Genomic DNA, 112,707 nt, shown 5'->3' with positions numbered 1-112,707 from the left:
GAGCTCGCTGACCGGGACCACGGTCAGCCAGTACCGCGAAGACAACGAATTGATCGAAATCCTGCTGCGCGGCACGCACAAGGAACGCAGCGAACTGGCCAACCTCGGCAGCCTGGCGTTGCCCACCGACAATGGCCAGAGCGTGGCGCTGTCGCAGGTGGCGACCCTGGAGTATGGCTTCGAGGAGGGCATCATCTGGCACCGTAACCGTTTGCCGACGGTGACCGTGCGCGCCGACATCTATGACAAGGAACAGCCGGCGACGCTGGTGCGGCAGATCGAGCCGACACTGCAGGCGATCAAAGCCAAGCTGCCGGATGGCTACCTGCTCGAGGTAGGCGGTACGGTAGAGGATTCGGAGCGCGGGCAGAAATCGGTGAATGCCGGCATGCCGCTGTTCATCGTGGTGGTGTTGAGTTTGCTGATGATCCAGCTGCGCAGCTTCTCGCGCACGGTGATGGTGTTCCTGACCGCGCCCTTGGGGCTGATTGGGGTGACGCTGTTCCTGCTGGTGTTCCGCCAGCCGTTCGGCTTCGTCGCCATGCTCGGCACCATTGCCCTGGCCGGGATGATCATGCGCAACTCGGTGATTCTGGTGGACCAGATCGAACAGGACATTGCGGCGGGCATGGAGCGTTGGCAGGCAATCATTGAGGCCACGGTACGGCGCTTCCGCCCGATCGTGCTGACCGCGCTGGCGGCGGTATTGGCGATGATCCCGTTGTCGCGCAGTGTGTTCTATGGGCCGATGGCGGTGGCGATCATGGGCGGGTTGATTGTTGCGACCGCGTTGACCCTGCTGTTCTTGCCGGCGCTGTATGCGGCATGGTTCAGGGTGAAGAAGGATTCCACTGACTGAGCAGCCACTGCCCTGTGTAGGAGCAGCCTTGTGCTGCGAAGAGGCCGGTGCAGGCACCCTTGATGTCAGGTGCTTGCACCGGCCTCTTCGCAGCACAAGGCTGCTCCTACAAAGGGGCTGAGCTACGCCCCTGATGTTGGACACCCGTCCATTATCTGGGGCGCAGTGCAGGCCAGGTGCGCTTAAAGCACGCCGAAGACCTTCTTGGCCAGGCTGGTTGCAGCCTCGGCCGGGTTCTGGCGAATGCTTTGTTCTTGCTTGCCGATCATCTCGAACAGGCCATCCAGCGCCTTTTCGGTCACGTAGTTCTCGATGCTGGCGCTTTTGGCGTCGACCACGCCCAATGCCACCGCTTGCCCGGCAAAGTTGTTGTACTGCTGGGCCAGGCCCACCTTGTCGGTGGCTTGCTTGACGATCGGCAGGAACTTGGCGCGGATCTGTTCGCGGCTGCTCTTGTTCAGGTACTGGGTGGCCGAATCGTCGCCACCGCTGAGGATGCCCTTGGCATCGGTCACGCTCATGTTCTTGACAGCATCGACCAGGATCGCCTGGGCCTGTGGCACGGCAGCCTCGGCGGCCTTGTTCATGCTGGTTTCCAAGGCGTCGACCTGGTCACCCTTGCCGAACATCTTCATGGCTTTGGCGGCCTTGCCGAGGTTGCCCGGCAGTTCGATGCGCACGTCCGGGTTGTTGTTGAAACCGCCTGGGGTGCTCAGTTGCTTGACGGCAATCTGCGCGCCTTGGGTCAGCGCGTCCTTCAGGCCACCGGTGGCGTCCTTCTGGGACAGGTCGCCCAGCGACAGGGCCAGGGCACTGGCAGACAGCAGCAAGCCGGCGCACAGGGTGGTGAAACGCAGGGAAGAGCGAATCATGAAGCTTTCCTTCTGAACAGAAATGTACGGGTGTCAGCGAACCTGATCGACCTTGATGCGCACGGGCTGGGTGTCGCTGCCGTCGAGTTTCACGCCGTGGTGTTCGGTGTTGATGAACAGCAACTTGCCGTCGAGCTCGATACGCGCGCTGATTGCATAGCGGTGGCCCGGCTTGACCTGGGCCGGGTCATAGGTGAGGTGGAACGGCAGCGGCACGTTGCCTTTAACCGGGCCGGCCTGGCTGGCCAGGGTCACCGCGGGTGCGTCCATCAGCGACACGTCTTGCAAGCTCACGCTGAGGGTGGCGGTTGGGGGCAGGGCGATGCGCTGCAGGTAGAAGACTTCGCCGTCCAGGCTGGCCTGGGTCGATGGGGTGTGGCTGGAGCAGGCTGCAAGCAGGGATGCGCAACACAGCATAAAGAGCTTTTTCATGGAATCTCCGTAGTCCTTGGCGCTGGCTTTTGGCCAACCCCAGGGACTTTAGCGGATTTGCGCGTCAGATGAAGCCTCAGAGGGCCGAAGTTTCCAGGGAGTCGTCACGGTGCAAGGCGACCTGGCGGATCGACAAGCGTAACTCCGCCGACAACACGCGCTTGGCGACCGCTTCGGCCACCTCGGCGAGCTTGTCGTGGTAGCCCAGCTTGCCTTGCGCGTCTGCTTGCAGCACGCCTTGCTCTATCAACGTCTGGATGAAGTGGCGGAACAGGGTCTTGTCGAAGAATTCCGGGGCGTTGAGGCCATGCAGAATCGACAGGCGCTGGGCCATCATCACGCAGAGGTCTTCCAGCGCTTCTGCGCTCAAGGTGTGCTGGCCGCTGTTGAGCAACAGCGAAGTGGCCATGTAGAAGCGCTGCAAGGTCTGGGTGATATTGCGGGCCAGCAACGTCAACAATACGAACGGCCGAGAGCTCGGTGCCGGGCGCAGGTAGACATCGTTTTCCTGGCGCAACAGCCCTTGTTCGACCAGTGCAGCCAACCACTGGTCGATCACCTCGTCCAGTTGCTCCGGCGCCCAGCGCAGGAACAGTTCGGTTTGCAGGTACGGGTACAGCGCCCGGACATACTGGCCAAGCAGTTCGCGGCTCATGCGTGAGCTGCTGAGGAAGAAGCTGGCCAACAAAGCCGGCAGGGCGAAGATGTGCAGGACGTTGTTGCGGTAGTAGGTCATCAACACCGCATCGGCTTCATCCAGGTACAAGATGCGGCCCAAGGCGTCCTTCTGCTCGGACAGCAGCTTCATACCCTTCACATGCTCGATCAAGGCCAGGCCATCCCCCTCCGGCAAGGTGGTGTGGGGCGAATACGGCACCTTGCGCAACAGCGACAGATACAGGTCCAGTACGCGGCTCAGGGCACGTTCGTCGAGGGCGTGGCGGCTGGTGGACAGCAGCGCCAGGGCCACCAGGTTGACCGGGTTGATCGCCGCGGCCTCGTTGAGGTGGCGCGCCACGGTGTCGCCCAGGCGTGAAGTGGCCTGGTTGAGCCAGGCCGGGCGGAACTGTGGGCCGTGGTCCTGTTCACGCCAGCCGGGTTGCTGCTCGTCGAGGAAGCCCGCCAGGCGGATCGGCTCGCCGAAGTTGACGTAGACCTGGCCAAAGCGCTGCTTCAGGGCACTGAAGACCTTGAAGATGTCGAAGATCGACTCCTTCTTCTTGCTCGCGCCGCGCAGTTCGCCCAAGTAGGTGCGGCCTTCGAGCACGCGCTCATAGCCGATGTACACCGGCACGAAGACGATGGGCGTGCGCGACGAGCGCAGGAAGCTGCGCAGGGTGATTGCCAGCATGCCGGTACGCGGTTGCAGCATCCGCCCGGTGCGCGAACGGCCGCCTTCGACGAAGTACTCCACCGGGAACCCTTTGCTGAACAACGTGTGCAGGTACTCGTTGAACACGGCGGTATAGAGCGGGTTGCCCTTGAAGGTGCGGCGCATGAAGAACGCCCCGCCACGGCGCAGCAGGCTACCGACGACCGGCATGTTGAGGTTGATGCCGGCCGCCACGTGCGGCGGGGTGAGGCCGTTGCGGAACAACAGGTACGACAGCAGCAGGTAGTCGATGTGGCTGCGGTGGCAGGGCACGTAGATCACTTCGTGGCCCGGGGCGATGCCTTGCACCTGCTCGATGTGGTTGACCTTGATGCCGTCGTAGATCTTGTTCCAGAACCAGCTGAGCACCACTTCAAGGAAGCGGATCGCGGTGTAGGTGTAGTCCGAGGCGATCTCGTTGCCATAGCGCAGCGCCTGGGCTTCGGCCTTGGCCAGGGGGATGCCCTCGCGCTCGGCTTCGTCGCTGATGGCCTGGCGTACCTGTGGCGCATGCACCAGGCCCTTTACCAGGTTGCGTCGGTGCGAGATGTCCGGGCCGATCACGGCTGTCTTGAGGTTACGGAAGTGCACGCGCATCAGGCGCTGGGCCATGCGCACGGTGCGCTCGTGGCCCTTGTTGTGCTGTACCAGTTCACGCAGGTGGATCGGTGCAGAGAACTGCACACGCGTCTTGCGCCCCAGGATCAGCACGGTCAGCAGCCGGCGCAGGCGCCCGGTGACCGCCCAGCTGTCGGCGAACAGCAACTTCCAGGGGCTGGACTCACTGGCGGGGCTTTGGCCCCAGAACACACTCACCGGAATGATCTGCGCGTCTTCCTCGGCGTGCTGGGTCACGGCCGCGACCAGGCGTTCGAGGGTGGGTGGGGCGCCGCTTTTGTCCTGGCGGCCCAGCCAGTCGGGGTCGGGCGTCAGGTAAAAGAACGCGGCCGGCTCGTGCAGGGTGCCCACGGCCACCGGCAGCACCGGGCGTGGCAGCCCTGCCTTGGTGCACTCGCGGTCGAGTACTGCCAGGTCGGTCAGCGAGGGCGACGGCAGGGCATAGAACACCGGGCGGCTGCGATCAAGCTTGAGCGTCAGCGACGACTGATTGATGGTCTCGGAGCGCACCCACAGGTACAACAGGCGACGCAGGGCGCCGAAGATCAGGCGGCGCAGGGGGGAACGGGTCATGAGGAGTGGGCCCTGGGAGTGATTTTCAGGTGAGTATCCAGCCAATTAGTCTGCCGTATGTGCGTAAGTTCAGCAAAAACCGGCAAAAATCCGGACCGTCATCAATTTTTTTTAATCTGTGTCATATACTCGGCCTGCCACTTGCAGGATATTTCGGCAAGCGGCGTCGGCACGCGGTGATGACTGCGGGCCTACAAGGCGATCTTCACAATAAAAATCCGGAGTAGTTCAGATGTCGTCTCGTGAGACTGGGAATGTAAAGTGGTTCAACGATGCCAAGGGCTATGGCTTCATTCAGCGCGAAGGTGGTGCGGATGTGTTCGTCCATTATCGGGCGATCCGCGGTGAGGGGCATCGTACCCTGGTCGAAGGGCAACAGGTCGAGTACGCCTGCGTGCAGGGCCAGAAAGGCCTGCAAGCCGAGGACGTAGTAGGGCTCTGAGCCTCATGTGGTAAGCCTCAAGCTGCAAGTCCGTGTCACTTGCAGCCTGATGCGATCAGTTTCCAGCGTGTTCAGCTGGTGCGCCAGGTGATTTCCTCTTCACCGTCGGCGCTGATGCGGATCCAGCGATCGGCATCTTCTTCACCGTCTTCCTCGACCCAGCCACCCGGTGCACAGCGTACTTCGACGCCGAGCGCGGCATGCGCGGCGCGTGCACAGGCGACGTCATCAGCCCACGGCGTCTGGTCGCTTTCCAGGTAAAGGCTGTTCCATTTCCCTACAGCCTTGGGTAACCAAGTGACTGGAATGTTACCGGCCTTGCATTTGAAGGTCTGGCCTTTTTGCTGCCATTCGCTGCACGGGCCGACGGCCTCGGCGAGCCAGGCGGCAATCTGCTTGTGGTCGACGTCGGCGTCCTTCAGGTAAATCTCGATATCAGGTTGGCGCATAAGGGCTCCGGGTGTGCTCAGTCTTGGCGCACGAAATAGTCATAACGCATGGAAACCGTGACCTCGAACGGCTCGGCCTGGTCGATCACCAGTGCCCGTTTTTCGGCGCTGGCGCGCCAGCCGTGCGGGGTCATGGCCAGCAGGTCGGCACGTGCCTTGGGCGCAGCCAGGCTCAGGCGGAACTCAAGGGTTTCGCTGTGCGCATGGGCCATGCCGTCCGGCACCAGGGCCAGGTGCTTGTCGTCGGCGTACGGGCGCACTTCATCGTAGAGCACTTCACGCAGCTCCATCAGGTGGCCGCTGGTCGGGCCGACCCGCATCAGGCCACCGCCAGGGCTGAGCAGCCGCTTGGCTTCGGCCCAGTCCAGCGGGCTGAACACGCTGGCGATGAACTGGCAGCTGGCATCGGCCAGGGGCACGCGGGCCATGCTGGCGACCATCCAGGTGACCGACGGATCACGCCGGCAGGCGCGCTTGACCGCTTCGCGAGAAATGTCCAGGGCGTAGCCGTCGGCATCGGGCAGGGCTTGGGCCAGCTGGGCGGTGTAGTAGCCTTCACCGCAGCCGATGTCCAACCAGGCAGCAGGCTGGCGCTCGGCGGCGAGCTCGGCCAGGCGACCGGCCACCGGGGCGTAGTGCCCGGCGTCGAGGAAGTCGCGACGGGCTTCGACCATGGCTTGGTTGTCACCCGGGTCGCGGCTGTTCTTGTGCTGCACCGGCAGCAGGTTCAGGTAACCCTGGCGGGCGCGGTCGAAGCGGTGGCCGGCAGGGCACACCACGCCATTGTCGAGCCGCGACAGGGCTGCCTGGCAGAGGGGGCAGGCCAGCATCAGGCGAGCAACCGGACCAGGGTCTGGTAGTAGATCTCGGTCAGCAGGTCGAGGTCGCTGGCCAGGATGCGCTCATCGACCTGGTGAATGGTGGCGTTGACCGGGCCGAGTTCTACCACCTGGGTGCCCATGGTGGCGATGAACCGGCCATCGGAGGTACCGCCGCTGGTGGACGGGCGGGTATCCCGGTCGGTGACGGCTTTGATGCTGGCCGACACCGCATCGAGCAATTCGCCCGGCTCGGTAAGGAAAGGCAGGCCGGACAGTGCCCAGTCGACGCTCCAGTCAAGCTGATGCTTGTCGAGGATTGCCGCCACCCGCTGCTGCAGGCCTTCGACGGTCGACTCGGTAGAGAAGCGGAAGTTGAACAGCGCAGTCAGCTCACCGGGTACCACGTTGGTGGCGCCAGTGCCGGAATTGAGGTTGGAGATCTGGAAGCTGGTTGGCGGGAAGAACGCGTTGCCTTCGTCCCAATGCTCGGCCGCCAGTTCTGCCAGGGCGGGGGCAGCGAGGTGGATCGGGTTGCGCGCCAGGTGCGGGTAGGCCACATGGCCTTGCTTGCCACGCACAGTCAGTTTGGCGCCCAGCGAGCCGCGGCGGCCGTTCTTGACCACGTCGCCGAGCAGGGTGGTGCTTGAAGGCTCCCCGACGATGCACCAGTCCAGGCGCTCGTTGCGTGCTTTCAGGCGCTCGACCACGGCCTTGGTGCCGTGGTGGGCCGGGCCTTCTTCGTCGCTGGTGATCAGGAAAGCGACCTTGCCACGGTGGTCGGGGTAGTCGCGCACGAAGCGCTCGCTGGCCACCACCATCGACGCCAGGCTGCCTTTCATGTCGGCGGCGCCACGGCCGCAGAGCATGCCATCGGCATCGATCAGCGCTTCGAACGGCTCGTGCTGCCACTGCTGCACCGGGCCGGTCGGCACCACGTCGGTATGGCCGGCGAAGCACAGCACCGGGCCGTCCTGGTTGCCATGGCTGGCCCAGAAGTTGTCGACGTCTTCGATGCGCATGGGTTCGAGCTGGAAGCCCACGGCGCCCAGGCGATTCATCATCTGCGCCTGGCAGTCGGCATCGACGGGGGTGACCGAGGGGCGACGGATCAGGTCGCAGGCCAGTTGAAGGGTAGGCGAGAGCTCGGCAGGGGCCGTCATGGGGAACTCCGGGGCAAGGCAAGGCGGAAAAACGAGGGGCGTTATCTTATATCAAACGAGGGTTGTCGGCACGGGGCAATGGGGCCGCTGGGCGGCCCCGGCCTGTTTCAGGTGGCTTGTGCTTCGACGTTCTTTTCGGCAGGTTTTGGCAACGACGACAGCAACGCCATCACCAATGCCGCCAGGTACGGCAACGACTGCACCAGCAGCATCGCCACCCAGAAGCGCATGTCCGAACTTGGCAGCCCTTGCACCAGATAGATGCCCAGCGCCGCGCCCCACAACAGCAGCATGATGAACAGTTCTTCGCGCGCTTCGGAGAGGGCCACCAGCACACCATGGCTGTCGGCATTCTTGGGCGTGCGGAAGAACGGCATGCTGCTGGTGAAGAACCCGTACAGCACCGCCTTGGCGATGGTGTGCGACAACGCCAGCCCCGCCAGCGCGGCGGCGAAGGCATCCTTGAGGTTGACCCCGACCGCCCGGCGGTACAGGAAGATGATCTTGCCAACCTTGAAGAAGAACAGCGCCAGCGGGGGGATGGCGAAGATCATCAGCGGCGGGTCGACCCGGTGCGGCACGATGATCATCGCCGCCGACCACAGCAGTGCGCCGACGGTGAAGAAGATGTTCATGCCGTCGGCGATCCACGGTAGCCAGCCGGCCAGGAAGTGATAGCGCTGGCCGCGGGTCAGCTCGCTGCCTTTGCCGCGCAGCAGGGCGCCGGCATGGTGCTTGATGATCTGGATGGCGCCGTAGGCCCAGCGGAAGCGCTGCTTCTTGAAGTCGATGAAGGTGTCGGGCATCAGGCCCTTGCCGTAGCTGTTGTGGGCGTAGGCGGCCGACAGACCTTTTTCGAATACCCGCAGGCCCAGCTCGGCGTCCTCGCAGATGCACCATTCGGCCCAGCCCAGCTCTTCCAGGACTGAACGGCGGGTCATGGTCATGGTGCCGTGCTGGATGATCGCGTCACGGTCGTTGCGGGTGACCATGCCGATGTGGAAGAAGCCCTTGTACTCGCTGTAGCACAGCTTCTTGAAGGCGCTTTCGTGCTGGTCGCGGTAGTCCTGGGGCGACTGCACCACGGCGATTTTCGGGTCGGCGAAATGCGGCACCATGTGCTTGAGCCAGTTGCGGTCGACGCAGTAGTCGGAGTCGATCACTGCGATCACTTCGGCATCTTTAGCGGTGTGCGGGAGCAGGTAATTGAGCGCGCCGCCCTTGAAACCGGCCAGGGGTGCGACATGGAAGAACTTGAAGCGCTCGCCAAGCTTCTCGCAGTGGGCCTTCAGGGGTTCCCACACGGCCGGGTCCTTGGTGTTGTTGTCGATCACCAGCACTTCGTAGTCGGGGTAGTCCAGCGCGGCCAGGGCATCGAGGGTCTGTTTGACCATCTCGGGAGGCTCGTTGTAGCAGGGGACGTGCACCGACACCTTGGGCCGGTAGGCGCTGTCGGCCTGCACCGGCAGGAATTCGCGACGGCGCTTGTGTATCCATACCGCCTCGGCCAGTTCGTGGGCTTCTGTCAGCAACACGATGAACACGCCCAGCGCACCCAGCGCCAACAGCACGCCCACGGTGAGGCTGAACCAGGTGCTGTATTGCTGGCTGTAGTCGTAGGCAATCCATACCAGCACCGACCCACACAGGAAGGTGATGAAGGTCAGGAAGGTGCGGCCGCGCTGGCGCAGGGCAGAGCCATCGATGAACAGCACCATCAGGGCAATCATCGCCAGCACCACCGAGGCGACCGCCAGGGCACGCCACTGCGGGATGGCGACTACCGGGCCATCGAAGTTGAACTTCTGCTGGCGCTCGGCGTTGAACACGCCCCAGTAAGCCCCCACCGAACCTTCGTCACTGGCTTTCCAAGGCTGGTCGTAGGCCTCGATCACAAAGTAGTTGTAACCGCGGCGGTTGAGCGTGTTCACCAGGGTGCGCAGGTAGATGGCCTGGTCAGCTTGGGTCGCATCGGCACCGCCGCGCATGCGGCCATTGCTCGGCCAGCCGACTTCCGATAGCAGCAGCGGCTTGCGCGGGAACTGCTGCTTGAGGTCGCGGGCGCGGTCGAGCACGAACTCCACCGAGTCCTGCATCGGCACGAATTCCCAGTAAGGCAGGATGTGCGCGGCGATCAGGTCGACGTGCTTGGCCAGCTCCGGGTGTTCTTTCCAGATGTGCCACTGCTCACTGGTGGTGACCGGCACCTTGACGGCGGCGCGTACCCGGTCCAGGTACTGGATCAGTGCCTCGGGCGTGACTTCTTCGCGGAACAGCGCCTCGTTGCCGACCACCACCCGCACCACGCTGCGCGAGGTGTTGGCCAGTTCGATGGCGGTGGCGATTTCGCGCTCGTTGCGCTCAAGGTCCGGGCTGATCCAGATACCCAAGGTCACCCGCAGGCCGAATTCCTCGGCCAGGCGCGGGATATCTGCCTGGGTGCCCTCTACGGTATAGATGCGGATGCTGTCGGTCAGCTTGCTCATCTGCTCCAGGTCTTGGCGCATCTCGTCGTCGCTGGGGTATTGGCCCTTTTGCGGGCTTTCCCCGAGGCGGAAGGGCGAGTACGAGAAACCAGAGATCTGCTCCGGCCAGGCAGGCGCGGAGACGGGGCGGTTGATCAGCGCCCAGAACCCGGTGAACAGCGCCGCGATGGCCAGGACCACGACCAGGTTGAGGCCGAATTTGCGTGATGACATTGTCGTCCAAGTCTGTCGGATTGAGTGAACATTAAAGCAGGATTGGCCGGCAGTTTCCTAACCATGGAGGCCACCGGCGCCATTGGCATATAATGCGCGCCGTTTTTAGCGGTATGCGCTTCGGGGTAGCAAGATGAGCACAGAAGATCCACGCTTTGCAGGCGTCGCCCGATTGTATGGCGATGATGGCCTGCAACGATTGAAACAGGCCCATGTGGCGATCGTCGGTATCGGCGGGGTCGGCTCGTGGGCGGCCGAGGCGTTAGCGCGCAGTGGCGTGGGCGAGATTACCCTGTTCGACCTCGACGATGTCTGTGTCAGCAATACCAACCGTCAGGCCCATGCCCTCGAAGGGCAAGTGGGGCGGCCCAAGGTCGAGGTCATGGCCGAGCGCCTACGGGCGATCAACCCGGCTTGCACGGTGCACGCGGTAGCTGACTTTGTCACCCGCGAGACCATGGCCGAGTACATTACCGAAGGCCTCGACTTCGTTATCGACTGCATCGACAGCGTCATGGCCAAGGCCGCGCTGATTGCCTGGTGCAAGCGGCGCAAGATCGGCGTTGTGACCACCGGTGGCGCGGGGGGGCAGATCGACCCAACGCAAATCCAGGTCGGTGACCTCAACAAGACCTTCAACGACCCGCTGGCTTCGCGGGTGCGGTCCACCTTGCGTCGCGACTACAACTTCTCGCGCAATGTCAGCCGTAACTACGCCGTGCCGTGCGTGTTTTCCAGCGAGCAGCTGCGCTACCCCAAGGGTGATGGCAGCGTTTGCCTGCAGAAGAGTTTTGTCGGTGAAGGCGTGCGCCTGGACTGCTCGGGTGGTTTTGGCGCGGTGATGATGGTGACCGCGACCTTTGGCATGGTCGCGGCCAGCAAGGCCGTGGAAAAACTGGTGGCGGGTGCCAGGCGGCCTTCTGAGCGGGTCAAACCCGAGTAACCCTGTTCCCTTTTCGCGGGCAAGCCCGCTCCTACAGGGGCTGTGCACTACTCAGGGCCTGTGCAGTTCCTGTAGGAGCGGGCTTGCCCGCGAAGAAGTCCCACTGTTCAGTGGCTGGAGGTGATTTCTGCCATCCGCAGCAATACCGCATGCAGGCCATTGCTGCGCGAGGGGGACAGTTGCCGCTCCAGGCCTAGCTGCTTGAACCAGCCCGGTAAATCCACATTGGCCAGCTCGCTGCTGGCCAGGCCCTGCACCCGCACCAGCAGCAAGGCGAGCAACCCGCGCAACAACCGCGCATCGCTGCTGGCCTTGAATCGCCACTCGCCATCCTGTTGTTCAGCCACCAGCCACACCAGGCTTTCACAGCCATGCACGCGGTTGTGCTCGCATTTGTCGGCTTCACTCAGCGGCTCAAGACGATCACCCCACTGCATCAGCAGCCGCGCACGTTGCTCCCAGCCGCGGGCCTGCTCGAACTGTTCCAGCGCCTCGCGGGCAGCTGTCGATAAACTCATCGCAACATCTCCAGCCCTTGATCCAGCGCGTCGAAAAAGCGCTGCAGGTCATCGCTGTCGTTATACAGCCCCAGCGACACCCGAATCGCCCCCTCAAGCCCCAGCCCTTTGAGCAGCGGCATGGCGCAATGATGGCCCGCACGCACGGCGATGCCTTGCTCGGTCAGCAGATGGGCGATGTCGGCGTTGTGCACCCCTTCGATCACGAAGCTGGCCAAGGCCGTCTGTGGCGAGCCGAGCACGCGGATGCCATCGCGGTCGGCCAGGCCGCGCAGCAAGTGCTGGTGCAAGCTGGCCTCATGCCGTTCGACTGCCTGAGCATCAAGGCTGGCCAAGTAATCGAGCGTGGCGCCCAGGCCGATGACGCCCGCGATCGGTGGGGTACCGGCTTCGAAGCCCAGCGGGGCGGGGCGGAAGCTGGCGCTCTGGTACTCGGCCAGTTGCACCATTTCACCGCCAAATTGCCAGTGGCGCAGCAGCGCCAGCGCCTGGCTGCGACCGTACAGCACGCCAACCCCTTCCGGCCCATACAGCTTGTGGCTGGAAAAGACATAGAAGTCGCACGCCAACTGCTGCACATCATGGCGGCCATGCACCACGCCCTGGGCCCCGTCGACCACAGTCAATGCGCCTTGGGCCCGGGCATGGGCCAGCAAGGCCGACAGCGGCTGCCAGGTGCCTAGCACGTTGGACAGCTGGCTGACCGCCAGTACCCGGGTGCGTGGCCCGATCAGTTGCAGGGCCTGATCGAGGTCGATGCAGCCGTGAATGTCGAGCGGCAAGATGACCAGGCGAAGGTTGCGCCGCCGGGCCAGCTGTTGCCAGGGCAGCAGGTTGGCATGGTGTTCCAGGGCACTGACGGCGATTTCGTCACCGGCTTCGAAGCGGTGCTCTAGGCCATAGGCCAGCAGGTTGAGGGCCGAGGTGGCGCCATGGGTGAAAACGATCTGCCGCGAATCGGCGGCATTGAGCCAGGCGGCAACCTTGTCGCGGCTGGTTTCGAACGCCTGGGTCGCCAGCGCGCCGGGCAGGTGTTGGGCACGGTGCACGTTCGCCGCGCCATGGCCATAGTAATGGCTCAGGGCATCGATCAGGGCTTGCGGTTTCTGGCTGGTGGCGGCGCTGTCCAGGTAAGTCTGGTGCTGCCGTTGCAGGGCGGCGATGGCGGGGAAATCGGCACGCCAGGGGGAGGGCTGGAACATGGTCGCGGGGCCTGGAATGAAAAACGGGTCTGGCATTACGCCAGACCCGATCTTATCACTTCAAACCGAGGAAGGTTCTCAGTTGTGGGCGTGCAGCGCCTCGTTCAGCTCGATGGCCGACTTGTGGGTCTTGCATTCCACCGCGCCGTTCAGCGAGTTGCGACGGAACAGCAGGTCTGTCTGGCCGGCCAGGTCGCGGGCCTTGACCACTTTGACCAGCTCGTTGTTCTCGTCGAGCAGGTTCACCTTGGTGCCAGCGGTGATGTACAGGCCGGCTTCAACGGTATTGCGGTCGCCCAGCGGGATACCGATACCGGCGTTGGCGCCGATCAGGCAGCCTTCGCCGACCTTGATGACGATGTTGCCGCCACCGGACAGGGTGCCCATGGTCGAGCAGCCGCCGCCCAGGTCCGAACCCTTGCCGACGAAGACGCCCGCCGAAACGCGGCCTTCGATCATGCCTGGGCCTTCGGTGCCCGCGTTAAAGTTGACGAAGCCTTCGTGCATGATGGTGGTGCCTTCGCCGATGTAGGCGCCCAGGCGCACACGGGCGGTGTCGGCGATACGCACGCCGGCCGGGACCACGTAATCGGTCATTTTCGGGAACTTGTCCACCGAGAACACTTCCAGCAGCTCGCCCTTCAGGCGTGCTTCCAGTTGCAGTTCGGCCAGCTCGCCCAGGTCGACGGCGCCCTGGTTGGTCCAGGCGACGTTTGGCAGCAGCGGGAAGATGCCGGCCAGGCTCACGCCGTGCGGCTTGACCAGGCGGTGCGACAGCAGGTGCAGCTTGAGGTAGGCCTCTGGGGTCGAGGTCAGCGCAGCGTCTTCTGCCAGCAGGGTGGCGACCAGCGGCTTGTGGCTTTCGGCCAGGCGGGTCAGCAGGGCAGCCTGGGCGGCATCGACGCCTTTCACGGCTTCAGCCAGCTGCGCCGCTTGCGCGTTGCTGAACGCAATGGCCTGGTTGCCGCCTTCGTAGCCGAGGATCGGGGTAACGGCAGCGATCAGCTCGGCGCTTGGGTTGACCAGTGGTTGTGCGTAGAAGACTTCAAGCCAGGTGCCCTGGCGGTTCTGGGAGCCGACACCGAAGGCCAGGCTGAACAGGGTATTGGACATGGGATTACCTCGTGCGAAATAGGGTGGAAGCGCAGGCGGGCTCAGGCCAGCGCTGCGGCATACGAATCAGGTTTGAAACCAACCAGGGTGCGCTCGCCCAGATCGAGCACCGGGCGCTTGATCATCGAAGGTTGGGCAAGCATCAGCTCGACGGCCTTGGCCTGGTCGATATCAGCCTTGCTGGCGTCGTCGAGCTTGCGGAAGGTGGTGCCGGCACGGTTGAGGATGACTTCCCAGCCGTGCTCGTCGCACCAGCGGTTCAGGCTGTCACGGTCGATGCCTTGGGTTTTGTAGTCATGGAATTCGTAGGCGATGGCTTTGTCTTCGAGCCAGGTACGCGCCTTTTTCATGGTGTCACAGGCTTTGATGCCGTAGAGCGTGTAAGTCATTGTGTACATTGGGGCAAAGGTTCCCCAATTTCTCCATTTTTCGAAAGTCAGTCGCGGGATTATGCTGGATCGATCCGCGCGGCGCCACGCCTGTGGCGCCCGACTTTATTGATCGAGATATGTCTCAAGCGACCAAGCGCTGCACGGATCCGATGATCTCATCACCATGTTGCTGTTCGGCTGTGCGCAAATCGAAGGCGATTTGCAGGTTGAGCCAGAACTCCGGTGTGGTGTCCAGGCAGATGGCCAGGCGCAGTGCCATGTCGGCGGAAATGCCGCCACGCTCGCGCAGGATGTTGTTGACCGTTGGCGTCGCAACACCCAATGCCCGCGCCAGAGCAGCGGCACTGAACCCCATTTCTTTCTGGAAGTCCTCGCGCAGAACTTCACCAGGATGTATTGGACGCATGCCATTCTTGAGCATGATGCACCTCAGTGGTAATCGACAATTTCAACGTTTGCCGGACCGTTTTCCGTCCAGATAAAGCACACGCGCCACTGATCATTGACTCGTATGCTGTGTTGGCCGGCGCGATTACCGCTCAACTGTTCCAGGCGATTGCCCGGAGGAGAGCGAAGGTCGCGCAGTTCTGTGGCAGCATCAAGCATGGCCAATTTGCGCTCTGCGACAGATTTGATATCTGACCAACGCCGTGTCTTTCCAGTCGTGAAGAGTGCTTCCGTGTCAGCACAGCTGAAGGCTTGAATCATGGGCCTGAACGCTTAACGTTATTCGTTAAGATTGATTATACGTCGACATAGCGTCATTTCAAGCCTGGAGAGTGAACACGCAGCGTTAATGGCGCGTGGTGGGTAGCATCGTGTTACATATTCCCGCCGCACCTGCGACTATCGTGCAGCGGCCCCGCATTGCCATACGCCGCTAACATATTGTTTCAATGGCGATGTTTCGCCTCGCTACGGTTATTGATTCATAAAGGAAGCTTTCACGGATGCAGTCAGCCTATACCGTCCTCATTTTGCTCACGCTGGTCAGCGTGTCGAAGCTGGTCGGCCGGATGATTCCGCTGCCCCTGCCATTGGTGCAGATTGCCGCTGGCGCGCTGCTGGCCTGGCCCACCCTGGGGCTGCACGTGGCCCTGGACCCCGAGCTGTTCCTCTTCCTGTTCCTGCCGCCGCTGTTGTTCGCCGATGGCTGGCGCATTCCCAAGCGCGAGTTGTGGCGCATTCGCGGGCCGGTGGTGGCGCTGGCCGTGGGGTTGGTGCTGTTTACGGTGGTCGGCGCCGGATACTTCATTCACTGGCTGTTGCCGAGCATCCCGCTGCCGGTCGCCTTTGCCCTGGCCGCGGTACTTTCGCCTACCGATGCCGTGGCCGTTTCGGCCATTGCACAGGACCGTCTGCCAACCCCGCTGATGCATATGCTGCAGGGTGAGGCGCTGATGAACGATGCCTCGGGCCTGGTGACGTTCAAGTTCGCCTTGGCCGCAGCGATCACCGGGGTGTTCTCGTTGGCCGATGCAAGCTTCAGCTTCGTCCTGGTCGCCCTTGGCGGCCTGGCGGTCGGCGTTGCCCTGAGCTGGCTGATCGGCCGTCTGCGCGCCTGGATGATCGCCCGCGGTTGGGACGACCCCGCCACGCACGTGGTGTTCATGCTGTTGCTGCCCTTTGCGGCGTATGTATTGGCCGAGCGCCTGGGGGTATCCGGCATTCTGTCGGCGGTGGCGGCCGGTATGATGCAGAGCTGGCTCGACCTGCTGCCCCGCCAGACCAGTACCCGCTTGCTCAATCGCAGTGTGTGGTCGTTGCTGGAGTTTGCCTTCAATGGCCTGATCTTCCTGCTGCTTGGCCTGCAATTGCCGGACATCATCAAGGCCGTCGTGAGCCACGAGGCCACCGTGTGGCCGACCTTGGCCTGGCGCTGCCTGGATGTGCTGGCGATCTTCGCAACGTTGATCCTGCTGCGGTTTATCTGGGTGCAGAGCATCTGGCGGGCCATTGGTGTGGTACGCCGCTGGCGGGGCAAGCCGGCGCTGGTGCTGATGCCCACGGCGCGTTCCTGCTGGCTGCTGACCCTCGGGGGCGTACGTGGCGCCGTGACCCTGGCGGGTGTGATGTCGGTGCCGCTGTTGATCAGTGCGGGCCAGGCGTTCCCCGAGCGTGATTTGCTCATCTTCATCGCCGCAGGGGTCATTCTGCTGTCGTTGATCAGTGCCTGCATTGCCTTGCCGATCCTGCTGCGTGGCGTCACCCAAAGCCCGGACGAGCGGCTGCATCAAGAAGTGCTGGAAGCTTGGCGACGCACGGCCGAGGCCGCGATTCATGCCCTGGAGGCGGAAGAGGTGATCGATGCCAACGCGCCGCAGGATGCCGCGCAGGCGACACTGGCGACCGAGCTCAAGGCACGGTTGATGGCCGAGTACCGGGACGAGCTGGACAGTTACAACGACACGGCGGAGGCACGGGCCATGGCTGAGCAGATGGACCTGCTTGAGCGGCGTTTGCGCTTGCGTGCGCTGCGGGCGCAGCGGCTGGAGTTGTACAACCTGCATCGCCAGCACCTGGTGGGCGATGAGGTGGTGCGGCAGGTACTGGGTGAGCTGGATATGAGCGAGGCGAACCTGGGCGCTGTCCGGTAGGTCGCAGGGGCTGCTCTGCAGCCCGTGAGAATCCCTGTGGGGGCAACTGTCTTGCGCAATTTCTAAAAATTGACGCATTACGTGGGAGCGGGCCTCACATGGTCTGAACCTGCGCAGTTACCTGTGGCTTGTCGGGGCGCCGAGCCGCTGCGATGGGGCGCAAAGCGCCCCCTGCCTAATCAGCGGTTCTGCAGGAACGCGCGAATCCGCTCGGCGGCCTCGATGCACTCGGCCAGCGGCGCAACCAGCGCCATGCGCACTCGGCCAGCGCCAGGGTTCACGCCATCCACGTCACGCGACAGGTACGAACCCGGCACCACGGTCACATGCTGGGCCTCGAACAGGTCGCGGGTGAACGCGGCGTCGCAGCCCGGCACCTTGGCCCACAGGTAGAAGCTGCCATCCGGGCGTTGCACATCCATCACCGGCTGCAGGATATCCAGCACGGCATCGTACTTGGCGCGGTACTGGTCACGGTTTTCGCGCACGTGCGCCTCGTCCTGCCAGGCAGCGATGCTGGCCAGCTGGGTCTGCACGGGCATGGCGCAGCCGTGGTAGGTGCGGTACAGCAAAAATGGCTTGATGATCTCGGCATCGCCCGCGACGAAGCCCGAACGCAGGCCAGGCAGGTTGGAACGCTTGGACAGGCTGTGGAACACCACGCAGCGTTTGAAATCGCTGCGGCCCAGTTCGGCGCAGGCGCTGAGCAGGCCCGGTGGTGGGGCGTCTTCGTCGAAGTACAGCTCGCTGTAGCATTCGTCGGCGGCGATCACGAAATCATGCTCGTCGGCCAGGGCAATCAGCTTCTTCAGGGTGTCCATCGGCACCAGTGCGCCGGTAGGGTTGCCTGGCGAGCACAGGAAGAGGATTTGGCAACGCTGCCAGACATCTGCCGGCACGGCGTCGAAGTCAGGGTTGAAGCCGTTGTTTTCAAGGCACGGCAGGTAGTGCGGGGTGGCGCCTGCCAGCAGCGCCGCACCTTCGTAGATCTGGTAGAACGGATTAGGGCTGACCACCAGGCCATCATCGGCCCGGTTGACCACGGCCTGGGTGAAGGCGAACAGTGCTTCACGGGTGCCGTTGACCGGCAGGATGTGACGGTCGGCATCCAGCCAGCCGGTTGGCACGCCGAAACGGCGCTCGCACCACTGGCCGATGGCCTGGCGCAGCCCTGGCAGGCCGAGGGTGCTGGGGTACACCGCCAGCTTGTCGAGGTTGTCGGCCATGGCCTGGGCGACGAACGCCGGCGATGTGTGCTTCGGCTCACCGATCGACAGCGCGATGGCGCGCTTGTCTGCCGCTGGTTTCACACTGCCCAGCAGGGCGCGCAGTTTCTCGAACGGGTAGGGCTGAAGCTGGGTCAGGGCATGGTTCATCGGCGCAAGGTCTCGTCAATCGTCTAATCGTTAAAAGGTCACGCGGGTCGGGCTGGCGTCGCTTGCCTGGCCAGCCTGCAGCTGCTGGACGATAGCCTCCTGCAGGCGGCTGCACAGCTGCGGGTCGGACAGCGGCTGGTTGTCGGCATCGGTGATGAAGAACACGTCTTCCACGCGCTCGCCGAGGGTGGCGATTTTGGCATTCTGCAACGACAGGTCGAACTCCAGGAAGATGCGGCCGATCCGGGCCAGTAGGCCCGGCCGGTCGGGCGCGGTGATCTCAAGGATGGTCACCGGCCGCTGGGCATCGTTGAGGATGGTCACCTGCGGCGGGAAATTGAAGTGCTTGAGCTGGCGTGGCACCCGGCGCTGAATGATCGTCGGGTAGTCCTCGGGGTTGCGCAGCGCTTCGGTGAGGCCGTCGCGAATCTGCTTGACCCGCTGCGGGTTGTCGCCGATCGAGCCGCCGTCATTGTCGAGCACGATATAGGTGTCGAGGGTGAACTGGCTGCTCGAGGTGATGATGCGCGCGTCATGGATGTTCAGGTTCAGCTGCGACATGGCCGCCACGGTCACGGCGAAGAAGTCGTGCTGGTCGGGGGCGTAGATGAAGATCTGCGTACCGCCCTCGAACTCGCGCTGGGTGGTTTCCTTGATCAGCACCAGCGGCCCGCCGTCGGCCGGCTGCTGGAGGATGGCGTCGGTGTGCCAGGCCACATCGGCCGCGTTGTGCTTGAGGAAGTAGTCGTCGCCCAGCTGCGACCAGAGTTGCTCGACGTCGTCCGGGTCGACGCCTTCGCGCACGAGGATGTCCAGCGCGGCGCTTTGGGTCTGGCGGATCTGCTCTTCGCGGTCCAGTGGGTTTTCCAGGCCACGGCGCAGGGCGCGCTTGGTCTCGGTGTACAGCTGGCGCAGCAGGCTGGCGCGCCAGGAGTTCCACAGGCTGGGGTTGGTGGCGTTGATGTCGGCCACGGTCAGCACATAGAGGTAATCCAGGCGGGTCTCGTCCCCCACATGCAAGGCAAAGTCGTTGATCACCTGTGGGTCGGACAGGTCTTTGCGCTGTGCGGTGGTGGACATCACCAGGTGGTTCAGCACCAGCCAGACGATCAGGCGGCTGTCCCAGGCCGGCAGTTGGTGGCGCTCGCAGAACGTCTGTGCGTCCACCGCGCCCAGCTCCGAGTGGTCACCCTGGCGGCCCTTGCCGATGTCGTGGTAAAGCCCGGCCAGGTAGATCAGCTCGGGTTTGGGCAGGCGGCCCATGAGCTTGCTGGCCAGCGGGAATTTCTCGGAAACCGGCGTGTACTGCAGTTTGCGCAGGTGCTTGATCAGGTTGAGCGTGTGCGCATCGACCGTATAGATGTGGAACAGGTCATGCTGCATCTGCCCGACGATCAGGCCGAATTCCGGCAGGTAGCGGCCGAGGATGCCGTAGCGGTTCATGCGGCGCAGGTTGCGGTGGATGCCGATCTCGCACTTGAACAGCTCGATGAACAGGCTGGTGTTGCGGATATCGTGACGGAAGGTTTCGTCGATCAGGTGCCGGTGCTCGCGCAGCAGGCGCACGGTATCGGCGCGTACCCCTTTGATCTCCGGGTGCTGGGCCATCAGCACGAAGATCTCCAGCATGGCGAACGGCGTGCGTTTGAATACGTTCGGCTTGGCGGCTTCTATATAGCCGTCATGCAGGCGGAAGCGCGCATTCAAAGGTTGGGTGGTGCCACTGTCATCGTCGGCGAGGATGACTTCCTCGAAGTGCTGGATGATCAGGTCGCACAACTGGCTGATGCTCATCACCACCCGGTAGTACTGCTGCATGAACTGCTCGATCGCGCGCTTGGGGTTCTCGTCGCTGTAGCCCAGCAGGGCGGCGATGCTGCGCTGGTGATCGAACAGCAAACGGTCTTCCGAGCGCCCGGCCAGCATGTGCAGGGCATAGCGCACCTTCCACAGGAAGTCCTGGGAGGAGGCCAGCAGTTCGTTCTCGCTTTCCAGCAAAAAACCTTCACCGGCCAGGGCGTGCAGGTTCAGCGTGCCGTATTGGCGGCGCGCCACCCACAACACGGTCTGGATGTCGCGCAGGCCACCGGGTGAGCCCTTGACGTTGGGCTCAAGGTTGTACTCGGTGTCGTTGTACTTGTGGTGGCGGGCCTTGAGCTCGGCACGCTTGGCCAGGAAGAACTCCTTGCTCGGCCACATGTGCTCGGTGCTGGTGACGTCCAGCATACGCTGGCGCAAGGCTTCGGGGCCGGCGACGGTGCGGCTTTCCATCATGTTGGTGATGACCGTCAGGTCGGCACGCGCCTGCTCGGCACATTCGTCGACGGTGCGCACGCTCTGGCCCACTTCCAGGCCGATGTCCCAGAGCAGGGTGAGGAAGCGCTCGATGGCCTCGCGGTACTGCTCGTGTTCGGCAGCACCCAGCAAAATCAGCAGGTCGATGTCGGAATGCGGGTGCAGTTCACCGCGCCCGTAACCGCCTACCGCGATTAGGGCGATGCCACTCTGGTCGCCCCAGTCGAACTGGTTCCAGGCCTGCTGCAGGATGTTGTCGACGAGCCAGGCGCGGTCCTCGATCAAACGGCGGATTTCGCGGCCTTCGCGAAAACGCCGGTCGAGCACCTCGCCCGCCTGGCGGATGGCTTTCTTGAAGGCGGCGATAGGGCTCGCCTTGAGGGCCAGTTCCGCCTGGAACTGGCCGCGGTCGAACAGCTCGGGATCCACCTGGGGCATTGCGTCGCGTTCCTGTCGTGGGGTGCCTGGCGCGGACTCAGGCCGAGGTGCGCGCGATGGTGTCGTCCTTGCGCAGGGTGAAGATCTCGTAACCGGTCGCCGTCACCACCAAGGTGTGTTCCCACTGGGCCGAGAGCTTGCGGTCCTTGGTAATGGCGGTCCAGCCATCGCCCAGGACCTTGGTGTCGGCCTTGCCCTGGTTGATCATCGGCTCGATGGTGAAGGTCATGCCTTCTTTGAGTTCCATGCCAGTGCCGGCGCGGCCGTAGTGGAGGATCTGCGGTTCTTCGTGGAACACTTTGCCGATGCCGTGGCCGCAGAACTCGCGCACCACCGAGAAGCCGTTCTTTTCAGCGTGCTTCTGGATCACTTCGCCGATGTCGCCCAGGCGGCAGCCCGGCTTGACCAGCTCGATGGCCTTGTACATGCATTCCTGGGTGACCTTGGACAGGCGCTCGGCCCAGACCGGCACGTTACCGACGTGGAACATGCGGCTGGTGTCGCCGTGGTAGCCGTCCTTGATCACGGTGACATCGATGTTGAGCGTGTCACCGTCCTTGAGCGGCTTGTCGTTGGGGATGCCGTGGCAGACCACATGGTTGATCGAGGTGCAGATCGACTTGGGGTAACCCTTGTAGTTGAGCGGCGCCGGGATGGCCTGCTGGACGTTGACGATGTAGTCGTGGCACAGGCGGTCCAGTTCTTCGGTGGTGACACCGGGCTTGACGTGCTCTTCGATCATTTCCAGCACCTCGGCGGCCAGGCGGCCGGCGATGCGCATCTTCTCGATGTCTTCTGCGGTCTTGATGGTGACGGTCATTACAGGCTCTCTACGGCGCCGTGCACGGCGCGAACAAACGGGAAAGGCCGGATTCTAGCAGAGCAGGGCGGCAATCGGTCGGGATAAAGCCGGCCATCCTGCTGTCTATAGAGGGCATTTTGGCCTGAAAGCCTGGGTGCTGCAAAAACCGCTGACGGACGCGACAGTATTCGGGTTCCGTTCGCTCGCGGTCTGTGGTATAAAATGCGCCGCTTTCGGGGTCGACCCCGTAAGCCCTAAACCCACACACGTGTCGACACGATGACCTGGGTGCCCCGGATTCTAGAATCTGTGGGTTGGTCATTGGGATGCGTGGAGGCCCAACCCGACTTATCAAGGAACTATCATGTCCCAAGTCAACATGCGCGATATGCTGAAGGCCGGTGTGCACTTCGGCCACCAGACCCGTTACTGGAACCCGAAAATGGGCAAGTACATTTTCGGCGCGCGTAACAAGATCCACATCATCAACCTGGAAAAAACCCTGCCAATGTTCAACGAAGCTCTGGCTTTCGTAGAGCGTCTGGCCCAGGGCAAGAACAAGATCATGTTCGTCGGCACCAAGCGTTCCGCCGGCAAGATCGTCGCCGAGCAAGCTGCTCGTGCCGGTTCGCCATACGTTGACCACCGCTGGTTGGGCGGCATGCTGACCAACTACAAAACCATCCGTGCTTCGATCAAGCGTCTGCGCGACCTGGAAACTCAGGCCGAAGATGGCACCTTTGCCAAGCTGACCAAGAAAGAAGCCCTGATGCGTTCGCGCGATCTGGAAAAGCTGGACCGCAGCCTGGGTGGTATCAAGGACATGGGCGGCCTGCCTGATGCCCTGTTCGTGATCGACGTTGACCACGAGCGCATTGCTATCACCGAAGCCAACAAGCTGGGCATCCCGGTTATCGGCGTTGTCGATACCAACAGCAGCCCGGAAGGTGTTGACTACATCATCCCAGGTAACGATGACGCCATTCGCGCTATCGAGCTGTACATGACTTCGATGGCTGACGCCATCATCCGCGGCCGCAACAACGTTGCTGGCGGCACCGAAGTCTACGCTGAAGAAGCGGCTGCACCTGCTGCTGAGTAATTGACGCCTGGCGTCTACTTGGCACGCAAAAAGGGGGCTTTGCCCCCTTTTTGCCACCTTGAAATCCTGCTGTCAGCAACCGCCCCGCACTATGGGCCTGCTGAGATAAACACAGCGGATTTGCAGAATTGAACGCCCGTGATGAGCGGGTGGAATGGTTGAAAAACTTTCCAAGAGGATTTTGAAATGGCAGCAATTACTGCAGCGCTGGTCAAAGAACTGCGCGAGCGTACCGGCGAAGGCATGATGGATTGCAAAAAGGCCCTGGAAAAGGCCGGCGGCGACATCGAAAAAGCCATTGACGACATGCGTGCCTCGGGCGCCATCAAGGCCGCCAAAAAGGCTGGCAACGTCGCTGCTGAAGGCGCTATCGCCGTCAAGACCGACGGCAAAGCCGCCGTTCTGCTGGAAGTCAACTCGCAGACCGACTTCCTGGCCCTGCAAGACGACTTCAAAAACTTCGTAGCCGAAAGCCTCGAAGAAGCCTTCGCCCAGAAGCTGACCGACGCTGCACCGCTGATCGCCTCGCGCGAAGCAGCCCGTGAAGCCCTGGTCGCCAAGTGCGGCGAAAACGTCAACATCCGCCGCCTGGCGCGCGTTGAGGGTGACGTTGTTGGTGCTTACCTGCACGGCAACAAGATCGGTGCCGTTGTTGTCCTGAAAGGCGGCGACGTCGAGCTGGCCAAGAACATCGCCATGCACGTTGCTGCTTCGAACCCGGAGTTCCTGGATGCATCGGAAATCTCCGCCGAGGCCATCGAGCGCGAGAAGAATGTCTTCCTGCAGCTGAACGCCGACAAGATCGCCGGCAAGCCGGAAAACATCGTTGAGAACATGATCAACGGCCGTATCACCAAGTTCAAGGCTGAAGCTTCGCTGAAAGAGCAAGCCTTCGTCATGAACCCGGAAGTCAAGGTTGGCGAGCTGGCCAAGAAAGCCGGTGCTGAAATCGTTTCCTTCACCTACTTCAAGGTCGGCGAAGGCATCGAGAAGCCAGTCGACAACTTCGCTGAAGAAGTTGCCGCTCAGGTAGCTGCTGCCAAGCAGTAAGACAGACACGTCTGTCGCCCCAAAGAGGCTGCCCGCTCACGCGCGCAGCCTCTTTGTCAAAGCGGGAGTGGTTTTCCAAACCGCTGTTCGCTGACGCAGTCGCTGCGTCACGTTAGAGTTACACGCAGGCTCAAGCAGCCCGCCAGAATTTTTTTACAAACGCCGCAGGAGAGATTCGCAATGGCTCAGCAGGGCAGTGGTCATCAGGCTCGCTATAAACGCATTCTACTCAAACTTAGCGGCGAGGCCCTGATGGGCTCGGAAGAGTTCGGGATCGACCCCAAGGTCCTGGATCGCATGGCGCTGGAAGTCGGCCAGCTGGTCGGCATCGGTGTGCAAGTCGGTCTGGTGATCGGCGGTGGCAACCTGTTCCGTGGTGCGGCGCTCAGTGCAGCCGGCATGGACCGCGTCACCGGTGACCACATGGGCATGCTGGCGACCGTCATGAATGCCCTGGCCATGCGCGACGCGCTGGAGCGGGCAAACATTACCGCCATCGTCATGTCGGCGATTTCCATGGTAGGCGTAACCGATCACTATGATCGCCGCAAAGCCATGCGCCACCTGAACGCCAAAGAAGTCGTAATCTTCGCTGCCGGTACCGGCAACCCGTTCTTCACCACCGACTCCGCCGCTTGCCTGCGCGCCATCGAAATCGATGCCGACGTGGTATTGAAGGCAACCAAGGTCGATGGTGTATACACTGCAGATCCATTCAAAGACCCGCATGCCGAGAAGTTCGATCATCTGACCTACGATGAAGTGCTGGATCGCAAGCTGGGTGTGATGGATCTGACGGCAATCTGCCTTTGCCGCGACCACAAGATGCCGCTGCGCGTCTTCAACATGAACAAGCCGGGCGCCCTGCTGAACATCGTGCATGGCGGCGCGGAAGGAACCCTGATCGAGGAAGTTCAAAAATGATCAACGCTATCAAGAAAGACGCCCAGGACCGCATGGGCAAGTCCATCGAGGCGCTGGGTCGCCACCTGGCTGCCATCCGCACCGGCCGTGCCCACCCAAGCATCCTGGACAGCGTCAGGGTCACTGCCTGGGGTAGCGAAATGCCGCTGAACCAGGTGGCCGCGATTACCGTCGAGGACGCGCGCACCCTGAAGATCGTTGCGCACGACAAGAACCTCAGCGCTGCCATCGAAAAAGCCATCCTGACCTCCGACCTGGGCCTGAACCCGTCCAGCGCCGGTACCACCATCCGCGTCCCGATGCCGGCCCTGACCGAGGAAACCCGCAAGGGTTACACCAAGCAGGCCAGCGGCGTTGCCGAAGATGCCAAGGTAGCCGTGCGTAACGTGCGCCGTGACGCACTCGCCGACCTGAAGAAGCTGACCAAGGACAAGGAAATCAGCGAAGACGAAGAACGTCGCGCCGCTGACGAGATCCAGAAGCTGACCGACAAGTTCGTCGCCGAAATCGACGCTGCGTTCAAGGCCAAGGAAAAGGACCTGTTGGCCGTCTAAGGCCGAGGTTTTTTAATGGAAAAGACCAAGCCAGCGGCGCCGTCCTCGGTGCCGCGACACGTCGCGATCATCATGGATGGCAACAACCGCTGGGCGAAGAAGCGCTTGCTGCCCGGCGTTGCCGGGCACAAGGCTGGCGTCGATGCCGTGCGTGCGGTCATCGAAGTCTGCGCCGAATCGGGGGTCGAGGTACTGACCCTGTTCGCCTTCTCCAGCGAAAACTGGCAGCGCCCCGCCGAAGAGGTCGGTGCGCTGATGGAGTTGTTCTTCTCGGCCCTGCGCCGTGAGGCGCGTCGCCTCAACGAGAACAACATCAGCTTGCGCATCATTGGTGATCGCTCGCGCTTTCATCCTGAGCTGCAGGCTGCCATGCGTGAGGCCGAGGCACTGACCGCCGGCAACAACCGCTTCATCCTGCAGATCGCGGCCAACTACGGTGGCCAGTGGGATATCGCCCAGGCCGCCCAGCGCCTGGCGCGGGAAGTACAGGCGGGCCATCTGCGTCCGGACGATATCACGCCGGGTCTGCTGCAGACGTGCCTGTCCACCGGTGAGTTGCCGTTGCCGGACCTGTGCATCCGCACCGGGGGCGAACGCCGCATCAGCAATTTCCTGCTGTGGCAGCTGGCCTATGCCGAGCTGTATTTCTCCGACCTGTACTGGCCGGACTTCAAACACGAGGCCATGCGCAATGCCCTGGCCGATTTCGCTTCGCGCCAGCGCCGCTTCGGTAAGACCAGCGAGCAGGTCGAGGCTGGAGCTCGTGCTTAATGCTTAAACAACGCATCATTACCGCGCTGATCCTGCTGCCGGTCGCGCTGGGTGGCTTCTTCCTGCTCAACGGTGGGGATTTCGCCCTGTTCATCGGCTTCGTGGTCACCCTCGGCGCCTGGGAGTGGGCGCGCCTGGCGGGGTTGATGACCCAGCCACTGCGCATTGCCTACGCCGCAGTCGTCGCCGGAGCGCTGATGCTGCTGCACCTGATGCCCGACCTGGCACCCTGGGTGCTGGGTGCGTCAGTGATCTGGTGGGGGCTGGCCACCTGGCTGGTGCTGACCTATCCGCGCAGCAGCGAGCTATGGGCCAGTGCGGCCTGCCGCTTGCTGATCGGCCTGCTGGTGTTGCTGCCGGCATGGCAAGGCCTGGTGCTGCTCAAGCACTGGCCGCTCGGCAACTGGCTGATTCTGTCGGTCATGGTGCTGGTCTGGGCCGCCGACATCGGTGCCTACTTCTCCGGCCGTGCCTTCGGCAAGCGCAAGCTGGCGCCGCAGGTCAGCCCGGGCAAGAGCTGGGAAGGCGTCTATGGTGGCCTGGCTGTCAGCCTGGTCATTACGCTGGTGGTCGGTATCAGCCGCGACTGGGGTGTTGGCCAGATCCTGCTGGGTCTGATGGGCGCGGCACTGGTGGTCATGGCCTCGGTGATTGGTGACCTGACTGAAAGCATGTTCAAGCGCCGCTCGGGCATCAAGGACAGCAGCAACCTGCTGCCCGGCCATGGTGGCGTGCTCGACCGCATTGACAGCCTGACGGCGGCCATCCCGCTCTTTGCCGTGCTGCTGTGGGCTGCCGAATGGGGTGTGATGTGAGTACGTTGCAGCGCATTACCGTGCTGGGCGCCACGGGCTCCATTGGCCTGAGCACGCTGGATGTGATTGCACGTCACCCTGAGCGTTATTCGGTATTCGCCCTGAGCGGTTACTCGCGCATCGACGAGCTGCTGGCGTTGTGCGTCCGGCATCGCCCGGAGTACGCGGTGGTGCCGAGTGCCGAAGGTGCTGCGCGCTTGCGCGACGGCCTGGCGGCCGTCGGTTGCGCTACCCAGGTGCTGGAAGGCGAGGCGGGGCTTTGCCAGGTTGCCGCAGCGCCCGAGGTGGATGCGGTGATGGCCGCCATCGTGGGTGCGGCAGGGCTGCGACCGACCTTGGCTGCCGTCGAGGCGGGCAAGAAAGTGTTGCTGGCCAATAAAGAGGCCCTGGTGATGTCTGGCGCGCTGTTCATGGAGGCGGTGCGGCGCAGTGGTGCCGTGCTGCTGCCGATCGACAGCGAGCACAATGCAATCTTCCAGTGCCTGCCCGGCGACTATGCCCGCGGCCTGAGCCAGGTGGGGGTGCGCCGCATCCTGCTGACGGCATCGGGTGGCCCGTTCCGCGAAACACCGTCCGCCGCATTGGCCGATGTCACGCCGGAGCAGGCGTGCGCGCACCCTAACTGGTCCATGGGGCGCAAGATTTCCGTGGATTCGGCCAGCATGATGAACAAAGGGCTCGAGTTGATCGAGGCCTGCTGGCTGTTCGATGCCTCGCCCGCCAAGATCGAGGTGGTGGTGCACCCGCAGAGCGTGATCCACTCGCTGGTGGATTACGTGGACGGTTCGGTGCTCGCCCAGTTGGGCAACCCGGACATGCGCACGCCGATCGCCAATGCGCTGGCCTGGCCGGAGCGCATTGATTCTGGCGTCGCACCGCTGGACCTGTTTGCTATCGCACGCCTGGATTTTCAGGCGCCCGACGAACAGCGCTTCCCGTGCCTGCGCCTGGCGCGGCAGGCTGCCGAGGCCGGCAACAGTGCACCTGCCGTGCTCAATGCGGCCAACGAAGTGGCTGTCGAGGCATTTCTCCAGCGGCGTATCCGCTTCCCGGAGATCGCGGGTATGATCGAACAAGTGCTCGATCAGGAGCCTGTAGTGCCACTGGCTTCGTTGGACGCGGTATTTGCCGCCGACCAGCGTGCCCGGGAGCTGTCCCGTGAGTGGTTGCGGCGTCACGGTCGATGATGCAGGCCTGCCAGGGCTTGTGCGAAAAGTCGTTCTGCTGAACGTCATCTGGAGAAAGATATGACTGCGCTCTACATGATTGTCGGCACCCTGGTGGCCTTGGGTGTTCTGGTCACGTTCCACGAATTCGGCCACTTCTGGGTGGCCCGACGCTGCGGCGTCAAGGTGCTGCGTTTTTCGGTGGGCTTCGGTACGCCGTTGTTGCGCTGGCATGACCGCCAGGGCACCGAATTCGTGGTGGCGGCGATTCCGCTGGGCGGCTACGTCAAGATGCTCGATGAGCGCGAGGCCGATGTGCCGCCTGCGTTGGCCGACCAATCGTTCAACCGAAAAAGCGTGCGTCAGCGTATCGCCATCGTCGCCGCCGGCCCGATTGCCAACTTCTTGCTGGCCATCGTGTTCTTCTGGCTGTTGGCCATGCTCGGCACCCAGCAGATTCGCCCGGTCATCGGTGCAGTCGAAGCGGGCAGCCTGGCAGCGTCGGCAGGCCTGACCGCAGGTCAGGAAATTGTATCCATCGATGGCAAGGCGACCAGCGGTTGGTCTGCGGTCAACCTGCAACTGGTTCGCCGTCTGGGCGAGAGCGGCACCCTGCAGGTAGGCGTGCGCGACGAAGGCGCCAGCGCCGAGCAGCACTTGCAGATCAAGCTGGACCACTGGCTGAAGGGCGCCGACGAGCCAGACCCTATCCAGTCCCTGGGTTTGCGCCCATGGCGCCCGGTGATCGTGCCGGTGCTGGCCGAAATCGATTCGAAAGGGCCGGCCGCTGCCGCCGGCTTGAAGACAGGCGACAAGCTGCTGGCCCTCGATGGCGTGGCAGTGAACGACTGGCAGCAGGTGGTCGACACCGTGCGCGCCCACCCGCAAGCCAAGGTCGTGGTGCGTGTCGAACGCGATGGTGCTGCGCTGGATGTGCCAGTAACCCTGGCCCGCAAGGGTGAGGGCAAGGCCGCGGGCGGTTACCTGGGCGCGGGGGTAAAAGGTGGCGAATGGCCTGCCAACATGCTTCGCGAAGTCAGCTATGGCCCGCTGGACGCGGTAGGTGAGGGCTTGTCGCGTACCTGGAACATGAGCGTCCTGACGCTCGAGTCGCTGAAGAAAATGCTGTTCGGAGAGCTCTCGGTAAAAAACTTGAGCGGACCGATAACCATTGCTAAAGTGGCGGGCGCTTCAGCCCAGTCCGGCGTGGGGGATTTCCTGAATTTCCTGGCCTACCTGAGCATAAGCCTGGGGGTTCTTAACCTGCTGCCCATTCCAGTACTGGATGGGGGGCATTTGCTGTTTTACCTGGTCGAGTGGGCGCGCGGTCGTCCGCTGTCAGATCGGGTGCAAGGTTGGGGGGTCCAGATCGGTATCAGTTTGGTCGTAGGGGTGATGTTGCTCGCCCTGATCAACGATCTGGGTCGACTATAAAGCTTCGCATTGCGAACCTGCCGCCACTTCGCGGCGGGTTGTTTATTGCCAGTTGGAATAAAAGGACTTCATGAAACGTCTGCTGCTAACTGCGGTCCTCTCCGCACTGATGATCGCTGAAGTTCACGCCGAGTCCTTCACCATCTCCGATATTCGTGTCAACGGCCTGCAGCGGGTTTCCGCCGGCAGCGTCTTCGGTGCCTTGCCGCTCAACGTCGGCGATCAGGCCGATGATCGGCGCCTGGTGGATTCGACCCGTTCCCTGTTCAAGACTGGCTTCTTCCAAGACATCCAGCTGAGCCGCGATGGCAATGTCCTGATCATCAACGTGGTCGAGCGCCCGTCGGTTTCCAGCATCGAGATCGAAGGCAACAAGGCGATCAGCACCGAAGACCTGATGAAGGGTCTGAAGCAGTCTGGCCTGGCCGAAGGTGAAATCTTCCAGCGCGCCACCCTTGAAGGTGTGCGTAACGAGCTGCAGCGCCAGTACGTGGCCCAGGGCCGCTACTCGGCCGAGGTCGACGCCGAAGTCGTGCCGCAGCCGCGCAACCGCGTCGCGCTGAAAATCAAGATCAACGAAGGCACCGTCGCTGCCATTCAGCACATCAACGTGGTGGGCAACAACGTCTTCGACGACGAAGAGCTGTCGCAGCTGTTCGAGCTGAAAACCACCAACTGGCTGTCGTTCTTCAAGAACGACGACAAGTACGCCCGTGAAAAACTCTCCGGTGACTTGGAGCGTCTGCGTTCCTACTACCTGGACCGTGGCTACATCAACATGGATATCGCCTCTACCCAGGTATCCATCACGCCAGACAAGAAACACGTCTACATCACCGTCAACATCAACGAAGGCGAGAAGTACACCGTCCGTGACGTGAAGCTCTCCGGTGACCTCAAGGTGCCGGAAGACCAGGTCAAGTCGCTGCTGCTGGTGCAGCCGGGCCAGGTATTCTCGCGCAAGGTGATGACCACCACGTCCGAGCTGATCACCCGTCGTCTGGGTAACGAAGGCTACACCTTCGCCAACGTCAACGGTGTGCCACAGCCGAACGACCAGGACCACACCGTCGATATCATGTTCGTGGTCGACCCGGGCAAGCGTGCCTACGTCAACCGCATCAACTACCGCGGCAACACCAAGACCGAAGACGAAGTGCTGCGTCGCGAAATGCGCCAGATGGAAGGCGGCTGGGCGTCGACCTACCTGATCGACCAGTCCAAGACCCGTCTGGAGCGCCTGGGCTTCTTCAAGGAAGTCAACGTCGAGACCCCGCCGGTGCCTGGCACCGATGACCAGGTCGACGTCAACTACAGCGTCGAGGAACAAGCGTCCGGCTCCATCACGGCGTCGGTCGGTTTCGCTCAGAGCGCCGGTCTGATCCTGGGTGGTTCGATCAGCCAGAGCAACTTCCTGGGTACAGGTAACAAAGTCTCCATCGGCCTGACCCGTTCCGAATACCAGACCCGCTACAACTTCGGCTTCGTGGACCCCTACTTCACGGCTGACGGTGTCAGCCTGGGTTACAACGCCTTCTACCGCAGCACCGACTACGACGACCTCGATGTCGACGTTGCCAGCTATGCGGTCGACAGCCTGGGCGCCGGTGTCAGCCTGGGTTACCCGATCAGCGAAACCTCGCGCCTGACCTATGGCCTGAGCGTTCAGCAGGACAAGATCAAAACCGGTAAATACACCGTTGACGAGATCTTCGACTTCCTCGATCAAGAGGGTGACAACTTCCTGAACTTCAAGGCTTCGATCGGCTGGTCCGAATCGACCTTGAACAAAGGCGTGCTGGCGACTCGCGGTCATTCGCAAAGCCTGACCCTGGAATCGACCATTCCGGGCAGCGACCTGTCGTTCTTCAAGCTCGACTACCGTGGTCAGCTGTTCAAGCCGATCACCAACGACTACACCCTGCGCCTGCACACTGAACTGGGCTATGGTGATGGCTACGGCAGCACCTCGGGCCTGCCGTTCTACGAGAACTACTACGCGGGCGGCTTCAACTCTGTCCGTGGCTTCAAGGACAGCAGCCTGGGCCCGCGCAGTACGCCTAGCCGTGGTGAAGGTAACGAAGGCGGCAAGCCGGGTACCATCCGCGACCCGGATCAGGATCCGCTGCCGTTCGGTGGCAACGTGTTGGTCCAGGGTGGTGTCGAGTTGCTGTTCCCACTGCCGTTCGTCAAGGACCAGCGTTCGCTGCGCACGTCGGTATTCTGGGACGTGGGTAACGTGTTCGATACCAACTGCGGCAGCAAGCCAGATTGCGAGAAGGTCGGTTTCTCGGGTATGGCCAGTTCGGTGGGTCTGGGTGTGACCTGGATCACTGCACTGGGCCCGTTGAGCTTCAGCCTGGCGATGCCGGTCAAGAAGCCGGACGATGCCGATACCCAGGTGTTCCAATTCTCTCTGGGCCAGACCTTCTAAGGTCGGCCCTTGCATAACGACAACGGTTTATCCAGGAGTGCATCGTGCGTAAGTTGACTCAACTGGCCATTTTGGCCGCGGCGCTGGTCGCCACCCCGGCTTTCGCCGAAATGAAGGTTGCCGTCCTGAACTATCAGATGGCCCTGCTGGAATCGGATGCCGCCAAGAAGTATGCGGTTGATGCAGAGAAAAAATTCGGCCCGCAACTGACCAAGCTGAAAAGCTTGGAAAGCAGCGCCAAGGGCATCCAGGACCGCCTGATCAAAGGTGGCGACAAGATGCAGCAGCAGGAGCGTGAGCGCCTGGAGCTCGAGTTCAAGCAAAAGGCCCGTGACTTCCAGTTCCAGTCCAAGGAACTGAACGAAGCCAAGGCCGTTGCGGACCGTGACATGCTCAAGCAACTCAAGCCGAAGCTGGACGGCGCTGTCGAGGAAGTGATCAAGAAGGGCGGTTTCGACCTGGTTCTCGAGCGTGGCGCGGTCATCGATGTCAAACCTCAGTACGACATCACCCGCCAAGTCATCGAGCGCATGAACCAAGCCCGTTGATATGACCTTGAACATGACGCTTGGCCAGTTGGCCGAAGCCCTCGGCGCCACCCTCAAGGGGCCCGAGGCGCTGCAGATTACCGGGCTGGCCACCTTGCAGGAGGCCGGCCCCGGTCAATTGAGCTTCCTCGCCAACCCGCAGTACCGCAAATTCCTGGATAACAGCCAGGCGGCAGCGGTGCTGCTCAAGGCTGCGGATGCTGAAGGCTTTGCTGGCAATGCACTGATCGTCGCTGATCCGTACTTGGCCTATGCGCGCATTTCCCACCTGTTCGATCCCAAGCCCAAGGCTGTGGCGGGAATTCATCCCAGCGCCGTAGTGGCTGAAGATGCCCAGGTGGATGCCAGTGCGAGCATCGGCCCGTTCGTCGTCATCGAAAGTGGTGCGCAGGTTGCTGCCAATGTCAGCATCGGCGCCCACTGCGTGGTCGGTGCCCGTTGCGTCATCGGTGAGGGCGGCTGGCTGGCGCCACGGGTCACCCTGTACCATGACGTGACCATCGGCAAGCGTGTGGTGATCCAGTCTGGCGCAGTGATCGGTGGCGAGGGCTTCGGCTTTGCCAACGAGAAAGGCGTATGGCGCAAGATTGCCCAGATCGGCGGCGTGACCATCGGCGATGATGTAGAAATCGGCGTCAACACGGCAATCGACCGTGGTGCGCTGTCGGACACGCGCATTGCCGACGGGGTCAAGCTCGACAACCAGATCCAGATCGCCCATAACGTTCAGATCGGTGAGCACACGGCCATGGCCGCCTGTGTCGGGATTTCCGGCAGCACGCGCATTGGCAAGCACTGCACCATTGCTGGCGGTGTCGGCATGGTGGGTCATATTGATGTCTGTGATAACGTTTTCGTGTCCGGGATGACCATGGTGACCCGATCGATCACCGAACCGGGTGCCTATTCTTCCGGCACAGCCATGCAGCCATTGGCTGACTGGCGCAAGAGCGCCGCGCGTATCCGCCACCTGGACGACATGGCCAAGCGTCTCCAGCAGGTGGAAAAGCGCATCGATACCGTGACCTCAGGTGGCCAGCCGGCATCAGAAGGCTGATACCATTCCCTGAGCAAGAGTGAACAGACGCTAGCTGGCTCCTCTTTGGACTGCAAAAGGAGCGCGTGGTCAGCACCTGCGCTCCCTATTCTTATTACAGGCTTCCCCCCGAAATGATGGACATCAACGAGATTCGCGAATACCTGCCTCACCGTTACCCGTTCCTGCTGGTGGATCGCGTGACGGATCTGGACTTCGAGGCCCAGAGCATTCGTGCCTACAAGAATGTCAGCATCAACGAGCCGTTCTTCAATGGCCACTTCCCGGCCCACCCGATCATGCCGGGCGTTCTGATCATCGAGGCCATGGCCCAGGCGGCCGGCATCCTCGGTTTCAAGATGCTCGATGCCAAGCCGGCGGATGGCACCCTGTACTACTTTGTCGGGTCCGACAAATTGCGTTTCCGTCAGCCGGTATTGCCGGGTGACCAGCTTGTGCTGGAAGCCAAGTTCCTCAGCCGCAAGAGCATGATCTGGAAATTCGAGTGCCGCGCCCTGGTCGACGGCAAGCCTGTCTGCTCGGCAGAAATCACCTGCGCGGAACGCTCCCTATGAATTTGATTGATCCTCGGGCCATCATCGACCCGTCGGCCAAGCTGGCCGACGGTGTCGAGGTGGGCCCCTGGTCGATCGTTGGCCCTGATGTCGAAATCGGGGAGGGCACCGTCATTGGCCCGCATGTGGTGCTCAAGGGGCCGACCCGTATCGGCAAGCACAACCGCATCTACCAGTTTTCCTCGATCGGCGAAGACACCCCTGACCTCAAGTACAAGGGTGAGCCGACGCGCCTGGTGATCGGTGATCACAATGTGTTCCGCGAAGGTGTGACCATTCACCGCGGTACCGTTCAGGACCGTGCAGAAACCACCGTCGGCGATCACAACCTGATCATGGCCTACGCCCACATCGGTCACGACAGTGTCATCGGCAATCATTGCATTCTGGTGAACAACACCGCGTTGGCGGGGCATGTTCATGTGGGTGACTGGGCAATTCTGTCCGGGTACACCCTGGTGCACCAGTACTGCCATATCGGTGCACATGCGTTTTCCGGCATGGGCACGGCGATCGGCAAAGACGTACCGGCCTTCGTCACGGTGTTCGGCAGCCCGGCCGAAGCACGCAGCATGAACTTCGAAGGCATGCGTCGTCGGGGTTTCAGCGACGAGGTCATTCATATCCTGCGTCGTTGCTACAAGATCGTCTACCGTCAGGGCCTGACCGTCGAAGATGCGATCAAGGCGCTGGACGAACTGGCAGCCCAGCACCCTGAGGTCGATCTGTTCCGTCAGTCGATCCTGAATTCTGCCCGCGGCATCACCCGCTGACATGGCCCAGCTTTGCGTAGCCCTGGTCGCGGGTGAGGCCAGCGGCGATATTCTCGGGTCTGGCTTGATGCGCGCCCTCAAGGCGCGCCATCCCGACGTCCGCTTTATCGGCGTTGGCGGCCCCTTGATGGAAGCCGAAGGCCTGCAATCCTACTTCCCCATGGAACGTCTGGCGGTCATGGGCCTGGTCGAGGTACTGGGACGGCTGCGTGAGCTGCTCAAGCGCCGCAAGTTGTTGATCCAGACCCTCATCGCCGAAAAGCCCGATGTGTTCATCGGCATCGACGCCCCGGATTTCACCCTCAACATCGAATTGAAACTGCGTCAGGCCGGTATCAAGACCGTGCACTACGTCAGCCCATCCGTATGGGCGTGGCGGCAGAAGCGCGTGCTGAAGATCCGCGAAGGCTGCGACCTGATGCTGACGCTGTTGCCGTTCGAAGCCCGGTTCTACGAGGAGCAGGGGGTGCCGGTGCGTTTCGTCGGCCACCCACTGGCCGATACCATTCCGCTCGAGGCCGACCGACTGGCAGCACGCACTGCGCTTGGCCTGGGCCCAGGCCCGGTGGTCGCGTTGATGCCTGGCAGCCGCGGCGGCGAAGTCGGGCGCCTGGGGGCGCTGTTCCTCGATGCCGCCGAGCGCTTGCGCGAACGAGTACCGGGTGTGCGCTTCGTGCTGCCCTGCGCTAACGCCGCACGGCGTGCCCAGGTCGAGCAGATGCTCGAAGGGCGCGCGCTGCCGCTGACCCTGCTCGACGGCCAGTCGCACCAGGCCCTGGCGGCCTGCGATGCGGTGCTTATCGCGTCGGGTACCGCCACCCTGGAGGCACTGCTGTACAAGCGCCCCATGGTGGTGGCTTATCGCCTGGCGCCGTTGACCTACTGGATTCTCAAGCGCCTGGTCAAAAGCCCTTACGTGTCGTTGCCCAACCTGCTGGCCCAGCGCGAACTGGTGCCTGAACTGCTGCAGGATGACGCCACCAGCGAAGCCCTGGCGCAAACCTTGGCCCCCTTGGTGGCCGATGGCAGCCAGCAGACCGAACGTTTCGACGAGATTCACCGCACCCTGCGCCGGGATGCTTCCAACCAGGCCGCCGAGGCGGTACTGGCCTTGCTCAAGGACCGCTGAGATGCAAATAGGACTGGATTTCAACCTGGTCGAAGACCTGGTCGCCGGGGTCGATGAAGTCGGCCGTGGCCCGTTGTGTGGCGCGGTGGTGACGGCTGCAGTGATCCTCGACCCGGCACGGCCGATCCTCGGCCTCAACGATTCGAAGAAACTCACCGAAGCCAAGCGCGAGGCGTTGTTCGACGAAATCTGCGAGAAGGCGCTGAGCTTTTGCATTGCCCGCGCCGAGGTCGAAGAAATCGACCGCCTGAACATTCTTCAGGCCACCATGCTGGCCATGCAGCGTGCGGTCGAGGGGCTGCATGTCACGCCCAAGCTGGCACTGATCGACGGCAACCGCTGCCCCAAGCTGGCGGTGCCCGCGGCACCAGTCGTAAAAGGTGATAGCCAGGTACCGGCCATTGCGGCTGCGTCGATCCTGGCCAAGGTGACGCGTGATCGGGAGATGAGTGCGTTCGAGCTGATCTACCCCGGTTACGGCATCGGTGGGCACAAGGGTTATCCGACGCCGGTGCACCTTGAAGCCCTGGCACGGCTTGGGCCTACGCCCATTCATCGACGCTCCTTTGCGCCGGTGCGGGCGGCCTGGGAGGCCCGTGAGGGCATTACCGATTCTTTGATCTAGTGCATGGGGCCGCTTTGCGGCCCTTTCGCGACGCAAGGCCGCTCCTACAGAAATCATGCGTTCCTCTGTAGGAGCGGCCTTGTGTCGCGACGGGCTGCGAAGCAGCCCCAAATCCTGCCCTCATTTACGCTACAATCCCGCCCTTGTCGTTCTGCTACAGGATCACCCATGTCGGTTCCCTTCGTTCACCTTCGCGTGCACTCCGAATTCTCGCTGGTCGACGGCCTGGTGCGGATCAAACCGCTGGCCAAGGCACTGGCGGGGATGAACATGCCGGCGGTGGCGATCACCGACCAGAGCAACATGTGCTCGCTGGTGAAGTTCTACAAGACCGCCATGGGCGCCGGGATCAAGCCGATCTGTGGTGCCGACCTGTGGCTGGCCGGGCCCGACCCGGAAGCCCCGTTGTCGCGTATCTGCTTCCTGGCGATGAACCCCCAGGGCTATCGCAACCTCACCGAGCTGATTTCGCGCGGTTGGGTCGAAGGCCAGCGCAATGGCCTGGTGATTTTGCAGCGCGAGTGGATCGCCCCCGCCAGCGAAGGCCTGATCGCCTTGTCAGCTGGCAAGGAAGGCGACATTGGCGCCGCGCTGCTCTCTGGCCGGGTTGAAGAAGCCGAAGCGCTGTTGCGCGACTGGATGGGCATGTTCCCCGAGCGCTTCTACGTTGAAGTGCAGCGCACCAACCGCGCCCGCGACGAAGAATACGTGCACGCTGCTGTGGCCCTGGCCGACAAGGTCGGCGCGCCGCTGGTGGCGACCAACGATGTGCGCTTCATCAAGCAGGCCGACTACGATGCCCACGAAACCCGTGTCTGCATCGGCGAGGGCTGGACCCTGGACGACCCGCGTCGCCCGCGCAACTACAGCGATCAGCAGTACCTCAAGAGCGCGGACGAAATGGCCGAGCTGTTCAGCGACTTGCCCGACGCCATCGCCAACACTGTCGAGATCGCCAAGCGCTGCAACATCCAGGTTCAATTGGGCAAGCACTTCCTGCCCGATTTCCCGACGCCCAATGGCATGGGCATCGACGATTACCTGCGCCATGTCTCCCATGAAGGCCTGGAGGAGCGCCTGGCGGTGCTCTGGCCCAAAGAGACCACGCCAGACTATGAGGAAAAGCGCCAGGTCTACCTGGACCGCCTGAAGTTCGAGCTGGATATCATCATCCAGATGGGCTTCCCCGGCTACTTCCTGATCGTTATGGACTTCATCAAGTGGGCCAAGAACAACGGCGTGCCGGTCGGCCCAGGCCGAGGCTCGGGTGCCGGTTCGCTGGTCGCCTACGTGTTGAAGATCACCGACCTCGACCCGCTGGCCTATGACCTGCTGTTCGAGCGCTTCCTCAACCCTGAACGGGTATCCATGCCCGACTTCGACGTCGACTTCTGCATGGATGGCCGTGACCGGGTCATCGAGTACGTGGCTGATGCCTACGGGCGCAACGCGGTCAGCCAGATCATCACCTTCGGTACCATGGCCGCCAAGGCGGTGGTGCGCGACGTGGCGCGGGTGCAGGGCAAGTCCTACGGCCTGGCCGATCGCCTGTCGAAGATGATCCCCTTCGAAGTCGGCATGACCCTGGAAAAAGCCTATGAGCAGGAAGAGATCCTGCGCGACTTCCTCAAGGGCGACGAAGATGCCCGCGAGATCTGGGAGATGGCCCTCAAGCTCGAAGGTGTCACGCGGGGTACCGGCAAGCACGCCGGTGGTGTGGTCATCGCCCCGACCAAGCTCACCGACTTCTCGCCGATCGCCTGTGACGAAGAGGGCGGCGGCCTGGTAACCCAGTTCGACAAGGACGATGTCGAGGCCGCCGGGCTGGTCAAGTTCGACTTCCTTGGTCTGCGTACGCTGACCATCATCAAGTGGGCGATGGAGACTATCAACCGCGAGCAGGCCAAGCAGAACCTGCCGGACTTGAACATCGACTTCATTCCGCTGGATGACCGCAAGACCTACGAGTTGCTGCAAAAAGCCGAGACCACGGCGGTGTTCCAGCTCGAATCGCGCGGCATGAAGGAGCTGATCAAGAAGCTCAAGCCAGACTGCCTGGAAGACCTCATCGCATTGGTGGCGCTGTTCCGCCCAGGCCCGCTGCAGTCGGGCATGGTGGACGACTTCATCAACCGCAAGCACGGCCGCGCCGAGCTGGCCTACCCGCACCCGGACTACCAGTATGACGGCCTGCAGCCGGTACTGGCGCCGACCTACGGCATCATCCTGTATCAAGAGCAGGTGATGCAGATTGCCCAGGTCATGGCCGGCTATACCCTGGGCGGTGCCGACATGCTGCGTCGGGCCATGGGTAAGAAAAAGCCCGAAGAGATGGCCAAGCAGCGCGGCGGCTTCATCGAAGGTTGCGCGAACAACGGCATCGATGGCGATCTGGCAGGTAACATCTTTGACCTGGTAGAGAAATTCGCCGGTTACGGCTTCAACAAATCTCACTCTGCCGCCTATGGCCTGGTGTCCTACCAGACCGCCTGGCTGAAAACCCACTACCCGGCGCCGTTCATGGCCGCGGTACTGTCGGCGGACATGCACAACACCGACAAGGTGGTGGTGCTGATCGAGGAAGTGCGCAGCATGAAGCTGCGCCTCGATGCGCCCGATGTGAACACTTCCGATTTCAAATTCACCGTCAATGACGATGGCCGTATCGTCTATGGCCTGGGTGCGATCAAGGGCGTGGGCGAGGGGCCGGTGGAAGCCATCGTCGAAGTGCGTGCGCAGGGCGGCCCGTTCAAGGACCTGTTCGATTTCTGCGAGCGCGTCGACCTCAAGCGTGTCAACAAGCGCACCCTCGATGCGTTGATCCGCAGTGGTGCACTGGACCGTCTGGGCCCGTACTTCCATGACGAGATCAAGGCCTACCAGGCCAACATCGACCGTAACCGTGCAACCTTGCTGGCGGCGCTGGAAGAGGCGATCAAGTCGGCCGAGCAGACCGCACGTACTGCCGACAGCGGCCACGTCGACCTGTTTGGCGGCTTGTTCGTCGAGGCAGACTCGGACGTTTATGCCAACCACCGCAAGGTCCGCGAGCTGACGCTCAAAGAGCGCCTCAAAGGCGAGAAGGACACACTGGGCCTGTACCTGACCGGTCACCCGATCGACGAGTACGAAAGCGAGATTCGCCGTTTTGCCCGGCAGCGCATCATTGACCTGAAGCCGTCCCGTGAGTCCCAGACGATCGCCGGCATGATCATTGCGTTGCGGGTCATGAAGAACAAGAAGGGTGACAAGATGGGCTTCGTCACCCTCGATGACCGCTCGGGGCGCATCGAGGCGTCGCTGTTTGCCGACTCCTTCATGGCGGCCCAGTCACTGCTGCAGAACGACGCCATGGTCGTGGTCGAAGGGGAGGTCAGTAACGATGACTTCTCGGGCGGCCTGCGCCTGCGAGTGAAGCAGGTAATGACCATGGAAGACGCGCGCACGCGCCTGGCCGAAAGCCTGCGCCTGAAAGTCGCCCATGACGCGCTCAAGGGCGACCGCCTGAACTGGCTGGGTGAGCTGATCACCCGTCACCGCGGCGGCTGCCCGATTACCCTGGAATACACCGGCAGTGACGCCAAGGCCATGCTGCAGTTTGCCGATGAGTGGTCAATCGACCCGGCTGACGGCCTGATTCAGGCACTGCGTGACCAGTTCGGACGTGAGAACGTCTTCCTGCAATATCGTTGAATCGACGAATTTTAATCTCGACCTGAATGCGCCCGATCCCTTAAGGTAGGGCGCCAAACGGATCAACCGGCCGGCCGCCTGGCCGTAGACCCAAGACGGATGCCTATGAACCCGAATTTCCTCGATTTCGAACAGCCGATTGCCGACCTGCAAGCCAAGATCGAAGGCCTGCGCCTGGTGGGTAACGACAACTCGCTGAACATCAGCGATGAAATTGCCCGTCTGCAAGACAAGAGCAATACCCTGACCGAAAGCATCTTCGGCAACCTGACCAGCTGGCAGATCGCCCGCCTGGCGCGTCACCCGCGTCGTCCTTACACCTTGGACTACCTGCAGCACATCTTCACTGAATTCGAAGAGCTGCACGGTGACCGCCATTTCTCCGATGATGCCGCGATCGTGGGCGGTACCGCCCGCCTGGATGGCAAGGCAGTGATGGTCATCGGCCACCAGAAAGGCCGCGAAGTACGTGAGAAGGTGCGCCGCAACTTCGGCATGCCGCGCCCTGAGGGCTACCGTAAGGCGTGCCGCCTGATGGAAATGGCCGAGCGCTTCAAAATGCCGATCCTGACGTTCATCGATACCCCAGGTGCCTACCCAGGTATCGACGCCGAAGAGCGCAACCAGAGCGAGGCGATTGCCTGGAACCTGCGTGTCATGGCGCGCCTGAAGACGCCAATCATCGCCACCGTGATCGGTGAGGGTGGTTCTGGCGGTGCACTGGCCATTGGTGTGTGCGACCAGCTGAACATGCTGCAGTACTCCACCTACTCGGTGATTTCGCCGGAAGGCTGCGCCTCGATCCTGTGGAAGACTGCCGACAAGGCTGCCGATGCCGCCGAGGCCATGGGTATCACGGCCGAACGCCTGAAGAGCCTGAACATCGTCGACAAGGTCATCTCGGAGCCGCTGGGCGGCGCCCACCGTGACCCGGCCGCCATGGCTGAAAGCATCCGTGCCGACCTGGTGCAGCAGCTGGACATGCTGGGCAAGCTCGACAATGACGCGCTGCTGGCACGCCGTTACGAGCGCCTGATGAGCTACGGCCTCTGATACACCCCGGGGCCGCTTTGCGGCCCCTGTGGGAGCGGGCTCGACCCGCGAAGAGGCCGGCTCTGGCAACGGAGTCGTATGGCAAGGGCTTCGCCCTTGTTCGCGGGGCAAGCCCGCTCCCACAGTGCCCCGGCGATTGCGACTCATGTGAGGCGCCCTTGATCAACCTCACCCCCTGGCTCCAAGCCCCCGCCTGGCACATCGCCTTCTCTGGTGGCCTGGACTCCACCGTCCTGCTGCACCTGCTGGCCGATTACGCCCGCACCCACCCCGCGCCCCCGTTGCGCGCCATCCATATCCATCACGGCCTGCAGCCCGCCGCTGACGCGTGGCCAGCCCACTGCGAGCACGTCTGCGCCAACCTCGGCGTCGAACTTCGTGTGGTCCACGTCCAGGTTGCCCCCGGCGCCAGTCTCGAACAGGCTGCCCGCGATGCCCGTTATGCGGCATTCACCAACGTGGTCGGCCCCGGTGAGGTGCTGTTCACCGGCCAGCACCGCGATGACCAGGCCGAAACCCTGCTGTTTCGTTTGCTGCGTGGTGCCGGGCTACGTGGCCTGACTGCAATGCCGGCGCAGCGTCCGCTGGGGCAGGGCAGCCTGGCCAGGCCGTTGCTGGCGATAGCCCGCCAGCAGCTGCACGCGTATGCCCAGGCCCAAGGCTTGACCTGGATCGAAGACCCCTCGAACAGCGACACCGCCTTTGCCCGCAACTATTTGCGCGGCGAAGTGTTCCCGGTGTTGCAGCAGCGTTGGCCGCAAGCCAGCCAGAACCTTGCCCGTTGCGCAGAGCACTTGGGCGAAGCGCAGGGTTTGCTGGATGAGGTGGCTCAGGCGGATCTGGCTAAGGCCGAGGAGGGGGCTGCTGCATGGGTGGGGCTGGATTCCCTGGCGCTTGCGGTGCTCGCGGCGTTGTCACCCGCTCGTCAGCGCAATGCCCTGCAATACTGGCTCAGCCAGCGCACCCGGCTGCCGGATGCGCGCCACTGGGCTGGCTGGGCCGACCTGCGCGATGCCGCGGCCGACGCCCAGCCGACCTGGCGCTTGGCCGACGGCCGGTTGCTGCGCAGTAACGGCCGTATCTGGTGGCTGAGCGGTGACTGGCTGCAGGCGCCGCAAGGCGAATTCGCCTGGGCAGACTCGGCTTGCGAGCTGGCCTTGCCGGGCAACGGCAGCGTTCGGCTGACTGCGCCCAAGCCCCTGGCGGGCCTGACTGTCCGCTATCGCCAGGGCGGTGAAGTGCTTGAGCTTGCCGGGCGCGGTCGACGCGACCTCAAGCGCCTGCTCAACGAGCTGCAGGTGCCGCCTTTCGTGCGTTCGCGCCTGCCCTTGCTGTATCAGGGCGAGCGCTTGCTGGCCGTGGCCAACCTGCCGGCACTGGGGCAGGCAGATTGCCAACTGCACTGGCAGTTACCGACGAACGCGCAAGGTTTGAGCTGAAGGGTACATTCCGGTAGACTACCCTCCCTTCTTGATACAACTTCTGTGGGTTCCTCGAAAACACAGCAGTTGCCGATTACCACGCAGTTTTTTGCTGGGCTGATTCTGGAAATGACGAGCGAGCTCCATGCCGGGGATACCCTGGTTTGTACAGACGCGGCAGTTTTTCGAGATGCACTGTGATTGACGCAGGTGATCGGGGGCTTCGGCCTTCCTTCGCTTTCTCCGGCGGCGCTGGCCGCCTTAACGCAGACTTCTAGGGTTTTTCATGACGCGCTACATATTCGTCACGGGCGGTGTTGTTTCTTCATTGGGGAAAGGCATTGCCTCGGCTTCCCTGGCGGCCATCCTGGAAGCGCGGGGACTCAAGGTCACCATGCTCAAGCTGGATCCGTACATCAACGTCGATCCTGGCACCATGAGTCCGTTCCAGCACGGTGAAGTCTTCGTCACCCAGGACGGCGCCGAGACTGACCTTGACCTGGGCCACTACGAGCGGTTTATCCGCACGACCATGACCCAGAACAACAACTTCACCACCGGCCGTATCTACGAGCACGTGCTGCGCAAGGAGCGCCGTGGTGACTACCTGGGCGCGACCATCCAGGTCATCCCGCACATCACCGACGAGATCAAGCGTCGCATCATCAAGGGTGCCGGCGATGCCGACGTGGCCCTGGTTGAAATCGGCGGTACGGTCGGCGACATCGAGTCGCAGCCGTTCCTCGAGGCCATCCGCCAGCTGCGCGTCGAAGTGGGCTCCAAGCGCGCCATGCTGATGCACCTGACCCTGGTCCCGTACATCGCTACCGCAGGCGAAACCAAGACCAAGCCGACCCAGCACTCGGTCAAGGAGCTGCGCTCCATCGGCCTGCAGCCTGACGTGCTGATCTGCCGCTCCGACCACCCGGTCGATGCCTCGTCGCGCCGCAAGATCGCCCTGTTCACCAACGTTGAAGAGCGTGCGGTCATTTCGCTCGAAGACGTCGACACCATCTACAAGATCCCGGGCGTGTTGCATGCCCAGGGCCTGGATGACTTCGTCACCGAGCGTTTCGGCCTGCAGTGCGACAGCGCCGACCTGTCCGAGTGGGACAAGGTCGTCGATGCCAAGCTCAACCCAGAGCACGAAGTGACCATCGCCATGGTCGGCAAGTACATGGAGCTGCTGGATGCGTACAAGTCGCTGATCGAAGCGATGAGCCACGCCGGCATCACCAACCGTACCAAGGTCAACCTGCGCTACATCGATTCCGAAGACATCGAGAACCAAGGCACCAGCCTGCTCGAAGGCGCCGACGCCATTCTGGTACCGGGCGGTTTCGGCCTGCGCGGTGTCGAAGGCAAGATCACTGCGGTGCAATACGCCCGTGAGAACAAAGTGCCTTACCTGGGTATCTGCCTGGGCATGCAAGTTGCCGTGATCGAGTTCGCCCGTAACGTGATGGGCTGGAAAGACGCCAACTCCACCGAGTTCGACCGCAACAGCGGCCACCCGGTTGTCGGCCTGATCACCGAGTGGGCCGATTCTACCGGCGCCGTCGAGACCCGTACCGAAGCTTCCGACCTGGGCGGCACCATGCGCCTGGGCGCGCAGGACTGCCAGATCGTCTCGGGCTCCAAGGTTCACGATTGCTACGGCAAGGACGTGATCACCGAGCGTCACCGCCACCGCTACGAAGTGAACAACAACCTGCTGCCACAACTGGTCGACGCTGGCCTGGTGGTTTCCGGTCGTTCCGAAGACGGCGCGCTGGTTGAAGTGGTCGAGTCCAAGGACCACCCATGGTTCGTCGCTTGCCAGTTCCACCCAGAGTTCACCTCGACCCCGCGTGACGGCCACCCGCTGTTCAGTGGTTTCGTCAAAGCAGCCCTGGCTCAGAAGAACAAGGCCTGATCAATGACCCAGAAGATCATTCGCGTCGGTAACATCGAGATCGCCAACGACAAGCCGTTCGTCCTGTTCGGCGGCATGAACGTCCTGGAATCCCGTGACCTGGCAATGAAGGTCTGCGAAGAGTACGTGCGGGTCACCGAGAAGCTCGGTATCCCGTATGTGTTCAAGGCCAGCTTCGACAAGGCTAACCGTTCGTCGGTGACGTCCTACCGTGGCCCGGGCATGGAAGAGGGGCTGAAGATCTTCGAGGAGATCAAGCGCACCTTCAACGTGCCGGTGATCACCGACGTGCACGAGCCTTACCAGGCCGAGCCGGTGGCCAAGGTCTGCGACATCATCCAGTTGCCGGCCTTCCTGTCGCGTCAGACCGACCTGGTGGTGGCCATGGCCAAGACCGGCGTGGTGATCAACATCAAGAAGGCCCAGTTCCTCGCGCCCCAGGAGATGCAACATATCCTGGCCAAGTGCGAAGAGGCGGGTAACGACCAGTTGATCCTCTGCGAGCGTGGTTCGAGCTTCGGCTACAACAACCTGGTGGTGGACATGCTCGGCTTCGGCATCATGAAGCAGTTCGAGTACCCGGTCTTCTTCGACGTGACCCATGCCCTGCAGATGCCGGGCGGTCGCTCGGACTCTGCCGGTGGCCGTCGTGCCCAGGTCACCGACCTGGCCAAGGCTGGCATGAGCCAAGGCCTGGCCGGCCTGTTCCTCGAGGCTCACCCTGATCCGGACAATGCCAAGTGCGATGGCCCTTGCGCCTTGCGCCTGGACAAGCTGGAGCCGTTCCTGACCCAGCTCAAGCAACTGGACGAGCTGGTGAAAAGTTTTCCGACGGTAGAAACCGCGTAAAGCTCATTTCTCGGGTAAAGTACCGCCCGTTCTCTCCCTGACCAAACGGTCAGGGAGCGCTTTCATCAGGCCTGCCTGCTGCATACCCTGCCTGATGAAGTGCAAGGATTTCCTAAGCTGCGTTGTTTTCGTCAATTCTGGAGTGCTTACAACAATGGCAAAAATCGTCGACATCAAAGGTCGTGAAGTTCTCGATTCGCGTGGCAACCCCACCGTGGAAGCCGATGTACTGCTCGACAACGGCATCATCGGCAGTGCTTGCGCGCCGTCCGGTGCTTCCACCGGCTCGCGCGAAGCGCTGGAGCTGCGTGATGGCGACAAGAGCCGTTACCTGGGCAAGGGCGTGCTGAAAGCCGTCGCCAACATCAACGGCCCGATTCGCGACCTGCTGCTGGGCAAGGACCCTTCCGACCAGAAGGCTCTGGACCGCGCCATGATCGACCTGGACGGTACCGAGAACAAAGCCAAGCTGGGCGCCAACGCCATCCTGGCTGTTTCCCTGGCTGCCGCCAAGGCCGCTGCCCAGGACCAGGACCTGCCGCTGTACGCGCACATCGCCAACCTGAACGGCACCCCGGGCCAGTACTCGATGCCGGTTCCGATGATGAACATCATCAACGGTGGCGAGCACGCCGACAATAACGTCGACATCCAGGAGTTCATGGTGCAGCCGGTTGGCGCCAAGACCTTCTCCGATGGCCTGCGCATGGGCACCGAAATCTTCCATCACCTGAAGGCTGTACTGAAGGCTCGCGGCCTGAACACTGCCGTCGGTGACGAAGGTGGCTTTGCGCCGAACCTGGCGTCTAACGAAGACGCGCTGGCCGCCATCGCCGAAGCCGTTGAAAAGGCCGGCTACAAGCTGGGCACCGACGTGACCCTGGCCCTGGACTGCGCAGCTTCCGAGTTCTATGAAGACGGCAAGTACAACCTGTCTGGCGAAGGCAAGTCGTTCGACGCCGAAGGCTTTGCCGAGTACCTGAAAGGCCTGACCGAGCGCTTCCCGATCATCTCGATCGAAGACGGCCTGGACGAGTCCGACTGGGCTGGCTGGAAGATCCTCACCGACAAGATTGGCGAGAAGGTGCAACTGGTCGGTGACGACCTGTTCGTGACCAACACCAAGATCCTCAAGGAAGGCATCGAGAAGGGCATCGGTAACTCGATCCTGATCAAGTTCAACCAGATCGGCTCGCTGACCGAGACCCTGGAAGCCATCCAGATGGCCAAGGCTGCAGGCTACACCGCGGTGATTTCGCACCGTTCCGGTGAAACCGAAGACTCGACCATTGCCGACCTGGCTGTAGGTACCGCTGCTGGCCAGATCAAGACCGGCTCGCTGTGCCGTTCCGACCGCGTCTCCAAGTACAACCAACTGCTGCGCATCGAAGAGCAACTGGGTGCCAAGGCGGTTTACCGTGGTCGTGCCGAGTTTCGCGGTTAAGCAAGAGATGGTAAAAAGACAGCAGCCGGAGCTGTAGGAGCTTTCGTACTGAATTTTCCTACACTTGCAAAGGGTTTCTGTCGACGAAGCCTGGCCTCGGCCAGGCTTCGTGCTATTCGAGGCCCCGAAGTGAACAGTAAGCGGCGGTCTTTTTAACCTGGATACCTTGATGCGCAGTCCCTATTGGTTGTTCCTCGTTCTGCTTCTGCTGTTGGGTGGCCTGCAGTACCGCCTGTGGGTGGGCAATGGCAGCCTGGCGCAAGTGACCGAGCTCAAGCAGCAGATCGCCGAGCAGCACGCCGAAAACGAGCGTCTGCTTGAGCGTAACCGCGTGCTTGATGCAGAAGTCCTGGAGTTGAAGAAAGGTATGGAGACCGTGGAAGAACGGGCTCGTCATGAATTGGGGATGGTCAAAGAGGGTGAAACTCTCTTCCAGTTGCCGCAAAAATGACTGACACATTACCGGCCTTCTGGGCCGTGATTCCTGCTGCGGGCGTGGGTGCCCGCATGGCTGCCGACCGCCCCAAGCAGTACTTGCAACTGGGTGGGCAGACCCTTCTCGAGCATAGCCTCGACTGTTTTCTTGGCCATCCAACGCTCAAGGGCGTGGTGGTCAGCATTACCGCAGACGACCCTTACTGGCCCGGCCTGCGCTGTGCCAGCGACCCGCGCATCCAGCGCGCGGCGGGCGGTCGCGAGCGTGCCGACTCGGTACTCAACGCGTTGCTGTTGCTGCATGCCCAAGGGGCTTCGGACAGCGACTGGGTGCTGGTGCACGATGCCGCGCGGCCGAACCTGGCGCGCAGTGACCTGGACAAGCTGTTGTCCGAGCTGGCAGATGACCCGGTGGGTGGCCTGTTGGCGGTGCCAGCGCGCGATACGTTGAAGCGTGCCGACAGCCATGGCCGGGTGAGCGCTACCGTAGACCGCAGCACCATCTGGCAGGCGTATACGCCGCAGATGTTCCGCCTGGGGGCCTTGCACCGCGCGTTGGCCGAGTGCCTGGTGTCGGATGTGGTGGTCACCGACGAGGCTTCGGCCATCGAGTGGTCCGGCCAGGCGCCGCGGCTGATCGAAGGGCGCAGCGATAATATCAAGGTGACCCGGCCGGAAGACCTTGAGTGGTTGCGCCAGCGCTGGGCGGGGCGCCGCTGACACTGTAATCCTGTGCTGGCCCTTTCGCGGGCAAGCCCGCTCCTACAGGGAATTGCGATCTCTTGTAGGAGCGGCCTTGTGCCGCGAAAGGGCCGCAAAGCGGCCCCAGTGCACTATCAAGCCACACGATACTCCGGCAACCCCGCCAACCCTTCCTTCAGATAATCCACCAGCCGCCTTACCTTCGGCGACAGATGCCGCTGCTGCGGGTACAACGCCCACACCGCCGTATTCGGCGGCTGATGCCCCTCCAGCAGCGATACCAGTGCCCCCGTGTTCAGGTGCTCCAGCACGTAATAGTCCGGCAACTGGCACAAGCCCATCCCCAGCAACGCGGCGTCTAGTACGGCCTGCCCGCTGTTGCAGCGCCAGTTTCCCTGCACCCGCTGGCTGATCTCGCGGCCATCCTGCTGCAGTGCCCACAAGTCCGAACTGCCAATCAGGCAGTTGTGCCGCGCCAGTTCCGACAGGCTGTGCGGCCTGCCGTAACGCTCCAGATACGCCGGTGAGGCGCACAGGTACATGCGCCGCGGTGCCAGGCGGGCGGCAACCAGCCTGGAGTCGGCAAGCCGGCCGAGGCGAATGGCCAGGTCCATGCCTTCATGCAGCAGGTCCAGCGTGCGGTTGCTCAGTTCCACTTCCACCCTCAACTGCGGGTACAGCGCCATGAAGCGCGTCACCAGCGGCACGATGAAGCGCTCGCCATAGGCCACCGCACAGGTCATGCGCAGCAGCCCCTTGGGCTCGCTAGCCAGGTCGCCCATTGCCCGCAGGGCTTCTTCACGGCCATCTTGCAGGCGTTGGCAATGCTGCAGGAAGGTCTGCCCGGCCTCACTCAGGGTGACGCGCCGGGTGCTGCGGTACAGCAGCCGCGTCTGCAGGCGCTCTTCCAGGCGGGCGATCTGCCGGCTGATGTGCGAAGACGATACGCCCAGGCGCTCCGCCGCCGCGGTGAACTGGCCAGACTCGGCCACCGCCACGAATTCGTCGATGCCTTCCCAGCGGCTACTCATTGATTGTCCCTGTGCAGCAATAATGTTTTGTCTTTGCCTGGATTATTCATCAAAACACCCTGAATTACACTGCAAGACTGAATTGACCCCTTGTCTGGAGACCGTTGATGATCAAGTCCCGTGCTGCCGTAGCCTTCGAAGCCAAGAAACCCCTGGAAATCGTCGAAGTGGACGTGGCCATGCCCAAGGCCGGCGAAGTGCTGCTGCGCGTGGTTGCCAGCGGTGTGTGCCATACCGACGCCTACACCCTGTCTGGCGCCGACCCGGAGGGTATCTTCCCGTCGATCCTTGGCCACGAAGGCGGCGCGATCGTCGAGGCAGTGGGCGAGGGCGTGACCTCGGTGGCCGTGGGTGACCATGTGATCCCGCTGTACACCCCTGAGTGCGGCCAGTGCAAATTCTGCCGTTCGGGCAAGACCAACCTGTGCCAGGCCATCCGCGCCACCCAGGGCAAGGGCCTGATGCCAGACGGCACCACGCGCTTCTCGTATAAAGGCCAGCAGCTGTTCCACTACATGGGCACCTCGACCTTCTCCGAGTACACCGTGCTGCCAGAAATCTCCGTGGCCAAGATCCAAAAGGAGGCCCCGCTGGAGAAGGTCTGCCTGCTCGGCTGTGGCGTCACCACCGGTATCGGCGCGGTCATCAACACCGCCAAGGTCCAGCCGGGTGACACCGTGGCCATCTTCGGCCTCGGCGGCATCGGCCTGTCGGCGATCATTGGCGCCGTCAAGGCCAAGGCCTCGCGCATCATCGCCATCGACATCAACCCAGCCAAGTTCGAGATCGCTCGTCAGCTGGGTGCCACCGATTGCATCAACCCGAAAGAATACGACCGCCCGATCCAGGAAGTGATCGTCGACCTCACCGACGGCGGCGTGGACTTCTCCTTCGAGTGCATCGGCAACGTCCAGCTGATGCGTGCGGCCCTGGAATGCTGCCACAAGGGGTGGGGCGAGTCGGTCATCATCGGCGTTGCCGGTGCCGGCCAGGAAATCGCCACCCGTCCGTTCCAGCTGGTCACCGGTCGCGTCTGGCGCGGCTCGGCGTTCGGTGGCGTACGCGGCCGCAGCGAGCTGCCAAGCTATGTCGAAATGGCCGAGAAGGGCGAGATCCCGCTGGACACCTTCATCACCCACACCATGGGCCTGGAAGACATCAACAAGGCCTTCGACCTGATGCATGAAGGCAAGAGCATCCGCAGCGTGATCCACTTCTGAGGTCTGCCATGAGCCTGGACAACATTTCTTGCCAGAAAAGCTTCGGCGGCTGGCACAAGCGGTACCGGCACCCGTCCAAGGTGCTCGGCTGCGACATGGTGTTCGCGGTGTATCTGCCTCCTCAGGCCGAACAGGGGGCCAAGCTGCCGGTGCTTTACTGGCTGAGCGGCCTGACCTGCACCGACGAGAACTTCATGCAGAAGGCCGGCGCCCAGCGCCTGGCCGCCGAGCTTGGGTTGATCATCGTTGCGCCCGACACTAGCCCGCGTGGCGAGCAGGTGCCGGGCGACCCGGATGGCGCCTGGGACTTTGGCCTGGGGGCCGGCTTCTACCTCAATGCCACCCAGCAGCCGTGGGCGCAGCACTACCGCATGCATGACTACGTGGTAGAGGAGTTGCCCGCGCTGATCGAGGCGCACTTCCCGGCCTCGGACCAGCGCAGCATCAGTGGCCACTCGATGGGCGGGCATGGCGCATTGGTGTGCGCCTTGCGTAACCCGGGGCGCTACCGTTCGATCTCGGCGTTCTCGCCGATCAGCAACCCGATGGACTGCCCGTGGGGTGAAAAGGCCTTCAGCCGCTACCTGGGCGAGGACCGTGCGCGCTGGCGCGAGTGGGATGCCAGCGTGCTGCTGGCCGAAACACCCGCGGGCAGTTGCCCGCCGTTGCTGGTGGACCAGGGCGACCGTGATGACTTCCTCGAGAAGCAGCTCAAGCCTGAGGCACTGGAGCAGGCCGCGCGCAAAGGGGGGCATGCACTGACCCTGCGCCTGCAGCCTGGCTATGACCATAGCTACTACTTCATCGCCAGCTTCATCGAAGACCACGTGCGCCATCATGCGAAGGCGCTGGGCCGGGTGTAAGGCGCAGCCCCAATACCGCACAAAGCAGGTAGAATCACGCCCTGACTCAATCAGGGCGTTTTTCTATGCGTATTGGCCACGGCTACGATGTGCACCGTTTCTGCGACGGTGATTTCATTACCCTGGGCGGGGTCCGTATCCCCCACAAACACGGCCTCCTGGCCCACTCCGACGGTGACGTGCTGCTGCACGCCCTGAGCGATGCCTTGCTGGGCGCTGCGGCGCTGGGTGATATCGGCAAGCACTTCCCCGACACCGACCCGCAGTTCAAGGGTGCCGATAGCCGTGCCTTGCTGCGTCATGTGGTCGCTATCGTCCAGGCCAAGGGCTGGAAGGTGGGCAATGTCGACGCCACCATCGTTGCCCAGGCGCCGAAAATGGCGCCGCACATCGAGACCATGCGCCAACTGATCGCCGAAGACCTGCAAGCCGAGCTCGACCAGGTCAACGTCAAAGCGACCACCACTGAAAAGCTGGGCTTCACCGGCCGTGAGGAGGGGATTGCCGTGCATGCGGTCGCCCTGTTGCTGCCAGCATGACCGAACTGGAACTGCTGGGCCCGCGTGCATCGGGTGAAGCGCTGGGCACTGCGGTGCTCAAGGCTGTGGCTGAAGACTTCCAGGTCGACGAGGTGCTGGATATCCCGCTGTCGGGCCAGGGTGAGCACCTGTGGTTGTGGGTCGAAAAGCGCGACCTCAACACCGAAGAAGCGGCCCGCCGATTGGCCCGCGCCGCAGGCGTGCCGGCCCGTTCGATCAGCTATGCCGGGCTCAAGGACCGCCAGGCCCTGACCCGTCAGTGGTTCAGCCTGCACCTGCCCGGCAAGGCCGACCCGGACCTGTCGCGTGCCGAGGATGCCAGCCTGCGCGTGCTCAAGCAGGTGCGTCACCAGCGCAAGCTGCAGCGTGGCGCGCATTCGGCCAACGGCTTCACCCTGCGCCTGACGGCCCTGGCGGCCGATCACGCTGCGCTGGACGCGCGCCTGGAGGCGCTCAAGCAGCACGGCGTGCCGAACTACTTCGGCAGCCAGCGGTTTGGCCATGGCGGCGGTAATGTCCATGACGCGCTCGACTGGGCGGCCCGCAAGGCGCTGCCAGAGCAACGCAATGTGCGTTCGCGTTTGCTTTCGGCAGGGCGCAGCTACCTGTTCAACCAGATTCTCGCCGCCCGTGTTGCCGACGGCAGCTGGGCCCGTGCGCAAGTCGGGGACCTGCTGGCCTTCACCGATAGCCGTAGTTTCTTTCCCGCGACCGAGCAGGAATGTACCGATCCGCGCTTGGCGATTCTCGACCTGCATCCCACCGGTGCGCTGTGGGGCGAGGGCGAAACCCCCGCCGCAGGTGCCACTGCCGCGTTGGAAAGCGCAGTCGCCGCGCGGCAGCCGGCACTGTGCCATTGGCTGGCCCAGGCGGGCATGGATCACGAACGGCGCATTCTGCGGCTCCCTATTGGCGGCCTGACGTGGCATTATCCCGAGCCTGATATCCTGCAACTGGAATTCGTCCTTCCGGCCGGATGCTTCGCCACCGTGGTGGTGCGCGAAGTCGTGGATCTGGTGTCGGCAGGGCAGACGGACAGCCCATGCGTATTCTGATTTCGAACGACGACGGTGTTACCGCACCTGGCCTCGCCGCGCTGCACGCTGCGCTGGTGGATTATGCCGAGTGCGTGGTAATCGCCCCGGAGCAAGACAAGAGCGGCGCCAGCAGTTCGCTGACGCTGGACCGGCCGCTGCATCCGCAGACCCTGGCCAACGGTTTCATCAGCCTTAATGGCACGCCGACCGATTGCGTGCACCTGGGGCTCAATGGCCTGTTGCCGCAGACCCCAGACATGGTGGTGTCGGGGATCAACCTGGGCGCGAACCTGGGCGACGACGTGCTGTATTCGGGCACCGTCGCCGCCGCGTTGGAAGGCCGCTTCCTGGGCAACACGTCGCTGGCGTTTTCGTTGCTCTCGCGCCAGCCGGACAACCTGCCCACGGCGGCCTACATCGCCCGCCGGCTGGTGGAGGCGCAGTCGCGTCTCACACTGCCGCCGCGCACCGTGCTCAACGTCAATATCCCCAACCTGCCGTTGGAGCACATCCGCGGCATCCAGCTCACCCGCCTCGGTCACCGGGCGCGGGCGGCGGCGCCGACCAAGGTGGTCAACCCGCGCGGCAAGGAGGGGTACTGGATTGCCGTGGCCGGCGATGCCGAAGACGGTGGCCCGGGCACGGACTTCCACGCGGTGATGCAAGGCTATGTATCGATCACACCGCTGCAGCTTGACCGCACCTTCAACGATGCTTTCGAACAGCTCGACGGTTGGCTGGAGGGCCTGCTCTGATGCGTGAGGACGATATGTTGCGCCGGGGTATCGGCATGACCTCCCAACGGACCCGGGAGCGGCTGATCCAGCGCCTGTGCGAAGAAGGCGTGGCGAACCCCAAGGTGCTCGACGCGATCCGCCGCACCCCGCGCCACCTGTTCGTCGACGAGGCCCTGGCGCATCGCGCCTACGAAGACACGGCGCTGCCGATCGGCCACAACCAGACCATCTCGCAGCCGTTCATGGTTGCGCACATGAGCGAGCTGCTGCTTGAGGCCGGGCCGCTCGACAAGGTGCTGGAGATCGGCACAGGCTCCGGCTACCAGACGGCGATACTTGCCCAGCTGGTGGAGCGGGTGTTCTCGGTGGAGCGCATCAAGGTGCTGCAGGATCGCGCCAAGGAGCGCCTGGTAGAGCTGAACCTGCGTAACGTGGTGTTTCGCTGGGGCGATGGTTGCGAGGGCTGGCAGGCGCTGGCGCCCTACAACGGCATCATCGTCACTGCCGTGGCGCCCGAGGTGCCACAGGCACTGCTCGATCAACTGGCGCCGGGGGGGCGCATGGTGATTCCGGTGGGCCCGGCAGGCGAGACACAGCAGTTGATGCTGATCGTGCGTGAGGAGCATGGGTTCTCCCGGCGTGTGCTAGGCGCCGTGCGCTTCGTGCCATTGCTCAATGGCCCGCTGGCCTGAACCACGGAATATTTACGCCAGCGACGAATTCTTGCGCCATTGCCCTGTCTATCTGGCGGGGTGATCTGCTATAGCTCTAGTGGCCTTTGCAGCCGTCCACCCAATACAGGTGGGCTCGGTTATAATTGCAACAATATTGCATTTCTTATCGTTATTTCGGTATTCGGCACCATGAGGGGAGCGCGGGTGGGTCACACAGTCATTCGGCAGCGCAAGGATTGGGCGGGTTTCAAGCTTCTGGTGATTGCACTGGCCATGGGCACCTTGCTGGCGGGTTGTTCCAGCACCAGCTCGACAAGCGCGCGGGTGGTCGACCGTAACAATGCAGCGCCCAAGCGGCCGACGGTGACTTCCGGTCAGTACATCGTCAAGCCGGGCGATACGTTGTTCTCCATCGCCTTCCGTTACGGCTGGGACTACAAGGAGCTGGCCGCCCGCAACGGCATCCCGGCGCCTTACACCATTCGCCCTGGCCAGCCGATTCGCTTCAGCAGCGGCGCCACGGGTAGCACCACGGTGGTGTCCAACCCTTCGTCCTCGAGCAAAACCACGGTCATTCGTCGCCCCGTTGGTAGCACCAGCACCGCCCCCAGCGGTAGCACCAAGCCGGCTACGACGGCCCCGACAACCAGTGCGCCGGTGGTCGCCACCGTGCCGGCCGCAGAGCGCGCGGTAGGCGGTTGGACCTGGCCGGCCAATGGCGTGCTAATTGGAAAATTTGCTTCAAACGGTAGTTTGAATAAAGGCATTGATATCGCCGGTGATTTGGGACAGCCTGTTTTTGCTGCGTCTGATGGTGCAGTGGTTTACGCCGGGAGTGGCTTGCGGGGCTACGGCGAGCTGATCATCATCAAGCACAGCGATACCTACGTCAGTGCCTACGGTCACAACCGCAGGCTGTTGGTTCGGGAGGGGCAGCAGGTCAAGGCTGGGCAGTCGATTGCTGAAATGGGGTCCACGGGCACTGATCGGGTGAAGCTGCATTTCGAGATTCGCCGCCAGGGCAAACCCGTCGATCCGCTCCAGTTCCTGCCACGTCGTTGATTGTTGTACCTGGCCTGTTCCTCTGATGTAGAGGGGACAGGCTCCAGCGCTGCCAGGGATACAGGTGCCGCTCGAGTCTGAGTTCGAACTCAGCAAAGGACTATAACAATGGCTCTCAATAAAGAAGCGCCGGAGTTTGACATCGACGATGACGTCCTCCTGATGGAGACGGGCATCGTTTTGGAAACGGATGTGGTGTCAGACGAACCTGCTGTATCTTCGGTTCGGACAAGGGCCAAGACCGGCTCTTCGCTCAAGCAGCACAAGTACATCGATTACACTCGGGCACTTGATGCTACTCAGTTGTACCTCAATGAGATTGGATTCTCGCCTCTGCTGTCGCCAGAAGAGGAAGTGCATTTTGCGCGCCTGTCGCAAAAAGGCGACCCCGCCGGCCGCAAGCGCATGATCGAAAGCAACCTGCGCCTGGTTGTGAAAATTGCCCGTCGTTATGTGAATCGTGGCCTGTCGTTGCTCGACCTGATCGAGGAGGGCAACCTGGGGTTGATTCGTGCGGTCGAGAAATTCGACCCGGAACGTGGTTTCCGGTTCTCGACCTATGCGACCTGGTGGATTCGCCAGACCATCGAACGGGCGATCATGAACCAGACCCGTACCATTCGCCTGCCGATCCATGTGGTCAAGGAGCTCAACGTCTACCTGCGCGCTGCGCGGGAGCTGACCCAGAAGCTCGATCACGAGCCCTCGCCAGAAGAAATCGCCACCCTGCTGGAGAAGCCTGTCGCTGAGGTCAAGCGGATGCTGGGGCTGAACGAGCGGGTGTCTTCGGTGGATGTTTCGCTCGGGCCGGACTCGGACAAGACCCTGCTCGATACCCTTACCGATGACCGCCCAACCGACCCGTGTGAGCTGCTGCAGGACGACGACCTGTCGCAGAGCATCGATCAGTGGCTGGGTGAGCTGACCGACAAGCAGCGTGAGGTAGTGGTGCGCCGCTTTGGCCTGCGTGGGCATGAGAGCAGCACCCTGGAAGATGTTGGCCTGGAGATCGGCCTGACGCGTGAGCGTGTGCGGCAGATCCAGGTAGAGGGGCTCAAGCGCTTGCGCGAGATCCTCGAGAAGAATGGCCTGTCTAGCGAGTCGTTGTTCCAGTAACAAGCTGTTCGCCAGCATAAGACGCCCCGATAGCCTCGGGGCGTTTTTGTGTGCGCGGTGCAGTGCAGAATAACGCGCCTCCCTGTAAACGCGCCCCCCCTGTAGGAGCAGCCTTGTGCTGCGAAGAGGCCGGTGGCAACAGTGCAAATTCCCGCTGGGATCACTGGCCTCTTCGCAGCACAAGGCTGCTCCTACAGGGGTGATGCACGGGTCAGAAACGCAGATTCGCCATCCAGCATTTGTGTACCGCGCCACCCCAGTAACATCGCGTGTAAGAGATCGCTTACTTGTTTTGTAAGCTATCTATGCAACCAACAGTAAATCATTGTCGTTTTCAGCTCCGCCGTAATCCTAACTTACTGAAAATCATGGATTATTTGGATGTGAGGAAAAGTGTCCGCGGTAATATCTTGAGAGGTGCCTCGGTTGTCTCGCCCGCTGAAGTCGCTAGTATTCGAACTGTGCACACGGACATGCACAGGCTTTCAGGGAGAAAGCCAAGGACATCGCAAGAAGCGATTTCATCAGGATGATGTTTGGGACAATCAGGGACTACGGAAAAAAATGTGGGCGGGTCATACCGCCCCTTTTTTTTGCCTGCTGAAAATGAAAAAAGGCCCGAATGGGCCTTTTTCGTATCCGCGCGCTATCAGCGCTCCAGATCTGCAATCTTGCCAGTCTTGCCATCCCACTCTTCAGCGTCCGGCAGGGCGTCCTTACGCTCGGTGATGTTTGGCCAGATTTCCGCCAGTTCGGCGTTCAGCTCGATGAAGTTTTCCATGCCCGATGGCACTTCGTCTTCCGAGAAGATGGCTTGCGCTGGGCATTCCGGCTCACACAGTGCGCAGTCGATGCACTCGTCCGGGTGGATGACCAGGAAGTTCGGGCCTTCGTAGAAGCAGTCCACCGGACAGACTTCCACGCAGTCGGTGTATTTGCATTTGATGCAGTTGTCGGTGACGACGAAGGTCATTTCTAGTTCTCTCCTCAGGCGACGGCGGCGGCCCTTCCTCTCGGGGCCGCGCGGTTTACGGGTATGTGGCTGCAGGCCAGGCTAATAACCTGCAGCACCAGCAAACCGCGGCGGATTCTACCAGCTTGTAGTGGGCGCCGTTATAACAGGTTCTTTAGTTGATATAGCATTTCGATAGCTTGGCGCGGGGTCATGTCGTCCAGGTCCAGCTTGCCCAGCTTCTCGATGGCCGGGTGTGGCAGGCTGGCGAACAGATCGCTCTGGTGCGGGACGTGTGGCTCATCCTTGGCCTGCTTGCCCAGCGGCTGCTCGTGCGGCAGGCTCGCGGTTTCCAGGCGGCCCAGGTGCTCGCGGGCGCGCTGAATGACCGGGGTGGGCACGCCGGCCAGTTGGGCCACGGCCAGGCCGTAGCTTTGGCTGGCAGGGCCTGGCAGCACATGGTGCAGGAAGACGATGCGCTCGTTGTGCTCGGTGGCGTTCAGGTGCACGTTGGCCACCAACGGCTCGTTTTCCGGCAGTACAGTGAGCTCGAAGTAGTGCGTGGCGAACAGCGTGTAAGCACGCAACTGGGCCAGGCGCTCGGCGGCGGCCCAGGCCAGCGACAGGCCGTCGAAGGTGCTGGTGCCGCGGCCGACTTCGTCCATCAGCACCAGGCTGCGGTCGGTGGCGTTGTGCAGAATGTTGGCGGTTTCACTCATCTCGACCATGAAGGTCGAGCGCCCGCCGGCCAGGTCGTCACTGGAGCCGATGCGGGTGAAGATGCGGTCGACCAGCGACAGCTCGCACTGGGCTGCCGGCACGAAACTGCCGATGTGCGCCATCAGCACGATCAAGGCGGTCTGGCGCATGTAGGTAGATTTACCGCCCATGTTCGGGCCGGTAATGATCAGCATGCGGGTGCTGTTGTCCAGGTTCAGGTCGTTGGCCACGAACGGCGTGGTCAGCACCTGCTCGACCACCGGGTGACGGCCCTGGTCGATGCGCAAGCACGGCTCGTCGACGAAGCGAGGGCAGTTCAGGTCGAGGTTCAGGGCACGCTCGGCGAGGTTGCTCAGCACATCCAGTTCGGCCAAGGCGGCAGCGCTGTCTTGCAGCGGTGCCAGGTGGCTGATCAGGGTTTCGAGCAGGGCGTCGTAAAGCATCTTCTCGCGGGCCAGGGCGCGGCTCTTGGCCGACAGTGCCTTGTCCTCGAACGCCTTGAGCTCTGGGGTGATGAAGCGCTCCGCACCCTTGAGGGTCTGGCGGCGAATGTAGTCGCCCGGGGCTTGTTCGGCCTGCTTGGTCGGCAGCTCGATGAAGTAGCCATGCACGCGGTTGTAGCCGACCTTGAGATTGGCCAGGCCGGTACGGGCTTTTTCACGGGCTTCCAGGTCGATCAGGAACTGGCCAGCGTTCTCGCTGATCGCCAGCAACTCGTCCAGCTCATTGTCGTAGCCGGCCTTGAGCACGCCGCCATCACGGATTACCGCGGGCGGGTTGTCGATGATCGCCCGCTCCAGCAGGCTGGCCAGCTCTGGGTAGGTGCCGGTAATGGCGGCCAGGCGCGCCAGGTGCGGGGCTTCCAGCTCGGCCATGGCGTTTTGCAGCTCGGGCAGGGCGCCGAGGGCATCACGCAGGCGTGCGAGGTCGCGTGGGCGGGCATTGCGCAGGCCGATACGGGCGAGGATCCGCTCGATATCGCCAATTTCCTTGAGCTGCGGCTGCAGTTTTTCGAAACGGTAGCCGTCGAGCAGGCAACGGATCGAATCCTGGCGCGCCTGCAGGACCTTGAGGTCACGCAGTGGGCGGTTCAGCCAGCGGGTCAGCAAGCGGCTGGCCATGGCGGTCTGGCAGCGGTCGATCACCGACTGCAGGGTATTGTCGCGCCCGCCCGCCAGGTTAACGTCCAGCTCCAGGTTGCGGCGGCTGGCGCCATCTAGGATGACCGTGTCGTCCAGGCGCTCGTGGCGCAGGCTGCGCAGGTGCGGCAGGGCGGTGCGCTGGGTTTCCTTGGCGTAGGTCAGCAGGCATCCGGCGGCGCCGATGGCCAGGGTCAGCTTGTCGCAGCCAAAGCCTTTGAGGTCCTTGGTCGCGAATTGCTGGCACAGGGCCTTGCGCGCCGAATCGCGGTCGAAGTCCCACGGGGCGCGGCGGCGCGCGCCAGGGCGTTTTTCGGCCGGCAGGTCGCGTGGCCAGTCGTCGGGGATCAGCAGTTCGACCGGGTTGAGGCGGTCGAGCTCGGCCAGCAGGTTTTCCCAGCCTTTGATCTCTTGCACGCCGAAGTTGCCACTGGTGATGTCCAGCACCGCCAGGCCAAACAGGCGCTCATCGCCCAGCAGCGCGGCAATCAGGTTGTCGCGGCGCTCGTCGAGCAGTGCTTCGTCGCTGACCGTGCCGGGGGTGATGATGCGCACCACCTGGCGCTCTACCGGGCCCTTGCTGGTTGCCGGGTCGCCAATCTGTTCGCAGATCACCACCGATTCGCCGAGCTTGACCAGTTTGGCCAGGTAGCCTTCCAGCGAATGGAACGGAATGCCGCACATGGGGATGGACTGGCCGGCCGACTGGCCGCGCGCGGTCAGGGTGATATCCAGCAGTTTTGCGGCTTTCTTCGCATCTTCGTAGAAGATCTCGTAGAAATCGCCCATGCGGTAGAACATCAGCTGGTCCGGGTGCTGGTTTTTCAGCTTCCAGTACTGCTGCATCATCGGGGTGTGTGCGGAGAGATCTGACATTCAGGGCCTTACAGCGGGTGATCTGGTTGGCGATGGTAAAACCGGCAATGGTACAGGCTTTTTCATCCAGATGCAGGCGGCCGCAGTGGGGCATGTGCGCGCAGTTCGGCGGGCCATCATGGAGCTTCGTCCTCGACTGCACTAGAATGCGCGGCCTTTTTGAATGCCCCTAGCCGTGACGTAGTGATGAACCTGTCCAGCCGTATCCCTTATGTAAAGCAGCAACTGATCTACCTCCTGTACGGTGATCGGCGGATTTACCAGCTGGAAGCCAAGTTCAGCATCCTGACCGCCCTGGCGCGCTGCAAGCCGGCGGAGCTGCCAGTGATTCGTGTGTTGACCGACCAGCCGCAGGCATTCGCCGGTTGGCCGGTTGAGGTGATCGCGCTGGATGACGCGACCCTGCAGGCCTGGACCGGGGAGGGCGGTTATACCCATCGGCGCAAGGCCTGCGCCATTGCGCAGGCGGGGCAGTGGGCGGACAAGACTGTGTTCATCGACACCGACACGGTGTTCCTGCAGTCACCGCTGAAGCTGTTTGGCCAGGTGGATGCCGGGCAGTACCTGGTGGACGAGGTCGAGATGAGCTGGGCCGAGGCGTCGCACCGTGAGGACTACCTCGGCTTCAGCGCAGGGCTTGCGCGTGCGGGCGCTGTGCCGAGCGACGACCTGCGGCTGTGCAACAGCGGTGTCCTGGGCTTCACCCGTGAGAATGCCGGCATTGCCGAACGGGCCATCCAGCGCATCGATGCGTGGACGCCTTACGCCCGTGAGTTGCACACCATCGAGCAGATCGCCTTTTCGTTCGAGTTGCAGGGCGTGCAGATCAACCAGGCGCGTGGCGTGATCAGCCACTACTTTGCGATGAAGCAGTACATCCACGCCATTCTGGAGATTTTCTTCGCCCGCCACGGCGAGCGCTTTACGCCGAAGATGCCTGGCCTGGCCTTGAAGGTGCCTGCGCATCGCCCGGTGCCATCCTGGCTCAACCGCCTTTCGGTCAAGTGGAGCCTTACGCGCGTGCCCCCAGAGCTCCGGGGTGTCGGCCGCAAGCTTTTATATGGCAGTGTCATCGGCAGCGATGATTACCAGCGCGCCTGCAAGGTGGTCTGGTGGCGTTCGGCGATTGAGGACATGCGCCATTTGCGTGGCCTGGACTGGACCCAGGGCTGGCCAGCCGGCCTACCGCGTCTTGGGCGGCGCGACGAGCGTGCGTTCAGCGCCATTGCCCGCGATAGCTTGAAGGTTTCCTGAAGCCGCGCCGCGCATGGGGTGGTAGGGTAGTGCGCAGTCTTCAAGGAGCCTGATATGGACCCGATCACCGCACTTTCCGCCCGCCTGGGCGAGCACCTGCGCCGCTTCAATGCCCAGGTGACCACCGCCGAATCCTGCACGGGCGGTGGCATCGCCGAGGCCATTACCCGCATCCCCGGCAGTTCGGCCTGGTTCGAGGCCGGGTACGTGACCTACTCCAATGCCCAGAAGACCCGCCAGCTGGGGGTGCCCGCGGCACTGTTCGGCCAGGTGGGTGCGGTTAGCCAGGAGGTGGTCGAAGCCATGGCCCGCGGGGCGCAGGCGGCCAGCGGCGCGCGCTTTGCGGTGGCGGTGAGCGGTGTGGCCGGGCCGGACGGTGGCTCGCCGGCAAAACCGGTGGGTACCGTGTGGCTGGCCTGGGCCGATGGCAGCCGTGTCTTCAGCGAGCGCCGCCAGTTCGACGGCGACCGTGATGCGGTGCGCCGACAAACGGTGATCGCCGCGTTAGACGGCTTGTTACAGCTTGGTGCCGAGTAAATCGACGACAGGGGTTTGCGCGCGCGCTTCGCTGTGGAATAATACTGGCTACTTATACAGGTATTCCGGCCATCAGGGCCAAGTCGAACACGTGAGGGTTTCAATGGACGACAACAAGAAACGCGCCTTGGCTGCGGCCCTGGGTCAGATCGAACGCCAATTCGGCAAAGGCGCAGTCATGCGCATGGGCGACCACGAGCGCACCGGCATCCCGGCTATCTCCACCGGTTCCCTGGGCCTGGACATCGCCCTCGGCATTGGCGGCCTGCCAAAAGGCCGTATCGTCGAAATCTACGGCCCGGAGTCCTCGGGTAAAACCACGCTGACCCTGTCGGTCATCGCCGAAGCCCAGAAGAACGGCGCTACCTGCGCCTTCGTCGACGCCGAGCACGCCCTCGACCCGGAGTACGCCGGCAAGCTGGGCGTCAATGTCGACGACCTGCTGGTGTCGCAGCCAGACACCGGTGAGCAGGCGCTGGAAATCACCGACATGCTGGTGCGCTCCAACGCGGTCGACGTGATCATCGTCGACTCCGTGGCAGCCCTGGTGCCCAAGGCCGAGATCGAAGGCGAGATGGGTGACATGCACGTGGGCCTGCAGGCTCGTCTGATGTCCCAAGCGCTGCGCAAGATCACCGGTAACATCAAGAACGCCAACTGCCTGGTCATCTTCATTAACCAGATCCGTATGAAGATCGGCGTGATGTTCGGCAGCCCGGAAACCACCACCGGCGGTAACGCCCTGAAGTTCTACGCCTCTGTGCGCCTGGACATCCGCCGTACCGGCGCGGTCAAGGAAGGCGACGAGGTGGTCGGCAGCGAAACCCGCGTCAAGATCGTCAAGAACAAGGTCTCGCCGCCGTTCCGTCAGGCTGAGTTCCAGATCCTCTACGGCAAGGGTATCTACCGCAACGGCGAAATCATCGACCTGGGTGTTTCTCAGGGGCTGGTGGAGAAATCCGGTGCCTGGTACGCCTACCAGGGCAACAAGATCGGCCAAGGCAAAGCCAACGCCGCCAAGTACCTGGCTGAGAACCCGGCCATTGGTGCCGAGATCGAGAAGCAGATCCGCGAGAAGCTGCTCAAGGCCGGTGCTGCCGCCGAAGCGGGCAAGGCTGCCGCTGCTGAAGCCAGTGCCGACGACGTGGCTGATGCCGACGCCGGTTATTGATCACTGTTGTAGATAGCGACTATGTCCGCCGTACTCGACACCCCCGTCGCCATTCGGCGGACAGCCATGGACCTGCTCGCGCGACGTGAGCATGGTCGCGTCGAGCTGACGCGCAAACTGCGTCAGCGAGGCGCTCTGGATGAGATGATCGAGCCTGAGCTCGATCGGCTCGCCGAAGAAGGGTTGCTCAGCGAGGCCCGCTACCTCGAAAGCTTCATCAGGTACCGCTCCAATTCCGGCTACGGCCCTGCGCGTATACGCGAAGAACTGGGCCAGCGTGGCCTGGACCGTGGCGATATCGATCAGGCGTTACGGGAAAGCGGTGTGGATTGGGCGCAGCGTTTGATGGATGTCTGGCAACGCAAGTTTGCCGGGCAACGCCCGCATGACCCCCGCAGCCGTGCCCAGCAAACCCGATTCCTTGCCTACCGTGGGTTCTCCCTGGAAATGATCGGCCGCCTGCTCAGCGGTCGGGATCTCGACGACTACTAAAACGGTGTGAGAGCCGGCTTCGCCGGTGAATGAGGGCACGCCAGTCCCCACAGGTGCGGCGCTAGACTTGGGGGTTACACAGTTCGGGTGGGAGCGGCGGTGCGGCGATCCGACTTGTCCCGCGAATGCGGATACGCGGTGCATGGCACCGGCTTCGCCGGTGTTCGCGGGGCAAGCCCGCTCCCACGTTACCTGTGGGAGCGGGCTTGCCCGCGAAGAGGCCGGAACAAGCACCACAAGACAGTTGCTCCCACAAGGTAGCGGTGAGTCTCAACTAACCTTCAACGCCTCCCTGGCCCGCTGAGTCGTGTGCATAGGCTGAGGCTTGGCCCAGTTTTCCGGCAGGTTGATAAAGTCCACCAGTTCGCGCAGGCGGCCCTGGTCGCGGCCGTTGAAGGCGAACGACAACCGGGTCAGATGGCTGAAATTACCCACCTCGTGTTCCGCGCCGCTGTCGGCGTGCTGGTGGTATTTGCCGCTCAGGCGCAAATCGGCGAAGCCCTCCTGGATGTCGTACAGCGCCGCCTCGCTGAGCGGGTGATGCATGCGGATCACGAACTGGTTTTTCAGCCAGCGGCTGGAGTGGTAGTTGCTGTAGAACTGGTTGATTTCCTCAACCGCCTCATCGGCGCTGTGCACCAGGCGCACCAGCTTGAGGTCGCTGGGCAGGATGTAGCGGTTTTCTTCGAGCTGACGGCTGATGAAGTCGAGGCAGTCGCGCCAGAAGGTGCCCCCGGGTGAGTCAAGCAACACCACCGGCACCAGCGGGCTCTTGCCGGTCTGGATCAGCGTGAGCACTTCGAGTGCTTCATCCAGCGTGCCGAAGCCGCCAGGGCAGAGCACCAGCCCATCAGCCTCCTTGACGAAGAACAGCTTGCGAATGAAGAAGAAGTGGAACGGCAGCAGTTTGTCGGTGCCGTCCACCGTGGGGTTGGCATGCTGTTCGAACGGCAGGGTGATGTTGAAGCCCAGGCTGTGGTCGCTGCCGGCCCCTTCATGCGCTGCCGCCATGATGCCGCCGCCAGCGCCGGTGATGACCATCAGGTCGGAGCGTGCCAGGGTGGCGCCCAGTTCACGGGCCAAGGCGTACATTGGGTGTTCCAGCGGGGTTCGGGCCGAGCCGAACACCGTGACCTTGCGACGGCCCTTGTAGCGCTCCAGGGCGCGGAATGAATGATCAAGCTCGCGCAGCGCCTGCAGGGTGATCTTGGCGCTCCAGCGATCTGTGTCGTCGTGGGCCATGCGCAGGATGGTCAGCATCATGTCCCGGTACAGCGGCAAGTTGGGGCTGTTTGGTGCAACCAGTTGCAGCTGTTCGTCAATCTTGCTCAGGTCGATGTTGTTGTCCCTGAAGTGATTGAACAACAGCTCGTTGGGTTGGTAAGGCATTCAACGTCTCCTTCTGCAGCAAAACCTCTGACCGGGTCGATGGTGTGTCCCGGCCGCGACACTGCGTGCGTCGCTGGCTGCTCAGGCTCGAGTGTGTACCCCGAGCGTTGCAGTAGGCCTTCAAGGCCATGGTGCAGTGGCAAAAATCCATCTGGGCGTTTTTTGGCGCTCTCGCTATCAATCTAGACCGTTGCGCCTGATCGTGCCGAAGTGATGGCGAACGCCGCTCGTCGGCGCGCAGCCTATGGGGGTGAGGGTTTGATTAACTGGGAAAGCGAATCGTATCGATGCAGGAGGTGGCGGTATGCATCGCTTGACCATCGAAGTGGACCGGCAGCTGTATCAGCAGCTGGAACATGCAGCTCAGGTGCATCACCTGAGCCTTGAGGCAGAGTGCCGTCGCAGGCTTTCGGGGCTGGAGTGCCAGTCACGCTACCTGCAAGCGCTTCTGGCAGAGTTGCGCGCCGATGCCGAGGAGGAGCAGTGGCGCGCCCCTGATGACCACCCCGTGGTCTAGGTTTACTTCTTCTTGCTGCCCGCGACGCAGCTGGCGGCGTCAAATGCCTGGTCCATGACTGGCTGGTTGGTCTTGTAGACCGTGAAGCGATAGACCATGACGGCGCCCTTGGACATCAGGTTGCGGAAGCCGCTGTTACGGCAGACGCTGTCGCCCAACTGGCTGCGCACTTGCTCGGGGTTGGCCTGCATGCGCTCGGCGTGGCTCTGGCGCACGCTCAGGTGGTTGACCAGCGCCTTGCCTTCGACGGTATAACCCTGATCGAGGATGTCTTCGTTGATGGCGCGCGGCGTGCCGACGCTGCTTTCCGTAGCGACCTTCTGCAGCATCTTGTTCAGGTCGTAGTCCTGTTTGGACGCCGCCTGGGCCGCCAGGGGCAGGGTGAGCAAAAGGCTCAGGGTCGGGACGATAAGACGCAGCATGTATCTCTCCTGGTTCAATGACTGGCGGTTTGACATGCGCCGGCAGGTGGCGTTCCCTGATGCGCGCTTTTGCGCGCGTCAGGCTCGCCAAAGTGTCGATTATAAGGGGCCAGCCCGTCCCGCTGCACGGCAAATGACGCCTGCTCTGGTAGACTTGCGTTTTGTGTATCCGAGCCGTCGCAGTGTGCATTTTCAACCTGTTCAAAGGCCTGCCAGCATGAGCCACGCGGTAGCGCGCTTGCGCGCCGAACGCCTGGCCCGCAGCAACAAGCCGTTCATTGCCCGTGGTTCACGGGCCGTCCGTTGCCCGCATTGCCGGGTCATTGCCAGCCATTGCCTGTGCGCCTGGAAGCCCCGGGTGCCGGCGGAGTCGGGCGTGTGCCTGCTGATGCACGACACCGAGCCACTGAAGCCGACCAACACCGGTTGGCTGATCGCCGACCTGGTCGAGGACACCTCGGCCTTCGGCTGGCAGCGTACTGCGGTGGACGACAACCTGCTGGCGCTGCTCGAACAGCCCCAGTGGCAGCCCTATATCGTTTTCCCCGGCGAGTTCGTTGCTCAGGAACGGGTGGTCAACGAGGTGGTGCGCGAACCCGGCAAGCGGCCGTTGTTCATCCTGCTCGACGCCACCTGGACCGAGGCGCGCAAGATGTTCCGCAAGAGCCCCTACCTGGACCGCTTCCCGGTGTTGAGCCTGGAGGCCGAGCAGATGTCGCGCTACCGCCTGCGCCGTTCCAAACGTGACGATCACTTCTGCACGGCGGAAGTGGCGGCCATGTGCCTGGAACTGGCCGGCGACCAGCGCGCCTCCCAGGCTCTGGACGCTTACCTGGACGTGTTCAGCCTGCACTACCTGAGCGCCAAGCGGCATTTGCCGCTGGATGAACACGACGACGCGCATCAGCGTTTGCATACCTTCCTATAGTCCAAGGGGCAGTCGGGCCGGTTTGGTTCATAATGTCGGGGCTGGCAGCCAGGGTGGGCGAGTGTGGCAGGGCAATTGGCTTGACCACCCCGACCGTGCTCGGCATCCTTGGCGCCGATTCGGGCACGCCGAAGGTGCCGTTACCCCGGACTTCGCCGTGCCTTTCCGCCAAGCGCCCTTACTACCCCGCAGCGCCTGGCACAGAACAGGATCCTTAGATCGATGGCCACTTACGAAATCCTGATTGCCGATGACCACCCACTGTTTCGTGGCGCCCTGCGCCAGGCTGTTACCCTCGGCCTTGGCGCCGATGTACGCCTGGTTGAAGTGGCGAGCATTGCCGAACTGGAAACCCGACTGAGCGAAAAAGCCGACTGGGATCTGGTCCTGCTGGACCTGAACATGCCGGGCGCCTACGGGTTCTCCGGGCTGGTCCTGCTGCGTGGGCAATACCCGCAGATCCCCGTGGTCATGGTGTCGGCGCAGGAAGAGGCAGCCGTCGTGGTCAAGTCCCGCGAGTTTGGTGCCAGTGGTTTCATTCCCAAATCCAGCCCGCTGGAAGTGATTCAGGACGCCGTGCGCAAGGTGTTGGACGGTGAGGTCTGGTGGCCGCCGCAAGCCTTCGAGAAAGTCGATGTTTCGGCTGAAGCCAAAGCGGCCAGCGAAGGCCTGGCCAGCCTCACGCCCCAGCAGTTCCGCGTGCTGACCATGGTCTGCGAAGGCTTGCTGAACAAGCAGATCGCCTATGAGCTGAGTGTCTCGGAGGCCACCATCAAAGCCCACGTGACGGCGATATTCCGCAAGCTGGGCGTGCGCACGCGCACCCAGGCGGCCTTGCTGCTGCAACAACTTGAATCGGTTGCCAGCCACTAACTGGCTGCTTCTTCACGCTTTTTTGACCCCAGCTGGACTAGTCTGCCGGCCTTTCATCGGTGAAGTGACGCACATGTCGCCATTCAAAGGCCAGACCGGCCTCAAACGTATCTTCAACGCCGCCGGCTATTCGCTGGATGGTTTGCGCGCCGCCTTCAAGGGCGAGGCCGCGTTCCGTCAACTGGTACTGCTCAATGTGCTGCTGATCCCGACCGCCTTCTGGCTGCCGGTCAGCCGCGCGGAGCGGGCGATCATGATCGCGGTGTGCCTGCTGGGCTTGATCGTCGAGCTGTTCAACTCGGCGGTAGAGGCTGCCATCGACCGCATTTCGCTTGAGCGTCACCCCTTGTCGAAAAACGCCAAGGACATGGGCAGCGCCGCGCAGTTGGTGGCACTCACCATGGTTGCGCTGGTCTGGGGCGTTATTCTGCTCTAGGCAATAGGCGGTAGCACGATCTCATCACTGCGGGTGAAGCCCGCGGTGAAGTTGCGGCATAGCTCCAGAAACTCGCGCATGGCCGAGGTCTGATACTTCTGCTTGTGCCAGATGAAATAGAACTGACGCATCAGGTCCAGCTCCGGGGTTTCGACCGGTACCAGGCTGCCGCGGCGGAAGGCATCGCGCAGGGCCAGGCGCGAAATGCAGCCGATGCCCAGGCCAGATTCCACTGCACGCTTGATGGCCTCGGTGTGTTCGAGCTCCAGGCGAATGTTCAGGTTGGCGCGGTGGTGGCGCATGGCTTGGTCAAAGGTCAGGCGCGTGCCGGAGCCTTGCTCGCGAAGTATCCAGGCCTCTTGCGACAACGTCTGAATGTTCGCGCGGCCCAGCGTTGCCAGTGGGTGCTGGGGCGCACAGAACACGACCAACTCGTCTTCGACCCAAGGCTGAACTTCCAGGTTCGGGTGGTTGCAATCCCCTTCGATCAGACCCAGATCAATTTCGTAATGGGCGACCTGTTGCACAATATGCGCAGTGTTCTGCACATGCAGCTTGACCTGGCTTTCCGGGTGCACCTGCATGAAGCTGCCGATCAGCAGGGTCGCCAGGTAGTTGCCGATGGTCAGCGTGGCGCCGACCGCCAGCGAGCCGAAGGCGGACTTGCCGTTGAGCAGGTCTTCGATTTCCTTGGCCTGGTCGAGCAGGGCGACAGCCTGTGGCAGCAGCTGATGGCCCAAGGCGTTGAGGCTCAGGCGTTTACCGGCGCGATCGAACAGCTGGCAGCTGGATTGGCGCTCGAGTTCGGTGATGGACGTGCTGGCGGCCGACTGCGAGAGCGCAAGCAGGCCAGCGGCCCGCGAGACGCTTTGATGCTGGGCTACGGCGACGAACACCTGAAGCTGACGGAGAGTGAATCGCATATCTATATAACCGATAACACATATCTTGATAATTCAGTTAACAGATATTGTCGCTGCCCCTAAACTATCGCGCAACTGCGCGTCTTGCGCGCGCTGCGTCTTTCTTCAGGAGCCTCATCGATGAGCAACATGAACCACGAACGTGTCCTCAGTGTGCACCACTGGAACGACACCCTGTTCAGCTTCAAGTGCACCCGTGATCCGGGCCTGCGCTTCGAGAACGGTCAGTTCGTGATGATCGGCCTGCAGCAGGAAAGCGGCCGCCCGCTCATGCGCGCCTATTCCATCGCCTCGCCGAACTGGGAAGAGCACCTGGAATTCTTCAGCATCAAGGTGCCGGACGGCCCGCTGACTTCCCAGTTGCAGCACCTTAAGGAAGGCGACGAGATCATCATCAGCAAGAAGCCTACCGGCACCCTGGTCCTCGACGACCTGAACCCGGGCAAGCACCTGTACCTGCTGAGCACCGGTACTGGCCTGGCGCCGTTCATGAGCGTCATCCAGGACCCGGAAACCTACGAGCGCTTCGAAAAAGTGATCCTGGTTCACGGCGTGCGTTACGTGAACGAAGTGGCCTATCGCGAGTTCATCACCGAGCACCTGCCGCAGAACGAGTTCTTCGGTGAGTCGGTGCGTGACAAGCTGATCTACTACCCGACCGTGACCCGCGAGCCGTTCGAGAACCAGGGCCGCCTGACCGACCTGATGCGCAGCGGCAAGCTGTTCAGCGACATCGGCCTGCCGCCGATCAACCCGCAGGACGACCGTGCGATGATCTGCGGTAGCCCAAGCATGCTGGACGAAACCAGCGAAGTGCTCGACAGCTTCGGCCTGAAAGTCTCTGCCCGCATGCGCGAGCCGGGTGACTACCTGATCGAGCGCGCCTTCGTCGAGAAGTAACCCGCAGACGGGTACGAAAAGGCGACCCTCGGGTCGCCTTTCTTATGCCTGGGATCACTGCATTGTCTGTACTGGCCTATTCGCGGGTAAACCCGCTCCCACAGGTGGTGCGTAGGCCTCAGGCAATGCATGGCCCTGTGGGAGCGGGTTTACCCGCGAATAGGCCCGGTCATTCGACACGCGTCTCGCCGCTGTACTCCAATATCGCCCGACACCGCCTGCACAGGTAGCGCCGCCCCTGGCGCACCAGCTTGTGCCGCTGCGCAGTAAACGGAAAGTCGCTCTGCGGGCAGGGGCAGCGGTAGATGTAGCGCGTGACCACCCGCCGTTGCACTGCGTAGTTATGGCAGCGGTTGGGCGGCAATTCATACACCCCGCGCATGATCAATTGCCATTCCTCGCCATGGGCCTGGATGCGCTCGCCAAACAGCTGGTGAGCCACCAGGTGCGCCACCTCGTGGGCCACGGTCTGGCGCAGGAAGTCCTCCTGGTTTTCGCGGTACAACTGCAGGTTGAAGCGCAGCAGGTTCTCGTGCAGGTGAGCGACGCCGGCCTTCTGGCCGCGCAGCTTGAAGCTGATTTCCGGGCGCGGGAAGGGGCGTTTGAAGAAGGTTTCGGCTTGCTGGTAACAGGTTTCGACGCGTTGTTTGAGCAGCTCGGGCATGGCGGGGTAATTCTCCTGACCAGGCATTATGCCGCAAGCCCTGGCGGCTTGCCGAGCCACCGGTCAGCACACAGCCAGAAGCCGCCTTGCGGCGGCCTCTGACTTGATGCCCCAGTGTTGGTTCTGTGTAGTTATCGCGCTAGTTGGTATAGACGGGCCCCACGCCCAGTCCCCAGATGATCACGGTAGCGGCCATGATCGCTACCAGCACCACAAGGCCCACCGCCAGCACCGAGCTGGAAAACAGGAAGCCTTCATCGGACGGAATGTTCATGAACGTCGGCAAGCCGACATACAGCAGGTACACGGTATAACAAATGGCCGCAGTGCCGATCAGCATACCCAGCCACAGGTGCGGGTAAAGGGCTGCCAGGCCGCCAAGGAACAACGGGGTGGCGGTGTAGGTGGCAAAGGCAATGCACTGCGCCATGGAGGGGTTGGCATCGTAGGTGCGGGCCATCCAGTGGATGAACGCGCCCATCACCGCCACCCCGGCGAGCATCGCCAGGTAGGACATGATGCTCATCCAGATTGCGCTTTCCATGGTCAGCATCACTGCCGGCCGGTCGCCAATCACCCAGCCCACCTGGGTAGTACCGATAAATGCGGAAACGGCAGGGATCGCCGCCAGGATCAAGGTGTGCGTCAGGTACATGTGGCTGATGGTTTCTTCTTCGCCACGAATCTCCCGCCACTCCTGATCGGGATGGGTAAACAGCCCCACAACGTGATGAATCATGCCGATCACTCCTCTCAATGTTGCCAAACGCCCCCCAGATGGAGCGCAAGCGGCCCGAGGCCCGAACACCGATGCAAGCGGTAATGTGGCCTTATGTCGCAGTATAGGAAGCGGTTACCGGCACAAACCGTGCTTTTTAGAGCAAATTGCGCTGTCAGGCGTGCTGTTGATTACAACGAAGTCTTTATCGGAATGCCTACAGCGCCGCGTAGTTTGTGCGTAAAATAGCCGGCTTTTGTCACACCTCGCGGATCCAAGCGCTATGGGCACCCTCTCGGTCAACCAGAACAAACTGCAAAAACGCCTGCGTCGTCTCGCCGGCGAAGCCATCACCGACTTCAACATGATCGAGGATGGCGACAAGGTCATGGTCTGCCTGTCCGGCGGCAAGGATAGCTACACCATGCTCGACGTTCTGTTGCACCTGCAGAAGGTGGCACCGATCAAGTTCGAGATCGTGGCGGTGAACATGGACCAGAAGCAGCCGGGCTTCCCCGAGCACGTGCTGCCGGCCTACCTCAAAGAGCTGGGGGTCGAGTACCACATCGTCGAGAAAGACACCTACTCGGTGGTCAAGGAACTGGTGCCCGAGGGCAAGACCACCTGCTCGCTGTGCTCGCGCCTGCGCCGTGGCACCCTGTACACTTTCGCCGACGAAATCGGCGCGACCAAGATGGCCCTGGGGCACCACCGCGACGACATCGTCGAGACGCTCTTCCTCAACATGTTCTTCAACGGCTCGCTCAAGGGCATGCCGCCCAAGCTGCGTGCCGACGATGGCCGTAACGTGGTAATTCGCCCGCTGGCCTACTGCAGCGAGAAGGATATCCAGGCCTACTCGGACATGCGTGAATTCCCGATCATCCCGTGCAACCTGTGCGGCTCGCAAGAGAACCTGCAGCGCCAGGTGGTCAAGGACATGCTGGTGGAGTGGGAGCGCAAGCACCCGGGCCGCACCGAAAGCATCTTCCGCGCGCTGCAGAACGTCGCGCCGTCGCAGTTGGCAGACCGCAACCTGTTCGACTTCACCAGCCTGAAGATCGACGAAAACGCCACGCCGCGTTTCCTCGATGTGCTGAACATCTGACCCCATGCGCGATTATCAGTGGCTGTATGAGTACTGCCTGAACCGCTTCGGCTCGGCCCAGGCCCTCGAGGCTTTTCTGCCGCAGCCACGCACGCCTGCGCAACTGCGCGACATCAGCGACGACCGCTACCTGTCGACCCTGGCCCTGCGCGTGTTCCGCGCCGGGCTCAAGCACAGCCTGGTGGATGCCAAATGGCCGGCGTTCGAGCAGGTGTTCTTCGGTTTCGACCCGGAGAAGGTGGTGCTGATGAGCGCCGAGCACTTGGAGCGGTTGATGCAGGACGAGCGCATCATCCGCCACTTGGGCAAGCTCAAGAGTGTGCCGCGCAATGCGCAGATGGTGCTGGATGTGGCGAAGGAGAAGGGCAGTTTCGGTGCGTTCATCGCCGACTGGCCGGTGACCGATATCGTCGGCCTTTGGAAGTACCTGGCCAAGCATGGCAACCAGCTGGGTGGCCTATCGGCGCCGCGGTTCTTGCGCATGGTCGGCAAGGACACGTTTATCCCGACCGAGGATATGGCGGCAGCGTTGATTGCGCAAAAAGTGATCGACAAGCAGCCGACCAGCCAGCGTGACCTGGCGTTGGTGCAGCAGGCGTTCAACCAGTGGCATGCCGAGAGTGGGCGACCCCTGTGCCAGCTGTCGGTGATGCTGGCGCATACCGTCAACCACTGAGATTGCTGCGGCCGCGTTGCGGCCTCTGTGGGAGCGGGCTTGTCCCGCGAAGGGGCTGCAAAGCAGCCCCTGAATCAACTCCCTTCGCCCGCCATGCGCCGCTCATGCTGGAACTTCCAGCGCACAAACAGCAGTCCGCTGATGAACAACCCCAGGCTTACCAGCACCTCGACCCAGCCAAACAGCGCCCGTGCCGGGTCGAACGCCGCCAACACGCCCTTGATGAAATAGATATTCACCACAAAGCAGGTCCAGGCATGCGCCCGGGCGCTGCCCTTCAGCATGCCCGGCAGCAGCATCAGCAGCGGCACCAGTTCAATCGCCAGAATCACTTCGACGCGCGCCCCGTGCAGGTTGGCGAACCACAGGTTGTTCACCACCAGCAGCGCGATCAGGCCAAAGAAAAGCGCCAGGCTCAGCGCCCGCGTCAGGCGCAGGCGCGGTGCCAGCCATTGCAGTGGCGGCAACACCTTGGGCTTCTTAGCCACGCGCGGCCTCCAGGGCCTTGGCGGTGCTCGCCAGGCGTTGGCCGAGGGCACGGCACAAGGTGATTTCGTGAGGGTCGAGCTCGCGCTTGCCATCGGCGCCGGCGTGGTGGCTGGCGCCATACGGTGTGCCGCCGCCGCGGGTTTCGAGCAAGGCCGATTCGCTGTAGGGCAGGCCCATCACCAGCATGCCGTGGTGCATCAGCGGCAGCATCATCGACAGCAGGGTGGTTTCCTGGCCACCATGCAGGCTGGCGGTGGAGGTGAATACCCCGGCGGGCTTGCCCACCAGTTCGCCACCCAGCCACAGGCTGCTGGTACCGTCGAGGAAGTACTTAAGCGGCGCGGCCATGTTGCCGAAGCGGGTCGGGCTGCCCAGCACCAGGCCGGCGCAATGGCGCAGGTCGTCGAGGGTGGCGTACAGCGCGCCGCTGGCCGGGATGTCCGGGGCCACAGCTTCGCACTCAGTGGAAATCGCCGGCACGGTGCGCAGGCGCGCCTCCATGCCGGCCATCTCGACACCGCGGGCAATGTGCCGGGCCATTTCGCTGGTGGCGCCATGGCGGCTGTAATACAAAACCAGGATGAAGGGCTGGCTCACGGCAGGATCTCCAGCACCTTCTCGGGTGGGCGGCCAATCACGGCTTTATCGCCGGCCACCAGAATCGGCCGCTCGATCAGCTTGGGGTATTGGGCCATGGCGTCGATCAATTGCGCATCGGTCAGGGCCGGGTTGGCCAGGTTCAGGTCTTTGTATTCGTCTTCGCCGGTGCGCAGCAGCTGGCGCGGGGCGATGCCCAGCTTGCCGAGCAGGGCCGTCAGGGTGGCGGTGTCTGGCGGGGTTTCGAGGTAGCGCACGATGGTCGGCGCCAGGCCGCGTGCTTCGAGCAGTTCCAGCGCGCCGCGGGATTTCGAGCAGCGCGGGTTATGATAGAGCGTCAGGTCAGTCATGTCGGGTCGCATCCAGCTGGGTGTGGCGGCTATTCTAACCGCAGCGACTGAACCATTTGCTTGAAACTTCGAGAAGGATTGACCCATGGCAAGGCGTTTGGCAGCAGTACTGGCCATCACCGCGGGCCTGTTGCTCGGTGGTTGCGGTGCCGACTACGGCGTGGACCAACACGGCAATACGGTAAAGGCCGAGCAGATCGAGGGGCACTGGGTAGTGCTCAACTATTGGGCCGAATGGTGCGGACCGTGCCGTACCGAAATCCCTGAGTTGAATGCGGCGGCCAAGCAATGGGCGGCCGAGGGGATCAAGGTGGTCGGGGTGAACTTCGACGGCTTGCAGGGCCAGGACCTGAAGCAGGCGGCGGACACCTTGGGCATCGGCTTTACCGTGCTGGCGCAGGACCCGGCCGAGCGTTACGAGCTGCCCCGCAGCGAGGCGCTGCCGGTGACCTACATCATCGATGACAAGGGTAAGGTGCGTGAGCAACTGATGGGTGAGCAGACCCTGGAAGGGCTGCAGGCCAAGATCAAGGCCCTGAAGGGCGCATGATGCCTGTTGGGGCTGCTTTGCGGCCCCGGCAGTCCTCAACCTTCTTCAGGCCAGAACCGCAGCGGCTTGCCCTCGGCCGGCCAGAAGCGCATCTGCTCCACAGGCGAGACATCCCAGCGTTGTACCGTCTCCAGCGCCTGCAGGAAGCGTTTTTCCTGTTCCATCAATGCCGGCGCGCACAGCTTGCGGGTCTTGCCGACCTTGCCGAAGCTCAGGTGCTTACCTTCCAGCGTGTACGGGGCAAACCAATGGTTGCAGCCGCCATTACCGTAGGCGCGGCCATCGCTGGCCAGGGTCAGGGTAAGGTGGCTGTAATCGATCAGCGGGCGTTCGCCAATCCACTCCAGTACATAGCTGCGCTCCTGCTGCAGCTTCGACGGTTGCGCGGCGCAGCCGAGCAGGCCGGTGGCAATCAGCACGCCGGTCAGCAGCTTTTTCACTCAGCGCTCTCCTGGCAACGCGGGCACAGGTGCTTCTCGCCACGGCTGGCCCAGCCCAGCTCCGCGATACGGGCGCTGGCCGCCGGCTGGCGGGCTTTCTTGCCCAGCTTGGCATCGACTGCGAACTCGAAGTCCAGCACGGCGTCGCACTGGTCGCACTCGACCTGCCAGGTGAGGATCTCCAGTTCGCTGAACACCGGGCCGCTGGCCACGGCAACCCACTGGCCGCGCGGGTTGATCAGGTGACGCACGCTTTCCACGGTCAGTCGCATGGACAAGTCCTTGCTGCCCTTGAGGGTCACCAACAGCGTGTCGCCCTTGTGCATCGAACCGCCGTTGCCGGTCACCTGATAGCGGCCGGGTACCAGGGCGCGGCACTCGATCAGGGTGTGTTGCGGGTTGAAAAGGGTGTAACGGAAATCGTGCTCGACCATGGGTCCTCCAGAAATGCCGCGTATCCTAGCATTAACCCGATACCAGATTCTGGGGTTTGCCTGCCATCCAGCGGTTGATGTTGTCCAGCGTGGTGGCGGCGATGGCGTCCAGCGCCTCGCGGGTGAGAAAGGCCTGGTGGGCGGTGATGATCACGTTGGGGAAGGTCAGCAGCCGGGCCAGCACATCGTCTTGCAAAGGCTGGTCGGAGCGGTCCTCGAAAAACAGTTGGGCTTCTTCTTCGTAGACGTCCAGGCCCAGGTAGCCCAACTGGCCACACTTGAGTGCGTCGATCAATGCCGGGGTGTCGACCAGGGCGCCGCGGCCGGTGTTGATCAGCATGGCGCCAGGTTGCAGTTGAGCCAGGCTTTGCGCATTGATCAGGTGGCGGGTGTGCTCGGTCAGCGGGCAATGCAGGCTGATGATGCGCGCCTCGCGCAGCAACTCGGGCAGGGGCAGGTAGCGGGCGCCAAGGGCCAGCAGGTCCGGGTTGGGGTAGGGGTCGTAGGCCAGCAACTGGCAGCCGAAGCCGGCCATGATGCGGGCGAACGCAGCGCCGATCTGGCCGGTGCCGACCACACCGACGGTCTTGCCGTGCAGGTCGAAGCCGGTCAGGCCATGCAGGGTGAAATCGCCTTCGCGGGTGCGGTTGTAAGCCCGGTGCAGGCGCCGGTTGAGGGCGAGGATCAGCGCCACGGCGTGCTCGGCCACCGCGTGTGGCGAGTAGGCTGGCACCCGTACCACGGCCAGGCCCAAGCGCTGGGCGGCCGCCAGGTCGACGTGGTTATAGCCCGCCGAACGCAGGGCGATCAGGCGCGTGCCGCCAGCGGCCAGGCGCGCCAGCACTTGGGCGTCCAGCTCATCGTTGATGAAGGCGCAGACAACCTCGTAACCGCTGGCGAGGGGCGCGGTGTCCAGGGTCAGGCGGGCGGGCTGGAAGTGCAGCTCCAGGGCAGTGCCGGCAGCGGCCTGGGTGAAGCTTTCCTGGTCGTAGTGCTGGCTGCTGAACAACAGGGCGCGCATGGTCGGGCTTCCTTTGCGAATGTCTGGGGATTGTAGCTGGCCGTCCTATGTGGCCGTTGTAGGAGCAAGGCAGTGCTGTCAGGCATTGATGTGTGCCTGCGTCGCCAGCCGGCTGATCGCGCTGTCGAGTTCATCCAATGCCTGCTGCGCGTGGGGGTGCTCCTGTTTGAGCAAGGTCTCGCTGCGCTGGCATGCCGCCCGCAGTTGCGGCACACCGCAATAGCGCGAGGCACCGTTGAGGCGGTGTACCTGCTCGATCAAGGTGGTGTGATCCTGCGCTTCGCGGGCGGCGCGTATCGCCTGGCGGTCGGACTCCAGTGACGCCAGCAGCATGGCCAGCATGTCGGCCGCCAAGTCGGATTTGCCGGCGGCCAGGCGCAAACCTTCGTCGGGGTCGAGCACCTTCAGTTCGTCGCTGTTGAGCCGCTGTTCGGCCAAGCGCTCTTGCTGCGGCACGCCCAGGCTCAGGCCGGTCCACTTCATCACCACCTGGGCCAACTGCCGCTCACTGATCGGTTTGGTCAGGTAGTCGTCCATGCCGGCATGCAGCAGCGCGCGTTTCTCGTTGGCCATGGCATGCGCGGTGAGGGCGACAATCGGCAGCGGGCTGCCGCTTTGGGCGTTTTCCCAGAGGCGGATCTGCTCGGTGCAGGCGCGGCCATCCATGCCGGGCATTTGCACGTCCATCAGCACCAGGTCGAAGGGCTCATCCTGCACCGCTTGCACCGCCGCATAGCCGTTGTCGACGGCCAGCACCTGGGCACCCAGGTCTTCGAGCAGGGTCTGTACCAGCAGCAGGTTGGCTGGGTTGTCGTCGACGCACAAAATCTTCGGCTGGCGCTGGCCGCTGAGGATGTTCGGCTCGCCCAGCGGGCGACGTGGTTGGATCAGCTCCAGCAGCAGCCGACGCAACTTGCGCGTGCACGTTGGCTTGGACAGGAGTTGGCCATGGCCATTGGGCAGGTAGGGGTGGTACAGCGCCTGTTCGGTGGTCGGGCACAGCACCACGCACTGGCACTGGTAGCGGTCCAGTTGCAGGTGGTACTCACCGAGCTGCTCGGGCGTCAGGTTGCCCAGGTTGGCGCCGAGCACCGCGAAGTCGAACGGGTGGCCCGCCTGGCTTGCGGCCTGCACCGCATGCAGAAGCTGGTCGTACGAGGCAAACAGGCTGACGCTCAGGCCGCAGTCTTCAAGCTGGTGCTCCAGCGCCTGGCGCGCGAGCTCATGGCTGTCGACGATGGCGGCGCGGCGGCCCAGCAGGGGCTGCAGCGGCAGCTCTTCGGCATCGTCGTGAGCCTTGGGCAGGTTGAGGCTGATCCAGAACTGCGAGCCTTCGCCCGGCGTGCTGTCGACGCCGATCTCGCCGCCCATCTGCTCGATCAGGCGCTTGGAAATCACCAGGCCCAGGCCGGTACCCCCAGGCTGGCGCGCCAGCGAGTTGTCGGCCTGGCTGAAGGCCTGGAACAGCGTGCGCACATCCTGCGGCGACAGGCCGATGCCGGTGTCTTGCACGCTGATGCGAAGCTGCGCGCTGTCTTCGTGTTCGTCTTCAAGCATGGCGCGTACGACGATGGTGCCTTCGCGGGTGAACTTGATCGCGTTGCTCACCAGGTTGGTGAGGATCTGCTTGAGCCGCAACGGGTCGCCGATCAGCGATGATGGGGTGTCGCGGTAGATCAGGCTGAGCAGTTCGAGCTGCTTGGCGTGCGCGGCCGGGGCGAGGATGGTCAGGGTGTCCTGGACCAGGTCGCGCAGGTTGAACGGAATGCTGTCGAGCACCAGCTTGCCGGCCTCGATCTTGGAGAAGTCGAGGATCTCGTTGATGATCCCCAGCAGGTTGTCGGCGGACTTCTCGATGGTGCTCAGGTAATCCAGCTGGCGCGGCGTCAGCTCGCTTTTCTGCAGCAAATGGGTGAAGCCGAGGATGCCGTTGAGCGGGGTGCGGATCTCGTGGCTCATGTTGGCCAGGAACTCCGACTTGATGCGGCTGGCCTCCAGGGCTTCCTTGCGGGCCATGTCCAGCTCGATGTTCTGGATCTCGATGGTCTCCAGGTTCTGGCGCACGTCCTCGGTGGCCTGGTCGATGCTGTGCTGCAGCTCTTCGTGGGCGCTGTGCAGGGTTTCGGCCATGCGGTTGATGCCGCGGCCCAGCTCGTCCAACTCGTGGCTGCCCATGGCCGGCAGGCGCTCGTCCAGGTGGCCGTCCTTGAGCTGATTGACCGCATGCTTGATGCGTTTTATCGGGTCGTTGATGGTGCGGCTCATGCGCAATGCCAGCAGGCCACTGAGGGCCAGGCAGGCGAGGATCAGCAACAGGCTGGTGAACAGGTTGCGGTAGCCACGCAGCAAGGTGCCGTCGTGCGACAGTTCGATTTCGACCCAACCCAGCAGGCGCTCGGCTTCGGCCGGCACGGCATCGGTGGCCAGGTCGCGGTGGTGGCCGAAGACCGGCATCAGGTAGCGGGTGGCGTCATTGCCGGTGCGTTGCAACAGTTGCGTGCCGGTGCCGCCCGTGGGCGGCTGGTTGAGCATGCTCGGGCCTGCATGCGCCAGGCGCGTGCGGTCTGGGGCTAGAAAGGCGACCGCGCGCACGTCGGTTTGCTCCAGGGTCTGCGCGGCAATCCGTTCCAGCTGCGCAGGGGCCCCCTTGGCCATGGCAGGTGCAGCCAGCGGCGCCAGTTGCTCGGCGATCATCTTGCCGCGTTGCAGCAGCTGGGTGCGCAAATCGCTTTGCTGCAGCCAGGTGAAATAACTGCCCAATACCAGCGCCATCAGGCCGGCAGGCAGCAGGGCCAACAGCAGGACCCGGCTTCTGATTCCCAAACGATCGAGCACACTTGCCTCCTGTCATGTGCCTGGACGCCGTCAACTGCGTGACGGACCAAGCCGGGAAGTTACTCCGCCTGCTCGGCTATTGCACCCATTTGTCTGTCTTTTCGTGGCCAGGTCGAGGCATTGGTCGCAGGGCGGTTGCCTAGAGCAGAGCGGATGCTCAATAATCGCGCAATTGAGAATGCATGGCAGTTGCCAATGAATCCCGTAGCTATTCATACCTCCACTATCCTCGCCATCGAGGACGACCCGGTGCTGGGTGCCTACCTGCACGAGGAGCTGCAGCGTGGCGGCTTCCAGGTGACCTGGTGCCGCAATGGGCTCGAAGGCCTTGAAACCGCAGGCCGGCAGGCATTCGACGTGGTGTTGATGGACATCCTGCTGCCAGGGCTCAACGGCCTGGATGCACTGGCCCAGTTGCGTACCCGCAGCGCCACGCCGGTGATCCTGATGTCGGCGCTGGGCGCCGAGGCCGACCGTATCAGCGGTTTTCAGCGCGGCGCCGACGACTACCTGCCCAAGCCCTTCAGCATGGCCGAGCTGCAGGTACGCATCGAGGCGATCCTGCGGCGCGTGGCCCTGGAGCGGCGCCATCAGCCGCAGCAAGAGGCCGCGGGAGGTGGGTTGCAGTTCGACGAAGGGCTCAGCGACGTCAGGCTCGAAGGGCGCCTGGCAGGCCTGACCCCCAGCGAATATCGCCTGCTCGAGATCCTCAACCGCAACCTGGACGAGGTGCTGAGCAAACCCTTCCTTTATCAGCAGGTCTTGCAGCGCGGTTACTCGCGGCATGATCGCAGCCTGGACATGCATGTCAGCCAGATCCGCCGCAAGCTCAAAGGCATCGGCTACCACGAACGGCAGATCCGCACTGTCTGGGGCAAAGGTTACGTGCTTAGCGCCAGCGAGATGGAGTGAGCCATGCTCGACCGCCATTCGCTGTTCTGGAAGCTGGCCATCCTGCTGGTGGGCTTCTGCCTGCTGATGATCGGCCTGAGCTACACCTGGGGCCGGCACATGGAAACCCAGAACGCCTTCCTGTCCGAACCGGCCCGCCAACTGCTGCGCGGTTATGCGGCTGAGGCCGAGCAGGCCTGGCGCAGCGATGGGCGCGCGGGGCTGGACCGTTGGGTGCAGGCCATGCACCAGCGCGAGCGTGGCTGGGTCGGCGTGCTCGACATCAGCCTGCGGCCGCTCGACAGCGCCACCCTGAACCCCCAGATCATGCAACGGCTAACGCGCCTGCGCGGCGTCGATTGGCCGATGAGCCTGCGCAGTGTCGACCAGCCGTGGCTGCGCATTCCGTTCCCGGGGGCGCCGGAGCAGGGCATGCTGGTGATCGAACTGCCAGAGCGCCTCAACCCCGGCCAGTACCGCATGCTGTGGAGGGTGCTGACCAACGGCATTATTCCCGCTCTGTTCACCTTGCTGCTGTGCGTTGGGCTGTACCGCATGCTGATCGTGCCGCTCAACCAACTGCGTGAGCAGGCCAATGCCTGGCGCGCCGACCAGCTGTCGGCCCGCCTCGATTCGCGCACCATCGCCCGGCATGACGAACTCGGCGAGCTGGCTCGCGCGTTCGACCAGATGGCCGAACGGCTGCAGGGTACGGTGGCCATGCAGCAACAGATGCTGCGCGACCTGTCGCACGAAATGCGCACGCCGCTCAGCCGGCTACGCGTGGCCTGCGATGGCGAAACCGACCTGCAGCGCCTGCGCGAACGGCTGGCGCGTGAAGTGGACTGCATGCAGCAATTGGTCGAGGGCACCCTGCAATTGGCCTGGCAGGATGCCGAGCGTGCGCCGATGAACCTTGAGCCCATTCAGGTTCAAGCGTTGTGGGACCTGCTCGCCGAGGACGCCAGCTACGAAAGCGGCTGGTTGCCCGAGCGGCTGCGCTGCGAACTGCCCGCCAGTTGCTGGGTGCAGGGTAACCTCAACCACCTGGCCCAGGCGCTGGAGAACATGCTGCGTAATGCCATCCGCCACTCGCCGACTAACGGCGTGGTGCGCTTGGGCGGGCAGCGCGACGGTAACCACTGGCGGCTGTGGCTGGAAGACGAGGGCGGAGGGGTTGCAGAAGAGGACCTTGAACGGATCTTCGCGCCGTTCTCGCGGCTGGACGGTTCGCGGCCTGGGGACGGCGGTTTCGGGCTGGGTTTGAGCATTGCGCGCAGTGCCATCCAGCGCCAGGGCGGGACCTTGTGGGCAGAGAATGGCAAGCACGGGCTGCGCCTGTGCATGCGCTTACCGCTCCATGTGCCAGCCCCTGCCAAGGACAACCCACGGCCGCAGGTCGCCGCGTTATAGCTTGTAGCTATATGCATCACAGATTGCGTGATATGGCGCGCAAAGGATTGCCGGTATGATAGGCGCCCCTGCCGTCCGGATTGTGAAATACGCCATGACCTTGCAGTACCCAACCATCGCCGATTGCGTCGGCAATACGCCCCTGGTTCGCCTGCAGCGCATTGCTGGAGAAACCAGCAACACGCTCCTGCTCAAGCTCGAAGGTAACAATCCCGCCGGTTCGGTCAAGGACCGCCCGGCGCTGTCGATGATCGCCCGCGCCGAACTGCGCGGTCAGATCAAGCCGGGTGACACGCTGATCGAGGCGACCTCGGGCAACACTGGCATCGCTCTGGCGATGGCGGCAGCGATCAAGGGTTACAAGATGATCCTGATCATGCCAGACAACTCCACCGCCGAGCGCAAGGCCGCCATGACGGCCTATGGCGCCGAGCTGATCCTGGTGACCAAGGAAGAGGGCATGGAAGGTGCCCGCGACCTCGCCGAGAAGCTGCAGGCCGAGGGCCGCGGCCTGGTGCTCGACCAGTTCGCCAATGGCGACAACCCGATCGCCCACTACAACAGCACCGGCCCGGAAATCTGGCAGCAGACCCAGGGCACCATCACCCATTTCGTCAGTTCGATGGGCACCACCGGCACCATCATGGGCTGCTCGCAGTATCTTAAAGAGCAGAACCCAGCCGTGCAGATCATCGGCCTGCAGCCGATGGAAGGCTCGGCCATTCCGGGCATCCGTCGCTGGCCTGAGGAATACTTGCCGAAGATTTTCGACGCCACCCGCGTCGATCGCGTGGTCGACATGTCCCAGCAGGAAGCCGAAGACACCACCCGCCGTCTTGCCCGTGAAGAGGGCATTTTCTGCGGCGTGTCTTCCGGTGGTGCGGTCGCGGCGATGCTGCGCCTGTCCCGCGAGGTGGAAAACGCGGTAATGGTCGCAATCATCTGCGACCGTGGTGACCGATACCTGTCCACTGGCCTGTTTGATCCGAGCTAAATGTCCAAGAAGAAAAGCAACAGCGGCCTGCGCTTCCAGCCAGCCGGTGGCAACCGTAGCCCCCAGGTTCCCGTGGGCAAGAAACAGCGCCTGGACATCGAGCGCCTGGCCGGTGACGGCCGTGGCATCGCCTTCCATGAAGGGCGAACCTGGTTTGTCAGTGGCGCGTTGGCCGGTGAAGCCGTCGAGGCCCGCGTGCTCAATGCCCGCGGCAAAGTCGTGGAGGCGCGCCTGGAGCGCGTGCTGCAGGCCAGCCCCGAGCGGCGCGAAGCCCCTTGCCGGCATTATGCCCGCTGTGGCGGCTGCAACCTGCAGCATCTGCCCCACGAAGCGCAGCTGGCGCTCAAGCAGCGCACGCTGGCCGAACAGCTGCAGCGGGTTGCCGGCGTACAACCCGAGGCCTGGGCCGCCCCCCTGAGCGGACCGGAATTCGGCTACCGGCGCCGGGCGCGGGTGGCTGTGCGCTGGGACATCAAGGCGCGTCAGCTGGAGGTCGGGTTCCGTGCCGAAGCCAGCCAGGACATCATTTCCATCGACGACTGCGCAGTGCTGGTACAGCCCTTGCAGTCGATTCTGCGCCACTTGCCGACGGCGCTGCGTTCGCTGAGCAAACCGCAGGTCATCGGCCATGTGGAACTGTTCAGCGGCACCGCTGAGGCGCTGCTGGTGCGCCATGTCGCGCCGCTGCCGGCGGATGACCTGGCCCGCCTGCAGGCATTTTGCGACGAGGCCAAGGCGCAGCTCTGGCTGCAGGGCGAGGGTGAACCGGCGCCGGTAGACGCGGCCACGACCCTGGGCTTTACCCTCGAACCCTGGCAGCTGGAATTGGCCTGGCGCCCCGGTGATTTCGTGCAGGTTAACGCCCAGGTCAATACGGCGATGATCGAGCAGGCGTTAGCCTGGCTCGCACCGCAAGCCGACGAACGTGTGCTTGACCTGTTCTGCGGCCTGGGTAATTTTGCCCTGCCGTTGGCGCGGCAGGCGCGTGAAGTGGTGGCGGTGGAAGGTGTACAGGCCATGGTCGATCGGGCCGCGGCCAATGCCCGAAACAACAATGTGCATAACGCACGGTTTTTTCAGGCCGATTTATCGCAGCCTTTGGCAGGTGCCGAGTGGGCCGCCGAAGGCTTTTCTGCGGTACTCTTGGACCCACCGCGCGACGGTGCTTTCGAGGTGGTGCAAGACATCGCACGCCTCAAGGCCAAGCGGCTGGTCTACGTATCGTGCAACCCGGCCACGCTGGCGCGAGACGCCCAGGTGCTGGTCGGACAGGGGTACCGGTTAAAAAGGGCCGGGATTCTCGACATGTTTCCTCAGACGGCGCATGTCGAGGCCATGGCGTTATTCGAAGCGGGCTAGCAGACTGGCCCGTTGGTGCGGTTGCCAGGGAATGGCGGCCACACGGTGGAAGCCTGCGCACCCGCGTGGTGCGCTGTATGGAAAGGTAAAACAAAGATGGTACAGGTGAGAGTGCACCAGCCGGTCAACACTGACGGCAGTATCAATCTCGAAGCATGGCTGGATCATGTGGTAAGCGTCGATTCAGCCCTGGATCGCGCAGCGCTGAAAGAGGCCTGCGAATTCGCTCACGAAGTCGAGAAGAAGGGTAACCCTGCCAAGCATTCCTGGGCCGACGGTACGTCCAGCTTCCAGGCGGGCCTGGAGATCGCCGAGATTCTCGCCGACCTCAAGCTCGACCAGGATTCGCTGGTAGCCGCCGTCATTTACCGTTCGGTGCGTGAAGGCAAGGTGACCCTGGCTGAAGTCAGCCAGCGTTTTGGCCCGGTGGTGTCCAAGCTGATCGACGGCGTGCTGCGCATGGCGGCCATCAGTGCCAGCCTCAGCCCGCGCCAGTCGCTGGTGCTGGGCTCCCAGGCGCAGGTCGAGAACCTGCGCAAGATGCTCGTGGCCATGGTCGACGACGTGCGCGTTGCACTGATCAAGCTGGCCGAGCGTACCTGCGCAATCCGTGCGGTCAAGGCCGCCGACGACGAAAAACGCCTGCGCGTCGCGCGCGAGGTGTTCGACATCTATGCCCCCCTGGCGCATCGCCTGGGCATCGGTCACATCAAGTGGGAGCTGGAAGACCTGTCCTTCCGCTACCTTGAACCCGACCAGTACAAACAGATCGCCAAGCTCCTGCACGAGCGCCGGCTGGACCGCGAGCGCTTCATCAGCGACGTGATGAACCAGCTGCAGAACGAGTTGCTGGCCACCGGCGTGAACGCCGACATCAGTGGCCGGGCGAAACACATCTATTCGATCTGGCGCAAGATGCAGCGCAAAGGCCTTGAATTCAGCCAGATCTACGATGTGCGTGCGGTGCGTGTGCTGGTCCCGGAGATCCGCGATTGCTACACCGCGCTGGGTATCGTGCATACCCTGTGGCGGCACATCCCCAAGGAATTCGACGACTACATCGCCAACCCGAAGGAAAACGGCTACCGCTCGCTGCACACGGCGGTGATCGGCCCCGAGGGCAAGGTGCTGGAGGTGCAGATCCGCACCCACGGCATGCACGAGGAAGCGGAGCTGGGGGTTTGCGCCCACTGGCGCTACAAGGGCACCGACGTCAAGCCGAGCTCCAATCACTACGAAGAGAAGATTTCCTGGCTGCGCCAGGTGCTCGAGTGGCATGAAGAGCTGGGTGACATCGGCGGCCTGGCCGAGCAGCTGCGCGTCGACATCGAGCCGGACCGGGTCTACGTGTTCACCCCGGACGGCCATGCCATCGACCTGCCCAAGGGCGCCACGCCGCTGGACTTCGCCTACCGCGTGCACACCGAAATCGGCCACAACTGCCGCGGCGCCAAGATCAACGGGCGTATCGTGCCGCTGAACTACAGCCTGCAGACCGGCGAGCAGGTCGAGATCATCACCAGCAAACACGGCAACCCCAGCCGTGACTGGTTGAACTCCAACCTGGGTTACGTCACCACCTCGCGGGCACGGGCCAAGATCGTTCACTGGTTCAAGCTGCAGGCACGCGACCAGAACGTCGCCGCCGGCAAGACCTTGCTCGAGCGCGAACTCAGCCGCCTGGGCCTGCCGCAGGTGGACTTCGAGCGCCTGGCCGAGAAGACCAACGTCAAGACCGCCGAAGACATGTTCGCCTCGCTCGGCGCGGGTGATCTACGCCTGGCTCACCTGGTCAACGCTGCCCAGCAGTTGCTGGAGCCTGAGCGTATCGAGCAGATCGAGCTGGTGCAGCGCAAGCCCACGGGCCCGCGTACCGGCAAGCGCGGCGATATCCAGATCCAGGGTGTCGGCAACCTGCTGACGCAGATGGCCGGTTGCTGCCAGCCGCTGCCGGGCGATGCCATCGTCGGCTACATCACCCAGGGCCGCGGCGTGAGCATCCACCGTCAGGACTGTGCCTCGGTGCTGCAACTGGCAGGCAAGGAGCCAGAGCGGATGATCCAGGTGAGTTGGGGGCCGATCCCGGTGCAGACCTACCCGGTCGACATCGTCATCCGTGCCTACGACCGCCCAGGCTTGTTGCGTGACGTGTCGCAGGTGCTGCTCAACGAGAAGATCAACGTGCTGGCGGTCAACACCCGCTCGAACAAGGAAGACAACACGGCGTTGATGTCGTTGACCATCGAGATTCCGGGCCTGGATGCGCTCGGGCGCTTGCTGGGGCGGATCTCGCAGTTGCCGAACATCATCGAGACGCGGCGTAACCGTACCCCTTGAGACCGAGGTGGCTGCTTCGCGGGTAAACCCGCTCCCACAGGTTGAGTGCAAACCTTAAGCTATGCACGGTACCTGTGGGAGCGGGTTTACCCGCGAAGGGCGCACCACCGAAGGACCTGCTTAATGACCTACACCCTCGAAGACCTGCTGCACCTCATGGCCCGCCTGCGCGATCCGCAATATGGCTGCCCGTGGGACTTGAAGCAGGACTACGCCAGCATCGTCCCGCACACTATCGAAGAAGCCTACGAGGTTGCCGACACCATCGAGCGCGGCGATTTCGAGCACTTGCAGGGTGAGTTGGGCGATCTGTTGTTCCAGGTGGTCTACTACAGCCAGCTGGCCCGGGAAGAGGGGCGTTTCGAGTTTGACGGGGTGGTCGACAGCATCACCCGCAAGCTGATCCGCCGCCACCCGCACGTATTCCCCACCGGCGAGCTGTATGCACCGGTGGACACGCCCAGCTTGAGCGAGACCCAGGTCAAGTCGCGCTGGGAAGAGATCAAAGCCGAGGAACGCGCCGAAAAAAGCGAACCCGAACAGCTGTCGCTGCTCGATGACGTGCCAACGGCATTGCCTGCATTGTCGCGGGCAGCCAAACTGCAAAAGCGTGCGGCCACGGTCGGTTTCGACTGGCCCGACGCATTGCCGGTGCTGGACAAGGTCCGCGAGGAGCTGGACGAAGTCCTGCAGGCCATGGCCGACGGTGATGCCGATGCGCTGGAAGATGAGGTCGGCGACCTGTTGTTCGCCACCGTCAACCTGGCCCGCCACCTCAAGCAAGACCCGGAACATGCCCTGCGCCGTGCCAATCGCAAGTTCGAGCGACGTTTCCGTTTTATCGAACAGGCATTGCGCGACAGCGGTCGGCCCATCGAAGACTGTAACCTTGACGAGCTGGATGCCCTTTGGGGTGAAGCCAAACGTCAGGAAAAGAACCTGCCCAGCTGCGGCTGAGCTGTTAAGTGAGTGAACATTCATGAGCCTTTCCCTTCGCGACCAATTGCTCAAAGCCGGTCTGGTCAACCAGAAACAGGTCTCGCAGACCAACAAAGCCCAGAAGAAACAAAAGCGCCTGGAGCACAAGGGCCAGGTCGAGGTGGACGACACCCAGCAGCGCTTGGCCAAGGAAGCCATGGCCGAAAAGGCCAAGCGTGACCAGGAGTTGAACCGCCAGCAGCAGGAAAAGGCCGAGCAAAAGGCCCGCGCCGCGCAGATCAAGCAATTGATCGAAGCGACCCGCCTGCCCAAGCTCAACAGTGAGGACTACTACAACTTCGTCGACGACAAGAAGGTCAAGCGCATTGCCGTCAATGCCCTGATGCGCAGCAAGCTGAGCAATGGCTCGCTGGCGGTCGTGTCGTTTGCCGGCGGCTACGAAGTGATTCCGCGTGAGGCGGCGGTGAAGATTCAGGAACGCGACCCGCATCGCGTACTGCTGCTCAACACCCATGTCGAGGAAGCCGACGACGATGACCCGTACGCGGCTTACAAGATCCCTGACGATTTGATGTGGTAAGCATGAAAAACCCCGCCTAGGCGGGGTTTTTTGTTCAAAGACTGTGGCATTGCAGGGTCATTGTGTAGTGCGCTGACTTTCCAGGTCCTCAAGCTCTACACGGTACTGATGGGCTTCATGCTCATTGTGGAACATCCCGACCAATTGGCCTTGCTGGTGCACATCCCAGATCCGCACGCCAGCGGCCAGGCCTTCGTGGGACATTTTCGATTCGTCGCGTTCGGTTACTTGGACTGTCATCGGTAAACTCCACTGCTAGGTTGGTTGCGACACTGTGTCGCACACCTCCTTTATAGGGTTTGTTAGCAGGCTAAGTAAATAAAACAGGGATGAAACAAGTTTCATGAAGCTCAGGGGCTGCGATTTGCTTGGCTTGGGGTTTGAGTGGGGGGCGCAAATCGAGCGCCGCCCGCGCGGCGCTTCGCAGCACAAGGCTGCTCCTACATCTGTTTCGGGCCAGTCACGCCTGTACCAACGCGCGCGACCGCCTTGTTTGTTCTACATGAGGGGCGCGCGCCTGTGTCTCACGACTCATTGGCCCGAAACAAATGTAGGAGCAGCCTTGTGCTGCGAAGCGCCGCGCGGGCGGCGCTCGATCTCATAGGCGCTGAAGATGCTGTGGCGAGCACCTCTAAAAACGAAGCCCCGCACAAGGCGGGGCTCCGGGTGCTTCAGGCTGCGGATCAGTTACCCTTCACCGGCTTGCCATCGACCGTGCCATCCTGCAGCACGATCACGTACTCCTTGCCATCGGTTTCGACCTGGCGCAGTTGTACCAGCAGGTAGTCCCAGCTCTTGGCGAACCACAGCTCGGTGATGCGCTTGCTCTGGCTAGGGTCGCGCACGCGCTCGACCTTGACCGCATCGACCTGGCCGGTCTTGGTGGTGACCTTCTCGGTGCCCAGAACGCGGAAGTCGTAGGTGTCGATCTCGTCACCGTCGACCACCTGGTAGGTCATGCTCTTCTTGCCGGCCGCCACATCATGCTGCAGCGCCAGCTGGTAGGACGACTTGTCCAGCACGCCGCGGTTGAGCGGCAGGTTGATCGCATCGCCACGGTCGCTACCGGTGACTTTCTTGCTGGTCCAGTCGAAGTTCAGGTCGACCTTCTTCGCCTTGCCCAGGCCGCCACGCTCGAAGTGGTACTTCTGCGGCAGCAGGGTGTCGTTTTCCAAGCGCAGGGTGCTTTGCTCGGTCAGGCTGGCGATCATCATGGAAGCCTTGAAATTAAGGTCCCAGGTACCGTTGGCATTCTTCACCAGGCTGCGCTCGGCGGTGCCGCTCATGGGCAGCTGCTTCCAGTCGGCGGTGTAGCTGGCCGAAAAAGGCTTCAGATCAGCTGCCTGGAGGGGCAGGGCGAGCACGGCGAGAGCCAAGAGCAGGGCGCGACGCATAAAGTCTCCTAGGATCGAATCAAATGACCGCTGGCCGCCAGGGGCTGGCCATCCAGTAAGGCACCGTGCTCGTCCAGACGCAAGCGCCCCTCGGCGAACCAGTGCACGGCCAACGGGTAGATCAGGTGTTCCTGGTGGTGAACCCGCTGGGCCAGGCTTTCAGCGGTGTCGTCCGACGCCACCGGTACCACAGCCTGTACGACCAGTGGGCCGCCATCGAGTTCCTCGGTGACGAAGTGTACGCTGCAGCCGTGCTCGGCGTCGCCTGCCTCCAGGGCCCGTCGGTGGGTGTGCAGGCCCTTGTACTTGGGCAGCAGCGACGGGTGGATATTGAGCAGGCGGCCCTGATAGTGGCGGACGAAGCCGCCACTGAGGATACGCATGAAGCCGGCCAGCACCACCAGGTCTGGCGCAAAGCCGTCGATGCGCGCCATCAGCGCGGCATCGAAAGCTTCACGACCGTCAAAGGCGGTGTGGTCCAGTACGGCGGTGTCGATGCCAGCGGCTGCGGCGCGTTGCAGGCCGTAGGCATCGGCGCGGTTGGACACCACCGCACGGATGCGCACCGGGCTTTCTTCACCGCGGCAGCTGTCGATCAGGGCTTGCAGGTTGCTGCCGGAACCCGACAGCAATACCACTACATTGCAGGTCTTGCTCGGCATCAGTGTGCCTTGAGGTTCTGCAGCTCGACCTGGGCGGCGCCTTCGGCGGCCTCTTCAATGCGACCGATGACCCAAGGCTGCTCGCCTTCTGCGCGCAGAACGTTCAGGGCGTTTTCAACCTGGTCCTGAGCTACGCAGATGACCATGCCGACGCCGCAGTTCAGCACGCGGTGCATTTCATGCTCGTCAACGTTGCCTTGCGCCTGCAGGAAGTCGAATACCGCTGGACGCTGCCAGCTGGCCACGTCGACCACGGCCTGGGCGTTTTTCGGCAGTACGCGCGGGATGTTGTCCAGCAGGCCGCCACCGGTGATGTGGGCCATGGCCTTGACTGCGCCCGTCTGCTTGATCAGTTGCAGCAGCGGCTTGACGTAGATGCGGGTCGGCGCCATCAGCAGGTCGGTCAGTGGCTTGCCGTCGAGTTGGGTGTTCTCGATGTCGGTGCCGGACACTTCGAGGATCTTGCGGATCAGCGAGTAGCCGTTGGAGTGCGGGCCGGAAGACGGCAGGGCGATCAGCGCGTCGCCGGTGGCAACCTTGGAACCGTCGATGATCTCGGCTTTTTCTACCACGCCAACGCAGAAGCCGGCCAGGTCGTAGTCTTCGCCTTCGTACATGCCAGGCATTTCGGCGGTTTCACCACCGACCAGCGAGCAGCCCGCCAGTTCGCAGCCTGCACCGATACCGGTGACCACGGTGGCGGCGACGTCGACGTTCAGTTTGCCGGTGGCGTAGTAGTCGAGGAAGAACAGCGGCTCTGCGCCGCACACCACCAGGTCGTTGACGCACATGGCGACCAGGTCCTGGCCGATGCTGTCGTGCTTGTTCAGGTTCAGGGCCAGGCGCAGCTTGGTGCCGACGCCATCGGTGCCGGAGACCAGAACCGGCTGCTTGTAGCCGGCCGGGATCTCGCAGAGGGCGCCGAAGCCACCCAGGCCACCCATGACTTCAGGGCGTGCGGTGCGTTTTGCCACGCCCTTGATGCGTTCGACCAGTGCTTCGCCGGCGTCGATGTCTACACCGGCGTCCTTGTAGCTCAGGGAGGGTTGCTTGCTCATTGATCCAGGCCTTTAGGAGGGAGGGATTCTTAAAAACGACCGTGACGGCCAAGGCCGGCTTTGCTGCGGCGGCTGCCTGAAACGTCAGAGGTCTGTGAAGGCGCGCGATTTTATCAGGGTTGCCGTGCAGCGGCCATCCTCAGGCCGACGGGCAGGGCTTGAAAGCGTTAAAAAGGTGAGTGGGGAGGGTGTGGGTTGAGGGTTGTGTCGCCTGGGAGATCGAGCGCCGCCCGTGCGGCGCTTCGCAGCACAAGGCTGCTCCTACAGTTATTAGGGCCAATTATTCCTGCAAACGTCACTGGCCCGAAGCAAATTGTAGGAGCAGCCTTGTGCTGCGAAGCGCCGCGCGGGCGGCGCTCGGTCGTGAAAACACCCTAAATCCCGAGGCCTTCGCCTGGCAGTCATGCGCGCCCCTGTATAAGGTGTAAGCCATATAGGAGCATTTTTCGTTCCACCGCGGTCACAGCCTGCATGACAACGGCCGTTCCACCTTGTTTCTGGACAGGAATCCTCCATGCGTCTTTTCAACACTCTGGCAGCAGGTTGTCTTGCCCTGATCTCGCTAGCAGCGCAAGCCGAGAACGTCTCCGGGCTTTATCAGGTGCGCGAGCCGCTTCAGGGGCAGGGCGCTGAAGCCCGTACCCAGGCCACCGGCAAGGCCCTCGAGACTTTGGTCCTGCGCCTGACCGGTGACCCGAAGGCGGCGCAAAGCCCGGCATTGGCCGAGCTGCGCAAAGACCCGCAGCAAATCATCAACCAGGTTGGTACCGAAGCCGGCCCGCCCGAGTCCGTGCTGGTCGAGTTCGACCCCGGCAGCACCGAACGCGCCTTGCGCAAGGCCGGCCTGGCCCTGTGGGGGAGCAACCGGCCATCGATCCTCGGCTGGTGGCTCAACGAAAACGCCGAGGGCAGCAACCTGGTGGGTGACGGCCAATCCGCCGCCCAGCCCTTGCGCCGTGCAGCCCAGCACCGGGGCCTGCCATTGCGGCTGCCGCTGGCTGACCTGCAAGAGCAGTTGGTGGCCAATGCCAAGCAGGTCGAAGGCAATGACCCAAAACCGCTGCGCGAAGCTTCCGAGCGTTACGCGGCCGATGCCCTGCTGGCGGTACACGCTCAAGAGGCGGATGGCAAATGGCAAGGCAAATGGCAGCTGTGGGTAGGCGACCAGCACGAGCAGGGCAGTGCCGAGGGCGCCGACCAGGCGGCGTTGGCCGACGCAGTGATGCTGGCCGTGAGCAGCCGCCTGGCGCCGCGCTATGTGACCCGCCCAGGCGCCAGCAGCCAGCAGCAGATCCAGGTGCAGGGGATGAACCTGCAACGCTACGCCGAACTGAGCCGCGTACTCGAACCCTATGGGCCGCGGCTTAAAATGGTTGAAGGCAGCACGCTGACTTACGGTGTCACGGCCAACCGCGACCAATTACGTGCCCAACTCGGCCTGGCCAAGTTGCAGGAGGTACCGGCTGAGCAGGCGCCCGTTGCCCCCGCCGTGCCTGCCCCTTCAACGGGCGTGAGCCCCGAGCAACCTGATGTGCCCAAGCCGTTCGACGGCCTGCGTTTTCGCTGGTAAGGAGTACCCATAGTGACCGATATGCGCCGCTGGATCTGGCTGGGCGCAGCACTGCTGATGGCCGTGCTGTTATATAGCCTGCACAATATTCTGACCCCCTTTCTGATCGGCATCCTGCTGGCGTACCTGGCAGACCCGCTGGTAGACCGCCTGGAGCGCCTGGGGCTGTCCCGCACCTGGGGCGTGGTGGTGGTGTTCAGCCTGTTCACCCTGATATTCATGGCCTTGCTGCTGGTGCTGGTGCCGATGCTGGCCAAACAGTTGGTGCGCCTGTACGAACTGGCGCCGCAGATGCTCGACTGGCTGCAGCACGTGGCGCTGCCCTGGGTGCAACACCGCCTTGGCCTGGCCGACGGCTTCTGGAAGTTCGACAAGATCAAGGCTGCCATTGGCGAGCACATGGGCCAGACCACCGATATCGTCGGTATCGTGCTGTCCCAGGCCACGGCGTCAAGCCTGGCCTTGATCGCCTGGCTGGCCAACCTGGTGTTGATCCCGGTGGTGGGCTTCTACCTGCTGCGTGACTGGGACCTGATGATGGCCAAGCTGCGCAGCCTGCTGCCGCGCCACCGCGAACCGCAGATCGTGGAGTTGGCGGGGGAGTGCCATGAGGTGCTGGGCGCGTTCGTTCGCGGCCAGCTGATGGTCATGCTCGCATTGGGCGTCATCTACTCGGCTGGGCTGATGCTGGTGGGGCTCGAGCTTGGCTTGCTGATTGGCATGCTGGCGGGGTTGGCAGCGATCGTGCCGTACATGGGCTTTATCATTGGTATCGGCGCGGCGCTGGTGGCCGGCTTGTTCCAGTTTGGCGGTGACTTGTATCCGATGCTGGGCATCGTTGCGGTGTTCATGGTCGGCCAGGCGCTTGAAGGCATGGTGCTGACGCCCTTGCTGGTGGGCGACCGCATCGGCCTGCACCCGGTGGCGGTGATCTTCGCCATTCTTGCTGGTGGCGAGCTGTTCGGTTTCACCGGGGTGCTGCTGGCGCTGCCGGTGGCGGCGGTGATCATGGTGCTGCTGCGGCATGCACACGATTTGTACAAAGAGTCGGACATGTATGGCGCAGATGTCGATCCAGAATTGTGAGGTGGGGCCGAAAGGCCCCCATAAAGAGCCGCAACTTGTTGATTTTGTTTGCGCTCTTCTGCTCACTGATTGTGCCGCCCGCGCTCCGGGTATAGACTTTGCACACTGTTCACCAAAGGCCCCCCGTGGTCCTAGCGACCGCCCGCGAGCATGAAACCACCGATCCAGTTGCCCCTGGGTGTGCGCCTGCGCGATGACGCCACCTTCATCAACTACTATCCGGGCGCCAATGCTGCGGCATTGGGCTACGTCGAGCGCCTATGCGAAGCTGACGCCGGCTGGACCGAGAGCCTCATCTACCTGTGGGGCAAGCAGGGTGTCGGCCGCACTCACCTGTTGCAGGCCGCAACACACCGTTTCCAGCAATTGGGCGAGCCCGCCGTCTACCTGCCGTTGGCGCAACTGCTCGAGCGCGGTGTCGAACTGCTCGACCACCTCGAGCAGTACGAGCTGGTGTGCATCGATGACCTGCATGTAATTGCCGGCAAGGCCGATTGGGAAGAGGCCATGTTCCACCTCTTCAATCGCCTGCGCGACAGTGGTCGCCGCTTGCTGCTGGCGGCCTCCAGCTCGCCGCGCGAACTGCCCATCAAACTGGCTGACCTCAAGTCGCGGCTGACCCTGGCGCTGATCTTCCAGATGCGCGGCATGTCTGATGAAGACAAGCTGCGTGCCCTGCAGTTGCGCGCGTCGCGCCGTGGCCTGCACCTCACCGATGAGGTTGGCCATTTCATCCTCACCCGTGGTACCCGCAGCATGAGCGCGTTGTTCGACCTGCTTGAGCGCCTCGATCAGGCATCGCTGCAAGCGCAACGCAAGCTAACCATTCCTTTTCTGAAGGAAACCCTGGGCTGGTAAGCCCCTGAAATCCTTGGGCCAGAGCGGAAAAACGAAAAAGTCACATCTTTTTCGATAAAATTTGCAAATGGCCATGATAGAGGGCATAGTTTCCCCCTTCTAAAGGATTACTGACACGGTCGTGCCCATGCTAAAGCGCTTCGCACCCCTCGTGCCCCTCGCACTCGTGACCCTGCTTTTTGGCTGCGCGGCACAAGCCCCGGTATCTCAGCCCCAGGATCACACCCCGATCGCCGCACAGTCGGCGTTCAAGGCCAAAGCCTCGCCTTCGTCGGTATTCGGCGAACCGGAAGAGCTGGCCACTGAAGATGACCTGGAGGCCTTCTCCAGCAGCAGCAAGCCTTACCAGTTGCCAGTTCTGGCTGACAGCATTCTCGAGCGCGGCATGTCGTTGATCGGCACCCGCTACCGCTTCGGTGGTACCTCGGAGAAGTCCGGCTTCGACTGCAGCGGCTTCATCGGTTACCTGTTCCGCGAAGAAGCCGGCATGACCTTGCCGCGTTCGACGCGTGAAATGATCAACGTCGATGCCCCGAAAGTGGCGCGCAACAAGCTCAAGCCAGGCGACCTGCTGTTCTTCAGCACCAATGGTCGTGGCCGTGTGAGCCATGCGGGCATCTACCTGGGTGACAACCAGTTCATCCACTCCAGCAGCCGCCGCAGCGGTGGTGTGCGCATCGACAGCCTCGGTGATCGCTACTGGAGCAAGACCTTCATCGAAGCCAAGCGTGCCTTGGCGATGGCGCCGACCAACATCGCGCGCAACTGATAGCAAAATGATTTACCCTGCCACGGCGGCGATGCTTTGAAAAAAAGCTCGCCGCCGTGCGCATTTACAGAAAGCGTCTAATCTAAATTCTCAACACTTTTCGGCTGCGGTCCAGCGGTCTCAGACAGGATGTTCTGGCCATGGTAATGATGGCGCGCTTCGCATTCCTTTCCCTGGTGGCATTGCTTGCTGCCTGCTCCAGCCGCGCGCCTGCGCCGGCCCCTGTGGTTCAGCCGCAGGTTACGTACAGCCAGCCAGATGGTTCGCCGATTGCCGACGACGTGTTGATCCGTGCGATCGGGCTGGTGGGCACGCCTTATCGCTGGGGCGGCAATACGCCCGATTCCGGCTTCGATTGCAGCGGCCTGATCAAGTATGTCTACCGCGATGCCGCCGGCATCAGCTTGCCGCGTTCGACGCGCGAGATGATCGTCATGCGCGCGCCTACCGTGGATGCCAAGGCGCTGCAGTCAGGTGACCTGGTGTTCTTTGCCACCAGTGGTGGCTCGCAAGTCAGCCATGCCGGTATCTACGTCGGGGAAGGGCGCTTTGTGCATGCGCCGTCCACCGGCGGTACGGTGCGCCTGGACTACCTGTCGAACAGCTACTGGGCCAAGGCTTACCTGCAGGCCAAGCGCGTGATTCCGCAAGGGCACCTGGCGCAGAATCCCTGAGGCCTGCGCAGTCAGCAGTAGATCGCTGACTGTGTAGGAGCAGCCTTGCGCTGCGAAGAGGCCGGGGCATAAGTCTTAGAGGTAAGGGGCCTTCACCGGCCTCTTCGCAGCACAAGGCTGCTCCTACAAGGCCTTGCTCACCCGCCAGATCACGTTCCCCACGTCATCCGCCACCAGCAAACCGCCGCGGTGATCATTGATTACCCCCACCGGTCGCCCCATGGCCTTGCCTTCGTCATTCAGAAACCCCGTCAGCAGGTCGACCGGCTTGCCGGCAGGTTTGCCTGTCGCATCGAACGGCACGAAGATCACCTTGTAGCCACTGTGCGGCTTGCGGTTCCACGAGCCGTGCTGGCCCACGAATGCCCCCTGCCCGAACGGCGGCGGCAACACGCCAGGCTCGGCGAACGTCAGCCCCAGCGATGCCGTGTGCGGGCCCACCGCGTAGTCCGGCATCAGTGCCTGGGCAACCTTCTGCGGGGCCTGCGGCTCGACCCGCTGGTCGGCGTGTTGCCCGAAATAGCTGTAGGGCCAACCATAGAAGCCGCCATCCTTGACTGACGTGATGTAGTCCGGCACCAGGTCGCTACCGATCTCGTCACGTTCGTTGACCGCCGTCCACAGTGCGCCGCTGTGGGGCTCCCAGGCCAGGCCGTTGGGGTTGCGCAGGCCGCTGGCAAACACGCGTTGCTGGCCGCTGGCAGGGTCCACTTCCCAGATCGCCGCACGGCCTTGTTCCTTGTCCAGGCCGTTTTCCCCCACGTTGCTGTTGGAGCCCACCGTCACGTAGAGCTTCTTGCCGTCAGGGCTGGCGATCACGTTCTTGGTCCAATGATGGTTAAGCGGCCCGCCTGGCAGTTCGACCACCTGCTGGCCCTCGCCGCGAATGTGCATGGCCCCGGGCTCGTAGTGAAAGCGCAGCAGTTTGTCGGTGTCGGCCACGTAAAAGTCCTTGCCCACCAGCACCATGCCGAAGGGCGAATTGAGCCCTTCGATGAAGGTGGTGCGCACTTCCGCGACCCCATCATGGTCGGCATCGCGCAGCAAGGTGATGCGGTTGGCGCTAGGCACGCCGGCGCCGGCGCGCTGCATCGCCTTGCCCATCACCCAGCCACGCAGGCCTTTGCCATCTTCAGGCTTGGGCGGGGCGTTGGTTTCGGCCACCAGCACATCGCCGTTGGGCAACACATAGAGCCAGCGCGGGTGGTCGAGCTTGTCGGCGAAGGCCGTTACCTGCGTGCCGGCTGCAGCCTGGGGCTTGGCGCCCTGGGGCCAGCCAATGGCCGGCGCGATGTTCACCGTGGGGACCAGCGTCTTGTTGGGCGGGGGCAGTTGCGGCGAAGGGCCGCTGCCGTCCATCACGTCCAGGTGGGCTGTGTCGCTGCATCCTGCCAGGCCGGCAGCCAACACCCAGGGTAAGACGATGCCGATGCGCTTCATGGTCGCTGCTCTCCGAAAAGGAACACTCAATATTCAGAGCAGGGTTGTGCGCACGGGGTTCAGCGGCGGGAGGCATACATCTACCACACGGCAATGATGCAGGTCGCCAGGATGAACGCCCGATTTCTAGTGCCTGGAGTGGGCCATGACGGATATAAAAGCAAGGGTGATTCGCAGCCTCGAGGCATTCGATGCTGCGCGGCCGCTGGTCCGGCTGGTGGATGACGTGGTGCGGGATTACCCCGACCCTTACGCGCTGGCGAGCCAGCAGGCTGCGCGCATTCTGCAAAAACACACGGGCAGGCGAATTGACCCTCGCTTCGTCTGGTGGCACCAGTTTAATAATGAGAACTCCAGCAGCCTCAGTAAAACCGGTTGGCAACACAGCCATCCGCCGCAGAAGTCGATGTTGATGCACGAACTGGTAATCGACCGCTTCGACCTGTACTTCCAAGATGCCAGTGACGAACTCGACATGCGTGGCGGGTTTTACCGGCAGGGGCCCCATGCGCCGTTTTACGACGAGCGCAACGAAGTGCCGATGCTGGGCAGTGACGTGCAAAAAGACCTGTGGGCGCTGGACTTCGCAGTTGAGTACCGTGCGCAGGTCGAGCGCTTCTGGTCGCAGTATGGTGCTCATTTTCAAGTGCTGGCCAAGACCAATCTGCTAGGGCAGGGCGCTGAGGCATTGGCGGAGGGTACGATTACGCCAGGGGATTGGGATCACGTGCGGGGGATGGTGACCGACGCCTTGCCTAATGGTGAATTGCCGACCCTGGAGGTTCTCGAACAGGACGCCACGCGCAGCGAGATAACGGTCCACCGCTATGTGTTCGGTGAAACGGACCGTTGGTGTTTGTTCAGCCTGAGTGCGCCCGATGGGCGCGTCATGGCCTATATGCCGTGGGCAGAAAAGACCCTCAAGGGCTTCGATTCCGAATTCTCGATGGTGAGTTGGATACGCACGCAGTTGCAGTCCAAGGTCACCCTCGATGCCTTCGTGGCGGGTGCTCATAGCAATCCACGTGATACCACCGCCAGGCGGTTGATCAAGGTGCACCTGCAAGGTATTGCCGACAGCCGTTCGAACGAAGCGGCGTTGATTGCCCTGACGCTGTTCAAGCGGCCGCTTGGCACGACCCTTTTTGCTTACCTGGTCGAACAGGCCAGGCTCGAAATGCAGGGCAATGCGCAACTGATGCAAACCAATGTCGGGCTGCGCAAGGCCATGTGCAGTGGGTATCTGGCGGCGTTCCTGGGGGTGTTTGGTGGTTTTGCGCCGTTGGGCTGGCCGGTCACGCTGATGCTGCTGGGGGCCAGTGTGGGCAAGGTGGCGCTGGATGTGGACGCTGCTTTGCACGCGGGTGATGAACAGAGCCGCAAGGATGCCCTGCGCTCGGCCATGCTCGAAAGCGTATTCGCCAGCATGAATCTGGTCGATATCAGCTTCCAGGCGAGTTTTGCCTCGCTGGCGTATCAAGCACCGCCCCATGAAACGAACCTTTCATTGGGGCGCTGGCAACCGACGACTGCTTCGGCCTTGCCGGAGGAGTTGCAGGGCGCCAATACCGTGCTGACCGGGGAGCCGGGCGAGGAGGGCCGCTTGCGCGGCATTCACGTCAATGACGACGGCAGTTGCTGGATCAATGTGCAAGGTTTGTCCTATCGCGTGCGTTACAGCCATGAGCTGGCCGTGTGGTTGGTGGTTTCGGCAGATAACCCGTTTGCCTTCAGCCCGCTGCACCCGGTGCGTCTGAACCAGGCCGGGGAGTGGGAAGTGCTGGCGCCGCCCCGATTGCTGGGGGGGACACCCTTGGCCGTTGAGGGTATGCCGAGCACAAATTCACCGTTCTGGGATACCTATACGTTAGCGAACGGCCCGCAGAGCAAAAAGCTGGGTGAATTCGCGCTTGAGCGGCAGAAGGCGTTATTGGCGTCCTGGCCTGTCGTCGAACTGCCCCGCGGGCGCGCGCCCGACCTCGATGAGCGCAACCTGGACTGCGTCAAGGTCGCGGGCCGCACGCACTACTCGTATCACTACGGCCCGGAGTACTTCAACGCACTGGTCGACTACTACACCAGCGATGAGTCGAAAGTGAACGATGTGTTCCGCTCGGGGAGCTACCGGTATGGCGATGAGGATGACTATATTGCCGAGCTTGCCGATAGCCTCGAACAGTTGCCCAAAAACAATCAGGTGAGGTTGTACCGAGGGGGGCATCGCTCGCGGCGTACCGGTGGTGAGCGTTACCGAAACGGTGAGCTGCGGGTTGGCGATGTGCTGGTCAATACCGACTTCACCTCGTTCACCGAAAACCCCTACATGGCCGCGGAGTTTGCCTGCTTGCGTTACCCGAACGTGCCGGGCGGCGTGCCAGGCTTGTTCGATGACAGTTCGGTGGTGTTCGAGCTGCCTGCCGGGGACTACCACAGCGCAACGCCGATCAGCGCCTTTTCGTCGTATTCCGAAGAGGCCGAAACGCTGTTCCAGCCTGGCAACTACTTCCGCATCGATGCCTTGCAGCAGGTCTATGGCGAGTACTATCGCTTCATCAAGGTCACCCTGAAGCAGACCATCAAGCCTGCCTTGGGGCCGGTTTACGACCTGCGCACAGGGCTGGCCTTCGACCTGGCGGCCTACACGGCGCACATCAGGACCCCGGCACTGGTGACGCGGTTCTTTCCTGAATAATGTCGCAAATTGAGCCCCGCCGCTGCGCCAAAGGCGGGCGCGTTCGATTGACGCTCCCGCCCCAACCCTCTAACCTTCGCGCGTGTTTCAGGTGCCCTGCCAGCCCCGTCTGGGCAGGGTGAAACTGGGAAGCCGGTGGGCGCCAGCAAAGGCGCGAGCCCGGCGCTGCCCCCGCAACGGTAAGTGAGTCAAATGTCGCGCACAGCCACTGGATGCCAGCATCCGGGAAGGCGCGCAGGCGTGGGCCAAGGCCCGCTCACAAGCCCGGAGACCGGCCTGATTCAGCCAACGGCATCACGGAGGGTGATGCGCGGTGCACCGTGGCGTCCAGCCACGGCTCCTGCGCGTTCTCCGTCTGCCTGCCTATCGACCTGTCGCCGCTTCTCGCGTGGCGTCAGCCTGCGGAGAACCCTGATGAGCGAACCCACCGAACGCGACGAACGCCACCTGGCGCGCATGCAGCGCAAAAAGGCGGTCATCGACGAGCGCATCGCCAATTCCCCTAATGAATGCGGCCTGTTGCTGGTGCTGACCGGCAACGGCAAGGGCAAGAGCAGCTCGGCCTTCGGCATGCTCGCCCGCGCCCTGGGCCACGGCATGCAGTGCGGCGTGGTGCAGTTCATCAAAGGCCGCAACAGCACCGGCGAAGAGCTGTTTTTCCGGCGCTTCCCGGAGCAGGTGCGCTACCACGTGATGGGCGAGGGCTTCACCTGGGAGACCCAGGACCGCCAGCGCGACATCGCCGCCGCCGAAGCCGCCTGGGCCGTGTCGCGCCAGCTGCTGCAAGACCCGACCGTTCAGTTCGTGGTGCTCGATGAACTGAACATCGCGCTCAAGCATGGCTACCTCGACCTCGATCAGGTGCTGTCCGACATCCAGGCTCGCCCGCCGATGCAGCACGTGATTGTCACCGGCCGCGCGGCCAAGCCTGAAATGATCGAACTGGCCGATACCGTCACCGAGATGGGCATGCTCAAGCACGCCTTCCAGGCGGGTATCCGTGCGCAGAAGGGCGTTGAACTGTGAGTGAACTGCGACATTGCCCGGCCGTGTTGATCGCGGCGCCGGCTTCTGGCCAGGGCAAGACCACTGTGACCGCAGCCTTGGCCCGGCTGCACCGTAACCTTGGGCGTAAGGTCCGGGTGTTCAAGTGTGGGCCTGATTTTCTCGACCCGATGATCCTGGAGCGTGCCAGCGGCGCACCGGTCTACCAGCTCGACCTGTGGATGATCGGCGCGCAGGAAAGCCGTCGCCTGCTATGGGAAGCAGCCGCTGAGGCTGACCTGATCTTGATCGAAGGGGTCATGGGTCTGTTCGACGGCACCCCGTCGAGCGCCGACCTGGCGCGCCATTTCGGCGTGCCGGTGCTGGCGGTGATCGACGGCACGGCCATGGCCCAAACCTTTGGCGCCCTGGCCCTGGGGCTGGCGCGTTACCAGGCCGACCTGCCATTCGCCGGCGTGCTGGCCAACCGGGTCGGCAGCTTGCGCCATGCGCAGCTGCTAGAAGGCAGCCTGACCGAAGGGCTGCGCTGGTACGGCGGCCTGTCGCGTGAGCGCGGTATTGAGCTGCCCAGCCGCCACCTGGGCTTGGTCCAGGCCAGCGAGCTGAACGACCTGGATGCCCGCCTGGATGCTGCGGCCGAAGCGCTGGGCGCCAGTTGTGATGCCGCTTTACCACCGCCCGTGGCGTTTGCCGAGCCGGAGCCGCAGCCGGCCGCCGCTTCATTGGCCGGTGTGCGCATTGGCGTGGCGCGGGACGAGGCGTTCGCCTTCCTTTATGGTGCCAATATCGACCTGCTGCGCAACCTCGGCGCGCAGCTGGTGTTCTTCTCGCCGCTGCACGACCGCGAACTGCCCGATGTGGACAGCCTGTACTTGCCGGGCGGCTACCCGGAACTGCACCACCACGCACTGGCGGCCAATGCGCCGATGTGCGCGGCGATCCGTGACCATCATGCCCAGGGCAAGCCGTTGCTGGCCGAGTGTGGCGGCATGCTCTACCTGCTCGACGCACTGACCGACGTAGCGGGTGAGCGTGCCGAACTGCTCGGCTTGCTGACGGGCGAGGCGACCATGCAGAAACGCCTGGCCGCATTGGCCTTGCAGGCAGTGGAACTGCCCGAAGGCACCCTGCGTGGCCACACCTACCATCACTCGCTCACCAGCACCGAGCTGGCGCCGATCGCCCGGGGGCTGAGCCCCAACGGCGGGCGTGGCAACGAGGCGGTGTATCGCCTGGGCCGCCTGACGGCTTCTTACGTGCACTTCTATTTTCCCTCCAACCCGGACGCGGCGGCGGCGCTGTTGCGACCATGAGCGAACACGCTTTCAGCGACGCCGAACGCGCCGCGCTGTACCGGGCTATCGGCGAACGCCGCGACATGCGCCATTTTGCCGGTGGCGAGGTGGCCCCGGCGTTGCTCGCCCGCCTGTTGGCTGCGGCGCATCAGGCACCGAGCGTCGGGTTGATGCAGCCCTGGCGGTTCATCCGCATCACCCAGCGCGACCTGCGCGCGCGCATCCAGGCATTGGTCGAGGAAGAGCGGCTACGCACTGCCGATGCACTGGGCGAACGCGCCGATGCGTTCATGACGCTCAAGGTCGAAGGCATCAACGATTGCGCCGAACTGCTGGTGGCCGCGTTGATGGACCAGCGCGAGCCGCACATCTTTGGCCGCCGCACCTTGCCGGAAATGGACCTCGCCTCGCTGGCCTGCGCCATCCAGAACCTGTGGTTGGCGGCGCGTGCCGAGGGCCTGGGGATGGGCTGGGTATCGCTGTTCGACCCCGTGGCATTGGCCGAACTGCTGGGCATGCCGGCGGGGGCCAAGCCGGTGGCGGTGCTGTGCCTGGGGCCTGTGACCGAATTTTACCCAGCCCCGATGCTGGTGCTGGAAAACTGGGCAGAAGAACGCCCCTTGAGTGACCTGCTGTATCACAACCAATGGGGAGAGCAGCCATGAGCGTTGCCTTGCTGACCGTGGCCGGGGTGGCCCTGGATGCCTTGCTGGGCGAGCCTCAGCGGCGTCATCCACTGGTGGCGTTCGGCAACATGGCCGCCAACCTGGAGCGTCGCCTGAATGCCGGAGGGCGCGGTTGGCGCAGCCACGGCGTGAGCGCCTGGTTCCTCGCGGTGGTGCCGCTGACCCTGGTTGCACTGATCCTGTCCTGGCTGCCGTACATCGGCTGGCTGGTCGACGTGCTGGCGCTGTACTGCGCGTTGGGGCTGCGTAGCCTTGGCGAGCACGTGCTGCCGGTGGCGAACGCATTGCGCCAGGGTGACCTGGAAGAGGCGCGGCGGCGGGTCGGCTATCTGGTCAGCCGCGAAACCCGCGAGCTGGACGAGCCCGCCGTGGCCAGGGCAGCGACCGAATCGGTGCTGGAAAACGGCAGCGATGCGGTGTTCGCCGCACTGTTCTGGTTCGTGGTGGCGGGCGCGCCTGGCGTGGTGTTGTACCGCTTGAGCAATACCCTGGATGCCATGTGGGGCTATCGCAACGAACGCTTCGAGCGGTTTGGCTGGTGCGCGGCACGCATCGACGATGTGCTCAACTATATTCCCGCAAGGCTGGTGGCGCTGACCTACGCGCTGCTCGGCAAAACCCGCCTGGCCCTGACCTGCTGGCGCAACCAAGGGCCCCTGTGGGACAGCCCCAACGCCGGCCCCGTGATGGCGGCAGGTGCCGGCGCGCTGGGGGTCGAGCTGGGCGGCCCGGCGGTGTATCACGGTGAGCTGCACGAGCGGCCGCGCCTGGGCGAAGGGCCCATGGCCGATGCCGATGCTATCGAGCGTGGCTGGAGCCTGGTGCAGCGGGGTGTGTGGCTGTGGGTACTGCTGATTTGCCTGGGAGCTTACTGGAATGCTTGAACACGGTGGTCGTCTGCTGCGTGCGGTGCGTCACTACGGGATCGCGCGCGAACATTGGCTCGACCTGTCCAGCGGCATTGCCCCTTGGCCTTACCCGATCCCGCCGATTCCACTCGACGCCTGGGCGCGTCTGCCAGAGACCGAAGACGGCCTGGAAGAAGCCGCTCGGCAGTACTACGGCACCCGCCAGCTGTTGGCGGTGGCTGGCTCGCAGGCCGCGATCCAGGCCTTGCCATTGCTGCGCCCGGCGGGCCGGGTCGGTGTGTTGACCCCATGCTATGCCGAGCACCCGTATGCCTGGCAGCGGGCAGGGCACACATTGGTCGAACTGGATGAAGCCCAGGTGGAAGGCGCGCTCGACAGCCTCGATGTGCTGGTGCTGGTTAACCCCAACAACCCGACCGGCCGCCAGGTCAGCCGGGAGCGCCTGCTCGACTGGCATGGGCGCCTGGCGGCGCGTGGGGGCTGGCTGGTGGTCGACGAGGCGTTCATGGACAACACCCCCGCCCATAGCGTGGTCGACTGCGCCGAACGGCCTGGCCTGATCGTGCTGCGCTCGTTCGGCAAGTTCTTTGGCCTGGCCGGTGTGCGTTTGGGGGTTGTTGCGGCGCAGCCCAGCGTGCTGCAGCGGCTGGCTGAGTTGCTCGGCCCTTGGACTGTCAGCGGCCCCACGCGGGTGCTGGCCCAAGCCTGCTTTGCCGACCACATTGCCCACCAGGTGCAGATCGAGCGTTGCGCCGCCAGCAGCCAGCGCCTCGCTGCGCTGTTGCACAGCACCGGGCTGGCGCCGACGGGTGGCTGCGACTTGTTCCAGTACGTGCGCAGCGAGCGTGCCGCGCACTTGCATGACTTTCTTGCCCGGCGCGGCATCCTGGTGCGCCTGTTCGAGCAGCCCGCCGCCGTGCGCCTGGGCTTGCCTGCCAGTGCGGCGGACGAGCAGCGCCTGGCCCAGGCCCTGACCGATTATCATAAGGAAACGGCATGACCACGCTCATGGTGCAAGGCACCACCTCCGATGCCGGCAAAAGCACGCTGGTGACCGCGCTGTGCCGCTGGCTGTTGCGCCACGGTGTCGGCGTGGTGCCGTTCAAGCCGCAGAACATGGCGCTGAACAGCGCAGTGACCGCCGACGGTGGCGAAATCGGCCGGGCCCAGGCCGTGCAGGCCCAGGCTTGCCGGCTGGCGCCGCACACCGACATGAACCCGGTGCTGCTCAAGCCCAACAGCGACACTGGCGCCCAGGTGATCATCCACGGTCGCGCGGTCACCAGCATGAATGCAGTGGCTTATCACGACTACAAGGCCATCGCCATGCAAGCGGTGCTGGCGTCGCACCAGCGCCTGAGCGCCGCGTACCCGGTGGTCATGGTCGAAGGTGCGGGCTCGCCGGCAGAGATCAACTTGCGTGCCGGCGACATCGCCAACATGGGCTTTGCCGAAGCGGTCGACTGCCCGGTGATCCTGGTGGCCGACATCAACCGCGGTGGGGTATTCGCTCACCTGGTGGGCACGCTGGAGCTGCTGTCGCCGAGTGAACAGGCGCGGGTCAAAGGCTTCGTCATCAACCGCTTCCGCGGTGACATCGCCTTGCTGCAGCCTGGGCTGGACTGGCTCGAAGCGCGTACCGGCAAGCCGGTGCTGGGCGTGTTGCCGTATGTCACCGACCTGCACCTGGAGGCCGAGGACGGCATCGACGTGCGCCAGGTGGCCAAGGGGGAGCGCGTGCTGAAGGTGATCGTGCCGGTGCTGCCGCGCATCAGCAACCACACCGACTTCGACCCTCTGCGCCTGCACCCGCAAGTGGATTTGCAGTTCATCGGGCCCGGCCAGCCGATACCGCCTGCCGACCTGATCATCCTGCCTGGCTCGAAAAGCGTGCGGGGCGACCTGGCGCAACTGCGCGAGCGGGGCTGGGATACCGCCATTGCCCGCCACTTGCGCTATGGCGGCAAGCTCATCGGCATCTGCGGCGGCCTGCAGATGCTCGGGGCTCAGGTGCACGACCCGCTGGGCCTGGAAGGGCCGGCGGGCTCCAGCCCTGGGCTGGGCCTGCTGGACTACGCCACGGTGCTGGAGGCCGACAAGCAACTGCGCAACGTTGCCGGTACCGTGACCCTGGAAAACGCGCCGGTTTCTGGCTACGAGATCCATGCCGGCGTTACTCAGGGCCCGGCCCTGGAACGCCCCGCCGTGCAGCTGGACGACGGCCGCTGCGACGGCGCCATCAGCGCCGATGGGCAGATCCTCGCCACCTACCTGCATGGCCTGTTCGAAGGCAGCCAGTCGTGCGCCGCGTTGCTGCGCTGGGCGGGGCTGGCCGATGCAGAGACTATCGACTACCAGGCCCTGCGCGAGCGTGATATCGAACGCCTGGCGGACCTGGTGGAAAAACACCTGGACACCGCGCACCTGCGCACGCTGTGTGGAGTCGCCTGAAATGCTCAACCTGATCCTCGGCGGCGCCCGTTCCGGCAAGAGCCGCCTGGCCGAACAGCTGGCCAGCGACAGCGGCCTGCCGGTCACCTACATCGCCACCAGCGAGCCGCTGGACGGCGAAATGAACGAACGCGTGCGCATGCATCGCCAACGCCGGCCCGCTGACTGGGGGTTGATCGAAGAACCCCTGGCACTGGCGGCGGTGCTGCGCCGCGAAGCGGCCGAAGGGCGCTGCCTGTTGGTGGATTGCCTGACCCTGTGGCTGACCAACCTGCTGATGCTCGACAACGACCAGCGCCTGGCCGAGGAGCGTGATGCGCTGCTCGACTGCCTGGCGCAGTTGCCCGGCACGGTTGTCTTGGTCAGCAACGAAACCGGCCTGGGCGTGGTGCCCATGGGTGAACTGACCCGGCGTTATGTCGACCAGGCCGGCTGGCTACACCAGGCCGTTGCTGAACGCTGTCAGCGCGTGGTGCTGACCGTGGCTGGCCTGCCCCTTATGCTCAAAGGACCTGCACTATGACTCAAGCCTGGTGGCGTGATGCCTGCCAACCCCTCGACAACGCCGCCATGGACCAAGCCCGCGCCCGTCAGCAACAGCTGACCAAACCTGCCGGTTCGCTCGGCCAGCTGGAAGGCCTGGTCGTGCACCTGGCGGGCCTGCAAGGCCGTGAGCGGCCAGCGGTGGACCAACTGGCGATCACGATTTTCGCCGGTGACCACGGTGTGGTAGAGGAGGGCATTTCGGCCTATCCGCAAGCCGTGACCGGGCAAATGCTGCGCAACTTCGTTGGCGGCGGCGCGGCGATCAGCGTGTTGGCGCGCCAGCTGCAAGCCAGCCTGGAAGTGGTCGACCTCGGCACCATCGACCCCAGCCTGGCGCTGCCCGGTGTACGGCATCTGCACCTGGGCGCCGGCACCGCCAACTTCGCCCGCCAGCCAGCGATGACCGAGGCCCAGTTGCAGTCCGCCTTGCAGGCCGGGCGCGACAGCGCATTGCGGGCCGCTGAACAGGGCGCGCAGTTGTTCATCGGTGGCGAAATGGGCATCGGCAACACGACCGCTGCCGCCGCCCTGGCCAGTAACTTGCTGGGCTGCCCAGCGCGTGAGTTGAGCGGCCCAGGCACTGGCCTGGACAACGCCGGTGTGCGGCACAAAGCCGAAGTCATCGAGCGTGCGCTGATCCTGCATGGCCTGCGTGCTGACGACCCGCTGCAGGCGCTGGCCTGTGTCGGCGGTTTCGAGATCGCCGCCTTGGCGGGCGCTTACATCGCCTGCGCGCAAGAGGGTGTCGCAGTGCTGGTGGACGGCTTTATCTGCAGCGTTGCTGCGCTGGTGGCGGTACGCCTCAACCCGCAATGCCGGGCATGGCTGCTGTTTGCCCACCAGGGCGCGGAGCCAGGGCACAAGGCCTTGCTCGAAGCGTTGCAGGCCGAGCCGTTGCTGGCGCTGGGCCTGCGCCTGGGCGAGGGCAGCGGCGCCGCCCTTGCGGTCCCCTTGTTGCGCCTGGCCTGCGCGCTGCACGGGCAGATGGCGACGTTTGCCGAAGCGGCCGTGGCGGACCGCCCGGCATGATCCTCGACCTGTTGCGCCACGGCGAAACGGAGCAGGGCGGCCTGCGTGGCAGCCTTGATGATGCCCTGACTGAAAAAGGCTGGGCGCAGATGCGCAGCGCGGTCGCCGAAGCGGGCCCGTGGCAGGTGCTGGTCAGCTCGCCGCTGCAGCGCTGTGCGCGTTTTGCCGATGAGCTGGGAGCACGCCTGCACCTGCCGGTACAGCGTGAGGCCGCTTTGCAGGAGCTGCATTTCGGTGACTGGGAAGGCCGCAGCGCGGCGCAGATCATGGAAGACCAGGCCGATGCGCTGGGTCGCTTCTGGGCCGACCCTTATGGCTATACCCCGCCCAATGGCGAACCGGTCAGTGCGTTTGCCGAACGTGTAGTGGCGGGCGTCGAGCGCTTGAGCCAGCAGCATGCCGGCAAGCGCGTGCTGCTGGTCACCCACGGCGGGGTGATGCGCCTGTTGCTGGCCCGTGCACGTGGCCTGCCCCGGGAGCAGTTGCTGCAGGTGGAAGTTGCCCACGGCGCATTGGTGCGTCTGGTGCTGCGTGACGACGGTCAATTGGGCGAGGCGCACTGACATGCTGCCGTTCTGGATTGCCCTGCAGTTTCTCAGCAGCTTGCCGGTGCGTTTGCCGGGCATGCCGGCGCCGCAGCAAGTAGGCCGCTCGCTGTTGTGCTACCCACTGGTCGGGCTGCTGTTCGGCCTGCTGTTGTGGCTGGCCAATCACCTGCTGCACGGCACGCCCGCGCCTTTGCACGCGGCGTTGCTGCTGGCGCTGTGGGTGTTGCTCAGCGGCGCCCTGCACCTGGACGGGTTGGCCGACAGCGCCGATGCCTGGCTGGGTGGCTTCGGTGACCGAGAGCGCACGCTGCGGATCATGAAAGATCCGCGCAGCGGGCCGATCGCCGTGGTGACCTTGGTGCTGGTGCTGTTGCTGAAGTTCTGTGCGTTGTGGGTACTGGTCGAGCGTGAGGCAGGCCTTGAACTGCTGCTGGCGCCGGTTGTGGGGCGTGCGGCGATGCTGGGCCTGTTCCTCTGTACGCCTTACGTACGCCCCGGTGGCCTGGGGCAGGCGCTGGCCGAACATCTGCCGCGCGCTGCTGCCGGGTGGGTATTGCTCGCCAGTGCAGCCCTGTGCCTTGTCGTGGGCGGTTGGGGCGCGAGCTGGGTACTGGTTGCAGCCGTGGCTGTGTTCGCCTGGTTGCGGCGCCTCATGTGTCGGCGCCTGGGCGGCACGACCGGTGACACCGCCGGGGCAATGCTCGAGTTGCTGGAGCTGACCGTGGTGCTGGGGTTGGCGCTGGGCCTCTGAATCACCTGCACGCGATCTCCCACGCCGTTGTCCGTCATGATGAAACTTCTTGCAACACCCCTGACGCGGGTATATACACGTATCCATGCTGACCAGTGAATGCATCTGTACCCATCTGCGTCGTGCCGCCCGCGGGGTGAGCCGGCATTATGACGAGGCCCTTGCCGGCTTCGGCATCAATGTCGCCCAGTTTTCCCTGTTACGGCACTTGCAGCGGCTTGACCGCCCGAGCATCACCACCTTGGCCGAGGCCATGGGCCTCGAACGCAGCACTTTGGGGCGAAACCTGCGGGTGCTCGAAGCCGATGGCCTGGTGGCCTTGGCTGACGGCGACGACCAACGCAACCGCGTGGTGCTGCTGACCGAAGCCGGTAAGGCGCTGCTGCAAGCGGCTTACCCGGCCTGGGAGCAGGCCCAGGGGTTGCTGGTGGAGCGCTTGGGCATAGGGCAGCGTGATGAATTGGTGCGCTTGCTGGAACAACTGGCTTGAGCTGATGCGACTATAAGCGGGTATATACCCGCAAAACCTTGCGATGTGCTGGAGATAACGACAATGACTTCGGTGTGGCGAACCAGCGGGTGGGTGCTTGTGGGGGCAGCGTTGATACTGGCGCTGTCTTTGGGTGTGCGACACGGCTTTGGCCTGTTCCTGGCGCCGATGAGCGCCGACTTTGGCTGGGGGCGTGGTGTGTTTGCCTTCGCCATCGCTTTGCAGAACCTCATCTGGGGGCTGGCACAACCGTTCGCCGGCGCCTTGGCTGACCGCGTGGGCGCGGCGCGCGTGGTGATCATCGGTGGCATTCTCTACGCCGCCGGGTTGATGTTCATGGGGATGGCCGACTCTGCCTGGTCGCTGTCGTTGAGCGCTGGCCTGCTGATTGGCATCGGCCTTTCCGGCACCTCGTTCTCGGTCATCCTGGGTGTGGTTGGGCGCGCCGTGCCGGCCGACAAACGCAGCATGGCGATGGGCATTGCGAGTGCGGCCGGTTCATTCGGCCAGTTCGCCATGCTGCCCGGCACCCTTGGCTTGATCGAGTGGCTGGGCTGGTCCGCCGCGTTGCTGGTCCTGGGCCTGATGGTGGCACTCATCGTACCCCTCGTCGGCCTGTTGCGTGACCGCCCGCTGCCCAGCCATGGCGCCGAACAGACCTTGGGCCAGGCCCTGCGTGAAGCCTGCTCGCATACCGGGTTCTGGCTGCTGGCGCTGGGCTTTTTCGTCTGCGGGTTCCAGGTGGTGTTCATCGGCGTGCACCTGCCGGCCTACCTGGTCGACCAGCACCTGGCTGCGACCACGGGCACCACGGTGTTGGCACTGGTGGGCCTGTTCAACATCGTCGGCACCTTCACCGCCGGCTGGCTGGGCGGGCGCATGTCCAAGCCGCGCCTGCTCACAGGGCTTTATCTGCTTCGCGCAGTCGTGATCGTGTTGTTCCTCTGGGCACCTGTGACCCAATTCAGCGCCTACCTGTTCGGCATCGCCATGGGCCTGCTGTGGCTCTCTACCGTCCCGTTGACCAACGGCACAGTGGCGACACTGTTTGGTGTGCGCAACCTGTCGATGCTGGGCGGCATCGTGTTCCTCTTCCACCAGTTGGGCGCCTTCCTGGGCGGCTGGTTGGGCGGGGTGGTCTACGACCGCACGGGCAACTACGACCTGGTCTGGCAGATTTCGATCCTGCTCAGCCTGCTGGCCGCTGCCCTCAACTGGCCGGTACGTGAACGCCCGGTCGCCCGCCTGCAGGCCCAGGCCGCATGAAGCGCTACCTGGCCCAAGGGTTGCTCGCCGTTGCCGCGATCGTGCTACTGGCGCTGGTGTGGTGGGGGTGGCACCAGGGTGGGTTGGCGTTGATGCAACTGGGCATGGGGGTTTGTTAAGCGCTACCCTGCAAGTTCAAGGATTGTCTTGCGGGAGAAACGAACGATGCGTGCACATTGGTTGACGGTGCCTGTGCTGGCCCTGCTTGCCGCCACGTCGAGCTGGGCTGCGGATTGCCCGGCCGTGTTGCAGGGCAGCCTGCCCGAACTGCGTGGCAAAGGGCAGGTTGATCTGTGCCAGCGCTTTGCCGGCAAGCCGCTGGTGGTGGTCAACACCGCCAGCTATTGCGGGTTTGCGCCGCAGTTCGAGGGGCTTGAGGCGACGTACAAGGAGTACCACGAGCAGGGCTTGGAGATGCTCGGTGTGCCTTCTAATGACTTCAAGCAGGAAGACGCCGACAGCGAGAAGATTGCCAAGGTCTGCTACGCCAATTACGGGGTGACCTTCACCATGACCAAGGCCCAGCCGGTGCGTGGCAAGGATGCGATCCCGCTGTTCAGCGAGCTGGCGAGCCAGAGCAATGCGCCGAAGTGGAATTTCTACAAATACGTGGTGGACCGCAAGGGCAAGGTGATTGGCAGCTTCTCTAGCCTGACCAAGCCGGACGACCCGGCCTTCAGGGCAGCGATCGAGAAGGCCATCGCATCGCAGCCATAGTGCCGTTTTTTTGTAGGAGCAGCACAAGGCTGCTCCTACAAAGGGTGTGGTGATTCAATGGGGGGGCGGTGATTGCCATCCGTCCAGGCCGGACGACCCGGTATTCAGAGCAGCGATCGAGAAGGCCATCGTATCGCAGCCGTAGTGCCGCTTTTTTTTGTAGGAGCAGCCTTGTGCTGCGAAGAGGCCGGTGCAGGTATTGGCTATGTCAGTTGCCTGTACCGGCC

At 63.1% G+C, this 112,707-nt stretch carries 110 protein-coding genes and 1 riboswitch (1 of these 111 only partly in view); of the genes, 74 read left to right on the top strand and 36 right to left on the bottom strand.

Going from position 1 to position 112,707, the window contains the following annotated elements; translation table 11 throughout:
- Positions 1-859, top strand: part of the annotated coding region (locus OO306_RS10995; protein WP_265968639.1) for an efflux RND transporter permease subunit (this coding region is incomplete at its 5' end). 1,885 nt of the annotated region lie to the left of the window's left edge; 859 of its 2,744 annotated nt are in view.
- 182 nt (positions 860-1,041) lie between these two features.
- On the opposite strand, the gene OO306_RS10990 is transcribed toward OO306_RS10995, so the two are convergent.
- From OO306_RS10990 to plsB, 3 genes are all read right to left on the bottom strand, one after another.
- On the bottom strand, positions 1,042-1,731 hold the full coding sequence (locus OO306_RS10990) for a DUF4197 domain-containing protein (RefSeq protein ID WP_027595773.1): 690 nt from the start codon (positions 1,729-1,731) through the stop codon (positions 1,042-1,044).
- 33 nt (positions 1,732-1,764) lie between these two features.
- Positions 1,765-2,163 (bottom strand): YbaY family lipoprotein, encoded by a 399-nt coding sequence (locus tag OO306_RS10985; protein ID WP_027595774.1) that lies wholly within the window; start codon positions 2,161-2,163, stop codon positions 1,765-1,767.
- Between the two features lie 76 nt (positions 2,164-2,239).
- Positions 2,240-4,726 carry a glycerol-3-phosphate 1-O-acyltransferase PlsB gene (gene plsB / locus OO306_RS10980; RefSeq protein WP_265968637.1) on the bottom strand — a complete coding sequence of 829 codons (2,487 nt, stop codon included), beginning with the start codon at positions 4,724-4,726 and terminating at the stop codon, positions 2,240-2,242.
- A gap of 232 nt (positions 4,727-4,958) precedes the next feature.
- Here plsB and OO306_RS10975 point away from each other — a divergent pair, with 232 nt between their 5' ends.
- Positions 4,959-5,168 carry a cold-shock protein gene (locus OO306_RS10975; protein ID WP_027595776.1) on the top strand — a complete coding sequence of 70 codons (210 nt, stop codon included), beginning with the start codon at positions 4,959-4,961 and terminating at the stop codon, positions 5,166-5,168.
- Positions 5,169-5,239: 71 nt separating this feature from the next.
- Here OO306_RS10975 and OO306_RS10970 read toward each other — a convergent pair whose 3' ends face one another.
- The 4 genes from OO306_RS10970 to OO306_RS10955 all read right to left on the bottom strand — a co-directional run bounded on the left by OO306_RS10970 (position 5,240) and on the right by OO306_RS10955 (position 10,297).
- A complete protein-coding gene (locus OO306_RS10970; RefSeq protein WP_027595777.1) occupies positions 5,240-5,617 on the bottom strand; it encodes a hypothetical protein in 378 nt (125 codons plus the stop codon).
- 17 nt (positions 5,618-5,634) lie between these two features.
- The gene (locus OO306_RS10965) at positions 5,635-6,447 is read right to left on the bottom strand and encodes a putative RNA methyltransferase (protein ID WP_027595778.1); all 813 of its coding nucleotides are present in this window, start codon (positions 6,445-6,447) and stop codon (positions 5,635-5,637) included.
- Positions 6,447-7,598 (bottom strand): succinyl-diaminopimelate desuccinylase, encoded by a 1,152-nt coding sequence (gene dapE / locus OO306_RS10960; protein WP_027595779.1) that lies wholly within the window; start codon positions 7,596-7,598, stop codon positions 6,447-6,449. Before dapE ends, OO306_RS10965 begins: the two co-directional genes overlap by 1 nt.
- 107 nt (positions 7,599-7,705) lie before the next feature.
- The gene (locus tag OO306_RS10955) at positions 7,706-10,297 is read right to left on the bottom strand and encodes a glycosyltransferase (protein ID WP_027595780.1); all 2,592 of its coding nucleotides are present in this window, start codon (positions 10,295-10,297) and stop codon (positions 7,706-7,708) included.
- A 133-nt stretch (positions 10,298-10,430) separates the two neighbouring features.
- On the opposite strand from OO306_RS10955, the gene tcdA reads away from it, so the two are divergent.
- Positions 10,431-11,240, top strand: a complete 810-nt coding sequence (tcdA, locus tag OO306_RS10950; protein WP_099428481.1) for a tRNA cyclic N6-threonylcarbamoyladenosine(37) synthase TcdA — start codon at positions 10,431-10,433, stop codon at positions 11,238-11,240.
- 107 nt (positions 11,241-11,347) lie between these two features.
- On the opposite strand, the gene OO306_RS10945 is transcribed toward tcdA, so the two are convergent.
- The 6 genes from OO306_RS10945 to OO306_RS10920 form a co-directional block, all read right to left on the bottom strand.
- Positions 11,348-11,758, bottom strand: a complete 411-nt coding sequence (locus OO306_RS10945; protein ID WP_265968631.1) for a SufE family protein — start codon at positions 11,756-11,758, stop codon at positions 11,348-11,350.
- The gene (locus OO306_RS10940; protein WP_085272743.1) at positions 11,755-12,960 is read right to left on the bottom strand and encodes a cysteine desulfurase; all 1,206 of its coding nucleotides are present in this window, start codon (positions 12,958-12,960) and stop codon (positions 11,755-11,757) included. Before OO306_RS10940 ends, OO306_RS10945 begins: the two co-directional genes overlap by 4 nt.
- Positions 12,961-13,038: 78 nt before the next feature.
- Entirely contained in the window at positions 13,039-14,073 is a 1,035-nt protein-coding gene (gene dapD / locus OO306_RS10935) for a 2,3,4,5-tetrahydropyridine-2,6-dicarboxylate N-succinyltransferase (protein ID WP_027595784.1), read from the bottom strand.
- Between the two features lie 41 nt (positions 14,074-14,114).
- Positions 14,115-14,462 carry an ArsC family reductase gene (locus OO306_RS10930; protein WP_027595785.1) on the bottom strand — a complete coding sequence of 116 codons (348 nt, stop codon included), beginning with the start codon at positions 14,460-14,462 and terminating at the stop codon, positions 14,115-14,117.
- 124 nt (positions 14,463-14,586) lie between these two features.
- Positions 14,587-14,886 (bottom strand): type II toxin-antitoxin system antitoxin GraA, encoded by a 300-nt coding sequence (gene graA, locus OO306_RS10925; protein WP_238216399.1) that lies wholly within the window; start codon positions 14,884-14,886, stop codon positions 14,587-14,589.
- 8 nt (positions 14,887-14,894) lie between these two features.
- Entirely contained in the window at positions 14,895-15,173 is a 279-nt protein-coding gene (locus tag OO306_RS10920; RefSeq protein WP_081717529.1) for a type II toxin-antitoxin system RelE/ParE family toxin, read from the bottom strand.
- A gap of 242 nt (positions 15,174-15,415) precedes the next feature.
- Here OO306_RS10920 and OO306_RS10915 point away from each other — a divergent pair, with 242 nt between their 5' ends.
- Positions 15,416-17,062 carry a Na+/H+ antiporter gene (locus OO306_RS10915; protein ID WP_265968627.1) on the top strand — a complete coding sequence of 549 codons (1,647 nt, stop codon included), beginning with the start codon at positions 15,416-15,418 and terminating at the stop codon, positions 17,060-17,062.
- A 179-nt stretch (positions 17,063-17,241) separates the two neighbouring features.
- On the opposite strand, the gene dapC is transcribed toward OO306_RS10915, so the two are convergent.
- Genes dapC through map form a run of 3 tightly spaced genes read right to left on the bottom strand, consistent with a single transcriptional unit; the run spans position 17,242 to position 21,991 of the window.
- The gene (gene dapC / locus OO306_RS10910; RefSeq protein ID WP_186675975.1) at positions 17,242-18,438 is read right to left on the bottom strand and encodes a succinyldiaminopimelate transaminase; all 1,197 of its coding nucleotides are present in this window, start codon (positions 18,436-18,438) and stop codon (positions 17,242-17,244) included.
- A gap of 30 nt (positions 18,439-18,468) precedes the next feature.
- Positions 18,469-21,171 (bottom strand): [protein-PII] uridylyltransferase, encoded by a 2,703-nt coding sequence (locus OO306_RS10905; RefSeq protein ID WP_265968623.1) that lies wholly within the window; start codon positions 21,169-21,171, stop codon positions 18,469-18,471.
- Between the two features lie 37 nt (positions 21,172-21,208).
- Entirely contained in the window at positions 21,209-21,991 is a 783-nt protein-coding gene (gene map, locus OO306_RS10900) for a type I methionyl aminopeptidase (RefSeq protein ID WP_027595791.1), read from the bottom strand.
- A gap of 346 nt (positions 21,992-22,337) precedes the next feature.
- Between map and rpsB the strand changes: the two genes are divergently transcribed.
- From rpsB to ispD, 23 genes are all read left to right on the top strand, one after another.
- Complete coding sequence (rpsB, locus tag OO306_RS10895; protein WP_027595792.1) at positions 22,338-23,075, top strand: 30S ribosomal protein S2; 738 nt, start codon at positions 22,338-22,340, stop codon at positions 23,073-23,075.
- A 186-nt stretch (positions 23,076-23,261) separates the two neighbouring features.
- On the top strand, positions 23,262-24,125 hold the full coding sequence (gene tsf / locus OO306_RS10890) for a translation elongation factor Ts (RefSeq protein WP_027595793.1): 864 nt from the start codon (positions 23,262-23,264) through the stop codon (positions 24,123-24,125).
- A 180-nt stretch (positions 24,126-24,305) separates the two neighbouring features.
- Positions 24,306-25,049, top strand: coding sequence for a UMP kinase (pyrH, locus tag OO306_RS10885; RefSeq protein ID WP_009686950.1), 744 nt, complete (start codon positions 24,306-24,308; stop codon positions 25,047-25,049).
- Complete coding sequence (frr, locus tag OO306_RS10880; protein WP_027595794.1) at positions 25,046-25,603, top strand: ribosome recycling factor; 558 nt, start codon at positions 25,046-25,048, stop codon at positions 25,601-25,603. The genes pyrH and frr overlap by 4 nt, the downstream gene beginning before the upstream one ends.
- Before the next feature lie 15 nt (positions 25,604-25,618).
- Positions 25,619-26,374 (top strand): polyprenyl diphosphate synthase, encoded by a 756-nt coding sequence (gene uppS, locus OO306_RS10875; protein WP_027595795.1) that lies wholly within the window; start codon positions 25,619-25,621, stop codon positions 26,372-26,374.
- Positions 26,374-27,189, top strand: coding sequence for a phosphatidate cytidylyltransferase (locus OO306_RS10870; protein WP_027595796.1), 816 nt, complete (start codon positions 26,374-26,376; stop codon positions 27,187-27,189). Before uppS ends, OO306_RS10870 begins: the two co-directional genes overlap by 1 nt.
- Complete coding sequence (gene ispC / locus OO306_RS10865) at positions 27,186-28,376, top strand: 1-deoxy-D-xylulose-5-phosphate reductoisomerase (protein ID WP_265968619.1); 1,191 nt, start codon at positions 27,186-27,188, stop codon at positions 28,374-28,376. The genes OO306_RS10870 and ispC overlap by 4 nt, the downstream gene beginning before the upstream one ends.
- A gap of 60 nt (positions 28,377-28,436) precedes the next feature.
- Positions 28,437-29,789 carry an RIP metalloprotease RseP gene (rseP, locus tag OO306_RS10860; RefSeq protein WP_265968617.1) on the top strand — a complete coding sequence of 451 codons (1,353 nt, stop codon included), beginning with the start codon at positions 28,437-28,439 and terminating at the stop codon, positions 29,787-29,789.
- A gap of 70 nt (positions 29,790-29,859) precedes the next feature.
- Complete coding sequence (gene bamA, locus OO306_RS10855; RefSeq protein WP_265968616.1) at positions 29,860-32,223, top strand: outer membrane protein assembly factor BamA; 2,364 nt, start codon at positions 29,860-29,862, stop codon at positions 32,221-32,223.
- 44 nt (positions 32,224-32,267) lie between these two features.
- On the top strand, positions 32,268-32,771 hold the full coding sequence (locus tag OO306_RS10850) for an OmpH family outer membrane protein (protein ID WP_027595800.1): 504 nt from the start codon (positions 32,268-32,270) through the stop codon (positions 32,769-32,771).
- 1 nt (position 32,772) lies between these two features.
- The gene (gene lpxD, locus OO306_RS10845) at positions 32,773-33,828 is read left to right on the top strand and encodes a UDP-3-O-(3-hydroxymyristoyl)glucosamine N-acyltransferase (RefSeq protein ID WP_027595801.1); all 1,056 of its coding nucleotides are present in this window, start codon (positions 32,773-32,775) and stop codon (positions 33,826-33,828) included.
- Between the two features lie 113 nt (positions 33,829-33,941).
- Positions 33,942-34,382, top strand: a complete 441-nt coding sequence (fabZ, locus tag OO306_RS10840) for a 3-hydroxyacyl-ACP dehydratase FabZ (protein ID WP_003252314.1) — start codon at positions 33,942-33,944, stop codon at positions 34,380-34,382.
- Positions 34,379-35,155 (top strand): acyl-ACP--UDP-N-acetylglucosamine O-acyltransferase, encoded by a 777-nt coding sequence (gene lpxA / locus OO306_RS10835; RefSeq protein ID WP_099428489.1) that lies wholly within the window; start codon positions 34,379-34,381, stop codon positions 35,153-35,155. Before fabZ ends, lpxA begins: the two co-directional genes overlap by 4 nt.
- Position 35,156: 1 nt before the next feature.
- Positions 35,157-36,284 (top strand): lipid-A-disaccharide synthase, encoded by a 1,128-nt coding sequence (gene lpxB / locus OO306_RS10830; RefSeq protein WP_027595803.1) that lies wholly within the window; start codon positions 35,157-35,159, stop codon positions 36,282-36,284.
- A gap of 1 nt (position 36,285) precedes the next feature.
- Positions 36,286-36,909 (top strand): ribonuclease HII, encoded by a 624-nt coding sequence (gene rnhB / locus OO306_RS10825; RefSeq protein ID WP_027595804.1) that lies wholly within the window; start codon positions 36,286-36,288, stop codon positions 36,907-36,909.
- A gap of 168 nt (positions 36,910-37,077) precedes the next feature.
- Positions 37,078-40,602, top strand: coding sequence for a DNA polymerase III subunit alpha (gene dnaE / locus OO306_RS10820; protein ID WP_099428490.1), 3,525 nt, complete (start codon positions 37,078-37,080; stop codon positions 40,600-40,602).
- A gap of 105 nt (positions 40,603-40,707) precedes the next feature.
- Positions 40,708-41,655, top strand: coding sequence for an acetyl-CoA carboxylase carboxyltransferase subunit alpha (locus OO306_RS10815; protein ID WP_099428491.1), 948 nt, complete (start codon positions 40,708-40,710; stop codon positions 41,653-41,655).
- A 158-nt stretch (positions 41,656-41,813) separates the two neighbouring features.
- On the top strand, positions 41,814-43,094 hold the full coding sequence (gene tilS, locus OO306_RS10810; RefSeq protein WP_265968614.1) for a tRNA lysidine(34) synthetase TilS: 1,281 nt from the start codon (positions 41,814-41,816) through the stop codon (positions 43,092-43,094).
- 268 nt (positions 43,095-43,362) lie between these two features.
- Positions 43,363-44,991 (top strand): CTP synthase, encoded by a 1,629-nt coding sequence (locus tag OO306_RS10805; RefSeq protein WP_027595808.1) that lies wholly within the window; start codon positions 43,363-43,365, stop codon positions 44,989-44,991.
- A 3-nt stretch (positions 44,992-44,994) separates the two neighbouring features.
- Positions 44,995-45,840 carry a 3-deoxy-8-phosphooctulonate synthase gene (gene kdsA / locus OO306_RS10800; RefSeq protein ID WP_027595809.1) on the top strand — a complete coding sequence of 282 codons (846 nt, stop codon included), beginning with the start codon at positions 44,995-44,997 and terminating at the stop codon, positions 45,838-45,840.
- A 154-nt stretch (positions 45,841-45,994) separates the two neighbouring features.
- On the top strand, positions 45,995-47,284 hold the full coding sequence (eno, locus tag OO306_RS10795) for a phosphopyruvate hydratase (protein ID WP_027595810.1): 1,290 nt from the start codon (positions 45,995-45,997) through the stop codon (positions 47,282-47,284).
- 169 nt (positions 47,285-47,453) lie between these two features.
- The gene (gene ftsB / locus OO306_RS10790) at positions 47,454-47,735 is read left to right on the top strand and encodes a cell division protein FtsB (RefSeq protein ID WP_004375443.1); all 282 of its coding nucleotides are present in this window, start codon (positions 47,454-47,456) and stop codon (positions 47,733-47,735) included.
- On the top strand, positions 47,732-48,439 hold the full coding sequence (gene ispD / locus OO306_RS10785; RefSeq protein WP_027595811.1) for a 2-C-methyl-D-erythritol 4-phosphate cytidylyltransferase: 708 nt from the start codon (positions 47,732-47,734) through the stop codon (positions 48,437-48,439). Before ftsB ends, ispD begins: the two co-directional genes overlap by 4 nt.
- Positions 48,440-48,555: 116 nt before the next feature.
- Here ispD and OO306_RS10780 read toward each other — a convergent pair whose 3' ends face one another.
- Positions 48,556-49,452, bottom strand: coding sequence for a LysR substrate-binding domain-containing protein (locus OO306_RS10780; RefSeq protein ID WP_027595812.1), 897 nt, complete (start codon positions 49,450-49,452; stop codon positions 48,556-48,558).
- Between the two features lie 107 nt (positions 49,453-49,559).
- On the opposite strand from OO306_RS10780, the gene OO306_RS10775 reads away from it, so the two are divergent.
- From OO306_RS10775 to rpoS, 8 genes are all read left to right on the top strand, one after another.
- Entirely contained in the window at positions 49,560-50,672 is a 1,113-nt protein-coding gene (locus OO306_RS10775; protein WP_027595813.1) for an S-(hydroxymethyl)glutathione dehydrogenase/class III alcohol dehydrogenase, read from the top strand.
- Between the two features lie 8 nt (positions 50,673-50,680).
- Positions 50,681-51,535, top strand: a complete 855-nt coding sequence (gene fghA / locus OO306_RS10770) for an S-formylglutathione hydrolase (RefSeq protein ID WP_027595814.1) — start codon at positions 50,681-50,683, stop codon at positions 51,533-51,535.
- Between the two features lie 65 nt (positions 51,536-51,600).
- A complete protein-coding gene (ispF, locus tag OO306_RS10765; RefSeq protein ID WP_027595815.1) occupies positions 51,601-52,074 on the top strand; it encodes a 2-C-methyl-D-erythritol 2,4-cyclodiphosphate synthase in 474 nt (157 codons plus the stop codon).
- Positions 52,071-53,129, top strand: a complete 1,059-nt coding sequence (gene truD, locus OO306_RS10760) for a tRNA pseudouridine(13) synthase TruD (protein ID WP_265968613.1) — start codon at positions 52,071-52,073, stop codon at positions 53,127-53,129. The genes ispF and truD overlap by 4 nt, the downstream gene beginning before the upstream one ends.
- Positions 53,117-53,866 (top strand): 5'/3'-nucleotidase SurE, encoded by a 750-nt coding sequence (gene surE / locus OO306_RS10755; RefSeq protein WP_027595817.1) that lies wholly within the window; start codon positions 53,117-53,119, stop codon positions 53,864-53,866. The genes truD and surE overlap by 13 nt, the downstream gene beginning before the upstream one ends.
- Before the next feature lie 35 nt (positions 53,867-53,901).
- Positions 53,902-54,540: a protein-L-isoaspartate(D-aspartate) O-methyltransferase gene (locus tag OO306_RS10750; protein WP_172960402.1), complete on the top strand. Its 639-nt coding sequence runs from the start codon at positions 53,902-53,904 to the stop codon at positions 54,538-54,540.
- 186 nt (positions 54,541-54,726) lie between these two features.
- The gene (locus tag OO306_RS10745) at positions 54,727-55,584 is read left to right on the top strand and encodes a peptidoglycan DD-metalloendopeptidase family protein (protein ID WP_027595819.1); all 858 of its coding nucleotides are present in this window, start codon (positions 54,727-54,729) and stop codon (positions 55,582-55,584) included.
- A gap of 108 nt (positions 55,585-55,692) precedes the next feature.
- Positions 55,693-56,700, top strand: a complete 1,008-nt coding sequence (rpoS, locus tag OO306_RS10740) for an RNA polymerase sigma factor RpoS (protein WP_027595820.1) — start codon at positions 55,693-55,695, stop codon at positions 56,698-56,700.
- A 649-nt stretch (positions 56,701-57,349) separates the two neighbouring features.
- Here the strand turns inward: rpoS and fdxA are convergent.
- Entirely contained in the window at positions 57,350-57,673 is a 324-nt protein-coding gene (gene fdxA, locus OO306_RS10735; protein WP_027595821.1) for a ferredoxin FdxA, read from the bottom strand.
- A 140-nt stretch (positions 57,674-57,813) separates the two neighbouring features.
- On the bottom strand, positions 57,814-60,387 hold the full coding sequence (mutS, locus tag OO306_RS10730) for a DNA mismatch repair protein MutS (protein WP_027595822.1): 2,574 nt from the start codon (positions 60,385-60,387) through the stop codon (positions 57,814-57,816).
- A 186-nt stretch (positions 60,388-60,573) separates the two neighbouring features.
- Between mutS and OO306_RS10725 the strand changes: the two genes are divergently transcribed.
- From OO306_RS10725 to recX, 4 genes are all read left to right on the top strand, one after another.
- Positions 60,574-61,641, top strand: coding sequence for a hypothetical protein (locus tag OO306_RS10725; protein WP_265968612.1), 1,068 nt, complete (start codon positions 60,574-60,576; stop codon positions 61,639-61,641).
- Positions 61,642-61,695: 54 nt separating this feature from the next.
- Positions 61,696-62,178, top strand: a complete 483-nt coding sequence (locus OO306_RS10720; protein ID WP_085272752.1) for a CinA family protein — start codon at positions 61,696-61,698, stop codon at positions 62,176-62,178.
- Between the two features lie 103 nt (positions 62,179-62,281).
- Entirely contained in the window at positions 62,282-63,349 is a 1,068-nt protein-coding gene (gene recA, locus OO306_RS10715) for a recombinase RecA (protein ID WP_027595825.1), read from the top strand.
- Between the two features lie 21 nt (positions 63,350-63,370).
- Positions 63,371-63,841 (top strand): recombination regulator RecX, encoded by a 471-nt coding sequence (gene recX, locus OO306_RS10710; RefSeq protein WP_027595826.1) that lies wholly within the window; start codon positions 63,371-63,373, stop codon positions 63,839-63,841.
- Positions 63,842-64,111: 270 nt separating this feature from the next.
- On the opposite strand, the gene OO306_RS10705 is transcribed toward recX, so the two are convergent.
- Positions 64,112-65,230 (bottom strand): LOG family protein, encoded by a 1,119-nt coding sequence (locus OO306_RS10705; protein WP_085272753.1) that lies wholly within the window; start codon positions 65,228-65,230, stop codon positions 64,112-64,114.
- 304 nt (positions 65,231-65,534) lie between these two features.
- Between OO306_RS10705 and OO306_RS10700 the strand changes: the two genes are divergently transcribed.
- Complete coding sequence (locus OO306_RS10700; RefSeq protein ID WP_085272754.1) at positions 65,535-65,747, top strand: hypothetical protein; 213 nt, start codon at positions 65,535-65,537, stop codon at positions 65,745-65,747.
- Positions 65,748-65,749: 2 nt separating this feature from the next.
- Here the strand turns inward: OO306_RS10700 and OO306_RS10695 are convergent, their stop codons facing one another.
- Positions 65,750-66,169 (bottom strand): quorum-sensing-regulated virulence factor family protein, encoded by a 420-nt coding sequence (locus OO306_RS10695; RefSeq protein WP_027595829.1) that lies wholly within the window; start codon positions 66,167-66,169, stop codon positions 65,750-65,752.
- 217 nt (positions 66,170-66,386) lie between these two features.
- On the opposite strand from OO306_RS10695, the gene OO306_RS10690 reads away from it, so the two are divergent.
- The 3 genes from OO306_RS10690 to OO306_RS10680 all read left to right on the top strand — a co-directional run bounded on the left by OO306_RS10690 (position 66,387) and on the right by OO306_RS10680 (position 68,406).
- A complete protein-coding gene (locus OO306_RS10690) occupies positions 66,387-67,097 on the top strand; it encodes a tRNA-uridine aminocarboxypropyltransferase (protein WP_265968608.1) in 711 nt (236 codons plus the stop codon).
- A gap of 222 nt (positions 67,098-67,319) precedes the next feature.
- A complete protein-coding gene (erdR, locus tag OO306_RS10685; protein WP_027595831.1) occupies positions 67,320-67,970 on the top strand; it encodes a response regulator transcription factor ErdR in 651 nt (216 codons plus the stop codon).
- A gap of 73 nt (positions 67,971-68,043) precedes the next feature.
- Positions 68,044-68,406: a diacylglycerol kinase gene (locus tag OO306_RS10680; protein ID WP_027595832.1), complete on the top strand. Its 363-nt coding sequence runs from the start codon at positions 68,044-68,046 to the stop codon at positions 68,404-68,406.
- On the opposite strand, the gene finR is transcribed toward OO306_RS10680, so the two are convergent.
- Positions 68,403-69,329, bottom strand: a complete 927-nt coding sequence (gene finR / locus OO306_RS10675) for a LysR family transcriptional regulator FinR (RefSeq protein WP_265968604.1) — start codon at positions 69,327-69,329, stop codon at positions 68,403-68,405. The two genes, OO306_RS10680 and finR, sit on opposite strands and share 4 nt — an antisense overlap.
- A 120-nt stretch (positions 69,330-69,449) precedes the next feature.
- On the opposite strand from finR, the gene fpr reads away from it, so the two are divergent.
- Positions 69,450-70,229 carry a ferredoxin-NADP reductase gene (gene fpr / locus OO306_RS10670; RefSeq protein WP_016501130.1) on the top strand — a complete coding sequence of 260 codons (780 nt, stop codon included), beginning with the start codon at positions 69,450-69,452 and terminating at the stop codon, positions 70,227-70,229.
- 169 nt (positions 70,230-70,398) lie between these two features.
- Here the strand turns inward: fpr and OO306_RS10665 are convergent, their stop codons facing one another.
- Both OO306_RS10665 and OO306_RS10660 read right to left on the bottom strand, forming a co-directional pair.
- Positions 70,399-70,893 carry a SprT family zinc-dependent metalloprotease gene (locus OO306_RS10665; protein ID WP_027595834.1) on the bottom strand — a complete coding sequence of 165 codons (495 nt, stop codon included), beginning with the start codon at positions 70,891-70,893 and terminating at the stop codon, positions 70,399-70,401.
- Between the two features lie 139 nt (positions 70,894-71,032).
- Complete coding sequence (locus OO306_RS10660; RefSeq protein WP_027595835.1) at positions 71,033-71,632, bottom strand: Yip1 family protein; 600 nt, start codon at positions 71,630-71,632, stop codon at positions 71,033-71,035.
- Between the two features lie 262 nt (positions 71,633-71,894).
- Here OO306_RS10660 and ttcA point away from each other — a divergent pair, with 262 nt between their 5' ends.
- Both ttcA and OO306_RS10650 read left to right on the top strand, forming a co-directional pair.
- Positions 71,895-72,719 (top strand): tRNA 2-thiocytidine(32) synthetase TtcA, encoded by an 825-nt coding sequence (ttcA, locus tag OO306_RS10655; RefSeq protein ID WP_265968603.1) that lies wholly within the window; start codon positions 71,895-71,897, stop codon positions 72,717-72,719.
- A gap of 4 nt (positions 72,720-72,723) precedes the next feature.
- Positions 72,724-73,395 (top strand): DNA-3-methyladenine glycosylase I, encoded by a 672-nt coding sequence (locus OO306_RS10650; protein WP_265968601.1) that lies wholly within the window; start codon positions 72,724-72,726, stop codon positions 73,393-73,395.
- 74 nt (positions 73,396-73,469) lie between these two features.
- Here OO306_RS10650 and OO306_RS10645 read toward each other — a convergent pair whose 3' ends face one another.
- From OO306_RS10645 to arsC, 3 genes are read right to left on the bottom strand one after another with little or no spacing between them, the layout of a single operon-like run.
- The gene (locus OO306_RS10645) at positions 73,470-73,883 is read right to left on the bottom strand and encodes a DUF2069 domain-containing protein (RefSeq protein WP_265968599.1); all 414 of its coding nucleotides are present in this window, start codon (positions 73,881-73,883) and stop codon (positions 73,470-73,472) included.
- Positions 73,876-74,481: an NAD(P)H:quinone oxidoreductase gene (gene wrbA, locus OO306_RS10640; RefSeq protein ID WP_027595839.1), complete on the bottom strand. Its 606-nt coding sequence runs from the start codon at positions 74,479-74,481 to the stop codon at positions 73,876-73,878. The genes OO306_RS10645 and wrbA overlap by 8 nt, the downstream gene beginning before the upstream one ends.
- Positions 74,478-74,831, bottom strand: a complete 354-nt coding sequence (arsC, locus tag OO306_RS10635) for an arsenate reductase (glutaredoxin) (protein WP_265968597.1) — start codon at positions 74,829-74,831, stop codon at positions 74,478-74,480. The genes wrbA and arsC overlap by 4 nt, the downstream gene beginning before the upstream one ends.
- Positions 74,832-74,916: 85 nt before the next feature.
- Here arsC and OO306_RS10630 point away from each other — a divergent pair, with 85 nt between their 5' ends.
- Positions 74,917-75,381, top strand: coding sequence for a TlpA disulfide reductase family protein (locus OO306_RS10630; RefSeq protein ID WP_027595841.1), 465 nt, complete (start codon positions 74,917-74,919; stop codon positions 75,379-75,381).
- Positions 75,382-75,416: 35 nt separating this feature from the next.
- Here the strand turns inward: OO306_RS10630 and OO306_RS10625 are convergent, their stop codons facing one another.
- The 4 genes from OO306_RS10625 to OO306_RS10610 all read right to left on the bottom strand — a co-directional run bounded on the left by OO306_RS10625 (position 75,417) and on the right by OO306_RS10610 (position 80,111).
- Complete coding sequence (locus OO306_RS10625; protein ID WP_027595842.1) at positions 75,417-75,821, bottom strand: META domain-containing protein; 405 nt, start codon at positions 75,819-75,821, stop codon at positions 75,417-75,419.
- On the bottom strand, positions 75,818-76,255 hold the full coding sequence (locus OO306_RS10620) for a hypothetical protein (protein ID WP_027595843.1): 438 nt from the start codon (positions 76,253-76,255) through the stop codon (positions 75,818-75,820). The genes OO306_RS10625 and OO306_RS10620 overlap by 4 nt, the downstream gene beginning before the upstream one ends.
- Before the next feature lie 31 nt (positions 76,256-76,286).
- Positions 76,287-77,276 carry a 2-hydroxyacid dehydrogenase gene (locus tag OO306_RS10615; RefSeq protein WP_186702966.1) on the bottom strand — a complete coding sequence of 330 codons (990 nt, stop codon included), beginning with the start codon at positions 77,274-77,276 and terminating at the stop codon, positions 76,287-76,289.
- Positions 77,277-77,354: 78 nt separating this feature from the next.
- A complete protein-coding gene (locus OO306_RS10610) occupies positions 77,355-80,111 on the bottom strand; it encodes a response regulator (RefSeq protein WP_265968595.1) in 2,757 nt (918 codons plus the stop codon).
- 195 nt (positions 80,112-80,306) lie between these two features.
- On the opposite strand from OO306_RS10610, the gene OO306_RS10605 reads away from it, so the two are divergent.
- The 7 genes from OO306_RS10605 to OO306_RS10575 all read left to right on the top strand — a co-directional run bounded on the left by OO306_RS10605 (position 80,307) and on the right by OO306_RS10575 (position 88,624).
- Positions 80,307-81,023 (top strand): response regulator transcription factor, encoded by a 717-nt coding sequence (locus tag OO306_RS10605; RefSeq protein ID WP_099428503.1) that lies wholly within the window; start codon positions 80,307-80,309, stop codon positions 81,021-81,023.
- Between the two features lie 3 nt (positions 81,024-81,026).
- Positions 81,027-82,415 (top strand): sensor histidine kinase, encoded by a 1,389-nt coding sequence (locus OO306_RS10600; protein WP_265968593.1) that lies wholly within the window; start codon positions 81,027-81,029, stop codon positions 82,413-82,415.
- A gap of 94 nt (positions 82,416-82,509) precedes the next feature.
- Positions 82,510-83,409, top strand: a complete 900-nt coding sequence (gene cysM, locus OO306_RS10595) for a cysteine synthase CysM (RefSeq protein WP_027595848.1) — start codon at positions 82,510-82,512, stop codon at positions 83,407-83,409.
- Positions 83,410-84,768, top strand: a complete 1,359-nt coding sequence (rlmD, locus tag OO306_RS10590) for a 23S rRNA (uracil(1939)-C(5))-methyltransferase RlmD (RefSeq protein WP_099428505.1) — start codon at positions 83,410-83,412, stop codon at positions 84,766-84,768.
- A gap of 96 nt (positions 84,769-84,864) precedes the next feature.
- Positions 84,865-87,105, top strand: a complete 2,241-nt coding sequence (gene relA, locus OO306_RS10585) for a GTP diphosphokinase (protein WP_027595850.1) — start codon at positions 84,865-84,867, stop codon at positions 87,103-87,105.
- A 123-nt stretch (positions 87,106-87,228) separates the two neighbouring features.
- Positions 87,229-88,062 carry a nucleoside triphosphate pyrophosphohydrolase gene (gene mazG / locus OO306_RS10580; RefSeq protein ID WP_027595851.1) on the top strand — a complete coding sequence of 278 codons (834 nt, stop codon included), beginning with the start codon at positions 87,229-87,231 and terminating at the stop codon, positions 88,060-88,062.
- 22 nt (positions 88,063-88,084) lie between these two features.
- Entirely contained in the window at positions 88,085-88,624 is a 540-nt protein-coding gene (locus tag OO306_RS10575; RefSeq protein WP_027595852.1) for a DUF2058 domain-containing protein, read from the top strand.
- Positions 88,625-88,681: 57 nt separating this feature from the next.
- On the opposite strand, the gene OO306_RS10570 is transcribed toward OO306_RS10575, so the two are convergent.
- The 4 genes from OO306_RS10570 to purM form a co-directional block, all read right to left on the bottom strand.
- Positions 88,682-88,864, bottom strand: a complete 183-nt coding sequence (locus OO306_RS10570) for a hypothetical protein (protein ID WP_027595853.1) — start codon at positions 88,862-88,864, stop codon at positions 88,682-88,684.
- Between the two features lie 443 nt (positions 88,865-89,307).
- Positions 89,308-90,018 (bottom strand): DUF3108 domain-containing protein, encoded by a 711-nt coding sequence (locus OO306_RS10565; RefSeq protein ID WP_027595854.1) that lies wholly within the window; start codon positions 90,016-90,018, stop codon positions 89,308-89,310.
- An 8-nt stretch (positions 90,019-90,026) separates the two neighbouring features.
- On the bottom strand, positions 90,027-90,680 hold the full coding sequence (gene purN, locus OO306_RS10560; protein WP_265968591.1) for a phosphoribosylglycinamide formyltransferase: 654 nt from the start codon (positions 90,678-90,680) through the stop codon (positions 90,027-90,029).
- Entirely contained in the window at positions 90,680-91,738 is a 1,059-nt protein-coding gene (gene purM / locus OO306_RS10555) for a phosphoribosylformylglycinamidine cyclo-ligase (protein WP_027595856.1), read from the bottom strand. The genes purN and purM overlap by 1 nt, the downstream gene beginning before the upstream one ends.
- Before the next feature lie 514 nt (positions 91,739-92,252).
- On the opposite strand from purM, the gene OO306_RS10550 reads away from it, so the two are divergent.
- From OO306_RS10550 to OO306_RS10530, 5 genes are all read left to right on the top strand, one after another.
- Positions 92,253-93,308 (top strand): DUF2066 domain-containing protein, encoded by a 1,056-nt coding sequence (locus OO306_RS10550; protein ID WP_265968590.1) that lies wholly within the window; start codon positions 92,253-92,255, stop codon positions 93,306-93,308.
- A gap of 12 nt (positions 93,309-93,320) precedes the next feature.
- Complete coding sequence (locus OO306_RS10545; RefSeq protein WP_099428509.1) at positions 93,321-94,394, top strand: AI-2E family transporter; 1,074 nt, start codon at positions 93,321-93,323, stop codon at positions 94,392-94,394.
- Between the two features lie 150 nt (positions 94,395-94,544).
- Positions 94,545-95,252: a DnaA regulatory inactivator Hda gene (gene hda, locus OO306_RS10540; RefSeq protein WP_027595859.1), complete on the top strand. Its 708-nt coding sequence runs from the start codon at positions 94,545-94,547 to the stop codon at positions 95,250-95,252.
- A 127-nt stretch (positions 95,253-95,379) separates the two neighbouring features.
- A complete protein-coding gene (locus tag OO306_RS10535) occupies positions 95,380-96,021 on the top strand; it encodes a C40 family peptidase (protein WP_027595860.1) in 642 nt (213 codons plus the stop codon).
- A gap of 140 nt (positions 96,022-96,161) precedes the next feature.
- The gene (locus OO306_RS10530; protein ID WP_099453169.1) at positions 96,162-96,695 is read left to right on the top strand and encodes a C40 family peptidase; all 534 of its coding nucleotides are present in this window, start codon (positions 96,162-96,164) and stop codon (positions 96,693-96,695) included.
- A gap of 123 nt (positions 96,696-96,818) precedes the next feature.
- Here the strand turns inward: OO306_RS10530 and OO306_RS10525 are convergent, their stop codons facing one another.
- Positions 96,819-98,135 (bottom strand): sorbosone dehydrogenase family protein, encoded by a 1,317-nt coding sequence (locus OO306_RS10525; RefSeq protein ID WP_265968588.1) that lies wholly within the window; start codon positions 98,133-98,135, stop codon positions 96,819-96,821.
- Between the two features lie 145 nt (positions 98,136-98,280).
- Between OO306_RS10525 and OO306_RS10520 the strand changes: the two genes are divergently transcribed.
- From OO306_RS10520 to OO306_RS10450, 15 genes are all read left to right on the top strand, one after another.
- Positions 98,281-100,827: a DUF6543 domain-containing protein gene (locus OO306_RS10520; RefSeq protein WP_265968587.1), complete on the top strand. Its 2,547-nt coding sequence runs from the start codon at positions 98,281-98,283 to the stop codon at positions 100,825-100,827.
- Positions 100,828-100,899: 72 nt separating this feature from the next.
- A riboswitch (cobalamin riboswitch) is annotated at positions 100,900-101,122 on the top strand.
- Between the two features lie 119 nt (positions 101,123-101,241).
- On the top strand, positions 101,242-101,853 hold the full coding sequence (cobO, locus tag OO306_RS10515) for a cob(I)yrinic acid a,c-diamide adenosyltransferase (RefSeq protein WP_027595864.1): 612 nt from the start codon (positions 101,242-101,244) through the stop codon (positions 101,851-101,853).
- Positions 101,850-103,145 carry a cobyrinate a,c-diamide synthase gene (locus OO306_RS10510; protein ID WP_265968585.1) on the top strand — a complete coding sequence of 432 codons (1,296 nt, stop codon included), beginning with the start codon at positions 101,850-101,852 and terminating at the stop codon, positions 103,143-103,145. The genes cobO and OO306_RS10510 overlap by 4 nt, the downstream gene beginning before the upstream one ends.
- On the top strand, positions 103,142-103,792 hold the full coding sequence (bluB, locus tag OO306_RS10505) for a 5,6-dimethylbenzimidazole synthase (protein ID WP_238215247.1): 651 nt from the start codon (positions 103,142-103,144) through the stop codon (positions 103,790-103,792). Before OO306_RS10510 ends, bluB begins: the two co-directional genes overlap by 4 nt.
- Entirely contained in the window at positions 103,789-104,697 is a 909-nt protein-coding gene (gene cbiB / locus OO306_RS10500; protein WP_265968584.1) for an adenosylcobinamide-phosphate synthase CbiB, read from the top strand. Before bluB ends, cbiB begins: the two co-directional genes overlap by 4 nt.
- Positions 104,690-105,682, top strand: a complete 993-nt coding sequence (gene cobD, locus OO306_RS10495) for a threonine-phosphate decarboxylase CobD (RefSeq protein WP_265968583.1) — start codon at positions 104,690-104,692, stop codon at positions 105,680-105,682. Before cbiB ends, cobD begins: the two co-directional genes overlap by 8 nt.
- Complete coding sequence (locus tag OO306_RS10490) at positions 105,679-107,133, top strand: cobyric acid synthase (RefSeq protein WP_265968582.1); 1,455 nt, start codon at positions 105,679-105,681, stop codon at positions 107,131-107,133. The genes cobD and OO306_RS10490 overlap by 4 nt, the downstream gene beginning before the upstream one ends.
- Before the next feature lies 1 nt (position 107,134).
- The gene (gene cobU, locus OO306_RS10485; protein ID WP_265968581.1) at positions 107,135-107,656 is read left to right on the top strand and encodes a bifunctional adenosylcobinamide kinase/adenosylcobinamide-phosphate guanylyltransferase; all 522 of its coding nucleotides are present in this window, start codon (positions 107,135-107,137) and stop codon (positions 107,654-107,656) included.
- Positions 107,653-108,708, top strand: a complete 1,056-nt coding sequence (cobT, locus tag OO306_RS10480; protein WP_265968580.1) for a nicotinate-nucleotide--dimethylbenzimidazole phosphoribosyltransferase — start codon at positions 107,653-107,655, stop codon at positions 108,706-108,708. The genes cobU and cobT overlap by 4 nt, the downstream gene beginning before the upstream one ends.
- On the top strand, positions 108,705-109,271 hold the full coding sequence (cobC, locus tag OO306_RS10475) for an alpha-ribazole phosphatase family protein (protein WP_265968579.1): 567 nt from the start codon (positions 108,705-108,707) through the stop codon (positions 109,269-109,271). Before cobT ends, cobC begins: the two co-directional genes overlap by 4 nt.
- A gap of 1 nt (position 109,272) precedes the next feature.
- On the top strand, positions 109,273-110,007 hold the full coding sequence (locus OO306_RS10470) for an adenosylcobinamide-GDP ribazoletransferase (RefSeq protein WP_265968578.1): 735 nt from the start codon (positions 109,273-109,275) through the stop codon (positions 110,005-110,007).
- Between the two features lie 85 nt (positions 110,008-110,092).
- Positions 110,093-110,497 carry a MarR family winged helix-turn-helix transcriptional regulator gene (locus tag OO306_RS10465; protein ID WP_265968577.1) on the top strand — a complete coding sequence of 135 codons (405 nt, stop codon included), beginning with the start codon at positions 110,093-110,095 and terminating at the stop codon, positions 110,495-110,497.
- A 72-nt stretch (positions 110,498-110,569) separates the two neighbouring features.
- The gene (locus OO306_RS10460) at positions 110,570-111,763 is read left to right on the top strand and encodes an MFS transporter (RefSeq protein ID WP_172960403.1); all 1,194 of its coding nucleotides are present in this window, start codon (positions 110,570-110,572) and stop codon (positions 111,761-111,763) included.
- Positions 111,760-111,882, top strand: a complete 123-nt coding sequence (locus OO306_RS10455; RefSeq protein ID WP_258703717.1) for a hypothetical protein — start codon at positions 111,760-111,762, stop codon at positions 111,880-111,882. The genes OO306_RS10460 and OO306_RS10455 overlap by 4 nt, the downstream gene beginning before the upstream one ends.
- A gap of 46 nt (positions 111,883-111,928) precedes the next feature.
- A complete protein-coding gene (locus OO306_RS10450; RefSeq protein ID WP_027595876.1) occupies positions 111,929-112,480 on the top strand; it encodes a glutathione peroxidase in 552 nt (183 codons plus the stop codon).
- Positions 112,481-112,707 lie beyond the last annotated feature (227 nt).

Origin of the sequence: Pseudomonas sp. DCB_AW (genome assembly GCF_026240895.1) — a bacterium.
GTDB classification, from domain to species: domain Bacteria; phylum Pseudomonadota; class Gammaproteobacteria; order Pseudomonadales; family Pseudomonadaceae; genus Aquipseudomonas; species Aquipseudomonas kermanshahensis.
This window is presented reverse-complemented; position numbering and strand designations above follow the sequence as displayed.

Bases quoted from the DNA above. Each gene is read 5' to 3' on its own strand.
- fdxA (WP_027595821.1), bottom strand. From the start codon at position 57,673: ATGACCTTCGTCGTCACCGACAACTGCATCAAATGCAAATACACCGAC.
- purN (WP_265968591.1), bottom strand. From the start codon at position 90,680: ATGCCGAGCAAGACCTGCAATGTAGTGGTATTGCTGTCGGGTTCCGGC.
- OO306_RS10930 (WP_027595785.1), bottom strand. From the start codon at position 14,462: ATGACTTACACGCTCTACGGCATCAAAGCCTGTGACACCATGAAAAAG.
- purM (WP_027595856.1), bottom strand. From the start codon at position 91,738: ATGAGCAAGCAACCCTCCCTGAGCTACAAGGACGCCGGTGTAGACATC.
- erdR (WP_027595831.1), top strand. From the start codon at position 67,320: ATGGCCACTTACGAAATCCTGATTGCCGATGACCACCCACTGTTTCGT.
- OO306_RS10940 (WP_085272743.1), bottom strand. From the start codon at position 12,960: ATGTTCCAGCCCTCCCCCTGGCGTGCCGATTTCCCCGCCATCGCCGCC.
- OO306_RS10915 (WP_265968627.1), top strand. From the start codon at position 15,416: ATGCAGTCAGCCTATACCGTCCTCATTTTGCTCACGCTGGTCAGCGTG.
- OO306_RS10450 (WP_027595876.1), top strand. From the start codon at position 111,929: ATGCGTGCACATTGGTTGACGGTGCCTGTGCTGGCCCTGCTTGCCGCC.
- cobT (WP_265968580.1), top strand. From the start codon at position 107,653: ATGACTCAAGCCTGGTGGCGTGATGCCTGCCAACCCCTCGACAACGCC.
- OO306_RS10975 (WP_027595776.1), top strand. From the start codon at position 4,959: ATGTCGTCTCGTGAGACTGGGAATGTAAAGTGGTTCAACGATGCCAAG.
- lpxB (WP_027595803.1), top strand. From the start codon at position 35,157: ATGGCCCAGCTTTGCGTAGCCCTGGTCGCGGGTGAGGCCAGCGGCGAT.
- uppS (WP_027595795.1), top strand. From the start codon at position 25,619: ATGGAAAAGACCAAGCCAGCGGCGCCGTCCTCGGTGCCGCGACACGTC.
- OO306_RS10920 (WP_081717529.1), bottom strand. From the start codon at position 15,173: ATGATTCAAGCCTTCAGCTGTGCTGACACGGAAGCACTCTTCACGACT.
- cysM (WP_027595848.1), top strand. From the start codon at position 82,510: ATGACCTTGCAGTACCCAACCATCGCCGATTGCGTCGGCAATACGCCC.
- OO306_RS10575 (WP_027595852.1), top strand. From the start codon at position 88,085: ATGAGCCTTTCCCTTCGCGACCAATTGCTCAAAGCCGGTCTGGTCAAC.
- recA (WP_027595825.1), top strand. From the start codon at position 62,282: ATGGACGACAACAAGAAACGCGCCTTGGCTGCGGCCCTGGGTCAGATC.
- bluB (WP_238215247.1), top strand. From the start codon at position 103,142: ATGAGCGAACACGCTTTCAGCGACGCCGAACGCGCCGCGCTGTACCGG.
- dapD (WP_027595784.1), bottom strand. From the start codon at position 14,073: ATGTCCAATACCCTGTTCAGCCTGGCCTTCGGTGTCGGCTCCCAGAAC.
- OO306_RS10600 (WP_265968593.1), top strand. From the start codon at position 81,027: ATGCTCGACCGCCATTCGCTGTTCTGGAAGCTGGCCATCCTGCTGGTG.
- rseP (WP_265968617.1), top strand. From the start codon at position 28,437: ATGACTGCGCTCTACATGATTGTCGGCACCCTGGTGGCCTTGGGTGTT.
- mutS (WP_027595822.1), bottom strand. From the start codon at position 60,387: ATGTCAGATCTCTCCGCACACACCCCGATGATGCAGCAGTACTGGAAG.
- cobC (WP_265968579.1), top strand. From the start codon at position 108,705: ATGATCCTCGACCTGTTGCGCCACGGCGAAACGGAGCAGGGCGGCCTG.
- tsf (WP_027595793.1), top strand. From the start codon at position 23,262: ATGGCAGCAATTACTGCAGCGCTGGTCAAAGAACTGCGCGAGCGTACC.
- hda (WP_027595859.1), top strand. From the start codon at position 94,545: ATGAAACCACCGATCCAGTTGCCCCTGGGTGTGCGCCTGCGCGATGAC.
- OO306_RS10630 (WP_027595841.1), top strand. From the start codon at position 74,917: ATGGCAAGGCGTTTGGCAGCAGTACTGGCCATCACCGCGGGCCTGTTG.
- OO306_RS10720 (WP_085272752.1), top strand. From the start codon at position 61,696: ATGGACCCGATCACCGCACTTTCCGCCCGCCTGGGCGAGCACCTGCGC.
- OO306_RS10465 (WP_265968577.1), top strand. From the start codon at position 110,093: ATGCTGACCAGTGAATGCATCTGTACCCATCTGCGTCGTGCCGCCCGC.
- finR (WP_265968604.1), bottom strand. From the start codon at position 69,329: ATGCGATTCACTCTCCGTCAGCTTCAGGTGTTCGTCGCCGTAGCCCAG.
- surE (WP_027595817.1), top strand. From the start codon at position 53,117: ATGCGTATTCTGATTTCGAACGACGACGGTGTTACCGCACCTGGCCTC.
- frr (WP_027595794.1), top strand. From the start codon at position 25,046: ATGATCAACGCTATCAAGAAAGACGCCCAGGACCGCATGGGCAAGTCC.
- OO306_RS10535 (WP_027595860.1), top strand. From the start codon at position 95,380: ATGCTAAAGCGCTTCGCACCCCTCGTGCCCCTCGCACTCGTGACCCTG.
- kdsA (WP_027595809.1), top strand. From the start codon at position 44,995: ATGACCCAGAAGATCATTCGCGTCGGTAACATCGAGATCGCCAACGAC.
- OO306_RS10650 (WP_265968601.1), top strand. From the start codon at position 72,724: ATGCGCGATTATCAGTGGCTGTATGAGTACTGCCTGAACCGCTTCGGC.
- lpxA (WP_099428489.1), top strand. From the start codon at position 34,379: ATGAATTTGATTGATCCTCGGGCCATCATCGACCCGTCGGCCAAGCTG.
- lpxD (WP_027595801.1), top strand. From the start codon at position 32,773: ATGACCTTGAACATGACGCTTGGCCAGTTGGCCGAAGCCCTCGGCGCC.
- plsB (WP_265968637.1), bottom strand. From the start codon at position 4,726: ATGACCCGTTCCCCCCTGCGCCGCCTGATCTTCGGCGCCCTGCGTCGC.
- OO306_RS10530 (WP_099453169.1), top strand. From the start codon at position 96,162: ATGGTAATGATGGCGCGCTTCGCATTCCTTTCCCTGGTGGCATTGCTT.
- graA (WP_238216399.1), bottom strand. From the start codon at position 14,886: ATGCTCAAGAATGGCATGCGTCCAATACATCCTGGTGAAGTTCTGCGC.
- mazG (WP_027595851.1), top strand. From the start codon at position 87,229: ATGACCTACACCCTCGAAGACCTGCTGCACCTCATGGCCCGCCTGCGC.
- dapE (WP_027595779.1), bottom strand. From the start codon at position 7,598: ATGACGGCCCCTGCCGAGCTCTCGCCTACCCTTCAACTGGCCTGCGAC.
- OO306_RS10605 (WP_099428503.1), top strand. From the start codon at position 80,307: ATGAATCCCGTAGCTATTCATACCTCCACTATCCTCGCCATCGAGGAC.
- OO306_RS10780 (WP_027595812.1), bottom strand. From the start codon at position 49,452: ATGAGTAGCCGCTGGGAAGGCATCGACGAATTCGTGGCGGTGGCCGAG.
- OO306_RS10970 (WP_027595777.1), bottom strand. From the start codon at position 5,617: ATGCGCCAACCTGATATCGAGATTTACCTGAAGGACGCCGACGTCGAC.
- cbiB (WP_265968584.1), top strand. From the start codon at position 103,789: ATGAGCGTTGCCTTGCTGACCGTGGCCGGGGTGGCCCTGGATGCCTTG.
- truD (WP_265968613.1), top strand. From the start codon at position 52,071: ATGACCGAACTGGAACTGCTGGGCCCGCGTGCATCGGGTGAAGCGCTG.
- OO306_RS10615 (WP_186702966.1), bottom strand. From the start codon at position 77,276: ATGCGCGCCCTGTTGTTCAGCAGCCAGCACTACGACCAGGAAAGCTTC.
- fabZ (WP_003252314.1), top strand. From the start codon at position 33,942: ATGATGGACATCAACGAGATTCGCGAATACCTGCCTCACCGTTACCCG.
- OO306_RS10490 (WP_265968582.1), top strand. From the start codon at position 105,679: ATGACCACGCTCATGGTGCAAGGCACCACCTCCGATGCCGGCAAAAGC.
- tcdA (WP_099428481.1), top strand. From the start codon at position 10,431: ATGAGCACAGAAGATCCACGCTTTGCAGGCGTCGCCCGATTGTATGGC.
- OO306_RS10695 (WP_027595829.1), bottom strand. From the start codon at position 66,169: ATGCTGCGTCTTATCGTCCCGACCCTGAGCCTTTTGCTCACCCTGCCC.
- OO306_RS10775 (WP_027595813.1), top strand. From the start codon at position 49,560: ATGATCAAGTCCCGTGCTGCCGTAGCCTTCGAAGCCAAGAAACCCCTG.
- OO306_RS10520 (WP_265968587.1), top strand. From the start codon at position 98,281: ATGACGGATATAAAAGCAAGGGTGATTCGCAGCCTCGAGGCATTCGAT.
- recX (WP_027595826.1), top strand. From the start codon at position 63,371: ATGTCCGCCGTACTCGACACCCCCGTCGCCATTCGGCGGACAGCCATG.
- OO306_RS10805 (WP_027595808.1), top strand. From the start codon at position 43,363: ATGACGCGCTACATATTCGTCACGGGCGGTGTTGTTTCTTCATTGGGG.
- ispF (WP_027595815.1), top strand. From the start codon at position 51,601: ATGCGTATTGGCCACGGCTACGATGTGCACCGTTTCTGCGACGGTGAT.
- OO306_RS10620 (WP_027595843.1), bottom strand. From the start codon at position 76,255: ATGGTCGAGCACGATTTCCGTTACACCCTTTTCAACCCGCAACACACC.
- OO306_RS10680 (WP_027595832.1), top strand. From the start codon at position 68,044: ATGTCGCCATTCAAAGGCCAGACCGGCCTCAAACGTATCTTCAACGCC.
- dapC (WP_186675975.1), bottom strand. From the start codon at position 18,438: ATGAACCATGCCCTGACCCAGCTTCAGCCCTACCCGTTCGAGAAACTG.
- OO306_RS10690 (WP_265968608.1), top strand. From the start codon at position 66,387: ATGAGCCACGCGGTAGCGCGCTTGCGCGCCGAACGCCTGGCCCGCAGC.
- rpoS (WP_027595820.1), top strand. From the start codon at position 55,693: ATGGCTCTCAATAAAGAAGCGCCGGAGTTTGACATCGACGATGACGTC.
- rpsB (WP_027595792.1), top strand. From the start codon at position 22,338: ATGTCCCAAGTCAACATGCGCGATATGCTGAAGGCCGGTGTGCACTTC.
- OO306_RS10965 (WP_027595778.1), bottom strand. From the start codon at position 6,447: ATGCTGGCCTGCCCCCTCTGCCAGGCAGCCCTGTCGCGGCTCGACAAT.
- OO306_RS10565 (WP_027595854.1), bottom strand. From the start codon at position 90,018: ATGCGTCGCGCCCTGCTCTTGGCTCTCGCCGTGCTCGCCCTGCCCCTC.
- OO306_RS10470 (WP_265968578.1), top strand. From the start codon at position 109,273: ATGCTGCCGTTCTGGATTGCCCTGCAGTTTCTCAGCAGCTTGCCGGTG.
- OO306_RS10660 (WP_027595835.1), bottom strand. From the start codon at position 71,632: ATGATTCATCACGTTGTGGGGCTGTTTACCCATCCCGATCAGGAGTGG.
- ttcA (WP_265968603.1), top strand. From the start codon at position 71,895: ATGGGCACCCTCTCGGTCAACCAGAACAAACTGCAAAAACGCCTGCGT.
- cobO (WP_027595864.1), top strand. From the start codon at position 101,242: ATGAGCGAACCCACCGAACGCGACGAACGCCACCTGGCGCGCATGCAG.
- OO306_RS10990 (WP_027595773.1), bottom strand. From the start codon at position 1,731: ATGATTCGCTCTTCCCTGCGTTTCACCACCCTGTGCGCCGGCTTGCTG.
- bamA (WP_265968616.1), top strand. From the start codon at position 29,860: ATGAAACGTCTGCTGCTAACTGCGGTCCTCTCCGCACTGATGATCGCT.
- fpr (WP_016501130.1), top strand. From the start codon at position 69,450: ATGAGCAACATGAACCACGAACGTGTCCTCAGTGTGCACCACTGGAAC.
- OO306_RS10570 (WP_027595853.1), bottom strand. From the start codon at position 88,864: ATGACAGTCCAAGTAACCGAACGCGACGAATCGAAAATGTCCCACGAA.
- map (WP_027595791.1), bottom strand. From the start codon at position 21,991: ATGACCGTCACCATCAAGACCGCAGAAGACATCGAGAAGATGCGCATC.
- OO306_RS10750 (WP_172960402.1), top strand. From the start codon at position 53,902: ATGACCTCCCAACGGACCCGGGAGCGGCTGATCCAGCGCCTGTGCGAA.
- OO306_RS10955 (WP_027595780.1), bottom strand. From the start codon at position 10,297: ATGTCATCACGCAAATTCGGCCTCAACCTGGTCGTGGTCCTGGCCATC.
- rlmD (WP_099428505.1), top strand. From the start codon at position 83,410: ATGTCCAAGAAGAAAAGCAACAGCGGCCTGCGCTTCCAGCCAGCCGGT.
- OO306_RS10550 (WP_265968590.1), top strand. From the start codon at position 92,253: ATGCGTCTTTTCAACACTCTGGCAGCAGGTTGTCTTGCCCTGATCTCG.
- OO306_RS10870 (WP_027595796.1), top strand. From the start codon at position 26,374: ATGCTTAAACAACGCATCATTACCGCGCTGATCCTGCTGCCGGTCGCG.
- fghA (WP_027595814.1), top strand. From the start codon at position 50,681: ATGAGCCTGGACAACATTTCTTGCCAGAAAAGCTTCGGCGGCTGGCAC.
- cobD (WP_265968583.1), top strand. From the start codon at position 104,690: ATGCTTGAACACGGTGGTCGTCTGCTGCGTGCGGTGCGTCACTACGGG.
- rnhB (WP_027595804.1), top strand. From the start codon at position 36,286: ATGCAAATAGGACTGGATTTCAACCTGGTCGAAGACCTGGTCGCCGGG.
- cobU (WP_265968581.1), top strand. From the start codon at position 107,135: ATGCTCAACCTGATCCTCGGCGGCGCCCGTTCCGGCAAGAGCCGCCTG.
- OO306_RS10700 (WP_085272754.1), top strand. From the start codon at position 65,535: ATGCATCGCTTGACCATCGAAGTGGACCGGCAGCTGTATCAGCAGCTG.
- arsC (WP_265968597.1), bottom strand. From the start codon at position 74,831: ATGACTGACCTGACGCTCTATCATAACCCGCGCTGCTCGAAATCCCGC.
- dnaE (WP_099428490.1), top strand. From the start codon at position 37,078: ATGTCGGTTCCCTTCGTTCACCTTCGCGTGCACTCCGAATTCTCGCTG.
- OO306_RS10815 (WP_099428491.1), top strand. From the start codon at position 40,708: ATGAACCCGAATTTCCTCGATTTCGAACAGCCGATTGCCGACCTGCAA.
- relA (WP_027595850.1), top strand. From the start codon at position 84,865: ATGGTACAGGTGAGAGTGCACCAGCCGGTCAACACTGACGGCAGTATC.
- pyrH (WP_009686950.1), top strand. From the start codon at position 24,306: ATGGCTCAGCAGGGCAGTGGTCATCAGGCTCGCTATAAACGCATTCTA.
- OO306_RS10525 (WP_265968588.1), bottom strand. From the start codon at position 98,135: ATGAAGCGCATCGGCATCGTCTTACCCTGGGTGTTGGCTGCCGGCCTG.
- OO306_RS10905 (WP_265968623.1), bottom strand. From the start codon at position 21,171: ATGCCCCAGGTGGATCCCGAGCTGTTCGACCGCGGCCAGTTCCAGGCG.
- OO306_RS10665 (WP_027595834.1), bottom strand. From the start codon at position 70,893: ATGCCCGAGCTGCTCAAACAACGCGTCGAAACCTGTTACCAGCAAGCC.
- ispD (WP_027595811.1), top strand. From the start codon at position 47,732: ATGACTGACACATTACCGGCCTTCTGGGCCGTGATTCCTGCTGCGGGC.
- eno (WP_027595810.1), top strand. From the start codon at position 45,995: ATGGCAAAAATCGTCGACATCAAAGGTCGTGAAGTTCTCGATTCGCGT.
- OO306_RS10725 (WP_265968612.1), top strand. From the start codon at position 60,574: ATGAACCTGTCCAGCCGTATCCCTTATGTAAAGCAGCAACTGATCTAC.
- ftsB (WP_004375443.1), top strand. From the start codon at position 47,454: ATGCGCAGTCCCTATTGGTTGTTCCTCGTTCTGCTTCTGCTGTTGGGT.
- OO306_RS10945 (WP_265968631.1), bottom strand. From the start codon at position 11,758: ATGAGTTTATCGACAGCTGCCCGCGAGGCGCTGGAACAGTTCGAGCAG.
- OO306_RS10455 (WP_258703717.1), top strand. From the start codon at position 111,760: ATGAAGCGCTACCTGGCCCAAGGGTTGCTCGCCGTTGCCGCGATCGTG.
- OO306_RS10705 (WP_085272753.1), bottom strand. From the start codon at position 65,230: ATGCCTTACCAACCCAACGAGCTGTTGTTCAATCACTTCAGGGACAAC.
- OO306_RS10985 (WP_027595774.1), bottom strand. From the start codon at position 2,163: ATGAAAAAGCTCTTTATGCTGTGTTGCGCATCCCTGCTTGCAGCCTGC.